113 protein-coding genes, 1 tRNA gene, 1 pseudogene and 1 riboswitch (2 of these 116 cut by a window edge) are annotated in these 113,644 nt (G+C 66.0%); of the genes and pseudogenes, 55 read left to right on the top strand and 60 right to left on the bottom strand.

Features of this window, described 5'->3' with window-relative positions; all coding sequences use genetic code 11:
* A protein-coding gene (locus tag G6N44_RS22850; protein WP_163667984.1) for an acetyl-CoA acetyltransferase crosses the window boundary here: on the bottom strand, positions 1-883 show its 5' portion. 644 nt of this gene lie to the left of the window's left edge; the window shows 883 of its 1,527 coding nt (coding positions 1-883); its start codon is at positions 881-883; its stop codon lies off the left edge, out of view.
* A gap of 103 nt (positions 884-986) precedes the next feature.
* Between G6N44_RS22850 and G6N44_RS22845 the strand changes: the two genes are divergently transcribed.
* The 6 genes from G6N44_RS22845 to G6N44_RS22820 all read left to right on the top strand — a co-directional run bounded on the left by G6N44_RS22845 (position 987) and on the right by G6N44_RS22820 (position 6,520).
* Positions 987-1,280: a type VII secretion target gene (locus tag G6N44_RS22845; protein WP_163667983.1), complete on the top strand. Its 294-nt coding sequence runs from the start codon at positions 987-989 to the stop codon at positions 1,278-1,280.
* Positions 1,281-1,295: 15 nt separating this feature from the next.
* The gene (locus tag G6N44_RS22840; protein WP_163667981.1) at positions 1,296-2,087 is read left to right on the top strand and encodes a hypothetical protein; all 792 of its coding nucleotides are present in this window, start codon (positions 1,296-1,298) and stop codon (positions 2,085-2,087) included.
* A 230-nt stretch (positions 2,088-2,317) separates the two neighbouring features.
* Positions 2,318-2,764: a hypothetical protein gene (locus tag G6N44_RS22835; RefSeq protein WP_163667978.1), complete on the top strand. Its 447-nt coding sequence runs from the start codon at positions 2,318-2,320 to the stop codon at positions 2,762-2,764.
* A 671-nt stretch (positions 2,765-3,435) separates the two neighbouring features.
* Positions 3,436-3,786, top strand: a complete 351-nt coding sequence (locus G6N44_RS22830) for a hypothetical protein (RefSeq protein ID WP_163667976.1) — start codon at positions 3,436-3,438, stop codon at positions 3,784-3,786.
* A gap of 208 nt (positions 3,787-3,994) precedes the next feature.
* Positions 3,995-4,609 (top strand): TetR/AcrR family transcriptional regulator, encoded by a 615-nt coding sequence (locus tag G6N44_RS22825; protein WP_179964604.1) that lies wholly within the window; start codon positions 3,995-3,997, stop codon positions 4,607-4,609.
* A gap of 39 nt (positions 4,610-4,648) precedes the next feature.
* Positions 4,649-6,520: a S9 family peptidase gene (locus tag G6N44_RS22820; RefSeq protein ID WP_163667972.1), complete on the top strand. Its 1,872-nt coding sequence runs from the start codon at positions 4,649-4,651 to the stop codon at positions 6,518-6,520.
* Positions 6,521-6,589: 69 nt separating this feature from the next.
* On the opposite strand, the gene sucD is transcribed toward G6N44_RS22820, so the two are convergent.
* Positions 6,590-7,492: a succinate--CoA ligase subunit alpha gene (gene sucD, locus G6N44_RS22815; protein ID WP_163667970.1), complete on the bottom strand. Its 903-nt coding sequence runs from the start codon at positions 7,490-7,492 to the stop codon at positions 6,590-6,592.
* Positions 7,493-7,504: 12 nt separating this feature from the next.
* A complete protein-coding gene (gene sucC / locus G6N44_RS22810) occupies positions 7,505-8,668 on the bottom strand; it encodes an ADP-forming succinate--CoA ligase subunit beta (protein ID WP_163667968.1) in 1,164 nt (387 codons plus the stop codon).
* Between the two features lie 283 nt (positions 8,669-8,951).
* Here sucC and G6N44_RS22805 point away from each other — a divergent pair, with 283 nt between their 5' ends.
* Together G6N44_RS22805 and G6N44_RS22800 are read left to right on the top strand one after the other, a co-directional pair.
* Entirely contained in the window at positions 8,952-10,040 is a 1,089-nt protein-coding gene (locus G6N44_RS22805) for a M23 family metallopeptidase (protein WP_163667966.1), read from the top strand.
* Positions 10,041-10,610 carry a hypothetical protein gene (locus tag G6N44_RS22800; RefSeq protein WP_163667951.1) on the top strand — a complete coding sequence of 190 codons (570 nt, stop codon included), beginning with the start codon at positions 10,041-10,043 and terminating at the stop codon, positions 10,608-10,610.
* Between the two features lie 145 nt (positions 10,611-10,755).
* Here the strand turns inward: G6N44_RS22800 and pcrA are convergent, their stop codons facing one another.
* Positions 10,756-13,080, bottom strand: coding sequence for a DNA helicase PcrA (pcrA, locus tag G6N44_RS22795; protein ID WP_163667949.1), 2,325 nt, complete (start codon positions 13,078-13,080; stop codon positions 10,756-10,758).
* On the opposite strand from pcrA, the gene G6N44_RS22790 reads away from it, so the two are divergent.
* Positions 13,079-13,393: a chorismate mutase gene (locus tag G6N44_RS22790; protein WP_235683116.1), complete on the top strand. Its 315-nt coding sequence runs from the start codon at positions 13,079-13,081 to the stop codon at positions 13,391-13,393. The genes pcrA and G6N44_RS22790 overlap by 2 nt on opposite strands.
* Positions 13,394-13,396: 3 nt before the next feature.
* On the opposite strand, the gene G6N44_RS22785 is transcribed toward G6N44_RS22790, so the two are convergent.
* Both G6N44_RS22785 and G6N44_RS22780 read right to left on the bottom strand, forming a co-directional pair.
* Complete coding sequence (locus G6N44_RS22785; protein ID WP_163667947.1) at positions 13,397-15,448, bottom strand: SGNH/GDSL hydrolase family protein; 2,052 nt, start codon at positions 15,446-15,448, stop codon at positions 13,397-13,399.
* A 111-nt stretch (positions 15,449-15,559) separates the two neighbouring features.
* Positions 15,560-17,008, bottom strand: coding sequence for an NAD-dependent succinate-semialdehyde dehydrogenase (locus tag G6N44_RS22780; protein ID WP_163667945.1), 1,449 nt, complete (start codon positions 17,006-17,008; stop codon positions 15,560-15,562).
* Between the two features lie 50 nt (positions 17,009-17,058).
* Here G6N44_RS22780 and pgi point away from each other — a divergent pair, with 50 nt between their 5' ends.
* Positions 17,059-18,708: a glucose-6-phosphate isomerase gene (pgi, locus tag G6N44_RS22775; protein WP_163667943.1), complete on the top strand. Its 1,650-nt coding sequence runs from the start codon at positions 17,059-17,061 to the stop codon at positions 18,706-18,708.
* On the opposite strand, the gene G6N44_RS22770 is transcribed toward pgi, so the two are convergent.
* The 5 genes from G6N44_RS22770 to cobF form a co-directional block, all read right to left on the bottom strand.
* On the bottom strand, positions 18,705-19,067 hold the full coding sequence (locus tag G6N44_RS22770) for a hypothetical protein (protein ID WP_235682848.1): 363 nt from the start codon (positions 19,065-19,067) through the stop codon (positions 18,705-18,707). The two genes, pgi and G6N44_RS22770, sit on opposite strands and share 4 nt — an antisense overlap.
* A 205-nt stretch (positions 19,068-19,272) precedes the next feature.
* Positions 19,273-20,022: an SDR family oxidoreductase gene (locus G6N44_RS22765; RefSeq protein WP_163667941.1), complete on the bottom strand. Its 750-nt coding sequence runs from the start codon at positions 20,020-20,022 to the stop codon at positions 19,273-19,275.
* Positions 20,023-20,064: 42 nt separating this feature from the next.
* Positions 20,065-20,916 carry an Fpg/Nei family DNA glycosylase gene (locus G6N44_RS22760; RefSeq protein ID WP_163667940.1) on the bottom strand — a complete coding sequence of 284 codons (852 nt, stop codon included), beginning with the start codon at positions 20,914-20,916 and terminating at the stop codon, positions 20,065-20,067.
* A 14-nt stretch (positions 20,917-20,930) separates the two neighbouring features.
* On the bottom strand, positions 20,931-21,314 hold the full coding sequence (locus tag G6N44_RS22755) for a phage holin family protein (protein WP_163667938.1): 384 nt from the start codon (positions 21,312-21,314) through the stop codon (positions 20,931-20,933).
* A gap of 6 nt (positions 21,315-21,320) precedes the next feature.
* Positions 21,321-22,079: a precorrin-6A synthase (deacetylating) gene (gene cobF, locus G6N44_RS22750; protein WP_163667936.1), complete on the bottom strand. Its 759-nt coding sequence runs from the start codon at positions 22,077-22,079 to the stop codon at positions 21,321-21,323.
* Between the two features lie 124 nt (positions 22,080-22,203).
* Between cobF and G6N44_RS22745 the strand changes: the two genes are divergently transcribed.
* Positions 22,204-23,484: a diiron oxygenase gene (locus G6N44_RS22745; protein WP_163667935.1), complete on the top strand. Its 1,281-nt coding sequence runs from the start codon at positions 22,204-22,206 to the stop codon at positions 23,482-23,484.
* Here the strand turns inward: G6N44_RS22745 and G6N44_RS22740 are convergent.
* Positions 23,468-24,643, bottom strand: coding sequence for an MFS transporter (locus G6N44_RS22740; protein WP_235682847.1), 1,176 nt, complete (start codon positions 24,641-24,643; stop codon positions 23,468-23,470). The genes G6N44_RS22745 and G6N44_RS22740 overlap by 17 nt on opposite strands.
* Before the next feature lie 61 nt (positions 24,644-24,704).
* Here G6N44_RS22740 and G6N44_RS22735 point away from each other — a divergent pair, with 61 nt between their 5' ends.
* Complete coding sequence (locus G6N44_RS22735) at positions 24,705-25,568, top strand: LLM class flavin-dependent oxidoreductase (RefSeq protein WP_163667931.1); 864 nt, start codon at positions 24,705-24,707, stop codon at positions 25,566-25,568.
* 93 nt (positions 25,569-25,661) lie between these two features.
* Here the strand turns inward: G6N44_RS22735 and G6N44_RS22730 are convergent, their stop codons facing one another.
* Both G6N44_RS22730 and G6N44_RS22725 read right to left on the bottom strand, forming a co-directional pair.
* The gene (locus G6N44_RS22730; RefSeq protein WP_163667929.1) at positions 25,662-26,066 is read right to left on the bottom strand and encodes a DUF5709 domain-containing protein; all 405 of its coding nucleotides are present in this window, start codon (positions 26,064-26,066) and stop codon (positions 25,662-25,664) included.
* 26 nt (positions 26,067-26,092) lie between these two features.
* Positions 26,093-27,256: an acyl-CoA dehydrogenase family protein gene (locus G6N44_RS22725; RefSeq protein ID WP_163667927.1), complete on the bottom strand. Its 1,164-nt coding sequence runs from the start codon at positions 27,254-27,256 to the stop codon at positions 26,093-26,095.
* 84 nt (positions 27,257-27,340) lie between these two features.
* Between G6N44_RS22725 and G6N44_RS22720 the strand changes: the two genes are divergently transcribed.
* The 5 genes from G6N44_RS22720 to rnhA all read left to right on the top strand — a co-directional run bounded on the left by G6N44_RS22720 (position 27,341) and on the right by rnhA (position 30,081).
* Complete coding sequence (locus G6N44_RS22720; protein WP_163667925.1) at positions 27,341-27,964, top strand: TetR/AcrR family transcriptional regulator; 624 nt, start codon at positions 27,341-27,343, stop codon at positions 27,962-27,964.
* A gap of 122 nt (positions 27,965-28,086) precedes the next feature.
* Positions 28,087-28,380 (top strand): hypothetical protein, encoded by a 294-nt coding sequence (locus tag G6N44_RS22715; protein ID WP_163667924.1) that lies wholly within the window; start codon positions 28,087-28,089, stop codon positions 28,378-28,380.
* 171 nt (positions 28,381-28,551) lie between these two features.
* Positions 28,552-28,878, top strand: a complete 327-nt coding sequence (locus G6N44_RS22710; RefSeq protein ID WP_163667922.1) for a DUF222 domain-containing protein — start codon at positions 28,552-28,554, stop codon at positions 28,876-28,878.
* Positions 28,879-28,920: 42 nt separating this feature from the next.
* Positions 28,921-29,559, top strand: coding sequence for a VOC family protein (locus tag G6N44_RS22705; protein ID WP_163667919.1), 639 nt, complete (start codon positions 28,921-28,923; stop codon positions 29,557-29,559).
* A gap of 48 nt (positions 29,560-29,607) precedes the next feature.
* On the top strand, positions 29,608-30,081 hold the full coding sequence (gene rnhA / locus G6N44_RS22700) for a ribonuclease HI (RefSeq protein ID WP_372508150.1): 474 nt from the start codon (positions 29,608-29,610) through the stop codon (positions 30,079-30,081).
* A gap of 30 nt (positions 30,082-30,111) precedes the next feature.
* On the opposite strand, the gene G6N44_RS22695 is transcribed toward rnhA, so the two are convergent.
* Positions 30,112-32,391: an ATP-dependent DNA ligase gene (locus G6N44_RS22695; RefSeq protein WP_163667917.1), complete on the bottom strand. Its 2,280-nt coding sequence runs from the start codon at positions 32,389-32,391 to the stop codon at positions 30,112-30,114.
* 227 nt (positions 32,392-32,618) lie between these two features.
* Between G6N44_RS22695 and G6N44_RS22690 the strand changes: the two genes are divergently transcribed.
* Positions 32,619-33,542 (top strand): carbohydrate kinase family protein, encoded by a 924-nt coding sequence (locus tag G6N44_RS22690; RefSeq protein WP_163667915.1) that lies wholly within the window; start codon positions 32,619-32,621, stop codon positions 33,540-33,542.
* A 47-nt stretch (positions 33,543-33,589) separates the two neighbouring features.
* Positions 33,590-34,408, top strand: a complete 819-nt coding sequence (ku, locus tag G6N44_RS22685; RefSeq protein ID WP_163667913.1) for a non-homologous end joining protein Ku — start codon at positions 33,590-33,592, stop codon at positions 34,406-34,408.
* Between the two features lies 1 nt (position 34,409).
* Here the strand turns inward: ku and G6N44_RS22680 are convergent, their stop codons facing one another.
* Positions 34,410-34,733 (bottom strand): hypothetical protein, encoded by a 324-nt coding sequence (locus G6N44_RS22680; RefSeq protein WP_235682846.1) that lies wholly within the window; start codon positions 34,731-34,733, stop codon positions 34,410-34,412.
* Positions 34,734-34,885: 152 nt separating this feature from the next.
* Positions 34,886-35,362: a glucose-6-phosphate dehydrogenase gene (locus tag G6N44_RS22675; RefSeq protein WP_163667911.1), complete on the bottom strand. Its 477-nt coding sequence runs from the start codon at positions 35,360-35,362 to the stop codon at positions 34,886-34,888.
* 185 nt (positions 35,363-35,547) lie between these two features.
* Between G6N44_RS22675 and G6N44_RS22670 the strand changes: the two genes are divergently transcribed.
* From G6N44_RS22670 to G6N44_RS22630, 9 genes are all read left to right on the top strand, one after another.
* Positions 35,548-36,339, top strand: coding sequence for an SDR family oxidoreductase (locus G6N44_RS22670; RefSeq protein WP_163667909.1), 792 nt, complete (start codon positions 35,548-35,550; stop codon positions 36,337-36,339).
* Positions 36,340-36,487: 148 nt separating this feature from the next.
* Positions 36,488-37,714: an Nramp family divalent metal transporter gene (locus tag G6N44_RS22665; protein WP_163667907.1), complete on the top strand. Its 1,227-nt coding sequence runs from the start codon at positions 36,488-36,490 to the stop codon at positions 37,712-37,714.
* 17 nt (positions 37,715-37,731) lie between these two features.
* On the top strand, positions 37,732-38,547 hold the full coding sequence (locus G6N44_RS22660; RefSeq protein WP_163667904.1) for an LLM class F420-dependent oxidoreductase: 816 nt from the start codon (positions 37,732-37,734) through the stop codon (positions 38,545-38,547).
* Positions 38,548-38,589: 42 nt separating this feature from the next.
* Positions 38,590-39,891 carry an NAD(P)/FAD-dependent oxidoreductase gene (locus G6N44_RS22655; RefSeq protein ID WP_235682845.1) on the top strand — a complete coding sequence of 434 codons (1,302 nt, stop codon included), beginning with the start codon at positions 38,590-38,592 and terminating at the stop codon, positions 39,889-39,891.
* Complete coding sequence (locus G6N44_RS22650) at positions 39,885-40,613, top strand: DUF1365 domain-containing protein (RefSeq protein WP_163667903.1); 729 nt, start codon at positions 39,885-39,887, stop codon at positions 40,611-40,613. Before G6N44_RS22655 ends, G6N44_RS22650 begins: the two co-directional genes overlap by 7 nt.
* Positions 40,603-41,871, top strand: a complete 1,269-nt coding sequence (locus G6N44_RS22645; protein ID WP_163667901.1) for a class I SAM-dependent methyltransferase — start codon at positions 40,603-40,605, stop codon at positions 41,869-41,871. Before G6N44_RS22650 ends, G6N44_RS22645 begins: the two co-directional genes overlap by 11 nt.
* The gene (locus G6N44_RS22640; protein WP_163667899.1) at positions 41,868-42,647 is read left to right on the top strand and encodes a DUF1295 domain-containing protein; all 780 of its coding nucleotides are present in this window, start codon (positions 41,868-41,870) and stop codon (positions 42,645-42,647) included. Before G6N44_RS22645 ends, G6N44_RS22640 begins: the two co-directional genes overlap by 4 nt.
* A 2-nt stretch (positions 42,648-42,649) precedes the next feature.
* A complete protein-coding gene (locus G6N44_RS22635; RefSeq protein ID WP_163667897.1) occupies positions 42,650-43,231 on the top strand; it encodes a sigma-70 family RNA polymerase sigma factor in 582 nt (193 codons plus the stop codon).
* A complete protein-coding gene (locus G6N44_RS22630; protein ID WP_163667896.1) occupies positions 43,228-43,932 on the top strand; it encodes an anti-sigma factor in 705 nt (234 codons plus the stop codon). Before G6N44_RS22635 ends, G6N44_RS22630 begins: the two co-directional genes overlap by 4 nt.
* Before the next feature lie 136 nt (positions 43,933-44,068).
* On the opposite strand, the gene G6N44_RS22625 is transcribed toward G6N44_RS22630, so the two are convergent.
* Positions 44,069-44,761, bottom strand: a complete 693-nt coding sequence (locus G6N44_RS22625) for a response regulator transcription factor (RefSeq protein WP_163670266.1) — start codon at positions 44,759-44,761, stop codon at positions 44,069-44,071.
* Between the two features lie 253 nt (positions 44,762-45,014).
* On the opposite strand from G6N44_RS22625, the gene G6N44_RS22620 reads away from it, so the two are divergent.
* Both G6N44_RS22620 and G6N44_RS22615 read left to right on the top strand, forming a co-directional pair.
* Positions 45,015-45,278 carry a hypothetical protein gene (locus G6N44_RS22620; RefSeq protein ID WP_163667894.1) on the top strand — a complete coding sequence of 88 codons (264 nt, stop codon included), beginning with the start codon at positions 45,015-45,017 and terminating at the stop codon, positions 45,276-45,278.
* A 231-nt stretch (positions 45,279-45,509) separates the two neighbouring features.
* Positions 45,510-47,285, top strand: coding sequence for a molybdopterin-dependent oxidoreductase (locus tag G6N44_RS22615; RefSeq protein ID WP_163667892.1), 1,776 nt, complete (start codon positions 45,510-45,512; stop codon positions 47,283-47,285).
* Between the two features lie 18 nt (positions 47,286-47,303).
* On the opposite strand, the gene G6N44_RS22610 is transcribed toward G6N44_RS22615, so the two are convergent.
* Together G6N44_RS22610 and G6N44_RS22605 are read right to left on the bottom strand one after the other, a co-directional pair.
* On the bottom strand, positions 47,304-48,098 hold the full coding sequence (locus G6N44_RS22610; protein ID WP_163667890.1) for an SDR family NAD(P)-dependent oxidoreductase: 795 nt from the start codon (positions 48,096-48,098) through the stop codon (positions 47,304-47,306).
* Positions 48,099-48,117: 19 nt separating this feature from the next.
* The gene (locus G6N44_RS22605) at positions 48,118-49,719 is read right to left on the bottom strand and encodes a hypothetical protein (protein ID WP_163667888.1); all 1,602 of its coding nucleotides are present in this window, start codon (positions 49,717-49,719) and stop codon (positions 48,118-48,120) included.
* A 161-nt stretch (positions 49,720-49,880) separates the two neighbouring features.
* Here G6N44_RS22605 and G6N44_RS22600 point away from each other — a divergent pair, with 161 nt between their 5' ends.
* Positions 49,881-50,093 (top strand): three-helix bundle dimerization domain-containing protein, encoded by a 213-nt coding sequence (locus tag G6N44_RS22600; RefSeq protein ID WP_163667887.1) that lies wholly within the window; start codon positions 49,881-49,883, stop codon positions 50,091-50,093.
* Positions 50,094-50,277: 184 nt separating this feature from the next.
* Positions 50,278-50,350 (top strand) — tRNA-Arg (locus G6N44_RS22595).
* Positions 50,351-50,389: 39 nt separating this feature from the next.
* Here G6N44_RS22595 and G6N44_RS22590 read toward each other — a convergent pair.
* Positions 50,390-50,827, bottom strand: a complete 438-nt coding sequence (locus G6N44_RS22590; RefSeq protein WP_163667885.1) for a rhodanese-like domain-containing protein — start codon at positions 50,825-50,827, stop codon at positions 50,390-50,392.
* A gap of 105 nt (positions 50,828-50,932) precedes the next feature.
* Here G6N44_RS22590 and G6N44_RS22585 point away from each other — a divergent pair, with 105 nt between their 5' ends.
* The 5 genes and pseudogenes from G6N44_RS22585 to G6N44_RS22565 all read left to right on the top strand — a co-directional run bounded on the left by G6N44_RS22585 (position 50,933) and on the right by G6N44_RS22565 (position 55,056).
* Complete coding sequence (locus G6N44_RS22585) at positions 50,933-51,652, top strand: DUF1326 domain-containing protein (protein ID WP_163667883.1); 720 nt, start codon at positions 50,933-50,935, stop codon at positions 51,650-51,652.
* 371 nt (positions 51,653-52,023) lie between these two features.
* Entirely contained in the window at positions 52,024-52,260 is a 237-nt protein-coding gene (locus G6N44_RS22580; RefSeq protein ID WP_163667882.1) for a hypothetical protein, read from the top strand.
* Between the two features lie 111 nt (positions 52,261-52,371).
* Positions 52,372-52,605: pseudogene (locus G6N44_RS22575) on the top strand (acetyl-CoA acetyltransferase); the annotation flags it as partial.
* Positions 52,606-52,700: 95 nt separating this feature from the next.
* Positions 52,701-54,152 (top strand): carotenoid oxygenase family protein, encoded by a 1,452-nt coding sequence (locus G6N44_RS22570; protein WP_163667880.1) that lies wholly within the window; start codon positions 52,701-52,703, stop codon positions 54,150-54,152.
* Positions 54,153-54,192: 40 nt separating this feature from the next.
* Positions 54,193-55,056 (top strand): winged helix-turn-helix transcriptional regulator, encoded by an 864-nt coding sequence (locus G6N44_RS22565; RefSeq protein ID WP_163670263.1) that lies wholly within the window; start codon positions 54,193-54,195, stop codon positions 55,054-55,056.
* Here G6N44_RS22565 and G6N44_RS22560 read toward each other — a convergent pair.
* Together G6N44_RS22560 and G6N44_RS22555 are read right to left on the bottom strand one after the other, a co-directional pair.
* Entirely contained in the window at positions 55,053-55,643 is a 591-nt protein-coding gene (locus G6N44_RS22560; RefSeq protein ID WP_163667878.1) for a GNAT family N-acetyltransferase, read from the bottom strand. The genes G6N44_RS22565 and G6N44_RS22560 overlap by 4 nt on opposite strands.
* A gap of 3 nt (positions 55,644-55,646) precedes the next feature.
* On the bottom strand, positions 55,647-56,090 hold the full coding sequence (locus tag G6N44_RS22555) for a hypothetical protein (protein ID WP_163667876.1): 444 nt from the start codon (positions 56,088-56,090) through the stop codon (positions 55,647-55,649).
* Between the two features lie 19 nt (positions 56,091-56,109).
* Here G6N44_RS22555 and G6N44_RS22550 point away from each other — a divergent pair, with 19 nt between their 5' ends.
* Positions 56,110-56,553, top strand: coding sequence for a cupin domain-containing protein (locus G6N44_RS22550; RefSeq protein ID WP_163667874.1), 444 nt, complete (start codon positions 56,110-56,112; stop codon positions 56,551-56,553).
* Positions 56,554-56,567: 14 nt separating this feature from the next.
* On the opposite strand, the gene G6N44_RS22545 is transcribed toward G6N44_RS22550, so the two are convergent.
* The 15 genes from G6N44_RS22545 to G6N44_RS22475 all read right to left on the bottom strand — a co-directional run bounded on the left by G6N44_RS22545 (position 56,568) and on the right by G6N44_RS22475 (position 72,195).
* Positions 56,568-56,858: an SH3-like domain-containing protein gene (locus G6N44_RS22545; RefSeq protein ID WP_220099799.1), complete on the bottom strand. Its 291-nt coding sequence runs from the start codon at positions 56,856-56,858 to the stop codon at positions 56,568-56,570.
* Between the two features lie 95 nt (positions 56,859-56,953).
* On the bottom strand, positions 56,954-57,685 hold the full coding sequence (gene scnC, locus G6N44_RS22540) for a thiocyanate hydrolase subunit gamma (RefSeq protein WP_163667872.1): 732 nt from the start codon (positions 57,683-57,685) through the stop codon (positions 56,954-56,956).
* Positions 57,686-57,729: 44 nt separating this feature from the next.
* On the bottom strand, positions 57,730-58,569 hold the full coding sequence (locus G6N44_RS22535; protein WP_163667869.1) for an SH3-like domain-containing protein: 840 nt from the start codon (positions 58,567-58,569) through the stop codon (positions 57,730-57,732).
* A gap of 296 nt (positions 58,570-58,865) precedes the next feature.
* Positions 58,866-59,639 (bottom strand): VOC family protein, encoded by a 774-nt coding sequence (locus G6N44_RS22530; RefSeq protein WP_163667867.1) that lies wholly within the window; start codon positions 59,637-59,639, stop codon positions 58,866-58,868.
* Positions 59,640-59,708: 69 nt separating this feature from the next.
* Positions 59,709-60,743, bottom strand: a complete 1,035-nt coding sequence (locus tag G6N44_RS22525) for an acyl-CoA dehydrogenase family protein (RefSeq protein ID WP_163667865.1) — start codon at positions 60,741-60,743, stop codon at positions 59,709-59,711.
* A complete protein-coding gene (locus tag G6N44_RS22520; protein WP_163667863.1) occupies positions 60,743-61,906 on the bottom strand; it encodes an acyl-CoA dehydrogenase family protein in 1,164 nt (387 codons plus the stop codon). Before G6N44_RS22520 ends, G6N44_RS22525 begins: the two co-directional genes overlap by 1 nt.
* The gene (locus tag G6N44_RS22515; RefSeq protein ID WP_163667861.1) at positions 61,903-62,823 is read right to left on the bottom strand and encodes an acyl-CoA dehydrogenase family protein; all 921 of its coding nucleotides are present in this window, start codon (positions 62,821-62,823) and stop codon (positions 61,903-61,905) included. Before G6N44_RS22515 ends, G6N44_RS22520 begins: the two co-directional genes overlap by 4 nt.
* A 4-nt stretch (positions 62,824-62,827) precedes the next feature.
* Positions 62,828-63,982, bottom strand: coding sequence for an acyl-CoA dehydrogenase family protein (locus G6N44_RS22510; RefSeq protein ID WP_163667859.1), 1,155 nt, complete (start codon positions 63,980-63,982; stop codon positions 62,828-62,830).
* 20 nt (positions 63,983-64,002) lie between these two features.
* On the bottom strand, positions 64,003-65,142 hold the full coding sequence (locus G6N44_RS22505) for a CaiB/BaiF CoA transferase family protein (RefSeq protein ID WP_163667857.1): 1,140 nt from the start codon (positions 65,140-65,142) through the stop codon (positions 64,003-64,005).
* Positions 65,139-66,059 carry an SDR family NAD(P)-dependent oxidoreductase gene (locus G6N44_RS22500; RefSeq protein ID WP_163667854.1) on the bottom strand — a complete coding sequence of 307 codons (921 nt, stop codon included), beginning with the start codon at positions 66,057-66,059 and terminating at the stop codon, positions 65,139-65,141. The genes G6N44_RS22505 and G6N44_RS22500 overlap by 4 nt, the downstream gene beginning before the upstream one ends.
* Positions 66,056-66,898 carry a TauD/TfdA dioxygenase family protein gene (locus G6N44_RS22495; RefSeq protein ID WP_163667852.1) on the bottom strand — a complete coding sequence of 281 codons (843 nt, stop codon included), beginning with the start codon at positions 66,896-66,898 and terminating at the stop codon, positions 66,056-66,058. The genes G6N44_RS22500 and G6N44_RS22495 overlap by 4 nt, the downstream gene beginning before the upstream one ends.
* Complete coding sequence (locus G6N44_RS22490) at positions 66,895-68,748, bottom strand: flavin-containing monooxygenase (protein ID WP_163667850.1); 1,854 nt, start codon at positions 68,746-68,748, stop codon at positions 66,895-66,897. Before G6N44_RS22490 ends, G6N44_RS22495 begins: the two co-directional genes overlap by 4 nt.
* Positions 68,745-69,917 (bottom strand): LLM class flavin-dependent oxidoreductase, encoded by a 1,173-nt coding sequence (locus tag G6N44_RS22485; protein WP_163667848.1) that lies wholly within the window; start codon positions 69,915-69,917, stop codon positions 68,745-68,747. The genes G6N44_RS22490 and G6N44_RS22485 overlap by 4 nt, the downstream gene beginning before the upstream one ends.
* A 65-nt stretch (positions 69,918-69,982) precedes the next feature.
* Complete coding sequence (locus G6N44_RS22480; RefSeq protein ID WP_163670259.1) at positions 69,983-71,314, bottom strand: aromatic ring-hydroxylating oxygenase subunit alpha; 1,332 nt, start codon at positions 71,312-71,314, stop codon at positions 69,983-69,985.
* A gap of 32 nt (positions 71,315-71,346) precedes the next feature.
* Positions 71,347-72,195: an SDR family NAD(P)-dependent oxidoreductase gene (locus tag G6N44_RS22475; protein WP_163667846.1), complete on the bottom strand. Its 849-nt coding sequence runs from the start codon at positions 72,193-72,195 to the stop codon at positions 71,347-71,349.
* Between the two features lie 153 nt (positions 72,196-72,348).
* On the opposite strand from G6N44_RS22475, the gene G6N44_RS22470 reads away from it, so the two are divergent.
* Genes G6N44_RS22470 through G6N44_RS22450 form a run of 5 tightly spaced genes read left to right on the top strand, consistent with a single transcriptional unit; the run spans position 72,349 to position 78,567 of the window.
* Complete coding sequence (locus G6N44_RS22470) at positions 72,349-73,962, top strand: SMP-30/gluconolactonase/LRE family protein (RefSeq protein ID WP_163667844.1); 1,614 nt, start codon at positions 72,349-72,351, stop codon at positions 73,960-73,962.
* An 8-nt stretch (positions 73,963-73,970) separates the two neighbouring features.
* Positions 73,971-74,708 carry a GntR family transcriptional regulator gene (locus G6N44_RS22465; protein WP_163667842.1) on the top strand — a complete coding sequence of 246 codons (738 nt, stop codon included), beginning with the start codon at positions 73,971-73,973 and terminating at the stop codon, positions 74,706-74,708.
* Between the two features lie 18 nt (positions 74,709-74,726).
* Complete coding sequence (locus G6N44_RS22460; RefSeq protein ID WP_163670256.1) at positions 74,727-76,313, top strand: AMP-binding protein; 1,587 nt, start codon at positions 74,727-74,729, stop codon at positions 76,311-76,313.
* 2 nt (positions 76,314-76,315) lie between these two features.
* A complete protein-coding gene (locus G6N44_RS22455; protein ID WP_163667840.1) occupies positions 76,316-77,101 on the top strand; it encodes an SDR family NAD(P)-dependent oxidoreductase in 786 nt (261 codons plus the stop codon).
* The gene (locus G6N44_RS22450; RefSeq protein WP_163667837.1) at positions 77,098-78,567 is read left to right on the top strand and encodes an acyl-CoA synthetase; all 1,470 of its coding nucleotides are present in this window, start codon (positions 77,098-77,100) and stop codon (positions 78,565-78,567) included. The genes G6N44_RS22455 and G6N44_RS22450 overlap by 4 nt, the downstream gene beginning before the upstream one ends.
* A 19-nt stretch (positions 78,568-78,586) precedes the next feature.
* Here the strand turns inward: G6N44_RS22450 and G6N44_RS22445 are convergent, their stop codons facing one another.
* The 5 genes from G6N44_RS22445 to G6N44_RS22425 all read right to left on the bottom strand — a co-directional run bounded on the left by G6N44_RS22445 (position 78,587) and on the right by G6N44_RS22425 (position 83,642).
* The gene (locus G6N44_RS22445; protein ID WP_163667835.1) at positions 78,587-79,033 is read right to left on the bottom strand and encodes a type II toxin-antitoxin system Rv0910 family toxin; all 447 of its coding nucleotides are present in this window, start codon (positions 79,031-79,033) and stop codon (positions 78,587-78,589) included.
* Between the two features lie 3 nt (positions 79,034-79,036).
* A complete protein-coding gene (locus G6N44_RS22440; RefSeq protein WP_163667834.1) occupies positions 79,037-79,216 on the bottom strand; it encodes an antitoxin in 180 nt (59 codons plus the stop codon).
* Between the two features lie 24 nt (positions 79,217-79,240).
* The gene (locus G6N44_RS22435) at positions 79,241-81,724 is read right to left on the bottom strand and encodes a cation-translocating P-type ATPase (protein ID WP_163667832.1); all 2,484 of its coding nucleotides are present in this window, start codon (positions 81,722-81,724) and stop codon (positions 79,241-79,243) included.
* 66 nt (positions 81,725-81,790) lie between these two features.
* Positions 81,791-82,906, bottom strand: coding sequence for an MBL fold metallo-hydrolase (locus tag G6N44_RS22430; RefSeq protein ID WP_163667830.1), 1,116 nt, complete (start codon positions 82,904-82,906; stop codon positions 81,791-81,793).
* A gap of 1 nt (position 82,907) precedes the next feature.
* Positions 82,908-83,642 (bottom strand): enoyl-CoA hydratase, encoded by a 735-nt coding sequence (locus tag G6N44_RS22425; RefSeq protein ID WP_163667828.1) that lies wholly within the window; start codon positions 83,640-83,642, stop codon positions 82,908-82,910.
* 26 nt (positions 83,643-83,668) lie between these two features.
* Here G6N44_RS22425 and G6N44_RS22420 point away from each other — a divergent pair, with 26 nt between their 5' ends.
* Positions 83,669-85,141, top strand: coding sequence for a carboxyl transferase domain-containing protein (locus tag G6N44_RS22420; RefSeq protein ID WP_163667826.1), 1,473 nt, complete (start codon positions 83,669-83,671; stop codon positions 85,139-85,141).
* A gap of 53 nt (positions 85,142-85,194) precedes the next feature.
* Here the strand turns inward: G6N44_RS22420 and G6N44_RS22415 are convergent, their stop codons facing one another.
* Positions 85,195-87,189: a YhgE/Pip domain-containing protein gene (locus tag G6N44_RS22415; RefSeq protein ID WP_163670254.1), complete on the bottom strand. Its 1,995-nt coding sequence runs from the start codon at positions 87,187-87,189 to the stop codon at positions 85,195-85,197.
* Positions 87,190-87,203: 14 nt separating this feature from the next.
* Complete coding sequence (locus tag G6N44_RS22410; RefSeq protein ID WP_163667824.1) at positions 87,204-87,944, bottom strand: P-loop NTPase family protein; 741 nt, start codon at positions 87,942-87,944, stop codon at positions 87,204-87,206.
* A 134-nt stretch (positions 87,945-88,078) separates the two neighbouring features.
* Positions 88,079-88,250: riboswitch (M-box (ykoK) riboswitch) on the top strand.
* Between the two features lie 243 nt (positions 88,251-88,493).
* Between G6N44_RS22410 and G6N44_RS29610 the strand changes: the two genes are divergently transcribed.
* A complete protein-coding gene (locus G6N44_RS29610; RefSeq protein WP_163667822.1) occupies positions 88,494-88,685 on the top strand; it encodes a hypothetical protein in 192 nt (63 codons plus the stop codon).
* On the opposite strand, the gene G6N44_RS22400 is transcribed toward G6N44_RS29610, so the two are convergent.
* The 3 genes from G6N44_RS22400 to G6N44_RS22390 form a co-directional block, all read right to left on the bottom strand.
* Positions 88,655-89,026 carry a hypothetical protein gene (locus G6N44_RS22400; protein WP_163667820.1) on the bottom strand — a complete coding sequence of 124 codons (372 nt, stop codon included), beginning with the start codon at positions 89,024-89,026 and terminating at the stop codon, positions 88,655-88,657. The two genes, G6N44_RS29610 and G6N44_RS22400, sit on opposite strands and share 31 nt — an antisense overlap.
* A gap of 81 nt (positions 89,027-89,107) precedes the next feature.
* Complete coding sequence (locus G6N44_RS22395) at positions 89,108-90,724, bottom strand: AMP-binding protein (protein WP_163670252.1); 1,617 nt, start codon at positions 90,722-90,724, stop codon at positions 89,108-89,110.
* Between the two features lie 8 nt (positions 90,725-90,732).
* Positions 90,733-92,430 (bottom strand): AMP-binding protein, encoded by a 1,698-nt coding sequence (locus G6N44_RS22390; protein ID WP_163667818.1) that lies wholly within the window; start codon positions 92,428-92,430, stop codon positions 90,733-90,735.
* A 58-nt stretch (positions 92,431-92,488) separates the two neighbouring features.
* On the opposite strand from G6N44_RS22390, the gene G6N44_RS22385 reads away from it, so the two are divergent.
* Both G6N44_RS22385 and G6N44_RS22380 read left to right on the top strand, forming a co-directional pair.
* Complete coding sequence (locus tag G6N44_RS22385; protein WP_163667816.1) at positions 92,489-93,328, top strand: LuxR C-terminal-related transcriptional regulator; 840 nt, start codon at positions 92,489-92,491, stop codon at positions 93,326-93,328.
* A 91-nt stretch (positions 93,329-93,419) separates the two neighbouring features.
* Positions 93,420-94,526 carry an epoxide hydrolase family protein gene (locus G6N44_RS22380; RefSeq protein WP_163667814.1) on the top strand — a complete coding sequence of 369 codons (1,107 nt, stop codon included), beginning with the start codon at positions 93,420-93,422 and terminating at the stop codon, positions 94,524-94,526.
* Between the two features lie 118 nt (positions 94,527-94,644).
* Here the strand turns inward: G6N44_RS22380 and G6N44_RS22375 are convergent, their stop codons facing one another.
* The 3 genes from G6N44_RS22375 to G6N44_RS22365 are packed head-to-tail and all read right to left on the bottom strand — an operon-like array spanning position 94,645 to position 100,312.
* Positions 94,645-96,486, bottom strand: coding sequence for an ABC transporter ATP-binding protein (locus G6N44_RS22375; protein ID WP_163667812.1), 1,842 nt, complete (start codon positions 96,484-96,486; stop codon positions 94,645-94,647).
* Positions 96,483-98,384 carry an ABC transporter ATP-binding protein gene (locus tag G6N44_RS22370; RefSeq protein ID WP_163667810.1) on the bottom strand — a complete coding sequence of 634 codons (1,902 nt, stop codon included), beginning with the start codon at positions 98,382-98,384 and terminating at the stop codon, positions 96,483-96,485. The genes G6N44_RS22375 and G6N44_RS22370 overlap by 4 nt, the downstream gene beginning before the upstream one ends.
* Positions 98,385-98,431: 47 nt before the next feature.
* Positions 98,432-100,312: an ABC transporter ATP-binding protein gene (locus G6N44_RS22365; RefSeq protein ID WP_163667808.1), complete on the bottom strand. Its 1,881-nt coding sequence runs from the start codon at positions 100,310-100,312 to the stop codon at positions 98,432-98,434.
* Between the two features lie 106 nt (positions 100,313-100,418).
* Between G6N44_RS22365 and G6N44_RS22360 the strand changes: the two genes are divergently transcribed.
* Positions 100,419-101,129 (top strand): response regulator transcription factor, encoded by a 711-nt coding sequence (locus G6N44_RS22360; RefSeq protein WP_163667806.1) that lies wholly within the window; start codon positions 100,419-100,421, stop codon positions 101,127-101,129.
* Between the two features lie 4 nt (positions 101,130-101,133).
* On the top strand, positions 101,134-102,474 hold the full coding sequence (locus tag G6N44_RS22355) for a sensor histidine kinase (protein ID WP_163667804.1): 1,341 nt from the start codon (positions 101,134-101,136) through the stop codon (positions 102,472-102,474).
* Between the two features lie 60 nt (positions 102,475-102,534).
* Here the strand turns inward: G6N44_RS22355 and arfC are convergent, their stop codons facing one another.
* The 4 genes from arfC to G6N44_RS22340 form a co-directional block, all read right to left on the bottom strand.
* Positions 102,535-103,122, bottom strand: coding sequence for a channel accessory protein ArfC, sunset domain variant (gene arfC / locus G6N44_RS22350; protein WP_163667801.1), 588 nt, complete (start codon positions 103,120-103,122; stop codon positions 102,535-102,537).
* Positions 103,119-103,274 (bottom strand): channel accessory protein ArfB, encoded by a 156-nt coding sequence (gene arfB / locus G6N44_RS29115; RefSeq protein ID WP_170309418.1) that lies wholly within the window; start codon positions 103,272-103,274, stop codon positions 103,119-103,121. Before arfB ends, arfC begins: the two co-directional genes overlap by 4 nt.
* An 11-nt stretch (positions 103,275-103,285) precedes the next feature.
* Complete coding sequence (arfA, locus tag G6N44_RS22345; RefSeq protein ID WP_163667797.1) at positions 103,286-104,311, bottom strand: channel-forming protein ArfA/OmpATb; 1,026 nt, start codon at positions 104,309-104,311, stop codon at positions 103,286-103,288.
* 118 nt (positions 104,312-104,429) lie between these two features.
* Positions 104,430-104,792 carry an FKBP-type peptidyl-prolyl cis-trans isomerase gene (locus G6N44_RS22340; RefSeq protein ID WP_163667795.1) on the bottom strand — a complete coding sequence of 121 codons (363 nt, stop codon included), beginning with the start codon at positions 104,790-104,792 and terminating at the stop codon, positions 104,430-104,432.
* A gap of 31 nt (positions 104,793-104,823) precedes the next feature.
* Between G6N44_RS22340 and G6N44_RS22335 the strand changes: the two genes are divergently transcribed.
* Positions 104,824-105,072, top strand: a complete 249-nt coding sequence (locus G6N44_RS22335) for a DUF2630 family protein (protein ID WP_163667792.1) — start codon at positions 104,824-104,826, stop codon at positions 105,070-105,072.
* 15 nt (positions 105,073-105,087) lie between these two features.
* Entirely contained in the window at positions 105,088-106,644 is a 1,557-nt protein-coding gene (locus G6N44_RS22330; protein WP_163667789.1) for a phytoene desaturase family protein, read from the top strand.
* A 16-nt stretch (positions 106,645-106,660) separates the two neighbouring features.
* Here G6N44_RS22330 and G6N44_RS22325 read toward each other — a convergent pair whose 3' ends face one another.
* The 5 genes from G6N44_RS22325 to pdxH form a co-directional block, all read right to left on the bottom strand.
* Entirely contained in the window at positions 106,661-107,086 is a 426-nt protein-coding gene (locus tag G6N44_RS22325) for a MarR family winged helix-turn-helix transcriptional regulator (RefSeq protein ID WP_163667786.1), read from the bottom strand.
* A complete protein-coding gene (locus G6N44_RS22320; RefSeq protein WP_163667783.1) occupies positions 107,076-108,530 on the bottom strand; it encodes an MFS transporter in 1,455 nt (484 codons plus the stop codon). Before G6N44_RS22320 ends, G6N44_RS22325 begins: the two co-directional genes overlap by 11 nt.
* Positions 108,531-108,638: 108 nt before the next feature.
* Entirely contained in the window at positions 108,639-109,943 is a 1,305-nt protein-coding gene (locus tag G6N44_RS22315) for a citrate synthase (RefSeq protein ID WP_163667780.1), read from the bottom strand.
* A 191-nt stretch (positions 109,944-110,134) separates the two neighbouring features.
* Positions 110,135-110,755, bottom strand: a complete 621-nt coding sequence (locus G6N44_RS22310; protein ID WP_163670250.1) for a TetR/AcrR family transcriptional regulator — start codon at positions 110,753-110,755, stop codon at positions 110,135-110,137.
* 147 nt (positions 110,756-110,902) lie between these two features.
* Positions 110,903-111,574, bottom strand: coding sequence for a pyridoxamine 5'-phosphate oxidase (pdxH, locus tag G6N44_RS22305; RefSeq protein ID WP_163670249.1), 672 nt, complete (start codon positions 111,572-111,574; stop codon positions 110,903-110,905).
* A 47-nt stretch (positions 111,575-111,621) separates the two neighbouring features.
* On the opposite strand from pdxH, the gene G6N44_RS22300 reads away from it, so the two are divergent.
* The 4 genes from G6N44_RS22300 to G6N44_RS22285 form a co-directional block, all read left to right on the top strand.
* Positions 111,622-112,740 (top strand): citrate synthase 2, encoded by a 1,119-nt coding sequence (locus tag G6N44_RS22300; protein WP_163667777.1) that lies wholly within the window; start codon positions 111,622-111,624, stop codon positions 112,738-112,740.
* 3 nt (positions 112,741-112,743) lie between these two features.
* A complete protein-coding gene (locus G6N44_RS22295; protein ID WP_163667774.1) occupies positions 112,744-112,914 on the top strand; it encodes a hypothetical protein in 171 nt (56 codons plus the stop codon).
* Positions 112,915-112,988: 74 nt separating this feature from the next.
* Positions 112,989-113,441 (top strand): VOC family protein, encoded by a 453-nt coding sequence (locus G6N44_RS22290; protein WP_163667772.1) that lies wholly within the window; start codon positions 112,989-112,991, stop codon positions 113,439-113,441.
* A gap of 57 nt (positions 113,442-113,498) precedes the next feature.
* Positions 113,499-113,644, top strand: the start of a protein-coding gene (locus G6N44_RS22285; protein ID WP_163667769.1) for an ECF transporter S component. 472 nt of this gene lie beyond the right edge of the window; 146 of the gene's 618 nt are visible here — the first part of the coding sequence; its start codon is at positions 113,499-113,501; its stop codon lies off the right edge, out of view.

Here is a 113,644-nt window from a genome sequence, read left to right as displayed (position 1 = left end):
GCAGCTTGATCTCCTTCATGTCGGCGTGCCCGCGCAGGTAAACCCACTTCTCCTCGGGCACCCCGAGTTTCCGGGCGGCCTCGACCGACATCAGCAGTACTGCCGCACCTTGGTTGACCTGATCGCGCGCCACCATCATGCGCGGGTACGGATCACAGATCATCCTGTTGCTCTCGGTGACGGTGGCCAGCTCCTGAGCCGAACGCTCCACCGGGGCAGACGAATACGGGTTCTTCTCGGCCACTTTGGAGAACGGCGCAAACAGCTCGGCCATCTGGGTGCGATAGTCGGAAACCGACAGGCCCACGCGGGCCCGGCGCGCGTTCTCCAGCAGGCCGTACTGCACCGGGGCGCCGATCAGGCCGTGCTTGATCGTGTACTCGTCGAAGATGCCGTCGTATCCGTAGCCGCGGTCCTCCAACTGACCCTCGACGGTCTCGGAGTGATCCGGCTTGTCGTCGCGTTTGGAGAAGTGCCTCAGCGTGGAGGTGTTCTCCGAGCCGAACAGAAGCACCACCTCAGCGTCGCCGGCCGCGATAGCCGACGAGAACTCGGTGACGAGATGCTGGGGACTCTGGCCGCCGATCACCTCGAGAATCGCGCGGGCCGGCTCGGCGCCAACGTTGCGCGCCACCGAGCGCGGGTAGTTATTTGAAACCCCCAGAGTGGGCGTCTGCGGGCCGGAGATCTCGAACTGCCGCGTACCCGCCACGGTGTCGATGGCCTGCGCCACGGCGGCACTGTCGGCGCCGCAGTCGCGCAGTGCCGCCTTGGCCGCCTCGGTGGCCAGCTCGACCGAGGACATCCCGCGGTAACCGTCGAGGTCGATGCGTTCGGTGAACTGCCCGACGCCGACGATGACGGGGGTGCGCGGATCGACCATGGCAATCTCCTTGACGGGTGTTAATTCGCGAGGCTAACCGATTGCTGTTTCGCGAGGGAAATCGGTGCCTATCCGCCCTCATCAGGAGCGTTAGGGTCAATCAGTGACGCAACCATTGAAAGTCGATACCGCGGCGCTCGAATGGGCTGCCCGAGAACTCGCCGCGGCCAGCGACGACCTCGGAGATTCACTCACATATGAGTGGCGACCTCCGGCGGATCAACCATCAGCGAAGGCCACTGTTGCCGTCACTGCTGCGGCCCATCACGTGATGAGCGAGTGTTCAGCCAACCTGCTCCACTTCGCCGATAGCATCGCCCAGGCAGCGCGCTATTACGACGCGACTGATTCGGCCAACGCTCAAGCCGTAATCAAGACGATGAACCCGCCCAAGTAGGAGTGTCGAGTCGAGATGCTGACGCGTTCTCGTGTCGAGGGGTGGACGACGGGCCACCTGAAATCTGCGTCTCTCGGGTGGGAGCGCGCCGCCAGCATCATTGATGAGCACTACAGCAAGGCCCAGAGCACAGTCGGCGGCGTTCCCTGGACAGGCCCGGCTTCAGACCGCGCCAACGGCAAGTTGTTCGAAAATTTGGCCAAGGTCCGGAAATCGCTCGATCTCATCAGGCAGGCATCAGGTATCGCCAAGGCGGGTGCGGAATCTATCGGCGCCGCCAAGAACGATGCAGTCAACGCGATCAAGAACGTTGAGGGCCAGTTCTTCTCGGTAAGCGAGGACTTGACCGTCACCGACCGCTTGCCCTGGATCATCGGCCCTGCCCTGGCCCTGATGCGGAAACTGAGGGCGACTCACGCCCAAGCCGATATTCGCGCGAAGGCAACGGTGTTGGAATGGACCGATCAAAACGTCGCCGATCAACTCGACACAATGACGTCGAGGCTGAGAGAGTTCGATCTACAGGGCGGCAAGGGCGAATCGGGCGCAGGCTCGTCCAAAGACCCCCAGATCACCGGGTGCCCAGGACCTTTACGGCCAGACGGCACACAGGGCGATTTGAATTCCACTCTCCCCGGTACCGGCATCGAGATCAGTGGCGACGGGCGAACCGGTTACCCCACACTGAACGGACAAAAGAATCCGTTGGAGATCGAGGCGAACCAACCATCACCGGAAAATCCAGACGGGAAGGACAAGGTCCGACCGCTTCCGACCGCTTCCGACCGGCACGATTGTTGGTCCTGACGGGAAGCAGTACGCGCTGTACAGCGAGGTCCCCTATGTAGTGGACGGGAAGCCAAATCGTGAATATGCAACCGCCGATACCACCGTGGTGGATCTCAACGATCCATCGAAGAGTATCGGCGTCATGCCCGGGATTGCCCAAGCCAGTGGCGCGTACGACCCAAAGACCAACCGGATGATCGTAGTAGGAAACACCGGTCCACATCCTGGAGACCGGACGAGAATGCTGTATGTCCGACCCCATTGACCCCGCCAACCCGAACGGCTGGATGCAAACCCTCAAGCCCCAGGGTGAAATCCAGGGATTGCCCGGTGACCGCGAGAGCCAACTCGTCGCACTCAAAGGTGGCGGGTTCATGCTCGTCGGATCCGACAACTTCAATCCGGGTGTTCCAGGCGATCAACCGATCAGTGCGATTACCGCGACGATGCCAGAAGGTTTGCTGAAGGCACCGGCGACTCCACTATTCCCGCCTGGGCAGGGAACTTGGCCGGGAGGAGGGACCGGGGCTCCGTACGGTCCTACTGTCGTCGATACAACATATGACCCGGTTACCGGTCAAGAGACGGTACAACTTCGTGTGAGCACATGGGAGGATCCGCCGGGCTGGGATGGAACCGGCGACAAACCGTACAACCCTAAGACTTATCAAACCGAGATCACCGTCCAGCACTAACGCGATGAGAGAAAAGCCATGAGTAGCGTGCACCTCCTGCGCCAGGTCCTCGCCGTCCCCGCAATGGTTGCAACCCTTGCCGTTGGCCCTGCAGTGCCATCGGCGGAGGCACAACCACCTGGATTTCCCGATCTCAATGCGTTTACAGATGCACCGGCCAACCTCGACTTCTCGCGCCCAGACCGCTGGGCCAACGGGTACGCGTTCTTTCGCACACCTGACGGTCTAAGCTGCATGATCGGTGGTGTCAGACGGTGCAGTGGGCCCCTACCCGGACTGCCCGTGGAATACGGCGAATGTGCCGTCGTGCTGCAGACCCACGAAGAGTACAGTCGCTCAGCACCTTTCAGGTTTGAGAAGTCGGTCAAGGGGTGCCCACCACCGGCCGACACACTTCTCAACATCGGTCAGAAGCTAACACTTACCGCGAACAACACCACGACGTGCGTGGTCGGTGAGGATCGATTAACCGCATGCATCGACGGCGACGGGAAGCATGGCTTCGTACTGCAACCGTCGGGAAGCTGGGCGTTCTGATGCGGCTTGCGCGGTGCTTGGTCATCGCACTTCTCGGAGTTACGGCATGTTCGTCAACACCGGAGTTACCTTCTCCACCAGTAGGTTTCCCCGACCTGAACGAGTTTGCGGGCGTCGACCCAAAGGATTTCGACTTGGGCGGAACAGCGTTCGTCAGCCCCGAACGGATCAGTTGCCTGCTCGACTACGGGCCTCATAGATCCGTCGTGTGCGGTCGCAACATTGACGGCATCGCCGATTCGGTAACAGGTACCGGTTGTCCTGAGGTGCGCAAGCCAGAGGACGGACCGAGCGACGCACCCTACGTCATCTCACGGCCGGATGGGGATTGCGCCTCGGCGAGGTTTAAACCGATCACCGTCGGCAAGAAACTCAAGGGCCACAACAACACCTGCGTCGTCGGCGGGAACAACCTTGTTGCCTGTATCGATGCCGACCACAAGCACGGGTTCGTGCTCTCACCCTCCGGCAGCTGGGCTTTCTGAGCGCGCCGTTTTCCACGCCCGGGTCGTTCTGATCGAACAAGCACCGCCCTGGTGCAGGAAACGGCGGTGTGGCTCAAGCATGGAGAGCGACGACTTAGACGAGGCGAAGCAACAACGAAACCGGCGCTCACCAGCACGCCTTGACGACTCTGTCACTTAGTGACACATTGGAGCTGTCACTAAGTGACAGGTTCTGGAGGTGAGGGCGATCAGCGACAAGCAGGATCAGGCGCGTCTGGCGGTCTCGCGACACGCCTGCAAGCTGTTCTGGGAGCGTGGGGTCGCAGGCACCAGCGGTGACGACATCGCCTCGGCTGCAGGGCTTTCCACCCGCACGATCTGGCGCTACTTCCGCGCCAAGGAACGCTGTGTCGAACCGGTGCTGGAAAAGTCCGCGGACCGGTTCATCGACATTTTGAACCGGTGGCCGCATGAGTTATCGCTGGCCGAACACCTTGCCACCGACGGGATTTCACATCCGATGGCGCCCGAGGACGTACAAGACGAGATCAGCGCCATGCGGATCGCCACCATGACGATGTCCGAGCCGGCACTGCGTACCGCGTACCTCATGGTGCACGACCGAATGGAGCAGGGCTTCATCCCGGTGATCGCCGACCGGCTGCACCTGCCCGCCGACGACCTCACCGTCCGTCTGTGCGCGGCTGCTGTCACCGGGGCGTTCCGAGTCGTCGACGAGGACGTCAGCGTGGCGGTGATCGTCGAGGGCAAGAAGGTCACCGAAGAGCAGGCGCTCGCCCTGATCGACCGGGCGATCCGCGATGCCACCAACGGGCGGTTGGGCGGACCCGTCGAATCCTGAGCCTGAAAGAGCTTGTCCGCACCCGCGAAAGGACTCCCAATGACGTTGCCCGAACTGATCTCGGTAGAGGATTTCTTCAGCCCACCCGAGCGCGCAGCCGCGAAGATCTCGCCCGACGGAACTAGAATCGCCTACCTGGCGCCGTGGAAGAACCGCCTCAACGTGTGGGTTCAGGACCTCGACGGCGATGCACCTCCGCGCTGCGTCACCGCCGACGAAATCCGCAGCGTCTACATCTACGCATGGACCGACGATCCGCGGTGGCTGCTCTACATGCAGGACAACGGCGGTGACGAGAACTTCCATGTGTACTGCATCGACCTGGAAAACCCCGATGCCGCCGCAGTGGATCTCACGCCGTTTCCGGGCGCCAGAGCGAGTTTCGATCTCGCCAAGAGCCGGCCCGGGAAGGCGATCGTGCAGACGAACAACCGCGATCCGCAGCTGGTCGACGCGTACGAACTCGACATCGCCACTGGCGAACTCACCCTGCTGGCGGAGAATCCCGGGAACGTCATCACCTGGCTGTGCGCCCCCAACGGTGACCTGTTCACCAACACGCTGACGGCCGACGGTGACGTCGAGATATCGCAATGGAACTCGGCCACAGCGTCATTGCGGACCATCAAGGTCTACGACGGCACCGACTACCCGCTGGGCATCTTCCCTCTGGTCATCTCCCCGGACGGCACCGGCATCTGGTTGGGGTCGAATGAGGGCAGCGACCGTAGCAGGCTGGCCCGGCTCGATGTGGCGACCGGGGTCGAGACCGAGGTGGACAGCCACCCGACATTCGACCTCGGCAATCAGATGGTGTTGCCGTCACCCTTCATCCTCAGCGAGCGCACGGGGGAACTGATCGGCGCCCGCTTCTACGGGGAGCGCCAGGTGATCCATGCCCTGGACCCGAATTTCGCTGCGGTACTGGAGAATCTGACCCGACTGTCGGAGGGCGACCTCGCCGGGATCTCGTCGGACGACTCCGGGCAGCGCTGGGTCGTCAACTTCACCCACGACCGCGACCCGGGCGTCACCTACTTCTACGACCACACGACCGGCGAGAGCCGGTTGCTGTTCCGGCCATATCCGAATCTGAATTCAGATTCATTGGCACCGATGGTCCCGGTGACCATCCCCTCGCGCGACGGCCTTGAGCTGCACTCGTATCTGACCCTGCCCGTCGGCGTCGAGCCCACCGACCTGCCGATGGTGCTGCTGGTGCACGGTGGACCCTGGTCACGGGATTGCTGGGGCTTCCAGCCCGACGTGCAGATGCTGGCCAACCGCGGATATGCGGTGCTACAGGTCAACTTTCGCGGCTCGACCGGCTACGGCAAGGACTTCACCAAAGCCGCGATCGGCGAGTTCGCCGGCAGGATGCACGACGACCTGATCGATGCGGTGGACTGGGCCGTCAAGCAGGGGTACGCCGACCGCGACAAGGTCGCGATCTTCGGCGGCTCCTACGGCGGTTACGCCTCGCTGGTCGGGGTGACGTTCACCCCGGACGTCTTCGCCGCGGCGATCGACTACGTCGGCATCTCCAGCCTGGCCAACTTCATGCGCACACTGCCGAACGTGGCCCGGCCATTCCTGGCGACGAACTGGCATCTGTACGTCGGGGACCACAACGATCCGGTGCAGGAGGCCGACATGCTGGCCCGCTCCCCCATCACGAAGGTGGATCAGATCCGCACGCCGCTGTTGGTAGTTCAGGGCGCCAACGACTCTCGTGTGGTCCAGGCCGAATCCGACAACCTGGTCGAAGCACTGCGCACGCGCGGCGTCGAGGTCGAATACATGGTCAAAGAGGACGAGGGGCACGGATTCCTCAACCCGGACAACCAGATCGACATGTACCACGCTGTCGAGCGGTTCCTGGCCGAGCATCTCGGCGGTCGCCTTCCCTGACGAGAGGACGCGAAAGCCCCTGAAATCCAGCGATTTCGGGGGCCTTAGCGTCTGCTCGCGCAGAGAGAACTACAGGTTGGCGAGCAGCTCGCGCGCCTTGGCGGCGGTCTCGGACGGCGTCTTGCCGACCTTCACGCCGGCGGCCTCCAGGGCCTCCTGCTTACCGGCCGCGGTACCGGCACCGTCGGACACGATGGCGCCGGCGTGGCCCATCGTCTTGCCCTCCGGAGCGGTGAAGCCCGCGACGTAGCCGACGACCGGCTTGGTGACGTTGGCCTTGATGTAGGCGGCGGCCTTCTCTTCGGCGTCGCCGCCGATCTCACCGATCATCACGATCAGCTTGGTCTCGGGATCCTTCTCGAACGCCTCGATGGCGTCGATGTGGGTGGTGCCGATGACCGGGTCGCCGCCGATGCCGATGGCGGTGGAGAAGCCGAGATCGCGCAGCTCGTACATCATCTGGTAGGTCAGCGTGCCCGACTTCGACACCAGGCCGATCGGGCCCTTGCCGGTGATGTTGTTCGGCGTGATGCCGACCAGCGACTCACCGGGGGTGATGATGCCGGGGCAGTTCGGCCCGATGATGCGGGTCTTCTCGCCCTTGTCGACGTTGTAGGCCCACGCGTAAGCACTGTCCTGCACCGGGATTCCCTCGGTGATGACCACCAGCAGCGGGATCTCGGCGTCGATGGCCTCGATGATGGCGTCCTTGGAGAACGCCGGCGGCACGAAGGCGATCGACACGTCAGCGCCGGTCTCCTTCATGGCCTCGGCGACCGATGCGAACACCGGCAGCTCCACATCGGAACCGTCAGCAGCCTTGTGGGACACGGTGGTTCCGGCCTTGCGGGCGTTGACGCCGCCGACGACCTGGGTGCCGGCCTTGAGCATCAGAGCGGTGTGCTTGGTGCCCTCACCGCCGGTGATGCCCTGGACGATGACCTTGGAGTCCTTGTTCAAAAAGATCGACATTGCAGCAGTCCCTTACTTGTTCGCCAGCTCGGCGGCCTTGTCGGCACCGGCGTCCATGGTCTCGGCCTGGACAACCAGGGGATGGTTGGCCTCGGCGAGAATCCGCCGGCCCTCTTCGACGTTGTTGCCGTCCAGGCGGACGACGAGCGGCTTGTTGGCCTCATCGCCCAGCTTCTTCAGCGCGCCGACGATGCCGTTGGCCACCGCGTCACAGGCGGTGATGCCGCCGAATACGTTGACGAACACGCTCTTGACCTGGCTGTCGTTCAGGATGACGTCGAGGCCGTTGGCCATGACCTCAGCCGAAGCGCCACCGCCGATGTCGAGGAAGTTGGCCGGCTTCACGCCACCGTGCTTCTCGCCCGCGTAGGCAACCACGTCCAGCGTCGACATGACCAGGCCGGCACCGTTACCGATGATGCCCACCTCGCCGTCGAGCTTGACGTAGTTGAGGTCGTTCTCCTTGGCCTTGAGCTCGAGGGGATCGGTGGCGTCCTTGTCCTCGAACTCGGCGTGGCCGGGCTGCCGGAAGTCGGCGTTGGCGTCCAGGGTGACCTTGCCGTCCAGCGCCAGGATCTGGTCGTCGGGCGTGCGCACCAGCGGGTTGACCTCAACCAGGGTGGCGTCCTCGCCGACGAACACCTCCCACAGTTTCTGGATGGTCACGGCCGCGGCGTCCAGCACCTCGGCGGGCAGGTGGCCCTGCTCGGCGATCGAGCGGGCGAAGGCCAGGTCGACACCCTTGACGGCGTCGACGGGCACCTTGGCCAGCCGCTCGGGCTTGGTGGCGGCGACTTCCTCGATCTCCATGCCGCCTTCAACCGAGCACATGGCCAGGTAGGTGCGGTTGGAACGATCGAGCAGGAACGAGATGTAGTACTCCTCGGCGATGTCGCTCGCCTCGGCCACCAGCAACTTTTTGACGACGTGACCCTTGATGTCGAGACCGAGGATGTTGGTCGCGTGCTCGAGGGCGTCTTCGGGGGTGGCTGCGTACTTCACGCCGCCGGCCTTACCGCGGCCGCCGACCTTCACCTGTGCCTTGATCATCACGGGCTTGCCGATTTCGGTGGCGATCGCCTTGGCGTCCTCGGCCGAGTCGGTCACGCGGCCCGGGGTCGTGGGGACGTTGTGCTTGGCGAACAGCTCTTTTGCCTGATATTCGAAGAGATCCATGTGCTTCCTAGATAGGCGTTGTCTGTCTGCTTGGCTTCTAGCGAGCTTCGAAGCTGCCCGGTCCGCTTAACCTCTGACGGGCCCGCTGGCACTTTATCCACCGCTGAGTGATGGGTTAGCATCGCCTCCGGCTCATGTGGTAGATCTCACCGCTACCGCGAGGTGATACGGATCACATTCCGGTGCGGAATAGACCCATAGGTTGCCACCATCAGTGGGATTTGGTTACCGTGCCTCTGGTCCAGATAACGTTCAGGTCACGACGAAGAAGGATTCCCGAGTCTTGCCGCAGCACCGTTCGTCCGAAGCTCCGCGTGGGGCGTCGACGGATGCGCGCCGCCGCAGGCGCCGTGTTTCACCTGAGATCCTGGATGCCGCGGAGATCACCGACGTCATTCCGTTCAGCGCCTTCGAAGCGTTCGATGACCGCTCTGACCATGCTCATCGCGGATCGGACAACGAAGAACCCGGCGTGATCTTCGCCCCCGAACTCGACGATATGGACGACACCGACGATCTGGTGCCCGTCCGTCTCGCGGTCCCCTCCCGCTTCCGCCCGGAGGCCAGAAGTGACCGCAGCTCCCGTTACGCGTACCGGGACAGCCATACCGACGTGAGCGACGGGATCGCCGCCACCGACGTGATCAACATCTCGGGCGGGCGCGGTGCCCACCGCAAGGAACCCGCCGGGGCCGTCAAGAGCCGCCTGATGATCGCCGCCATGGCCGCGGGTGCGACCGCCGCCGGCGCCTATTCGCTGAGTAACCCCACCGAGATCAACGCTGACGACACGATCCTGGCCTCCGAGGGCAGCCACATCGAAGGCGCCTCGGTCACTGGCTCGGTGGACGGCATGCAGATCGTCACGGTCGCCTCGACCGCCGACACCTCGGTGCACGCCGAAGAGATCACGAAAGCCGCCGCCTTCGCCCAGGAACGTGCCGAGCGCGAAGCGCGGCTGTCACGCCCGCTGTTCGTCATGCCCACCAAGGGTTACGTCTGGACCTCGAACTTCGGCTACCGCTGGGGCGTACTGCACGCAGGCATCGACCTCGCGAGCCCGATCGGCACCCCGATCGTGGCAGTCTCCGACGGCGTAGTCATCGCCTCGGGTCCGACCGCCGGTTACGGCGCGTGGGTCAAACTGCGCCATTCCGACGGCACCGTCACGCTCTACGGGCACATCAACACGTGGCTCGTCAGCGTGGGCGACCGGGTGATGGCCGGCGATCAGATCGCCACCGTCGGAAATCGGGGCTACTCCACCGGCCCCCACCTGCATTTCGAGGTTCTGCAGAACGGCAGCAGCCGCATCGATCCGGTGCCGTGGCTGTCGAAGCGAGGCATCAGCCTCGGCAGCTATGTTGGCTGAGTGAGCGACGAGGGTCTGATACCAGCCGATCACCCCGAAGACGACGACCGCACCCGCATCATCCGGCGTCATCCCACCGGCGCCATTCCCACCGCGGCCGGCGCCGAGCCACAGACCGGCCTGATAGGCCGTGACGACGACGCCAGCACAACGTATGTGCCCCGCGCCCGGCCGGTGATCATCCCGCACTCCCCGGCGGGTACCAACCCGCGTACGGCGATCGTGGCGGCCGCATTGGCCATCCTCAGCGGCTGGGCCACCGGCGTCATCGCGACCGATCTGATCTCCGGCTGGTGGCGCACCGACCGATTGTTCTGCGTAGCCATCGGTTTCCTGGCGGCGATCTCAGCTGCAGCAACCATCGGAGGACTCATCGCACTGTTGCTGCGGCACCGGATGGGCCGACTCCTGGTCGTCGTCGGCGCGGTCATCAGCCTGCTGATCTTCGCCAGCCTGTTCATCGCCGGGGCCCAACTGCATCCCGTCGTCTACGCGATGCCGGCCCTCCCCCTGGCCGCCATTCTCTTCACGGTGTTGCCCTCGACCGGGCGTTGGAGCGCACGCCGATAGGCGCCCGCTAGCGGGCGCCCCTAGAACTTGACCCGTAACCGGGCTTGCACCGAGATCGACATCAGGGTCGTGAAGAGTGATGAGTCGCAGCCCTGACGTAGAACTCGGGGTGTTGCGTGCGGCGCAATCGCACACGCTGCGAGCTTCAGAGCTTCTGCACCGGCGCGTGGTTGTGCATCAGCTTGACCCGGCCGGCACTGCCGAAGTCGATCAGTGACATCGCTGATTCACCTACACCCGATACTTCCTCGACGCGGCCCAGTCCGTACTTGTCATGGGTGACCCGGTCGCCGGGCTCCAGCGTGATCACCGCACGGTTGCGGGCCGGCGCGGGCCGTGACGGCGACGGGCGCGGGGTGCCATAGCGGCCGGCGTTGCCCACCGGCGCACTCATCGACGACGGCTGTTCGACGCGCCGCCAGTTGATCAGGTCCTCCGGAATCTCGCGCAGGAACCGCGATTCCGGATTGAGCATGGGTTGGCCCCACGACGATCGCACCTTGGCCCGCGACAAATACAGCCGCTGACGGGCCCGGGTGATGCCGACGTAGGCCAACCGGCGTTCCTCGGACAACTCGTTCGGATCGCCCAGAGCTCGCATGTGCGGAAACATGCCGTCCTCCCAGCCGGTGACGAACACAGCCGGAAACTCCAGGCCCTTGGCCGTGTGCAGGGTCATCATCGTCACCACGCCCGCACCGTCTTCGGGGATCTCGTCGGCGTCGGCCACCAGCGACACCCGCTCCAGGAACTGGGCCAGCACCCCGGTGTCGGGAATGTCCTCGTCGACGGGCTCACCCTCACCCTGTTCGGCCAGGGCCCGGGCGTTGGCCAGGTCGGTGCTGAATTCGTGTGCGACGCTGACCAATTCGTTGAGGTTGTCCAACCGGGCCAGGTCCTGCGGATCGCTGGAGGCTTCCAGCTCACGGCGGTAGCCGGTGCGCTCGAGCACGCTCTCGACCAGATCTCCCAGTTCGTCATCGAGCTTGCCGCGCAGCTGGTCCAGCATCTGGACAAACGAGGCGATGGCCTTCTCCGAGCGGGTGTTCAGCATCGGCACCCGGCCCTCGGCGGCAGCCTGCAGCGCATCGTTGAAGGTGGCGCCGGTGTTCTCGGCGTACACCGCGACGCAGGCCTCGGCCCGGTCACCGATGCCGCGGCGGGGGGTGTTGAGGATGCGACGCATGCTCACCGAGTCACCCGGATTGTCCAGCACCCGCAGATAGGCGACGATGTCGCGGATCTCGCGGCGCTCGTAGAACCGCACCCCACCGACGACCTTGTACGGGATGCCCGCGCGGATGAACACTTCCTCCAGCGCGCGCGAGGAGTTGTTGGTGCGGTAGAACACCGCGACGTCCGAATATTTCAGGCCTGCGCTGTCGGCCAGGGAGTCGATCTCCTGGGCCACGAACCGGGCCTCGTCATGTTCGTTGTCGGCGACATAGCCGACGATCAGCTCACCCTCGCCTTCCTCGGTCCACAGCCGCTTCTCCCGGCGGCCCGTGTTGCGGGCGATCACCGAGTTGGCCGCGTTCAGGATGGTCTGGGTGGAGCGGTAGTTCTGTTCCAGCAGGATCGTCGTCGCGTCCGGGTAGTCGCGTTCGAAGTCCTCGATGTTGCGGATCGTCGCACCGCGGAATGCGTAGATGGACTGATCGGCGTCACCCACCACGCACAGCTCCGACGCTGCCACGCCGTCGGTCTCGTCGAGGTGGTGCCCCACCAACTCGCGCACCAACACATACTGCGCGTGGTTGGTGTCCTGGTACTCGTCGACCAGGATGTGGCGGAACCGGCGCCGGTAGTACTGGGCGATCTGTGGGAAGGCCTGCAGGATGCCGACCGTCTCGCCGATCAGATCGTCGAAGTCCAGCGCATTGGCCGCGCGCAGCCTGCGCTGATACTCGCCGTAGACCTGGGCGACGATGCCGGCCATCTCCTCGGCGGCTTCCGAGGCCTCAGCCACTGCCTGCTCGGGCCCGATCAGCTCGTTCTTCAGGTTCGAGATGCCATTGGCCAGCAGCCGAGGCGAATACCGCTTGGTGTCCAGCCCCATGTCCTTGCCGATCATCATCAGCAGGCGCCGGGAATCGTCCGAATCGTAGATCGAGAAATTGGAGTTCAGCCCCGGCAGCAGCGAAGCCTGGTTACGCAGGATGCGCACGCAGGTCGAGTGAAACGTCGACACCCACATGTTGCGGGCTCTGGGCCCTACCAATCCGACCACACGTTCCCGCATCTCGGCGGCGGCCTTGTTGGTGAACGTTATGGCCAGGATCTGCCCCACCCCGACTTCACGCGCCGCCAGCAGATAGGCGATACGCCTGGTCAGCACGGCCGTCTTCCCCGACCCGGCGCCCGCGACGATCAGCAACGGCGACCCAACGTGGCGCACCGCCTGGCGCTGCTGGGGGTTCAGACCGTCAAGGAGTTGGTCGATTTCGGAGGCGACGGAGGAAGTGGTCATCTTGCCGTCAAACTTACCGCTGGGCGGGGACAGTTTTGCGCTGGCACGGGCCGACTGGGACGATCGGGTTGTGCCTGAGATCGATGACCTGCGCCGGGAGATAGACGAACTCGATGCCACCATCCTTGCCGCGGTCCAACGCCGCGCCGAGGTCTCCAAGCTGATCGGCAAGGCCCGGATGGCCTCCGGCGGTACCCGCCTGGTGCACAGCCGCGAGATGCAGGTGATCGAGCGGTACAGCGCGCTCGGTCCCGAGGGCAAGGACCTGGCGATCCTGCTGCTGCAGCTCGGCCGCGGCCGGCTGGGCCACTAGGCCCTATCGGCCCGCCGGCTTGGCGGGTTTGACCGGTTGGGCCGGCGTCTTGAGCGAGTCCAGCAGCCACGGCGTCAACCACTGGACCGCCTCGGACGTCGGGTGCACGCCGTCGCTGCGGATCCGGACGCCGTTGATCTTCGCGGTGTACTTGCCGTCCGGGTTGAGCTTGGCGTTGAAATCCAGCACCGACACGTTGGGCCGTGGCCCGGCCACACTGCGCAGCATGGTGTTCCAGGCCTGCACCCGGCCCGGCTGATCCTCGGGGTAGAGCGTCCCGTCCGACCGCTCGCCGCGTCGGTTGTAGGGCGCCGTGGTCACCACGACCCGGGCCCCGGTCGAGCTGAGGATGTCCAACGCGCGCTGCAGCTCACCTTTGAGATAGGCGTCGTAGGCGTCGTTGCCGACGTGCATCCACCGCCCGTGCCAGGTCCGGTCCACAACCTCCCAGCGCCCGATCATCAGCAGTACGGTGTCCGGCCGGTCATGGGCGAGCCGCTGGGCCCAGCGCTCCGGCCAGGAATCGCACTCCGGCTTCTGGTTCAGCGTCTCCCCGGCCGACCGGTACGGCCCGCCGCGGGCGATGCCGCAGCCGATGGTCGTGTAGTCGCTGAAGTGAAAACCCGGTGTGTCGGGCAGATAGCGCATCAACGTCCATGCCACCGAGTCGCCGAACACCGCGACCTTCCGTGTGCCGGGAGGCAGTGCAGGCGGCGGTCCCACCGCGACGGCCCGCTCCGCGCCGATGTCCTGCTCGGACGCGGCGGCCGCCATCACGTCCGGGCCCGCGGGCCGGGTCGGGACGCCGACCGGAACGACCGTCATCGTCACCACCGCGGCGGTGGCGACCGTGGCCGCCGACAGTCGGAGCATCGGGACATGTTCGGGGCGCCAGTGCCGGATCGGCTGCTCGATCGCCCACCACGACACCCACGACACCGCGATCGTCACCGCGCACCGCAACGCCAGCAGCGACCAGCCCTCCAGGCCGGTGCGCTCGCCGTTGAGGATCAGGAAGATGGGCCAGTGCCATAGGTAGACGCCATAGGAGATGACGCCCAACGTCACCAGCGGGAACCACGCCAGCGCGCGGGCGACGTAGCCGTCCTGATCCAGTGCGACGGGGGCGACGACGAGCACGGCGCCGACGGCCACCACGATCAACAGCCCGTGCTGGAATTCGTCGGCGCTCCCGGTCGCCAGGTGCGCTGCCAACGCCAGCACCGCGATCCCGATCACCGGCAATGTCCAGGCCACCCAGCGCCGCCACCGGGTCCGGATCAGCGTGCCCGACACGGTGAGCGCCGACCAGTCGCGCACGAGCAGCGCCGCGGCCGCCGCGCCGATCAACAGCGCCTGCGCGCGGGTGTCGGTACCGAAGTACACGCGGTTGAGTTCTGCGGCGTCGCCGGACAGCAGGATCGCTGCGACAGCCGAGCCGATGACGCCGAGCACCGCCAGCACGAAGACCACGGCGCGGGTCGCGCCAATCAAACGGGGGTGCGGACGGTCCGTCGTGAAACGCCGCACCAGCAGCGCGGCACCCAGCACCAGCAGTGGCCAGAGCAGGTAGTACTGCTCTTCGACCGCCAGCGACCAGGTGTGCTGCAACGGTGAGGGCGTGGCGCCCTGGCTGAAGTAGTCGGTGTCCGCGGCGACGAACACCCAGTTGGCCATCCAGAAGAACGCCCCGACCGCGTCTTCGCGCAGTGAGGTCACCGCATCGGAGGGGAACAGGGGCCGGGTGATCACCACGGCCAAGGTCATCAGCACCATCGCCGGCAGCAGACGCTTCGCGCGGCGGATCCAGAAGCCTTTGAGGTCGATGCGTTCGGTGCGTCGGAACTCGTCGAGCAGCAGCGAGGTGATCAGAAATCCGCTGAGCACGAAGAAGACGTCGACGCCGATGAAACCTCCGGCCACACCGGGCACCCCGCCGTGACCTGCCAGCACCAGGGCCACCGCGATCGCGCGGATTCCGTCGAGTGCCGGGATGTCACGCCGGATGGAGGCACGCAGACGCCGACTGGGAGCACGGACTGGCGCCGCAGTCACGTCATGCCCTCCCGTCTTGTGTTGAACGCCAAGACTATCCCCGGCGAGCAGACGTCAAAGTCCCCCGACACCGGCGTGTCGGGGGACTTTGGCGTCTGCTCGCGCTGAGGACTAGTTCGTCAGCGCAATATATTTCGTGTCGAGGTACTCCTCGATGCCCTCGGACCCGCCCTCGCGACCGAATCCCGACTCCTTGATGCCGCCGAACGGGGCGGCCGCATCGGAGATGACACCGCGGTTGATGCCGACCATGCCGGATTCGATACCGTCGGCCACCCGCAACGCCCGGTCCAGCGACTGGGTGTAAACGTAAGCAGCCAAGCCGTATTCGGTGTTGTTCGCGGCGGCCACACCCTCATCCTCGGTGTCGAACCCGGTGATGGGGGCGACCGGGCCGAAGATCTCCTCCTTGAGGATGCGGGCGTCGGCGGGCACATCGGTCAGCACCGTGGCCGGGTAGAAGTTGCCGGGACCGCCGGGAGCGACGCCGCCGACGGCAACGGTCGCACCTTTCGATACCGCGTCAGAGACGAGCTCGGTGACCGTGGCAACCTGCTTGGAATTGACGAGCGGGCCCAACGTCGACGCGGGGTCGATGCCCTTGCCGAGGGTGAACTCGCTCATCCGCTTGACGAGCTTCTCGGTGAACTCTTCGCGCACCGAGTTCGCCACGTGGAAGCGGTTGGCGGCGGTGCACGCCTCTCCCCCGTTGCGCATCTTGGCCAGGATCGCGCCGTCGACCGCCGCGTCCACGTCGGCATCGTCGAACACGATGAACGGAGCATTGCCGCCCAACTCCATCGACGTGCGCAGCAGCTTGTCGGCCGATTGCTTCACCAGCGCCTTGCCCACCCCGGTCGAGCCCGTGAAGGTGAGCTTGCGCAGCCGACCGTCGTCGATCAGCGCGGTGCTCACCGCACCCGGGTTACTGGTCGGCAGCACCGACAGCACTCCCTTGGGCAAGCCGGCCTCATCCATCAGCTTGGCCAGCAACAACATCGTCAGCGGAGTTTCCTGCGCGGGTTTGACGATCATGGTGCAGCCCGCGGCGAAGGCGGGCCCCATCTTGCGAGTGCCCATGGCCAGCGGGAAATTCCACGGCGTGATCGCGTAGCACGGGCCGACGGCCTGCTTGGTGACCAGGATTCGACCGGTGCCCGCCGGTGCCGGGGTGTAACGACCGGCGATGCGCACGGCTTCTTCGGAGAACCAACGGAAGAACTCGGCGCCGTAGGCGACCTCGCCCTTGCTCTCGGCGACGATCTTGCCCATCTCCAGAGTCATCAGCGCGGCGATGTCGTCGGCGCGTTCGGTGATCTTCTCGAACACCGAGCGAAGGATCTCGCCTCGTTTACGCGGGGCGGTTGCGGCCCATTCGGCCTGGACCGCACATGCGGCGTCCAATGCGGCGACGGCGTCGGCGGCGGTCGCGTCGGCCACGGCGGCCAACACCTGATCGTCGCTCGGGTCGAGCACGTTGAACGTCGATGCGGCCTGACGTTCCTCACCACCGATCCACAGACCCGTGGGCACGGATGCAATCAAGTCTTCAATGGCCATACATCCATCATGTACGCCTTCGCTTCGAGTCCCGCATTAAGGTCGACAGAATGAGTGCTGACATCACCGCAACCCCGGCCTGGCAGGCTTTGTCCAAGCACTACGACGACATCCGCGACATCCATCTGACGGAGCTTTTCGCCGAGGATCCGGCCCGCGGAACCGAGCTGGTATTGACCGTCGGCGATCTCTACATCGACTACAGCAAGCACCGCGTCACCCGTCAGACTCTGGAATTGCTGGCCGATCTGGCCCGCGCCGCAGGGTTGGAAGCCCGCCGCGACGCGATGTTCTCCGGGGAACACATCAATACCTCCGAGGACCGCGCGGTGCTGCACACCGCGCTGCGGTTGCCTGCTGACGCGTCGTTGACCGTTGACGGGCAGGACGTGGTGGCCGATGTGCACGAGGTTCTCGATCGGATGGGCGGGTTCACCGACCGGCTACGCAGCGGCAAGTGGTCCGGTGCCACCGGCGAGCGCATCACGACCGTGGTCAACATCGGTATCGGCGGTTCCGATCTGGGCCCGGTGATGGTCTACGACGCGCTGCGCCATTACGCCGACGCCGGGATCAGCGCCCGCTTCGTATCCAACGTCGACCCCGCCGACCTGGTGGCGACGCTGGCCGATTTAGACCCGGCCACAACGCTTTTCATCGTCGCCTCCAAGACGTTTTCCACTCTCGAGACGCTGACCAATGCCACGGCCGCGCGCCGCTGGCTGGTCGATGCGCTCGGCGAGGACGCGGTGGCCAAGCATTTCGTGGCGGTGTCCACCAACGCGAAGCTGGTGCAGGAGTTCGGCATCGACACCGACAACATGTTCGGGTTCTGGGACTGGGTCGGTGGCCGATACTCGGTGGACTCGGCGATCGGGCTGTCGGTGATGGCGGTGATCGGCCGCGAACGGTTCGCCGAGTTCCTGTCCGGTTTTCATCTCGTCGACGAGCACTTCCGTACCGCGCCGCTGTCCGAGAATGCTCCGGCGCTGCTGGGACTGATCGGCCTGTGGTACTCGAATTTCTTTGGGGCACAATCGCGTGCGGTACTGCCGTACTCCAACGACCTGTCCCGGTTCGCGGCGTATCTGCAGCAGTTGACGATGGAGTCCAACGGCAAGTCGGTGCGGGCCGACGGCAGCGCCGTCACCACCGACACCGGTGAGATCTTCTGGGGCGAGCCGGGAACCAACGGGCAGCACGCCTTCTATCAGCTGCTGCACCAGGGCACCCGGCTGGTGCCGGCCGACTTCATCGGGTTCTCCCAGCCCACCGACGATCTGCCCACCGCCGACGGCACCGGCAGCATGCACGATCTGCTGATGAGCAACTTCTTCGCCCAGACCCAGGTGCTGGCGTTCGGCAAAACTGCCGAAGCCATTGCGGCAGAAGGAACTCCACCCACCGTGGTGCCGCACAAGGTGATGCCCGGAAACCGGCCGACGACGTCAATCCTGGCGACCAGGTTGACGCCGTCGGTGGTGGGCCAGCTCATCGCCCTCTACGAACACCAGGTGTTCACCGAAGGAGCAGTGTGGGGGATCGACTCCTTCGACCAATGGGGTGTCGAGCTGGGTAAGACCCAAGCCAAGGCGCTGCTGCCGGTGATCACCGAATCGGAATCACCCGGCGAGCAGTCGGACTCGTCGACCGATGCGCTGGTGCGGCGGTACCGCGTCGAGCGCGGGCGGTCGGCCTAGCGCATCCCGGGGACCGTCGCGCAGCCCACGTTGGGGATGCAGCCACTGGCTCCGCCGGGGCCGGCTGTGCCGCCCGGACCGCCCGGGATGGAGCCGGTGGCCCCCTCGGGTCCCGCGGCCCCGCCCGGTCCGCCAGGGATCACACCGCTGGCACCACCCGGGCCTGCGGTCCCACCGGGACCACCGGGAATCTGACCGGTGGCGCCACCGGGTCCGGCGGTGCCCAGGTCGGAGCACGCCGAGCCATCGGCATTGACACACGGCGGCGGAGCAGGCTCAGCCATGGCCACGGGGCCAAAGGCGACAGCACCTGCCGCAGCGCCTGCAAAGAGCATCGAGGCAATCAATTTTGTGGTCATGACGGTGGGTTACCCACGACCGCCGGGAGTCGAAACACATGGTCACCTCACTGCTGAGGCATTGACACCACGTCAACCACACCAGCCACGGGGGGTGAGCAGCGGTTCCTTCTGTGCCGTCACCTTCTGAGCCATGAACCAATCTGGCCCGTAGCCATCAAAATATGCTCAATGCTGACCGCAACGCGATGCGTAACGATAGCCCTCAGGCGAAACGCTTCGTGTACTTCGGCGGCAGCAACCGCATCACCTGGGTCAGCGGTGCCCACGGCCAGCGCGGCACCACGGCCCGGCCCTTCTCCTTCTCGATGGCCTCGACCATCGCGCGCACACCGGTCTCGTTGTCCACCATCAACATCGTGGTCGCCGATTTGGCGGTCATCTCCGACTCGATGTAGCCCGGCTCGATGACGGTCACCCGGATCGGACCCTTGTCGTACTCGGCCCGCAGCGATTCGCCCAGCGAGGTCATGCCGGCCTTCGACGCGCAGTAGGCGGCTTTGCCGCCGGGCACACCGGTGTTGCCCAGCACCGACGAGATCAACACCAGGTGACCGCTGCCGGCTTTCTTGAACATCTCCAGCGCCGTCTCGATCTGCACCAGACCGGCGATCAGGTTGGTCTCGATGGTGGCCTTGTTGGCCCACGGCTTGCCCTCGCCCAGCGGCCAGCCCTTGCCGATGCCGGCGTTGACGATCACGCGGTCGATGCCGCCGAGTTCCTCGGACAGCTCGCCGAACACCCGCGGCACGGCCTCGTGGTCATTCACGTCCAGCGCGGCGACCGCGACCTTGACGTGAGGGTGCCGGCCGGCCAGCTCGGCCTTGAGCTCATCGAGGCGCTCGGTGCGGCGGGCACACAGCGCCAGGTCCCGACCTTTGGCCGCGAATTGCCGGGCCATGCCCGCGCCCAGTCCGGAGCTGGCACCGGTGATGAGGATCTTCTGACGGGTCATCGCTGCAGGATAACCGAGTTAGACAACTGCCAAAAACGCGGTCTACTTGAGCAGTCGCGACATCCGCCGATCGGCCAGCACCTTGCCCCCGGTCTGACACGTTGGGCAGTACTGGAAGGACTTGTCGGCGAACGACACCTCCCGCACCGTGTCCCCGCACACCGGGCACGGCAAGCCGGTGCGGGCATGCACCCGCAGACCGGACCGCTTCTCCCCCTTGAGCGTCGCGGCCTGCTGCCCCACGGACCGGGTCACCGCATCGGTGAGCACCGAGATCATCGAGTCGTGCAGGGCGCCCAGTTGGGCATCGGTGAGCTTGCCCGCGGTCGCGAACGGCGACAGCTTGGCCACGTGCAGGATCTCGTCGCTATAGGCGTTGCCGATGCCGGCGATCACCTTCTGATCGGTGATCACGGTCTTGATCCGTCCGCCCTGCCCGGCCAGTACACCAGCCAGCCCGGCCGAATCCAGCGACAGCGCATCGGGTCCCAGCGAGGCGATCTGCGCGACGTCGAGCGGATCGGCGACGATCCAGACCGCCAACCGCTTCTGCGTCCCGGCCTCGGTCAGGTCGAAACCCTCCCCGTCCAGATGCACGCGCAGCGCGATCGGCCCCTTGCCCGGCTTGAGCGGCGTCGTCGCCAGCTTGTCCGACCAACGCAACCAACCCGCCCGGGACAGATGCGTGATCAGATGCCAGGGGCCCACCTCCAGGCCGAGGTACTTGCCCCAGCGGTTCGCGCCGGTGACGGTCTGGCCGTGCAACGCCGTCGTCGGCGGATCGAACGTTTTGAGCACCGACAACGCGGACACGTCGATCCGGGTGACCACCCGGCCGGTCGCATGCCGGCGCAGATGATCGGCCAACGCCTCGACTTCGGGCAGCTCAGGCATGGCTCCAGTGTGTACTAGGCGAGCGCCTTGACGAACGACAACAGCCAGCTCACCAGCGACAGCACGATTGCCGCCCAGATGGCGGTCCACCAGAACTGGTCGATGTGCAGACCCCAGCCGGTGGTGTTGTCGGTAATCCACGAGGTGATCCACAGCATCAGCGCATTGATCACGATATGGATCAGGCCGAGGGTGAGGATGTAGAGCGGGATCGACAGGATCTGCACAATCGGCTTGACGAACGCGTTGACCAGACCGAAGACCACCGCGACGACGAAGACGATGCCGACCCTGGCGATGGTCGAGTCACCACCGACGAAGGAAATCCCCGGCACGACGAGAGTGACCACCCAGAGCGCGAATCCGGTTATCGCGGCGCGCAGGAGAAATGAGCTCATGGCGGTCTAGTCTGCCGAGCGCAGCAGGTACGTGTCCATGATCCAGCCATGGCGTGTTCGCGCTTCGGTACGCGCGGCGACGATTTCGTCGCCGATCTCGCCGATGGTTCCGGCATAGAGCAACTCGTCGGGGGTGCCCAGATAGGCACCCCACCAGATGCGGGTCTGCGGTGGGCACTGCTGAAATGAGCAGTCCGCATCCAGCATCACCACGGCACTTCCGGTCAGCCCGTGCTCACGCAACTGACGCCCGGTGGTGATCAGCACCGGTTCGCCGACGTCGTTGAGCGGGATGCGATGCCGGGCGGTCAGCACCTGGATTGCGGTGATGCCGGGGATGACGTCGTACTCGAAATCGACGTGCTGGCCCACCATCTCCAGGATCCGCAGCGTGCTGTCGTACAGCGACGGATCCCCCCAGGCCAGAAAGGCCCCGACGCCGTCAGGACCGAGTTCGGTTTCGATGGCCGCCGCCCAGATCCGGGACCGCTCGACATGCCAGTCCGCCACGGCCTGGCGATAGCCCGGCGCGTCGCCGGCCGCGGCGCGCGGCGGATCGACCAATTCGACGAAGCGGTAGCCGGGCTGGGTAATAAAGCGATCGCAGATCAGCTTGCGCACCGCGACCAGGTCGTCCGCCGCACCACGGCGCGGACCCTTGTCCATCGCGAAGAACACCTGCGTGTCATTGAGCGCGGAAACAGCCTGAGCCGTGACGAAGTCCGGATCACCGGCCCCGATTCCGATGACATGGATGCGACGCACTGTCGAAGGTTAACCGAACCGAAACCGGGGACCCCAAGTATCCGGTACCCGGGGTATTGACATCACGCATTGTCGGTACCTACCGTCGAAGTGAGTAGGACCACAAACGAAGGGAACGTCAACGGTGACAACTTCGATCAGACCCGGCGGTGGCTCGGCCAACGCGGCGCGGCGGGACGCGTTCTCCGAACGTCTGCTCAAGGGTTCGGTTCGCAAGTCTTACGCGCCGGTGGTCGACATCGACTGGCAGGCGCCGATCGATCCGGACAAGTTCTTCCTGCCGCCGACGATCGTGTCGCTGTACGGAACCCCATTGTGGGACAGCATGTCCCGCCAAGAGCAGATCGAACTCTCACGCGAGGAGCTGGCCAACACCCTCTCGGCGGGCATCTGGTTCGAGAACATCCTCAACCAGGCACTGCTGCGCAAGATGATGCACCAGGACCCCACGTCGAATTCCACGCACTACGAGCTCACCGAACTCGGCGACGAGACCCGTCACATGGTCATGTTCGGTAAGGCCATCGACAAGATCGGCGCCAAACCGGTACGGCCGCGGTTGTACCAGCGCATGATCATCAACTCGCTGCCGTTCTTCTTCCGCGGCTCGGTGCTGTGGGTGGCCGCGCTGATCGGTGAGGAGATCTTCGACTCGCTGCAGCGGCAGATGATGGACGACCCTGAGTTGCAGCCGATGGTGCAGCGCCTGATGCGCATTCACGTCACCGAGGAGTCCCGCCACATCCAGTTCGCGCGTGACGGACTGCGCGGGCGCACACCGTCGATGCGCTGGTACCAGCGAGTGTGGGTGGCCAACCTCAACGGAGTCGGCGGGTACTTCTTCCGCTATCTGTTCACCAACAAGGTGCAGTACGCGCGCGTCGGCCTGAACGCCCGCGCCGCGCGCCGGATGGCCCGGGCCAGCGCACACCGTCGCGAGGTGCAGATCTCGGGATTCGCCCCACTGGCCGCGTTCCTCGAAGAGGTCGGGCTGATGGGACGCATCGGGCGGCGGATGTGGCGTCGCTCCGGCTTCCTTCCGGCGAAGGCACCGCGTGGCCTCACCACCGCAGCGGGTACTCCCGAGATTTCCGGGACCGGTGTCACCGAAGAGGTGTACGACGGGTTCGCGATCCTCGACAACGGTGACGGCGATCGCCGGGTGCATGTGCGGCTGACCGGGCACCTGGATCCGATCGACGGCCACTACCACTGGCGCGGAACGATTCTCGATGCACCGAGCACGGTCGCCTCTGGGCCCGTTCGCCTGACCATCGGCACCCGAACCGTCGACGCCCGCATCACCGAGCGCACCTCGCAGGGCACGCACTCCATCGCCGGCGTCGGCGAACCGCCCTTCGAACTGGACGGCGCCGACGGGTCGGAAATCAGCGCCGCCGGGTAAGCACCGAGCGGCCGAGCAACCCGACCGCGAACACCGCACCACACATCCCGGAGACCAACAGCGGCAGTTGGCCGGGCTGACCTGGAATCGCAGTCCATGCCAGCCCGGCCCACACCCCGGCGCCCAGCACGGCAAAACCACTGAGCCCCTGGAACACTCCCTGCGCACTTCCCTGTAGGTCGGAGCCGACGAGCGAGGACACCCAGGCCTTGCTGACCCCGTCGGTGCAGCCGGTGAACAGGCCGTAGGCCCCGATCAGCAGCCAGGCCGTCAGCGGATCGGTCGTCAACCCCAGCCCGGCGTAGCCGATCGCGAAGAACACCAGGCCGATACCGAACACCGGCAGGCGGCCGATCCGGTCGGCCAGCAGCCCGGCCGGGAAACTGGAGACTGCGTACACCGCGTTGTAGGTGACGTAGGCCAGGATCACCTCGACGACCGAGAAGCCGATCTCGTTGAGCCGCAACAACAGCAGCGCGTCGGGGAAATTCACCAGGCCGAATGCCACCAGCACGGCTGTCACCCGCCAGAACCGGCCCGGTAGGTCGCGCACCCGGGCGAACACCGGCTGGCGCTCCGTGCGTGGCTGGGTGCGACGTTGTTCGGCAACCAGGAACACCAGGGCGACGCTGAGCACGGCGGGTACCACGGCCACCCAGAGCAGTGGCGCGATCTGATGGTCGAGCAGTTCATAGGCGGCCAGACCCAACAGCGGACCGACGACCGCCCCGAATGTGTCCATCGCGCGGTGGAACCCGAACACACGGCCGCGGGCGGCGGCATCGATGTCGGCGACCAGGAGAGCATCACGCGGCGCACCGCGAACCCCCTTGCCCAGCCGGTCCACCACGCGACCTGCGAGCACACCGGACCACCCCCCGGCGGCGGCGACCATGACCTTGCCCAGGGCCGCCATGCCGTAGCCGGTGGCGATCAGGGGCCGCTTGGAGAATCGGTCGCCGAGCGGGCCCGCGGCCAGTTTGGTCATCGCGGCGGCGCCTTCGGCGGCGCCCTCCACCGCGCCGACCACCGCGGGCGGGGCACCGAGCACGGTTGTCAAGTAGATCGGCAGCAGCGGGTAGAGCAGTTCACTCGCGGTGTCCTGCAGGAAGGACACCGCCGACAAGACCCGGACGTTGCGGGTCAGCCATGAAGGCACCCGGTCATCATGCCCGCCCGATCGACCCCATAGAACTAGAACACGTTCTAGTGTGTACGCCATGCGGTTCACCTATGCCGAAGCCATGACCGATCCCACCTACTACATCCCGCTGGCCCAGGCGGCCGAAGCGGCCGGCTATCACGCCATGACGATCGCCGACAGCGTCGCCTACCCCTTCGACTCCGATTCGAAGTACCCGTACACCCCCGACGGCAACCGGGAGTTCCTGGACGGCAAGCCCTTCGTCGAAGCCTTCGTGATGGCCTCGGCCCTGTGCGCCGTCACCACCACGCTGAAGTTCAACTTCTTCGTGCTCAAGCTGCCGATCCGTCCGCCCGCCCTGGTGGCCAAGCAGGTCGGCTCGCTCAACGCGCTGTTCGACAACCGACTCGGGCTCGGCGTCGGCACCAGCCCCTGGCCCGAGGACTACGAGTTGATGGGCGTGCCGTTCGCACGGCGCGGCAAGCGCATGGACGAGTGCATCGACATCATCCGCGGACTGACCAGCGGTGACTACTTCGAGTACCACGGCGAGTTCTACGACATCCCCAAGACCAAGATGACCCCGGCACCGTCGAAGCCGGTGTCCATCCTCGTCGGCGGGCACGCCGAAGCCGCCCTGCGCCGCGCGGCCCGCAACGACGGCTGGATGCACGGCGGCGGCACCGACGACCTCGACGTCCTCCTGAAGCGACTCAACGAGATTCGGGTGGAGGAAGGTCGGACGGGGCCGTTTGAAGTCCACGTGATCTCGGCTGATGCGTATACGCCCGACGGCATCAAACGACTCGAGGACAAGGGTGTCACCGATGTGATCGTGGGCTTCCGCCTGCCCTACATCATGGGCGACGACCCCGAGCCGCTCGACCGCAAGATCCGCCATCTGGAGAAGTTCGCCGAGAACGTCATCGCCAAGGTCTGAGCCTGCGCCCGCGGGGCATTCCTGCGTCGTTTTCCACGCCCGGGTCGTACCCCACAACGATCCACGGCCCCGGTGTCGAAAGCGGCGGCCAGGTCAGAACGACAGACCACCATCGGGCGCCGACGCCGGGATGATGTGGACCGCGGCCTCTTCAGCAGAGGCCGCACCACCATCGATACCGACGTCGGTCCCGAGCAGCTCTGCCTCGTCGTCCGCGCCGAAGCCCGCATTGGGGGCCACCAGGCGACCCGACCGTAGGTCGCCGACCTCGTCCTCGCCGCCCTGCTCGTCGAGATAGTCGGGCTCGTCGAGTTGCATGGCGGGATCAGGCTCTTCCTCGGCCAGCAGCTCATCGAACGTCTCGTGGTCACGCGGTTCCCGCCAGCGATCGGGCGGCGAATAACCCTCATCGAGCAAGTCGTCGACACCCCGATCGAGCAGGGTGTCCTCCTGCGTCAACTGGTCGTCGTCGTCGACGCTGTACCCGTCACCACTCATCCTTCAACGATGTCACAGCCCAGCCATCACAGGGACCGACTGATGATCTCTTTCATGATTTCACTGGTGCCGCCGTAGATCTTGTTGACCCTTGCGGCCGCGTAGGCACGCCCGATCGGATACTCCATCATGTAGCCGTATCCGCCGAAGAACTGCACACAGCGGTCGACGACGGCGACACCCTTGTCGGCCGCGATCAGCTTGGCCATCGATGCGGTGGCCGGATCGATGCGCCCATCGATATAGGACTGCACGCAATAATCGACCGTGGTCTTGATCGACAGGACCTCGGCCTTGAGCTCGGCGAGGGCAAACCGATTGTGCTGGAAACCGATCAGCGGCTTACCGAAGGCCTCACGTTCTTTGGTGTAGCGGATCGCCTCCAACACCGCGGCCTCCGCCATCCCAGAGCACACCGACGCGATGGCAAGCCGTTCGCGAGCCAGCTGTTCCATCAGCTGATAAAAGCCCAGCCCTTCTTGTTCGCCGAGAAGATTCCGCACCGGCACCCGCATGTCGGCGAAAAACAGCTCACGGGTGTCCTGACCGTGCTGGCCCACCTTCTCCAGCACACGGCCACGTTCGAAGCCCGGTAGGTGGTCGCTGGTCTCCGCCACGATCAACGAGATGCCCGCGGCGCCCTGCGCCGGGTCGGTCTTCGCAACGATGACCAGCAGGTCGCAGTGAGTTCCATTGGAGATGAACGTCTTCGATCCGTTGATGACGTAGTCGTCGCCGTCGCGCACGGCCGTCGTACGCACCGCTTGCAGATCCGATCCGGTGCCGGGCTCGGTCATCGCGATCGCCAGTACGGCCTCACCGCTGATGATCTTCGGCATCCAGCGCTGCTTCTGCTCGGCATTGGCGTAGGCGCCGATGTAGTGCGCGACGATCGGGGAATGCACCACCCAGCCCGAGGCCGAATCGTGAGCGAGAGCCAGTTCCTCGGCGACGACCGCTGAGAATCCGAAGTCCCCGCCGGCACCGCCATACTCCTCCGGCAGGTCCAGTCCCAACAGTCCGGCGTCGCCGAGCTTGTTCCAGAATTCCCGGTCGACCTGGTGGTTTCGAGCCCAGCGCTCCTGGTTGGGCGTGGCCTCCCTGCGGAAGAACTCCGCCGCATGCCGTCGCAGCTCACGATGCTGGTCGGTCTCCCAGGAGGCCCGGTAGTCCGGGAAGAGATCAGACATCGTCGCTACCCCATCTTGGTCACATCGCACCGATTACGATACAACCGTATCGTCACAAAGTCAGATGTACCGGAGGAGTGCGCCATGGTCAACCCCCGGGCCACACCGGAGGACCTCACGCCGAAGGCCCGCATTCGCAATGCCGCACTGGATCTGTATTCGAAGTACGGACAAGACCGAATTTCGTTGCGCGCCATCGCCTCCGAAGCCGGTGTCACACTCGGCCTGGTACAGCACCACTACAAGACCAAGGCCGGGTTGCGCGATGCCGTCGACCAGTTGGTGGTGGATCACTTCGCCTCGGCGCTGTCCGAGGTTCCCGACATCGGCGGGCCGGCTGATCTCACCGCCGCCCGGGACGCGGCCGTGCACACCATGCTGGAAGCGAACCCCCCGGTGGTCAACTACGTGCGCCGCGCGTTGCTGGACCCGTCCGGCGAGAATCTGCATCTGCTCGACGCCCTCGTCGGCCTGACCGCGCGGGAGGTCAATACGCTGCGGAAGTCGGGGCGCGCATCAACCAGACGTCGCGAGTCGACCCAGGTCCTGGCCGTCCTGGTGCGACAGATGGGCGAGATGCTGCTGGCACCCCTGGTGGATGCGGTGTGGGATCGCATGGACAGCTCAGATGCCGAGCACAAGCCGCGACTGCGGGTCACCGTCGAGGAGAGGTCAACCGAAACCGGCCCGACACCGCCCCGACCCTGAGAAATTCCGCATTTTCAGCTGAGAATTGTGGAATTTTCGAACTCGATTCCCAATTGGAACGTAATAGACAGCATCCAGAAGTAGTGGGACTTCCGGTGTCGCCTGCAACGGAGGGTTGGGAAATGAAGTCATATTCCATCGCCACATTGGCCGCCGGCGTGCTGGCGGCAGGCACATTTCTCGGGGGTGTCGCCGCTGCCGCGCCGACCGAGCAGTCGGCCGAACAGACCGTGAAAAGCCTGCAAACCAGCGGCTATCACGTCATCGTCAACCGCACCGGGGCGGCGCCACTAGCCAACTGCACCGTGCTCGGCGTGCGCCAGGGGCCGACCATCGCCACCAACGACTCCAGGGGCGGAAGTTCGATCAATACCACCGTCATTTCAAAGACGGCATACGTCGACGTCTCCTGCTGAGGTGGGAATAAAGCAGAGCACCTATTTGCCGGAGACGCCGAATCGGATTCGGCCGGTTTGGTGGATATTCGGCACCCGCAATCGGCCGCAGAAAATTGTGCGGCCGATTGTTTTGGGCCGGGCGTCGCACGAGTGCCGGGCTTGTCGGGGGGTCGGCGTACGGTACCGAACATGAGTTCGATATTGGTTTCCGAGAGGGACATCGAGCGGACGATCATCGGCGATGCGCTCGAGCACCTGAGCGCCGCCTGCAAAGAGATCGACGCGCTGTCGGTACATGCCCTGACACGGGCGGAGCTCCACGAGGTTTTGAGCCGGCTCGACGCCGGCGAGAAACGGCTGGCGACCGCTCAACAACGGCTCCTCGGGCGGATGGTCGCCACCAACACCGCGGCGCCACCGCGGTTCGACCCGGCCGCGGTGCTCGCCAGGCGGCTGCGCATCTCGCCGGCCGAAGCGCAGCGGCGGATAGCTGAGGCCGGCCAGCCGTCCGACTGAGGTCCGCACAGCGGATCGGCGGGACGGATAGATTCCACGTCCATGACCGTCACCGTCGACGAGCTCGAAGTCGCTGACCCGCCGGACGCCTGGACGCGAGCGGGATTTTCCGTCGACTCCGATGCCGTCTGCCGGGTGGGTTCGGTTCGCATCCGGCTGGTCGGGCGCGACCGCGGTACCGGCATCATCGGGTGGTCGTTGGGTGACCTGCCCACAGACGGCATCTTCGACGTCCTCGACGGTGTCCACACCACGCGATCGGATGCCGTCACCGCACCACCGGCCACCCACCCGAACGGTGTCACCGCAATCGACCACATCGTGTTGCTGTCCCCTGACCTGGACCGCACGATCGCCTCAATGGCGGCCATCGGCGTGGAACCGCGCCGGGAACGGGACACCGAACTCGGCGGACGACGGATGCGTCAGGTTTTCTTCCGCTTCGGAGAGGTGATCATCGAGGTCGTCGGCTCGCCGGAGACGGCCAGTGAGGGTGCCTCGAAGCTCTGGGGAATCACGTACGTCGTCGACGACATCGACGCGAGCGCCGCGTTCTTCGGCGACCACACCGCTCCGGTCAAGGACGCGGTACAGCCTGGGCGCCGGATCACCACGGTGCGGCACCGCGACCTCGGCATATCGGTGCACACAGCCGTGATCTCGGCGACTGTGCGTCATTGACGTGTGTCGGGTCGCCGCCCGCACGAAGCAGTTCCCTATCCTCAGCGCATGACCGACGCCGGAGACCTGACCACCGCGGTCGTTGTCGTCCATACCGACGGCGGGTGCCGACCAAATCCGGGCCCCGGTGGCTGGGGTGCGGTGCTGCGCCACCGTGAACACGTCCGCGAGATGTGCGGCGGCGAGCCCGGCGAAACCAGCAACAACCGCATGGAGTTGATGGCGCCGATCATGGCGCTCGAGGCGCTCACGAGACCGGTGGTGGTGCATCTCCACACCGACAGCACCTATGTCCGCAACGGCATCACCAAGTGGGTTTTCGGCTGGGAACGCAACGGCTGGCTGACGGCTGCGAAGCAGCCGGTGAAGAACGTCGACCTATGGCAGCGGCTGCAGGCTGCCTGCGCACGGCACCAGGTCGAGTGGTTCTGGGTAAAGGGCCACTCGGGCATCGCCGACAACGAGTTGGCCGACGAACTGGCGACCCGGGGGTTGAACGAAGCCGTCGCCTCGGCCCGCTGAGAGTCGACGACGGCAACTCCCGGCCTGGAGTTATTCCCACACCACGTCCTCCGGCGACTTGTCCGGCCGCAGCCCGCGCCAACTCGGCTGGCGCAACCGGTGATCGGCGGTGCGCTCGCTGTAGCGCACCTCCCCCACCAGTTCCGGCCGCACGAACGTGACCCCTTTGGCGTCGAGCTTCGGCAACGGCTGGCCGAAGGGAGATTCCTCGGTGTGCAGCGGCGCCAGCATGTCCTTCAGCCTGGCCAGTTCCTTCTCGGTGAACCCGGTGCCGACCCGGCCGGCGAACTGAAGTCCGTTGGGGCCCGGGACACCGAGCAGCAGCGCACCGATGCCGCTGGTGCGCCCGCCCTCCCCCTGACGCCAGCCGCCGATCACCGCCTCCTGGGTGTTCCAGATTTTGTCCTTGATCCAGGACGCCGACCGTCGGCCCGGTTGATAGGTCGAGTCGCGCTTCTTGGCGACGACGCCTTCGAACCGGTGCTCGCGGGCATGCTCCATGGCTTCCTGGCCGTCCCCGGGCAGCGGTTCGGGCACGATCAGACCACCGCCGGCAGCCAACGCGCCCAGCACCTTTCGCCGGTCGGAGTACTTGGCGCGCAACAGGGAGCGGCCGTCGAGCCACAGGATGTCGAACGCCCAGAATTCGACGCGGGTGGAGCGGGCCCGGTTCTGCATCGCGCCGAAGCTGGGCACCCCGGAGTCGTCGAGTGCCACCACCTCGCCGTCGAGCACCACGTGATGGTCGGCGAGATCGGCGGCCAGCACCTCCAACTGGGGGTACTCGGCGGTGACGTCGCGCCCGCTGCGCGAACGCAGTTGCAGGCGGCCATGATCGGCTTCCACCAGCAGCCGGTAGCCGTCCCATTTTCCCTCGAACGCCCACTGGCCGGCCGTGAGTTTCGCGACGGACCCCTCGGTGGACAGCATCGGTGCGAAGTCCTTGGGCTCGGGGGTGGCCGACTTCTGGTCCTTCATCCGGTGCGCCAGCCAGTTCTTGCCCTCGGTCTGGATCAGTGCGTAGCGGCCGTCGATCTTCCCACCGCTCAGGGTGAAGATCACCTCACCGTTGCGGGCCTCGGGGTCGTCGCTGACCCGGAACTTCTCCGCCTCGTAGGTGCCCGTGTCCCAGACGACCATGTCCCCGGCGCCATACTCTCCCTTGGGAATCGTGCCGTGGAAGGTCAGGTACTCGATCGGGTGGTCTTCGGTATGCACGGCAAGGTGATTCACCGCGGTGGTCTCGGGAAGGTTCTTGGGCACCGCCCAACTGACCAGCACGCCATCGCGTTCCAGCCGTAGGTCATAATGCAGCCGTCGGGCGTGATGTTCCTGGATCACGAACCGGTCGTTGTTTCCGGTCGGCGGAACATCCGGGGGCACCGGTTCGGGAGTCTTGCCCGCATCCCGCATGCTGCGGTAGGTGGTGAGTTTGTCGCCCCGGGGTGCGTCCGCGTCGAGGCCGTCCAACAGGTCGCCGTCATCGTAAACCCGTTGCAACACCTCATCGAATCGCAGTTGACGCAGATCCGGGTCGGCGATCTCGTCCCAGGTGCGTGGCGCGGCGACGGTCGGGTGCTCGCGCCCGCGCAGCGAGTACGGAGCGATCGTGGTCTTGGCGCCGTTGTTCTGGCTCCAGTCCAGAAATATCTTCTGTGCCCGCACGCTGCGGGTCATGGTGGCGGTGACCAGAGTCGGCATCGACTGTTCGAGTTGTTGGGCCACGCGCTTGGCCAGCACCGAGGCACCGCGAGAACTGATCGGTTCGGCCAGCGGCACATACAGATGCAGGCCCTTGCTGCCGCTGGTCAACGGGTACGTCGTCAGCCCGATGTCATCCATGAGATCGCGTACCGCCTGGGCGACCTCGCCCAGCTGCGGCATCGTCACGCCCTCACCCGGATCCAGATCGAACACGATGCGGGTAGCCGGGCCCTGGCTGCCGTCGGCGGAGAACCGCCATTGCGGCACATGCACTTCCAGCGCGGCCTGTTGGGCGATCCAGGCCAGACCCTCGCGGGTATTGATGATCGGGTACGTGGTGGTCCCGGACTTGTGCGCGATGTTGCCGCGCTCCAGCCAACTCGGAGCCGAAGACGCCAACTGCTTTTCGAAGAACGACGTCTGCGCCACCCCGTTGGGCCAACGCTTTCGGGTTACCGGGCGGCCGGCCAGGTGGGGAAGCATCACCTCGGCGATGTCGAGGTAGTAGTCGAACACCTCGGCTTTGGTGGTGCCGGTGGCGGGATACAGCACTTTGTCGGGGTTCGTCAGCCGAACCCGCTCATAGCGCTCCGTGACGCCATCCATGTGGCAAACGTATACCCACATCCAAGACACCGGCCCCGTCGACGGGTGAGCACGGCCAGATGGCGTTGACCAGTGTGCGCAGCGGGCTCTTGCGATTGGCGGCGGCCGTATTGCTGCCCACGACGGCTGTTCTCGTTGGCCCGGTACCCGCGGCATCGGCCGTAACCCGACCGGGTCGGCGGGGTTCGTCGCCGGACGGCTCTGGCCCAACCACCTACCATGGAGCCATGAGCCGGGCCCTGGTCATCGGCGAGGCCTTGATCGACATCGTCGAGCGGGATGGCAACGTCGTCGGAGAGTACGTCGGCGGCAGTCCCCTCAATGTCGCCGTCGGCCTGGGCAGGCTGGGCCGCGGCGTCGACTTCCTCACCCACATTGCCGACGACGACCGTGGCAAACGCATCGTCGAGTACGTGGAACATTCTGGAGTGCAACTGGTTTCGGGCAGCACCAGCGCCGGACGGACACCCACCGCGATCGCCACACTCACCGCCGCTGGATCGGCCCGCTACCAGTTCGACATCGACTGGCAGCTGACCGGTACACCCGAGGTGGCAACCCCACTGCTGGTGCACACCGGATCGATTGCGACCGTACTGGAACCGGGGTGCCGCGCCACCGCCGCGCTGCTGGACGCCTACCGTATGTCCGCGACCCTCACCTTCGACCCGAATATCCGCCCGGACGTGATCCGCGACGACGACATTGCGCGCGGGCGCATCGACCGACTCGTCGAACGTGCCGACATCGTCAAGGTTTCCGAGGAAGACCTGCGCTGGCTCGACCCCCGCCACTCCCCCGAACAGATCGCCCGGGCGTGGCTGGAGGTCGGCCCGTCGATCGTCACGGTGACCTCGGGTGAGTGCGGAGCGTTCGCTGTGTGCCGCGCCGGTTCGGTGTCGGTCGCGGCACGGTCGGTCCAGGTGGTGGACACCGTCGGGGCCGGCGACGCCTTCATGACAGGCCTGCTCGACGCGGTGTGGTCCTTGGGCCTGCTCGGCGCGGACCGCCGTCGCTACCTCTCCCGGATCGACACCGGAACGCTCGAAGGTGTCCTGAGGTCCGCTGCGCTGTCAGCGGCGTTGACGGTGGCCCGACCCGGCGCGGACCTGCCTGATCGTGCTACCCGAGACGCCGCAGCCCAGTCCTGAGCGTGCTGAAACGTTTATCCGCGGCCCCGCTGGGCCATACTGGCCTTATGCGATCCATCTGGAAGGGTTCGATCGCCTTCGGCCTGGTGAACGTGCCGGTCAAGGTCTACAGCGCCACCGAGGACCACGACATCAAGTTCCACCAGGTCCACGCCAAGGACAACGGGCGCATCCGCTACAAGCGGGTCTGTGAAGTGTGTGGCGAGGTCGTCGAGTTCCGAGACATCAACAAGGCCTTCGAATCAGACGACGGGCAGATGGTGGTGATCACCGATGAGGACATTGCCACGCTGCCCGAGGAACGCAGCCGCGAGATCGAAGTCGTCGAGTTCATCCCGGCCGACCAACTCGACCCGTTGATGTACGACAAGAGCTATTTCCTGGAGCCCGACTCCAAGTCATCCAAGTCCTACGTGCTGTTGGCCAAGACGCTCGCAGAAACCGAACGCGTGGCCATCGTGCACTTCTCATTGCGCAACAAGACGCGGCTGGCAGCCCTGCGCGTCAAGGATTTCAGTAAGCGCAACGTCATGGTGATCCACACCCTGCTGTGGCCCGACGAGATCCGCGATCCCGACTTCCCCGTGCTGGACAAGGAGGTCGAGATCAAACCGGCCGAGTTGAAGATGGCCGGTCAGGTGGTCGAGTCGATGACCGATGACTTCAAGCCCGATCAGTTCCGGGACGACTATCAGGATCAAATGAACGAACTCGTCCAGGCCAAACTCGAAGGTGGAGAAGCCTTCTCGGTCGAAGAGCAGCCGACCGCGCTCGACGAGACCGAGGATGTCTCAGATCTGCTGGCCAAACTGGAGGCCAGCGTGAAGGCGCGTGGCAGCACAGCGAAAAAGCCCGCCAAGAAGTAGTTCAGCGCCGGCAGTCCAGATCCACATACACCGTGGTGTACTGCAGATTCTGCCCCGGGTTGAACGAGGTGATACCGGCCGCACCGGCCGGCACTTGCGGTGCGATGACCGAATGACCCTGGCGCACTGCGCTTACCGTGCAGTCATCAATAGCCCTGGCGCCGACCTTGCTCAAGATCACCCGGAAGCCCCGGCTTTCGAGTTCACTGATGGTTTGGCTCGCCGTCGACTCCGTGGGTGCGGCAGCAGCCGGCGCGGCCAACGCCATCCCGAGCCCACACAGTCCGACAGCTGCGGCCCACAAGCATTTCGAGTTCCGTTTCACTGGGTTCAGCCCGCCCTTCGGTTTCGGTGAAGTGGACTAAACGTAAGTCGTCGAAATCCGTTGTCCGACAGACTCATACCGAACGCATACGGGGTAATGCACAGCACACGTCGCCGAAACACAGCGTTAACATCAACCCCTGCGGAGCGCCGCTAGACAGGAACGTCGACGCGCAAGGCCTCGTGCTCATCCAGCAGGCGGCGCAACGCGGCATCCATCGGATGGGCCGATTCGAGATCGTGGCTGCAGCGGCGATCCACCGCCGCCACCGCCCCCGGACGCCGCGGAGTGTGCTCGATCTGGTCGACGAACGCGTCGAACACAAGGTGCGGAGTGGCCAGGTAGTACAACCCGTGACGGGCGTCGGCGAAACGCGCGCCGTACATCAGACCGCACTGGGTGAAGACGAACAGTTCGGACGACGGATGCAGGTGGCCCGAGGAACCGGCCTCCTCCTCACCCCACGCGCAGGCCGCGAGACGGGCTTGGGCCAACCGGTCCTGCACCTCGTCGGTAGACGCGAGCAGGCGATGGACGAGGCTGCCCGCCGTAGAGGGGTACCGACCGATCGTGGGGCTGAAATACCGCGCGAAGACATCGCCGAAGAAGTCATAACGCTGCTCGGTCATCGCGGGCTCCCCACGTTGAATTGACCCCTCAATTGTGCGCCCGCCACCGCCTGCGCGGACGGCTTTGTGCACACTCCACGACACGCGGTGGCGCACCGCGGCACAACTAGAACGTGTTTCAGAAATACCGGACGCGGGTCCGCTCACCCTGCTAGCGTGGCGCCGAGCAAGCGAACGGAGTGCGCGTGATTCTGGACAGATTCCGACTGGACGACAAGGTTGCGATTGTCACCGGGGCCGGCCGTGGACTGGGCGCAGCTACCGCCCTGGCCTTCGCGGAAGCCGGTGCCGACGTCGTCATCGCGGCTCGTACCCAGACCCAACTCGACGAAGTTGCCGAGCAGATCGCCGCGACCGGGCGGCGGGCCCACGTCGTCGCCGCCGACCTGGCCCACCCCGAGGCCACCGCCGAACTCGCGGCCGTCGCGATCGAAGCGTTCGGCAAACTAGACATCGTCGTCAACAACGTCGGCGGCACCATGCCGGCACCCCTGATGAACACCTCCACCAAGGATCTGCGCGACGCCTTCACCTTCAATGTGTCGACCGCGCACGCGCTGACCTGTGCCGCAGTGCCGCTGATGCTCGAGCATTCCGGCGGCGGCAGCATCATCAACATCACCTCCACGGTGGGGCGTCTGGCCGGACGGGGGTTCGCCGCGTACGGCACCGCGAAGGCCGCCCTCGCCCACTACACCCGACTGTCGGCCGTGGATCTGAGCCCACGCATCCGCGTCAACGCCATCGCCCCCGGCTCGATCCTCACCTCGGCACTGGAGATCGTCGCGTCCAATGACGCGCTGCGTGACCCGATGGAGAAGGCCACACCACTGCGCCGCCTGGGCGATCCGACCGACATCGCCGCGGCCGCGGTGTACCTGTCCTCCCCGGCCGGTAGCTACCTGACCGGCAAGGTACTCGAGGTCGACGGCGGCCTGAACGCGCCCAATCTCGACCTACCCATCCCTGACCTCTGAGGAGAAGCCTGACCATCCGGGTAGCCGCCGGGTAGGTCTCACCGGGAGGGGCCGGCCACCCCGCTGAGCACCCCCGACGTTGGCCCCGCCAGCGGGTTTCGGCTAACCTAACTTTTCTATTCGCATACCCGGATGGAGAGCTGGGCAGTTGCTGGAGGACACCAAGGCACGCACGACGCGGAGTTGGACGCTGCTCGGGCCGGCATTCGTTGCCGCGATCGCCTATGTCGATCCGGGCAACGTCGCCGCCAACGTCAGTGCGGGCGCACAGTTCGGGTATCTGCTGGTCTGGGTGATCGTGGTGGCCAACGCCATGGCCGGGCTGGTGCAATACCTGTCCGCCAAGCTCGGCTTGGTCACGGGTCGCTCGCTTCCCGAGGTGGTGGCCGACCACACCCGCACCCCGACCCGCATCGCCTACTGGATACAGGCCGAATTGGTCGCCGTCGCAACCGATCTGGCCGAGGTTGTGGGCGGGGCTATCGCTCTGTATCTGCTGTTCGATCTGCCGCTGCTGCTCGGCGGGGCGATCACCGGTGGGGTGTCGCTCCTGCTGCTCAGCCTGCAGAACCGTCGTGGGCAGCGCGCGTTCGAGCGGGTGATCACCGGACTGCTGATGGTCATCGCGATCGGCTTTCTCACCAGCCTGTTCGTCGAGGCTCCCCCCGCGGCCGAGGTCGCGGCGGGGCTGATTCCTCGGTTCCAAGGCACCGAAAGCCTGCTGCTGGCCACCGCGATGCTCGGCGCCACGGTGATGCCGCACGCGGTCTATCTGCACTCCGGCCTGGCCCGCGACCGCCACGGCCACCCCGAGCCGGGCGCCCCGCGGCGGCGACTGCTTCGGGTCACCCGCTATGACGTCGGACTGGCCATGCTGGTCGCCGGCGCCGTGAACCTGGCCATGTTGCTGGTCGCCGCAACCAACCTGCAGGGACGCGACAACACCGATTCCATCGAGGGCGCCCACGCCGCGGTGCGCGACACCCTGGGTCCGACGGTGGCGCTGCTGTTCGCGATCGGACTGCTGGCGTCGGGCCTGGCGTCCACCTCGGTCGGTGCGTACGCGGGCGCGATGATCATGCAGGGCCTGCTGCGTCGCTCCTATCCGCTGCTGCTCCGTCGGCTGGTCACGCTGATTCCGGCCCTGGCCATCCTGGCCATCGGCGTCGACCCCAGCCGGGCCCTGGTGCTCTCACAGGTCGTGCTCTCGTTCGGCATACCGCTCGCGCTGATCCCGCTGATCCGCCTGACCGGTAACCCAGCCCTGATGGGTGCGGACGTCAACCACCGCATCACCACGACGCTCGGTTGGGTCGTGGCCGGATTGATCAGTGTGCTCAACGTGGTGTTGATCTATCTGACCGTCACCGGCTGAATCATTAGCATCGGGTGATGCCCAACGAGTTCCGTTTCGGTGTCAGCCTGCGCGTCGCCGAATCCCAGTCTCAGGTCGCCGACGCGGCCCGCCGTGCCGAAGACCTCGGCTTCGACGTGCTCAACGTGCCCGACCATCTGGGGGCGCCCGCACCGTTCCCGACGCTCACCGCGATCGCCGCGGCGACCAGCACGCTGCGCGTCGGGACGTTCGTGCTCAATGCCGGCTTCTACAAGCCGGCGTTGCTGGCGCGCGACGCCACCGCCCTGCGGGATCTGTCCGGCGGCCGATTCGACCTGGGCCTCGGCGCCGGCTACGTGCGCGAGGAATTCGAGGCCGCCGAGCTTGCGTTCCCCGGGGCGCGCGACCGCATCGACTATCTGCGCCACACCACCGAGTACCTGCGCGAACATGCACCGGACATCCCGATCCTCATCGCGGGCAACGGCGACCGGCTGCTGACCGTGGCCGCCCAGACCGCCGACATCGTCGGCCTCACCGGCGGCGATCACGTCGACGGTGACCCGCTGGCCGACCGAATCTCCTTCCTGCGCAACGCCGCCGGCGACCGATTCGACGCGCTGGAGCTCAACATCGCCGTCACTGCGATGCCCGCACCAGGTACCGAAAAGCCCATCCTGAACGTCCCGCGTCATTTCCTGCCGGGGCTCAGCGACGAACAACTCCTCCGCCACCCCGGCGTGCTGTCCGGTTCTGTGGGCGCCATCGCCGACCATATTCGCGGTCTGCGGGAGAAGTACGGCATCACCTACATCATCGTGCAGATCGCCCACGCCGAGGCGTTCGGAAAGGTGATCGCCGAACTTCGGTAGCCCTTCACCCATCCGGACCCGGATCGGCTCCGAATACCGGATGTGGAGACCATTCATCCCGGTGGGCGTTCCATCGCCGTGATCGGAAGTGGCGTCGCCGGCCTGACCGCAGCGTACGTCCTGTCTGCGCGCGACCGGGTCACGCTGCTGGAGGCCGACACCCGTTTCGGCGGGCACGCCCACACCCATCACGTCATCGAGGACAGCGGCACCGTCGCCGTCGACACGGCGTTCCTGGTGCACAACACCCGGACGTATCCGACCCTGTGTCGGCTGTTCGACGAACTCGGGATCCGTACGCAGGTCACCGATATGTCGATGTCGGTACGCGACGACAGTTGCGGCCTGGAATACGCGGGTGCCCGCGGCGTGGCCGGCCTGTTCCCGACCTGGTCCAACCTGGCCCGACCCCGTTACCTGCTGATGCTGGGCGAGATCATCCGATTCCACCGGCTGGCCACACATCTGCTGAACCACCCGCCCGGCGCCGACGAGGACACGTTGGGCGCCTTCGTGCGGCGGCACGGGTTCTCCCGGTACTTCATCGACCGGTTCATGACACCGCTGGTGGCTGCGGTCTGGTCCTGTCCGCCGGGTGAGGCGCTGAGCTATCCGGCTCGCTACCTGTTCGTCTTCCTGCAGCACCACGGCATGCTCTCGGTCTTCGGTTCGCCCACGTGGCGCACCGTCCTCGGCGGGTCGGCCACCTACGTCGACGCGATCGTGTCCCGGCTGGACGAGGCCCACACCAGCGCCCCGGTGCGATCTGTGCGGCGGAGTGCCGACGGCGTGCAGGTGACCGTCGAGGGTGAGAGCCCGCGCCGGTTCGACGCCGCGGTCATCGCCACGCACCCCAACCAGGCGCTGCTGATGCTGGCTCACCCCAGCGAAGCCGAGCGACGCATACTCGGCGCCCTGCGCTACAGCCTCAGCCAGGCTCAACTGCATACCGACGAGTCGGTACTGCCACGCCACCGAGGGGCACGGGCGTCGTGGAACTACCTGGTCGATCCCACTGATCGCGCAGTCACGGTCACCTACGACATCACCCGGCTGATGCGGCTGGGTGGGGATCATCGCTACCTGGTGACGCTGGGCGGAGCCCACCGGGTGGACCCGTCGACGCTGCTGGCCGAGATGGTCTACTGCCATCCGGTCTACACCACCGAATCGGTTGCCGCTCAACAGCTCCTGCCGACCCTCAACGATGACCAGGTGGTGTTCGCCGGCGCCTACCACGGCTGGGGATTCCACGAGGACGGCGCGGTGTCGGGATGGCGGGCCGCCCAGCGACTGGGTGCCAGCTGGGCCGGCGCCCCGGCTCCGGAGACACTGCCATGCTGACGCCCGCCCTGTACCGCACCCGGATCACTCATGTTCGCCGGGCACCCGTGCACCATCGCTTCACCTACCGCGGCTACAGCTGGTACGTCGATCTCGACCGGATGCCACGCCTGCCCCGCTGGCTCGGACCGTTCGCCCGGTTCGATGCCCGCGACCACTTTTCGGGCGGACCGAAAGACTCACTGCGGCACCGCATCGACGCGTTCCTGGCATCGCACGAGGTCGACCTGGGCGGCGGACGGATCACCGCCCTGTTGCAGGCGAGGGTGCTGGGCTACGTGTTCAACCCGCTGAGCCTGTACTGGTGCCACGATGCCGCCGGCACGCTGTGCTACGTGGTCGCCGAGGTACACAACACCTACGGCCGCCGCCACGCCTATCTGCTGCCCGCGCCCGGGCCCGCCCGAATATCCAAGCGCCTGTACGTGTCACCGTTCAACGCCGTCGACGGGCACTACCTCCTGCGGGCTCCCGAACCCGACGAACATCTGGCGGTGTCGGTTTCCCTGCACCGCGAAGGACAGCCGACATTCGTCGCGATCTTGCGGGGTGACCGCAGGCCGGCGACGGCCAGGGCGCTCCTTCTTCTTCAGCTGACTGCGCCGCTGGCCCCACTGGCCGGGGCCATCGCTATCCGGATCGAGGGAATCAGGTTGTGGCTGCGCGGGGTTCCCGTGATCCCGCGGCCCACCGAAATCGAAGGAACTCGCTGTGAGCACTGAGATCGAGACGCCGGGCACCGTCGACACGGACCGCTGGCCCGATGTGGGACGCCTGCCGAGCGGACCGCTGGCTGCACTGGCCGGGGTCGTGGCCGATCACTTGCTGCGGCGCGCCGCGGCCTCGCTGCCGGTACGGCTGGCCTTTCCCGACGGAACGGTGGTCGGGGCGGCCGACCCGACCCTGCCCACCATGGTGATCCATCACCCCGCGGCGCTGACCCGCAGGATCGGCAGGCACGGCCTGATCGGATTCGGCGAGTCCTATATGGCCGGCGAGTGGAGCTCCACCGACCTCGTCGGTCTGCTGACCGAGTTCTGCCGGTCCATGGGTGAGCTGGTTCCCGCACCGCTGCAACGGTTCCGAAGTCTGGTGCTGCCGCGGGCACCGCGATCGCAATACAACGACCCCGCACAGTCCCGGCGCAACATCTCGGCCCACTACGACCTGTCCAATGAATTGTTCGCCGAATTCCTCGACGAGACGATGACATATTCCAGCGCACTGTTCGGCCGATTGCCCGCCACCCCGGCGGAACTGGCCGGTGCTCAGCGGCACAAGATCGACCGGCTGCTCGACACCGCAGGCGTCGGGCTGGGCAGCCGGGTACTGGAGATCGGCACCGGCTGGGGTGAGCTGTGCATCCGGGCCGCTGCCCGCGGTGCCCAGATCCGTTCGGTCACCCTGTCGGGCGAACAACAGCAGCTGGCGCGGGAACGCGTCGCCGCCGCGGGCCTGTCCGATCGGGTCGCGATCGACCTGCTCGACTACCGCGACGTCGACGGCCGCTACGACGCCGTGATCTCGGTCGAGATGATGGAGGCCGTCGGATATCAGTTCTGGCCCAACTATTTTCAGACCTTGGACCGGCTGGTCAACCCGGGCGGACGGGTCGCGATCCAGACTATCACCATGCCGCACGACCGGATGCGCGCGTCGCGAGACACCTTCACCTGGATCCAGAAGTACATCTTCCCCGGTGGATCGCTCCCCTCCACCAAGGCGGTCATCGACGCCACCGAACGCGAGACCCGGCTGCGCACAGTCGACATGCTGTCCCTGCGCCCGCATTACGCCGAGACGCTGCGGCTGTGGCGCGAACGCTTCGTCTCACGCCGTCAGGCGCCGGCACTGTCCGGTTTCGATGATGTCTTCCAACGGATGTGGGAGTTATATCTGGCCTACTCCGAGGCGGGTTTCAGCTCAGGCTATCTCGACGTCTACCAGTGGACGTTTGCCGCGACCGGGGGTCCACGATGAATCTGCTGATCGTCACCGCGGCATCGCTTGCCGCGCTCGCCGTCGTGCACGGAGCGACGTTTCTGATCGGCCGGGCGATCGGGCGGTACAACGTCGTCGACGTGGCCTGGGGCGTGGGGTTCATCGTCGTCGCCGTGGTGTCCGCACTGCTCGGCACCGGCGATCTGTTCCGTCGTCTGCTGCTGTTGGCGCTGATCGTCCTGTGGGCCGGGCGGCTGTCCTGGCACATGGTGCTCAAATCGGCGGGAAAGGGTGAGGATCCGCGCTATCGAGAACTTCTGGGCGGCGACTACTCGGCCGGCCGCGTGCTGCGCAAGGTGTTCGGGATCCAGGCCGCCGCAACCTGGTTTGTCTCCCTGCCGGTGCAGTTGTCCTCGACGCTGGGACCGACACCTACGGCGCTGCGGCCGGTTCTGATTGCCGGGGTGGCGATCTGGTTCGTCGGGCTGGCGTTCGAGGCGGTCGGTGACCACCAACTGCGCCGGTTCACATCCGACCCGGCCAACCGGGGTGCCATCATGGACCGCGGCCTGTGGGCCTGGACCCGCCACCCCAACTACTTCGGCGACAGTTGCGTGTGGTGGGGGCTGTGGCTGGTGACCCTCTGCGGCTGGCCGTCGCTGCTGACGGTGCTCTCCCCGGTGCTCATGACGTACTTCCTGGTATATGCGACCGGGGCGCGGCTGACCGAGAAGTTCATGGCCGGGCGCCCGGGGTTCACCGAATACTGCTCGCGCACTTCATTCTTCATTCCGATGCCACCGAAGTATCGATAACCGTGACCGCACTGGCGCCGATGGCTAGGCTACGGTGCGTGACCACCGACCTCGACGCTTTGCTGCGCCGGGTCGCACGACGCGACGTCGAGGCTTTCGCCGAATTCTATGACCACACCAAGTCGCGGGTGTTCGGCCTGGTCACGAAGGTGGTGCGGGACCCGGGATACAGCGAGGAAACCACCCAGGAGATCTACCTGCAGGTGTGGCGCTCCGCCGGCGGGTACGACCCGGCAGCCGGCTCTCCGATGGCCTGGCTGATGACGTTGGCACACCGGCGCGCGGTGGACCGGGTACGCACCGAGCAGGCCGCCAGTCAGCGGGAATCACGCTATGGGGCGAGCAACGTGCAGCCGCCCGTCGATCACGTCGCCGATTCGGTGATCACCGAGGACGAACGGCGCCGGGTGACGGACTGCCTGTCCTCGCTCACCGATGTCCAACGGGAGTGCATCGACCTGGCCTACTACCAGGGTTTGACCTATAGCCAGGTATCCCAACGCCTCACCGCCAACCTGGCCACCGTCAAGTCCCGGATGCGCGATGCCATCCGCGGCCTGCGCAACTGTCTGGGGGCCGCATGACCGACCCGCTGGATGCCGAACTGATCACGCTGGCCACACCGTTTGCGTTGCACGCGCTATCCGACGCCGAACGTGCCGACATCGAACGGCGCCTTGCCACCGCTCCGCCCGAGATTGTCGTGCAGTTCGCCGGCGAGGTGCGGGAAACCCGCGAAACCATGGCCGTGCTGGCGGCCGGCACCGCGCTCGAACCACCGGCCCATCTTCGTGAGCAGGTGCTGGCCGCGGTGTCGGTCCGCGAGCTACGGCCGAAACCGCCCCGGTGGCGCACGGCAGCGCTGGCCGCCGCGGCCGCCGTCGTGGTGGCCCTCGCCGGTATCGGTATCGGCATCGCGATGCGGCCGGCTTCGACGCCGTCGGCCGCCGAACAGGTCTTCGCCGCGCCGGACGTGCGGACCGTCTCCGGCGAGATTCCCACCGGCGGTACCGCAACGGTGGTGTTCTCCCGTCAACGTAACGCCGGCGTCCTGGTGATGAACGGTGTCGCGCCTCCCGAATCCGGCACCGTCTATCAGATGTGGCTGCTACGCAAGGCCGGACCGGAGTCAGCGGGCACGATGGACTCCGCCGCCGTGGCGCCGTCGACCACCGCAGTGCTACCCAACCTCGGCGACGCATCGGCATTGGCCTTCACGGTCGAGCCCGGAAGCGGTTCGGCCGCACCCACCACGCCGATCTTCGCCGAGCTGCCCTTGCGGTAACAGGATTGAGGCCCATCCGACGCGCGCCAACGCCGCAACCTCCGGGATATGCGCAAGACGCTCGAGCGGATCAAGGTTGTCGTGGAGGACGGCGAGCAATAGCCACGATGTGTGACACCCGATAGTTCGCGTCAGGTCAGCTGCCGTGAAGGAAGGCGATAACCGCCTGAACCCGCCGATGATCATCTGGAGTCTCGGCGATGTCGAGCTTGGCCATGATGCTGTGCACATGTTTTTCGATGGTGCCTTCGGCCAGATACAGCTGGCGGGCGATGCCTGCGTTGGAACGACCTTCGGCCATCAGTCGCAGGACCTCGTGTTCGCGTCCGCTGAGGGCGGAAAGCGGATCCTGATCCTCTCGTGCAGCAACCAGCGCTTGAGCGACGGCCGGGCCAATGATGCAGGCGCCCTTGGCGATACGTTTGAGGATGTCGACGAAATCGGCAAGGTCGGCGACCCGACTGTTGAGCAGGTAGCTGATCCCGCCGCCGCCCGACAGCGCGTCGATGGCGTGTTGAACTTCGACGTGAGCGCACAGCACCAGCACACCTGCCCGGGGGAACTCACTACGAATCAACCGCGCCGCCTCGTATTCGTCTGGGTGATCAGCCGGGTCGGGAATACTGATCACCACGAGTTCGGGAGCGATCGTGCGCACCAGCGGCAGCAATTGGGCCACTCGACCGGCTTTCGCCACAACGTGGAAACCCCAATGCTGCAGAAGACATGCCAATCCTTCGCGGAACAGGACGTCGTCTCCGGCCACGATCACCCGCTCGGCAGCTCCTGTCGTCGTCGAGCCGGGCCGATCATCAGATGGGTCGGTCATCGCACCCCCACACAGACCGCCCCCCATTCTCGTTTGAGGTAGAGATACCCCGGTTCGAACCATTTTCCTCCTCGTCGCACCGCGGCGTTGCCCAATGCGATAGTCCGCGGGATCCCCGGGCGCAATCGGCAGCGCCCCTGGGGAGGTGCGTACCAGCTAGCCGGGTTCGAGTCGGTGGCCAGCACCAATGATTTCGGCGCTCCCGATGGGAATGCTGGTGTACAGAGGCGAACTCGACGAAGGAGAGTGGACCGTGAACACAATGTCCAGACGCTCGATGATGCCGGTTGCGCTGGTATCGGTGTTGGCAGGCGCCGCCGCGGCGGTGGGAATCGCTTTCGCGCCAAGCGCTTTCGCGGAACCCGCCGCCAACTGCACCGAGAGTGGCGGCTCTGTGGTGTGCCAGAGTCCCGGCAACGCGCAGGTGTACTCGGAGCCACCCAGTATCAGTCCCGGAATGGGTATTGGGTCCAACGGCCCCTACGGGTCGTGGGGCAACGTACCGCCGCTGCGGTAACAGGCACCCGCTCGGGTTTGCCACAGGGAACATCCAGCTAACAGCACTACGCTGGCGGTGCACCATACCTGAACGTATGGGAGGTGACGGATCATGTGCCTGACACGCAGGGACATCCCGTGAAATCGGCGATCGGTTGACTGGATCTGACCGCCGAAACCCTGCGACCAATCCTGGTGGGCAAAGACATGCTCGGCCGGTATGGGCGACTGTAGGCAGGAGGTCCGGGATATGACAACCGACAATCGGCCGGCGACGCAGTTGGATCCTCACCCGCCACGGCCCGCGTGGGGAGACCGCGTCGACCCACTGCAGTTCGGCGGCGGCATCCCCCAAGTCCCGGCCCGCTTCCCGTCGGTTCGGCTGGGCCGGCGTTGGGTCAGCGCCCTGTGGCTGCTGCCCATCAGCGTGGCGGTGCTGCTCTTGGTCGTCGCAGTGGCCCAACAACTTCGCGAGTACGGCTGGATGCAGGACTTCATCGCGCGTTACCCGGGCAGCTCGCCGAGCTTTGCGCCCGCAGTGAATAGCGGTTTCCCGGCCTGGCTGCGCTGGCAGCACTTCTTCAACATCGTGTTCATGATGTTCATCCTGCGCTCGGGGTTGCAGATCCTGGCCGACCATCCGCGGCTGTACCTGAACGCGGGCTGCCGCCCCGGCACAGAGTGGTTGCGGATGCGTGGCCAGGTGCCCGCTGACCGGATGGACAAGAGCGATCCGCCGAGGGTCTGGACCTCCAAAGACGACGCGGTGACACTACCGAAATGGTTGGGAATACCGGGTTTTCGTCACTCCATCGGGCTGGCACGGTGGTGGCATTTCAGCTTCGACCTGTTGTGGTTGCTCAACGGGGCGGTGTTCTATGTGCTGTTGTTCACCACGGGGCAGTGGCAGCGGATCGTGCCCCAGTCCTGGGACGTGTTCCCAAACGCACTGTCCACCGCGGTGCAATACGCGTCGCTGAATTTTCCCGCCAACCACGGGTTCATCGCCTACAACGGGCTGCAGATGCTGGCCTACTTCACCACCGTGTTCATCGCCGCACCGGTGGCGTTTCTGACCGGCCTGCTGCAGGCACCAGCTGTCGCCGCCCGGTTGGGCACCGGCCGCGGACCACTCAACCGGCAGGTCGCCCGCACCGTGCACTTCATCGTGTGGCTGTGGATGGTGACTTTCATCCTGATCCACGTCACCATGGTGTTCACCACCGGCGCGGTGGAGAACCTCAACCACATAGCGCTGGGTACAGACACCCAATCATACTGGGCCCTAGTGATATTCGGACTGGCGGCTGCGGGGGTCGTCGCGCTGTGGCTGGCCGCCTCACCGGTGACCATCCGTTACCCCCGGCTGGTGCAGACCACCGGCCGCTTCATCGTGGGGTGGGCCAAAGCCTCGATGGAACGCACCCACCCGCGCGCGTCGTACACCGACAAGGACATCTCGCCCTACCTGTGGGCCAACGGCACACTGCCCGATTCCGAGCACTACCGCCGGCTTCAGCAAGGCAGCTGGTCGCAATACACGCTGCGCATCGAGGGGTTAGTGGAAACTCCGCTTGAGTTGTCCTACAAAGGTTTGTTGGCGCTGCCCAAACATGAACAGATCACCCAGCACTACTGCATCCAGGGCTGGTCCGGTGTGGCCAAGTGGGGCGGTGTCGCGATGGCTGACATCCTGGCCATGGTGCACCCGCTACCGGAAGCCAAATGGGTGGTGTTCTACTCGTTCGCCGACGGTGCCGAACCCGGACACGGACGCTACTACGACTGCCACCGCATCGAGCACATGCGCGAACCGATGGCCTTGCTCGCCTACGAGATGAACGGCCTGCCGCTCAGCGAGGCCCACGGTGCCCCGCTGCGGCTGCGCAACGAACTGGAACTCGGCTTCAAACAGGTCAAATGGATCGAAGCCATCGAATTCGTTGCCGATTTCCGCACCATCGGATGGGGGCACGGCGGATACAACGAGGACCACGAGTACTACGGCTACCGCATGCCCATCTAGTTCCGACCGCGCGCAAGCTCACTCATCGAGCAGCACGCGCCGGCTCGGGGCGATCGGACTCTGCGCAGTCAGCCCGCCGTCGAGCACCAGGGTCTGCCCGCTCATATACCGGGACTCGTCGGAGGCCAGGTAGACCATGGCCCAGCCGATGTCGCTGGGTTCGCCGATCAGGTCGAGGGCGTTGTGGCTGCGGATTTCGTCGACCATGGCGGCGGGCAGGTTGTCACGCAATGCCGGCGTCATGATCGCACCCGGGGCAACTGCGTTGCAGCGCACCCCGTTTCGCCCGTACTGGGTGGCGATGTAGGCGGTGAGCCGGATCACCGCAGCCTTGGCCGCGCCGTATGCACACTGCAGGGTGTCGCCGGCCAGGCCGGCGATCGAGACGGTGTTGATGATGGAGCCGCTGCCCGCGGCGATCATGTGCGGCAGCGCCAACCTGGACGCGACGACCGTGCTACGCGCGTTGAGCGCCATGACACGGTCCCACTCGGCCAGGTCCAGACGCAGCAGGTCAAGGTCTTTGTGCGGGTTGCTGCCGCCGACGTGGTTACACAGCACGTCGATTCCGCCGAACTCGGCGACGGCCCGGTCGACCATGGTGGCGATCGAACTCTCGTCCATCACGTCCACCGCCATCCCGACCGCGTTGTCGCCGATCTCGGTGGCCGCCGCGGCGGCCGCATCGCCGTCCAGATCGGCGATCAACACCCGGGCGCCTTCGGCGGCCATCAACTCTGCGGCCGCCCGGCCGATGCCGCTTGCCGCGCCGGTGATGATGACCTTCTTGTCTTCCAGACGATTTCGAGACATGGCTACCCTTCTGTGGTGGCTACTCGCAGGCGGTGTGGCCGGCGCCCGGAGTGGTCAGGAACGTGATGGTGGCCGGATCCAGGTCGATCTGGCCGGCCTCGGTCGGGGTACCCGTCAGCTCCGGCAGCGAATCACCGGGGCCCAGTTCGAGCACGGTGCCGTTGAGTTTGACGGTCTTGGAGTCGAGCGGATCGGCGGTCAGGGTGTAGCGCTGGGCCTGGTCCGGCAGGGTCAGGGTGTGCCGGTGGTCGCGGTCGGTGTTGATCGCGAGCAAGGTGACACCGCCGGGGGTGTCGGGTTGGCAGTGCGCGTAGACCCGCAGCCCGTTATCGGCGGGAACTCCCGGATCGAGCACGGTGGATCCCATCAGCCGGTGCCACAGCAGCGCCGTCCAGTAGGTGGGCTTCGGAGTCAGGTCGTTCTCGTCGAGCAGCGAGTAGTCACTGGATTCCAGCGTGTTGTGCATGACCACCTGGACCCCTTCGCGGGCCAGCAATCCCAGCTGGTCGGCGTACCGGAAGCTGTCTAAAAATGTTCCGGCCCAAGGATTTCCACCGCAGGCGGCGTCGGCCACTTCAGTCAGCCACATCGGCTTGCCCGGCTCGAAGCGGTCCCGCAGCCCGGCGTAGTACGCCCGTGTTTCGCCGGTGCGGTTCAGAAAGTCCGCCGACAGCGCTTCGCCGGGATTGGTCAGCGGCAGGCCCATCGATGCGCAGCGCTGTGACCCGGCGTTGTAGTGGCGGTAGGAGAATCCGTCGACACCGGGACCGGCGGCGGCCAGCATGTCCGCGCTGGAGATCGCCCCCGCGGCACCGAGGAGTTCACCGAGATTCTCGGTGCCCGACCCGAACCCCGTGGGGGCTTCACCGACCGACCCCGGTCCCAGGATGGTCATGTTCGGATCGGCCTTGTCGATGAAGGCCTTGAACGCCTGGAAATCTCGGCCGTAGGCCGCGGCGTCGTATCCCTCGGGCGCCCCACCCATGGCGGCCGCGTTGGGCTCGTTCATGAACTCCGCGGCGGCGATCTCGCCGCCGACCGAGCGGGTGTAATCGAGCCAGCGTTGCGCCTGCTCAGGGGTCCACTGTCCGTCCGCGTCGCGCGTCCCGGGGCTGATCGCGAACGACGACACGATCCTGGCGTCGGTGGCGTTGGCGAAGTCGACCACACCGCGCCACTGGTCGCGGGTCAGCACGCCCTTGAAACCCTCCGGCGGCGTGGCCGGTGGGTGATCGGTGTCGGCGAAGTAGGTGGAGTTGGCCCAGGTGCCGCTGACCCGGACATAGGCCGGGCCCAGGGCGGCAGCCAGCGTGCGCAACCGCGGGTTGGCCAGATCACGCGGCGGGCGGTACTCCAGCAGGTCGGGACCCATGCCCGCAGGCGCACCCGGCGGGGCCGGGGTGGCGGCGGGTGCGGAGCCGTACGGCTTCCAGAAGTCCGCACCGGTCACCGCCGCCATTTCGATGTTGTAGGACTGGAATCGTTCATCCACCGTGCCGACCTTCGGTAAACCTTGCAGGTCCATGGCAGCTCCCTGACTCGCTTTCTCCGACGCGACGCATGCCGTAGCGCTGACCGCGATCACCGACATGATCGCGCCGACAGCGTGTACAAGTTTCATGAAACAAACCCGCCTAATTGCTTAGCTTCTATAAGCAACCAGGCTACAGCTCCGGTCGGTGTCGCGGACGCCACACCAGATCACCGCCGCGACAAGCATCACAAGCCCGCTGAGCTCGGAAAACTTGACCCATACAGCTCTTCAGGAGAATTCTGGTAGATGTGATCGAGGTAGCTGAGGAAACGGTTCTGGACGATATCGAACGTCGGCTGATCCACGATTTTCCCTACGCCACGGCTGAGGAGATCGCTACCGCGGTCCACCGCGCCCACGGGCGATTCGACACCAGCCCGATCCGGGATTTCATCCCACTGTTTGTCGAGAAGCAGGTGCGCCGCCAGTTCATGCGACCCACCGCCGCAAACAGCGTCTGACCCCCAGGGTCTACGCGGTGCGCTCAGCGATCTGCCGGCTTGCCGCCGGCACGCTGAAGCGCTCAATCCACCGTGATCGGCACCGTCCACAGCATGCCCCGATGCCACGGATTTCGAGCTCGCCAACTACGATGAATCGTCCCTTAGGGCTTTAGACACCTATTCCGGTAGGTCCCAGCCCCCAGCCCCCGTAGCTCAGGGGATAGAGCACGGCTCTCCTAAAGCCGGTGTCGCAGGTTCGAATCCTGCCGGGGGCACTCTTTGTTTTTCGCAGTTCACAGCGGGTTGCCGTGTGCTCAGTTTCCGACCAGGGGCCGACCACTGGCCTGCCATGCCTTCATCCCACCCTTGAGTTCGACCACATCGGCATAGCCCAGCGATTTCAGCGCTTCGGCGGCCGTCGCGCTCATGGGACCGGTTCGGCAGTAGATCGCGATCGGGGCCCCACGATCGGCGGGCAGCCGATCAGCCCGCTCGGCGATCCGATCGAACGGAATCGACAGGTCCGTACCGGCGATATCGCCCTCGAAAGGCACGTGGACGTTGATCGTCATCCGGTCGGATTCGCCTATGGCAGTCGCGAATTCATCAGGTCCGACCAGTCGATGCGGCACAACGCTCACTGCCGCGGCACCAGTGGAGGCGGCCGGCGGCGCCTCGGCCGGTGAGCCACACGACGCCAGCGACACGGAGCCAACGACCGCCAGTGCACCGATGCACATCCTTGTGAACATGCCGAAATGATACCCCTAGGGGGTACTTGCGCTCCAGCCTTCGAGAGTGTTACGTTCGCCGCGCCCAATACCCCCTGGGGGTATTCAACGAAAGGAGCGGAATCGATGACCACTTCATCGACGCAGGTCGATTGGCATTTGCGCGGAGAATGGTTCGACGTGTGCAGCTGCAAGTTGCCTTGCCCGTGCAGCTTCGCCCAGGAGCCCACGCACGGCGATTGCCTGTTCACCTTGGCGTGGCACGTCCGCGAAGGGCATTACGGTGACACCGATTTGGCGGGCCTCAGCGTGATTGCCCTCGGCGAGTTCGCCGGCAACATGTGGATCGGCGATCCGAACGCGACGATGAAGTTGATGTTCTACATCGACGAAAGGGGCGACGCCGCCCAACGTGATGCGCTCGAGCGGATCTTCACCGGCACGGAAGGCGGTTGGCCGGCCGAATTCGGCAGCTTGATCGAGGAGATGCGCGGCATCGAATACGCCCCAATCAGCTTCGAGGCCGCCGACGACCTTGCCTACTGGCGCGCCGAGATTCCCGGCAAGGTCGACCTGCTGGTGAACGCCCTGACCGGCCCGACAGCCGACCCGAACCGCCGGGTGACCACCACCAACGCGCCGGGCGCCGAGGTCGGCCCGGGCCAGGTCGCCACCTGGGGCGTGGTCGAGAAAGACAACGCCGTGGGCTTCGAATGGTCGCACGAGCACACCGGCGCCTCGAGCAAGCACTTCCCGTTCGACTGGCGTCCCGGGTCTGAAGATGCGGGCGCGGGTGAGGCGAACACGGAAGCACAGCCGTCGTCCTTCTGCACCTGCGGCTGTTGAGTCACGCGCCAACGCCGGGCGGGAGAGCAGCGGCTCCCGCCCGGCGCTGGATCACGGCGCACGTTGGGTCAATCCGTTCGGCAGGATCATCGACCGGTTGGTCCCACTACGGCAAAATTCGTCGACATCGCCGTTCGCACCACGCGACACGCGTGTCACACGGGCCAGCTGGCAACACTCGAGGGTGACGCCACGGAACCCTATTTCCGTTGGCAAATGAATTCAACGCCCTGACCGGGAAGGCTTCGATGAGAGCAAATTGGCTGCACCGTGGCATCCCAGGCGACTCCCAGGAACATCATGAGATGCACTAATGTTATCTACAGACGGGGGTCTTGAGCTTGAACACAGCAAACAACCCGGAGGTGCAAATGATCCGTTCGAAACTGATGAAGGCCGCTGCTGTCGGGCTGGGTGCGTTGGCAGTGCCGGTCGGTGTCGCAGTGGCAGGTGCCGCTCCGGCGTCTGCCGGCCCTGACATCTGCGCGAGCGGGCCCTACGGCTACGTACAGGCATGCGTCGAAGGTCCCGGATGGGTCCGCCCCTGGCACGGCGACAACTGGCGCGGGCGTGGCCACGGACACGGCCACGGACACGGCGACGACTGAGTCGGCTTAACCACGGCTAACGCCGTGGCGGGAATCCAAACTCGGATTCCCGCCACGGCGTTTTCTTTTGAACCGCTTTAGTCACTCTCTTAGTTGTAGTACCTTCCCGGCATGCAGGACGTCTGGATTCTCGGCGGCTACCAAAGCGATTTCGCCCGCAATCTGAGCCGCGAGCAGGTCGACTTCGCCGGACTCACGCGCGAGGTCGTCGACCACACCCTGAAGAGCGCCAGGGTCGACGCCGCCGGCATCGGCGTCGTCCACGTCGCAAACGCCTTCGGCGACCTGTTCGCCGGTCAGGCCCATCTCGGCGCCATGCCGGCCACCGTGCATCCCGACCTGTGGGCCTACCAGGTCGCGGGCGCAAAGACGTTCGGCACCTTGAACTTCGGCGGCAGCACCGCCACCACCGTCAGCTTCGTCGTAGGAGGACCCCAGCAATGAACACCGAAGTCGTGGCCAAGTACCTGTCCACCCTGCCTGACGACGACGACCATCCCTACCGCACGGGGGCGTGGCGGCCACAGACCACCGAATGGGATGCCGACGACCTGCGGGTGATCGAGGGCGAAATCCCAACCGACCTCGACGGTGTCTACCTCCGCAATACCGAGAACCCACTACATCCGGCGTTGCAGACCTACCACCCGTTCGATGGAGACGGCATGCTGCACATCGTCGGGTTCCGCGATGGAAAAGCGTTCTACCGCAACAGGTTCGTCCGCACCGATGGCCTGTTGGCCGAGATCGAGGCCGGCGGGCCGCTGTGGCCGGGCATCGCCGAGCCGATCGAACTGGCCCAGCGCGACTACGGCTGGGGTGCGCGCACCCTGATGAAGGATGCCTCCAGCACCGATGTGACAGTGCACCGCGGCGTCGCGCTCACCAGCTTCTACCAGTGCGGCGATCTGTACCGCGTCGACCCGTTCACCGGCGACACACTCGGCAAGGAAAACTGGGGCGGAGACTTTCCCGCCGAATGGGGCGTCTCAGCGCACCCCAAGGCCGACGACGCCACCGGCGAACTGCTGTTCTTCAACTACGCCAAGCAGGCACCCTTCATGCACTACGGTGTGGTGGATTCCGACAACCGCCTGGCGCACTACGTCGATGTCGAACTGCCCGGGCCCCGGATGCCCCACGATATGGCGTTCACCGAAAACTATGTAATTCTCAACGACTTTCCGTTGTTCTGGGATCCCGAGTTCCTCAAGAGCAACGTGCACCTGCCCAAGCTGCACCGGGACATGCCGTCCCGGTTCGCGGTGCTCCCCCGCCGCGGCGCACCCGGCGACGTCAAGTGGTTCGAGGCCGACACCACCTACGTGCTGCACTTCACCAATGCCTACGAGGACGGCGACGAGATCGTGCTCGACGGGTTCTTCCAGGGCAACGCGGTGCCGGCCCTGGCGCTGGACAAGATGCAGACCAGGCTGCACCGATGGCGGTTCAACCTCGTCACCGGCCAAACCCGTGAGGAGCAATTGTCGGACAGCATCACCGAATTCGGCATGATCAACCCCGGCTACACCGGACGTGACTACCGCTACGCCTATGCCGCCACGGGTAAGCCAGGCTGGTTCCTGTTCGACGGATTGGTCCGCCACGACCTACACACCGGATCCGAGGAGCGCTACGAATTCGGGGACGGCGTGTACGGCAGCGAGACCGCGATGGCGCCACGCGTGGGCAGCGCCGCCGAGGACGACGGCTACCTGGTGACCATCACCACCGACATGAACGACGACGCGTCCTACTGCCTGATATTCGACGCGGCGCGGGTAGCTGACGGACCGGTATGCAAACTGGCTCTGCCGGAACGTGTTTCCAGCGGAACCCACTCCACCTGGGCGCCGGGTGACGAGCTGCGCCGATGGCTGGTGCGTGACTAGCACCCCAACGTCGGCCCGCGGCCCCAACGCCGTCGCACAGATGCTGGGGCTGGTCGGTGACGAATGGACGCTGCTCGTCATGCAGCAGGCCATGCTGGGCGCTACCCGCTACGGACAATTCAAGGCCCGGCTGCCGATCTCCAACTCGGTGCTGACCAACCGCCTGGGCTCCCTGACCGAGGAGGGGTTGCTGGCCCGTCATCGCTATCAGGAGCGACCCCCGCGTGACGAATACCTGATCACCGCGCGCGGAGGAGCGCTGTGGCCGGTGCTGGTATCCATCTGGGAGTGGGAACGCCACTGGGTGACCGAGCACCGTGAGCCACTGCCCGCGATGCGGCACCTGCGCTGCGGCGCCGATTTCACCCCGGTCCTCACCTGCGCGGGTTGCGGTGACCCAACGGCGTCCGGCGAGGTGACTGCCGGGTGGGGGCCGAGCGGGGGCTGGCAGCGGTCGCTGCCGACGGTGACGACGCGGCGCCGGTCCTCCGACGATCGACGCGACTCCCCTTCGGGACTGTTCCCCCAGACCATGAGCGTGCTGGGTAACCGCTGGGCGTTCGCGATCCTGGTCGCCGCCTTCACCGGCACCACCCGGTTCTCTGATTTTCAACGGGCGCTGTCCGCCCCACCCGCGTCGACCGCCGACCGCTTGCAGACGTTCCGGGACAACAAGATTCTCATCACCGCCGACGAAGACCCGCAATACCGGCTGACCCAGAAAGGTGCGGCGTTCCTGCCCGTTCTGGTGACAGCTCTGGCGTGGGCACAACGAGCCTTCCCCTCCACCGAGGGCCCTGCGGTGATCCTCACCCACACCGGCCGCGGACACGGTTTCTCCCCGGCGCTGCAGTGCGATCAGTGCGGTGAGCGGCTCACCAGAGCCACGGTGTCCGTCGTCTAACGGTCGAGCCGGAACACCAGGTTGTTGCGCACCGCGGGCCATTCGATGTCCAGGATCGAGTACACGACCGTGTCCCGACGGGATCCGTCCGGCAGCAGCTGGTGGCTGCGCAGCACCCCATCGAGCTTGGCGCCCAGCCGTTCGATCGCCGCCCGACTGGCGAAATTGAAGAAATGCGTACGGAATTCCACTGCCACACAATTCAACTCATCGAAGGCGTGGCCGAGCATCAGCAGTTTGGTCTCGGCGTTGATACCGGTGCGCCGAGCTGCAGCCGTGTACCAGGTATGCCCGATCTCCAGCCGCCGGTTGGGCCCGTCGACGTGCAGGTAGCTGGAAGACCCCACCAGCCTGCCCTCGAGATTGCGCACCACGAAGGTCACGCCGTGATCGGCAGCTCGCAGCTCGAATATGCGCTGCACCCACTCGGCGGCACCACCGGGCCGGGGTGTCATCGTGTACCAGAGCGAGCCCAACTCGCCGTCCGCGGCGACCGCGTCGATCTCAGCGATGTGCCCCGTCGTCAACGGCTCCAGCGTCACCCAACGCTGCCCGGTCAACGTCACCGGCGTGACGAACTCGCTCATTCGCTATCCCATACTCTTCGCGCCAGCGCTCATCGGACCAAACGTCGACAACAGCGACCACACCGAACACAACCCGGCCAGCACCGCCATGGCACCGCCGACGTACAGCCCGTAACCCGCGGCGACCGACCCCTTGACGTTCAGCGTGTAGTACCACACCGTCAGCGCCACCACAGCCAGCGAAATCAGCAGCCCCGCAGCCGAAGCCCACCGCTGCGACAACCCGCGCCCGGCCATCGCACCGGCCACGATCAGCCCGGCACCCAACAAAACGATCAGCTGCCCGGCGCCGAAACCACGAGGCAGCACGATGCTTCCCACTGCCCCACCGATCGCATTGGCCCGGCCACCGCCGTGGGCGCTGGTGGTCAGCCACGGCAGCCAGGCGACCACCATCAGGACCGCAGCACACAGGGCTACCAGCCATCCTGGACGCAGACGAACCATGACGACGAGACTATCGGGTGTGACCGAACTTCCCGACTGGGCCGAACAACTCGACCTCGCCCCGCACCCCGAGGGCGGGTGGTACCGAGAAACGTGGCGCAGCGAACTGACGGTGAGCCAGTCGTCGCTGCCGCCCGGCTATGCCGGACCACGCAGCGCCGGCACCGCGATCCTGTTCCTACTGATGCCCGGCCAACAGTCGGCCTGGCACACCGTCCGCAGTGCCGAACTCTGGTTCCACCATCGCGGTAGCCCGCTGCTACTGGAGATCGGAGCCGAACGAGACACGGCCACAACGCACCTGCTGGGTCCGGATATCACTGCCCTCCAGCAACCCCAGCTACTCGTGCCGCCCGGCCACTGGCAGCGCGCCAAACCTCGCGACGACGCGCCTGCCCTGGTCAGTTGCGTGGTGGTGCCCGGCTTCGACTTCGCCGACTTCGCGCTCAGCCAGTCACGCTGAAGTCGCCGACGTGGTTATTCGGCCTCCAGTCGGGCGCGAATCTCGGCTAGTCGTTGCCGCAAATCGGCTTCGTCGATCACACCGCGGGCGACCAGCGAATGTGCCAGCGAAACGAGCTGGTTTTCCGGGTACGGAAGGTTCTGGTACCGGGTCGTCGACAATTCGTCTTCCTCGTCGCGCCGGTCCTTGAAGGTGAAGTCCAGGTCTTCGACTTCGCACGAGGCAGTGTCGAGCGCATCGCACAACGCGTCGAGGCTGGTCTTCCACGGCGGGAGCGGGTTCTCCACACCATATTTGGCCGCCATCACGGGCCAGTCCTGGTTGCTCCCGCTGATCTCCTCAAGGATCTCAATAGGCTTGCCTACCCGCTCCTCTGGAGAGGAATCCCCCAGCGCAGCACTCACGGCGCGGTCCCGGCAGCGGCGATCGGATTGTTCGCCGACCGAGTCTTGGTGATGATGTTGGTCGTCACTCCCGGCTTGGGCAGCGCAACGCCGATCAGCGAATCCCTGGTGAGGATCTCGACCAACTGGTCCTCAGTCCACCCCTCAGTGCCCTCCGGCCGCACCGGCATCACCATGAAGCGATGCTTCTGGTTGGAATCCTCCACCCGCACCTCGACGCCGTCGGGCAGTTCGAGGCCGAATTCGGACAGCACCTGCCGAGGCCAGCGCACAATACGACGCCGATAGTTCGGGGTCCGGTACCACTCCGGTGAGTTTCCGAGAATCGGCCGCGGGTAGCAGGAGCACAGTGCACAGACGATGACGTGATGGACCGTCGGCGTGTCTTCGAGGATCTTGAAGGCCACGAAATCGCTCGGCGTACCGAACCCGGTGGGTTCGAGCCAGTCGACACCGACCTCCTTGCAGGCTGCGATCGGGTCGCTCAACGCCAGCGCCTTGAACTTCGGGTCCAGCCAGGACTTGGCAACCAGCCGAGCCGCCGGCGTGGAACCAATGTGCTCGGCGAACTCGGTGAAGTGGCGATGCTGCGCGGCGGTGAACAAGCCCTTTTCGATGCACAACTCACGCAGGGCGATCTCGAGAACCTCGAATTCGGTGATCTCGTCGACCATCGGTTTGACGGTGCGGGCGTGGTCGTGATCGTGATCGTGCCCATGTGCCGACATAAGCAGTTCCTATCGTCTCCGGGTAAGTCGGTTGGCAGATGCGGTCAGGCCGGCGCTAGCCAGCGCTCGGGGATTTCGGTCTGGAGGGTGTCGTTCGCGGGACCGGTGTAGGACTCCCCCCACAACTCGGTCTGCTTGAAACGCACGATGTAGAACCACTCCGGCTTGGCGTCCTCGATGTTCCAGGTCTCGTCTTCCGGCGCGGGACTTTCGTAGGCGTACTCCGCGATCACGCCGGCGGCACCGCGCACATACTCCGGGGTGCGGGTGTAGAACATCGCCGGCAGGTCCCGCACCACCACCGGATCGCCGACTTTGAACTTCGCCGGATCGGCCTTGCCGGCAAAAACCTGCGGATCGCCGATACCGGCGGCCTCGATGTGGTGCTTGTTGCGGACCACCTTCGAGCCGTCACCCTCGAATTTGGGCTGGGCATCCGGATGTGTGCCCATCGACTGGCCCACATACCGCGCCTGCACCTCTGCCAGGCGGTCGGTCAGATCGCCCCAGGAGATGTGCTTCTTCTCGATCAGCAACCTACCCACCGACCACAGCCAACGGCTGTAGTACGGAAGCCCCAGGTAGATAGGTCGCCCGACGTCGACGTTGGCCAGCCGACGCCGTTCCTCGGAAACCCAGATCCCCTGCCACCCAAGGACTTCGCAGAGCACATACGTCATCAGCTCCCAGTGCTCCTCCTCCTTGTTCTCGTAGACCTTCGGGAAGTCCAGTTCACCGCCGACATCGTGCGAGGTCTTCATGTAGGCCCAGAAATGTTCACTGGTGACCTGGTCCGGCATGGGCCATTCCGGGTCTTCCTGGAACGTCGTCTTCAGCCTGGAGATGAGTTCGAGCCTTTCGGCACGCTCAGCCGCTGTCCCCATGGGAGTGGTCCCGCCTCTCTGCCACCGGCCCTGCCCGCGGCGCAGCATTCACTCCCACCCAGGCTAGGCGCAGCGCTGGCCACTTTTACCCGAATAGGCAACCCCGTTATGGGTCCGTCCCGACAACCCATTTCGGCCCATTTCGGCAAACTCCTGCGAAAGGATTCACGCCCGGCAAGCACTGAACCCAGGGCCCGGCGGCGAATACGGCCACCACAACTGAGCCCGCTGAGCTGACGCGAACCGGCCGCGGTCCCACCTGAATCTCAGGTAGGACCGCGTCGCCGACTTCGCCCTCAGCCCTGCAGTGACGACAGATTGAACCCGGCACCGGTCGGATCGGCCACCGCGGCCAACCTGCCGTACGGGGTGTCCTCGGCCGCGCGCACCACCGAGCCACCATTGGCCACAACCAGCTCGATCGTCTTGTCCACATCGTCGGCACCGAAGAACGTGGCCCAATCCGACGGCGCGCCGTCGGGGATGAACGACGAACCGTCCATCACACCGACCAATTCCTCGCCATCGAATGAAGCTGTGCTGTAACGGAACTCGTCGGTGTCCGACACCACCTGGGTGGTCCAGCCGAACACCGTCCGGTAGAAGTCCAACGCCTTGGCGTAGTCGCTGGTGGTCAGCTGGTGATACACCGGCGCCCCGGCCTCGTTGAACACCGCGAAACCCTCGTGCCCGCCCGGCTGCCAGATGCCGAAGAACCCGTTGGCGGTATCGGTCATCATCGCCATCCGGCCCTTGGCCGGGATGTCCATCACGCCACCGCAGTTACTCCCGCCGGCCGCGATGGCCGCCGCCACCGTGGCGTCGGCATCGGCGGTGTGCAGGTATGTGGTCCACGCATCCGGGGCGTTCCACTGCGGGTCATTGCGCATCAGACCGGCCACCACCTGCCCGTCGACGGATGCAGTGACGTAGCCGCCGTACTCGGGGCCGCCGGTCTCATACGTCCAGCCGAACACCGCACCGTAGAACTGCTGGGCGCGCTCGACGTCGGACGTGGTCAGGTCGATCCAGTTGGGGGCGCCCAGCGGGGCACTCAGACGGGTAACCACGATATTTCTCCTTCATGCAATGGACAGTCGCTAGGTCTGACCACTGCCGCGCGGAAAACTCATCGCGGCTCATCGGTAGCGCTGGGCGATCCTTCCGCGGTGTTCGGCGGGCGAGCCGAACAGCGAACGGTTGAGCGCGGCCCGCTTGAGATAGACGTGCACGCCGCTCTCCCAGGTGTAGCCGATACCGCCGTGCAACTGCATGGCCTTGCCCGCCACCTCGACCGCCGCCTCGGTGGCATAGGCCTTGGCCATCGAAACTGCTCGAGGCTCCGGAGATTCGATGGCCGCGTTCACCAATTGACGGGCCACCGAGATCCGCACCAGCATGTCGGCGCACGCGTGCTTGACGGCCTGGAACGAGCCGATCGGACGGCCGAACTGCTGGCGAACCCCGGTGTAGGACACCGTGGCGTCGAGCATGGCCTGCGCGATGCCCACGCTGTCGCAGGCCACCGCGAGCGCGGCCCGTTCGGTGAGCTTTCGCACCTGCTCCTCGGGGTCGCCGTCGAATCGCCACACCGCGTCGGCGTCGAGCTCTACACCTTCGGCCGTCACGGTGGCCAGTCTGCGGGTCTCATCGAGTACCGGCTGTTCGGTGACCGTCAGCCCGGGTGAATTGGCGGCCACGTCGACGAGCACCGCAACGCCGTCGGCGTCACGGGCAGGCAGCAGCAGCCGCCGAGCTCCGGTCGCGTCGGACACAAAGGCGGCCCGGCCGTGGACGCGCCAGCCCAGCCTGGTGGTGGCCAGTTCGAAGGGTGCCGGCTCACCCGCCCCGGGCAGGGCGAGTGCGGCGCGGGAGTTTCCGGCCACCACGTCCTGTAGGAGCGCGCCGCGAGAGTCATTGGATTGCAACGTATTCAGTGCACAGATGGCCAGCACTGCACCGCCCAGGTAGCTGGTGGGCGCCGCAGCCCGGCCGATCTCTTCACAGATCACCGCTACTTCAGCGAACGTCGCACCGGCACCGCCTGCCTCTTCGGGGGCGTCCAGTCCGACCCACCCCGCCGAGACCAGCAGTGGCCAGTCGACGGTGTCCTTGGCCAGCAGATCAGCCGCTACCGAACGCAGTTCGTCGTGCAGCTCGGAAAATTCGCTCATCACACCGCACTCGGTTCTCGAGGCAGGCCCAGACCGCGCTCACCGATGATGGTGCGCTGGATCTCGCTGGCCCCGCCGGGGATGGTCCATTCCCACGATCCGATGAAATCGAGCATCCAGGCGCCCGACTCCCAGCCGCTGGACGCCGGTTTGGCGAGCACGGTGTGGGAATGCAGACCGCCGATCTCCGCACCGAAGCCCGTCATCCGCTGCAATAACTCGCTGTAGTAGAGCTTGACGATCGAGGCGTCGGCCGGACCGGCCTTCCCTGCCTCGGTGCGCTCCACCAGATCCCGGCACAGACGACGCAGGCCGGTCAGTTCGATCTCGAACTGCGCCAGCCGGTCTGCCACCACCGGATCGTCGGTCGGGGCAGCGTCCAGTAGCCAGGTGAAGCCGGCATTGCCCAGCCGCTCGGACAACTCGAGCATGGTCATGCCGCGTTCGGCGCCGAGCGTGGCCTGAGCGACCTGCCAGCCCTTGTTCACCGGGCCGATCAGATTGGCCGCAGGCACTGCCACGTCGTTGAGGAAGATCTCGCAGAAGTGGGAATCCCCCACGGCATTGCGGATCGGCCGTACGTCGATGCCGGGTGTGGTCATGTCCATCAGGAAGTACGAGATGCCGTGCCGCTTGGGTGCATCCGGGTCGGTGCGGGCCAGCAGCAGACACCAGTCGGCGTGTAACGCGCCACTGGCCCAAAGCTTCTGGCCGTTGACGATGAAGTCCTCGCCATCGGCGCGGGCCGTGGTGCGCAGTGCTGCCAGATCGGATCCGGCCTCCGGCTCGGAGAAACCCTGCACCCAGATCTCGCCGTCGAGGATGGCCGGCAGATGCCTTCTACGTTGTTCGTCGGTACCTGCGGCCAACAGTGTGGAGGCGGCATGGTGGATCCCGACGAACGCCAACACCAGGCGGGGCGCATCGTGGGCCGCCAGTTCCTGGTACAGGACGATCTGCTGAGGTACCGACATGCCGCCGCCCCATTCGGCGGGCCAGTGCGGCACGGCGTAGCCGGCGGTGTGTAGCTCGGCGAACCAGGATTTCTGGAAAGACGCGAACTCGTCGTCGCCGACCCCGGTCTGGTTGGCGCGCCAGTCTTTCGGGACGTGCGCGGCGCACCAGTCCCGCACGGTGGCCCGAAAGTCGTCGAGTTCGCTCACGAAAACAACCCGGTGAGTCCACGCCGGCCCAGTCGGGCGGTCAGGGTGTCGCGGGTCTTGGATACGCCGAATGGCAAGCGGCGCAACGGCTGGCTGTAGCGCGACAGCCAGGACAGCACGGTCTCATCGCAGAAGCCGACTGCCCCGTGCAACTGATGGCATACCCGGAACACCACCTCGGCGGCCTCGATGGCGGCCAGTCGCAGCGCCAGGGCATCGTTGATCGCCTCGTCGGCAGGGTTCGTGGTCAGGCTCCACAGCGCGTACTTGGCCAGGATGTCGACGCCGCTGCGCTCCACCTCGGCATCGGTCAGCTGAAACTGCACCCCCTGGAAGGACGACAGTGGCTGACCGAACTGCTTGCGGAGGCTGACGTGCGCGACGGTGAGGTCGATGGCCCGGTCCAACATGCCGAGCAGCGTCCACGACGGCAGGGTCAGGGCCAGCGCCACATCCCCTGCCCCTGCACTGTCGACCGCGGAGAGTTCGAGGGCGGTGGCGAAGGACGGCCCGGATGCACCGAACTTGGATACCGTGCTGCGGCCACCGTCCAATGTGACTGCGGCCCATCGGTTGTCCAGACCTTGCAGCGCCGCCTCGGGAGCGTCGGCGTCGACGACGATCAGGCCGTCGACGTCGAGACCCTCCGGACGTGCCAACCGCTCGGCCACCGGATACGGCAGGGCCCAGTACCCGGCGCTGCGGCACACCGCGGCGGCGGCTTCCAGTGAGTCCTCATCGCCGCGCGGCTCGAGCTCGAAGACCCCCAGGCTTTCCAGGACGGGGGCGATCAAGCCGGCCCGGGTGTCGGGTTTGGCGTCGGCCTGGACCAGCAGCTGGTCACCACCGGCAGCCTCGAAGGCCTTGAGCGCTTGGCGGCCAAACTCTTTGGCGTCGTCGTTGAGATCGAGAATCATCGCGTCACGCCTTTCCGGCCAGCATGGTGCGGGACAGCAGGATGCGCTGCATCTCGATGCTGCCCGAGGACACCGTGGACGCCTGCGAGTACCGCCAGTGGTCTTCCACCTCGGCGCGGAAGTACTCGGACTCCGGGCTTCCCCCACGAGGCAGGGCAGCGGCAATCTCCATCAGCACCTCGGCACTCTCCTGATCCAGCCGCGTCACCGCGATCCGATAGGCCGCGGAGTCACCGGGATTCACCCGGCCGGTCGCCTGCATCGACACCACCCGGTAGGCCATCAGCCGAGCCCGGCGGCAGTGCGTGAGCATCCGGGTCCACCGGCCACGCAGCTCAGCGGGCAGCTGTTCCCACTTGTCGCCGAGCACCTCGGGGGCAGACTGCAGCAGCCGCTCGCAGCGCGCGTAGCGGGCGATGCCGACGCGCTCGAACGACACCACGTCCTGCACCATCGACCAGCCCTGGTCCACGGTGCCGAGCACATCGGCCTCGGTCACCTTGAGGTCGTCGAAGAACACCTCGTTGAGATGGTGCGGGCCCATCATGGTGCGGATCGGGCGCACCGTGATGCCCGGCGAATCCATCGGCACCAGGAAGATGGTCATACCCTGCTGCTTTTTCTCACCTTTGGAGGTGCGGGCCAACAGGAAGATCCACTGCGCCATGGTGGCGTACGAGGTCCAGATCTTCTGGCCGTTGACCCGCCAGCCGTCTTCCTCCCGGCGGGCGAACGTGCGGAGCGAGGCCAGGTCGGAGCCGGCCTCCGGCTCGGAAAAGCCCTGACACCAGATCACTTCGCCGTTGGCGATCGGCGGCAGGTGCTTACGCTGCTGCTCCTCGGTGCCGTGCCGCATGATGATCGGACCCACCCAGTTGACGCCCATGTACTGCGCACCACGTGGCTCGTGGTGCGCCCACATCTCCTCGCGCACCACGGTCTGCTCCCACACCGAGGCGTCGCCGCCGCCGAACTCCTCCGGCCACGCCTTGCACAGCAGGTGCTGCTGCGCCAGGGTCCGGCAGAACTGCTGGGCCACCGCCAGATCGGCGGGGTCATCGGTGAACGCGCCGAGAAAGTCGGCGGGCACCTGATCGGCGATCAGCGCACGCAGCTCACCTCGCAGCGTGTCGGCCGCCTCACCAAAATCGAAATCCACTCCTGGCCTTTCTATCGCGTCTATCGCGGGCCGAGCTCAGCAAGTACCGCATCGGTGTCGGCTCCCAGTTCCGGTGCATATCCGGCGATATGGCCGGGGGTGCGGGAGAACCAGGTCGGCACACCCGGCATCCGCACCCGGCCGTGCGGGGTGTCCACCGTCTCGAACAAACCGACCGCGTTGAGATGCTCATTGTCGAAGAGCTCATCGGGGGTGAGCATGGGAGCCGCCGGAATCTCCAACTCGGCGAATAGGTCCAGCCACTCCGCGGTGGTGCGATCCTTCAACGTCTGGGCCAGCAGGCCGTAGACGGTGTCGATCTGGCGGGCCCGTTGCTCCAAAGTGGCGTATTCGGGGCTGTTCCAGCTGGGTTGCACCCGATCGATGAACGCGTTCCAGTGCTTGTCGTTGTAGATCAACGCCGCGATGTGACCGTCCTTGGTCTCATACGGCCTGCGGTTCGGGGTGACCGCCCGCGGGTACACCGCAGGCCCCAGCGGGGGGTCGAACATGGCGCCGTTGGCATGTTCGACCAGCATGAAGGAGGCCATGGTCTCGAACATGCTGACCTCGACCTCCTGGCCCTCGCCGGTGCGCTCCCGGTGGAACAGCGCCATCGTGGTCGCGTAGAGGGCGGTCAGCCCGGCCACCTTGTCGGCCATGATGGTGCCCACATAGGAGGCCTCACCGGTCAATTGCTGTTGCACGGCAGGCAATCCGCACTCAGCCTGGATCGTGTCGTCGTAGGCGGGGCGGTCGGCGTCCGGGCCGCGCCGGCCATAGCCATAGCAGTTGGTGTAGACGATGCCCGGGTTGATGGCCGCCACGTCGTCGTAACCGAACCCGAGTTTGGCGATGGCCTTGGCCCGCATCGAATGGATGAACACGTCGGCGTCGGCGATCAACGCACGCAGGTCTGCTTTGCCCTGTTCCGATCGCAGATCCAGTACCACGCTGCGCTTGCCGCGGTTCACGTTGACGAACACCCCGCTCATGCCGGGAGCGGGACCGACCGAGATGTAGCGGGTGTTGTCGCCCGCCGGTGTCTCGACCTTGACGACGTCGGCGCCCATGTCGGCCATGATCTGCGTGCAGTACGGCCCCATCACCATCGCGGTGAGGTCGATGACCCGAACCCCGTGCAGTGGACCGGTTGTCATGATGTGACCCCCTGCGCTGCCCGGCCAAAACTGTAGCGGATGTGTTCGGAATGCCCGTCGGGGACGACCGGGAAGATCACCGGCTCGCTGACGTCGCGGATGCGGTCGATCTGCTCGCCGACCTCCTCCACGGTCCATGACGGTTGGTACATCCCGGAAGATTCGGCGACGACCGCACGGGCCAGCCTTCCGGCGATCGCCACAAAAAATTCACCTGTGACCGAACAGGATTCGTGGGCCAGCCAGCCCACCGCCGGTGCCACCAGATCCGCGCCCATCGGCGGGTAGGCCGAGGTGTCCAGACCCTCGGCCATCCGGGTCACCGCGCCCGGCACGATGGCATTGCACGCGACACCTTCGGCGGCACCCTCCAGCGCCACCACGTTGCACAGCCCCAGGATCCCGGCCTTGGCCGCGGCATAGTTGGCCACCTCGTGGTTGCCGTACAACCCGCCGATCGAGGAGGTCAGCACCACCCGGCCGTAGCCGGCCTCGCACATGAGTGGAAATGCGGGGCGCACAACGTGAAAAGCGCCACGCAGATGCACGTCGAGCACCGCCTCGAAATCGTCGTAGCTCATCTCCTTGAGCGAGCCGCGGCGCACCGTACCGGCGTTGTGGATCAGGATGTCAACGCGGCCGAAGCGCTCGACGGCCGTGTCGATGATGGCCCGACCGCCCTCGGCAGTGGCCACCGAATCGGTGACGGCGATGGCTTCCCCACCCGCCGAGGTGATTTCGTCGACGACATCTTGTGCGGGCGCGGAATCAGCGCCGTCGCCGGCGAGACTGCCACCCGGATCGTTGACGACCACCTTCGCGCCCCGCGATGCCAGCAGCAGAGCATATTCACGGCCCAACCCCCGGCCACCGCCGGTGATGATGGCGACACGATCGTCGAATCTGAGAGTGCTCAAGCGAAGGGCTCCTCGCCCTCGAGTTTGGTGCGCTGCAACAGCCGGCCCGACGCCGGGTCGTACGGCGTGGCCCGGTGCATGGTTCCGGTGTTGTCCCAGATCACCAAGTCGCCGACGGTCCACTTGTGCCGATAGGTGAAATCGGGCTGTGTCGCCCAATCTCGCAGCCGCACCAGCAGTTCGATGCTCTTGCGGAAGTCGATCGGGCCGTCGGCGTCGACGATGTGGCGCGCGGTGGCACCCAGTACCAGCGATTTGCGGCCGGACTGATGCGTCCACACCAACGGCAGCTCGCGATCACCGATCGCCATCATGCGCCGCAGCGCCTTCGCACTGGGTTCGGGGTCGTAGTAGAACAACGTGTTCCACGCCGAGTGCATGACCCGCAGCCCCTCGATATCGGCCTTGTCGTCATCGGACAGGTCGTCGTAGGCGGCGTAGGTGTTGCAGAACTCGGTGTCCCCTTCCTCGGGGTTACCCAGCGCCACGCTCTGCAGCAGCGAGGCCAGGATCGGCACCTCGTTCATCGTGCCGTCGATGTGCCAGTACAGCGAGCCCTTGAGATAATCGGCCTGCTTGTTCACCTCGGTGTCGAGTGAGACCTTGTAGAGCTTCTCGCCCTGATGCTCGGGCGCGAACGTGCCGAGGGTTTCGGTGAATGCGATCTGTTCGTCGTCGCTGAACCCGATCTGCGGGAACACCAGCACCCCACGCTGCTCGAGCAGTTCCCGGATCTGTCCGGCATACTCGCCCGAGAGCAGCGTCGCCTTGTCGGCACGGATCTCGGTTCCGATGCGGGGCTTGATATCCCGGGTATCAAGTGCAGTGGTCACCGTCATGTGGTGAGCTCCAATCCGTCGAGATCACCCTTGTCCCGCCACTGCGCGATCAGCTCGTCGAAGGCGTAGAACCCGGGCGAATAGAAATCACCCAGGAACGCGCCGTTGCGTTCCGCGCCACCGCGACCCTCGTTGTTGTAGTAGCCGGGCGTGCAGGACAATTCGAACGCCGAGTTGTCGATCGCCAGTTCGCGGACCGTCGCGACCCAGGCGTCCTGGCCCTCCTGACTGGGCTCGACCGTGGTGGCACCCCGGTTCTGCGCCTCGGCGATGAGGTAGGCGATGTGCTTGGCCTGCTGTTCGAACATCGCCGTGGTGTTGGCCGATACGCCGCCCTGGATGAAGCCCATGAAGAACTGGTTGGGGAATCCGCGACTGGTCATTCCGTGCAGGGTCTTGTAGTCGTTCTGCCAGTGGTCGAACAGCGACAGTCCGTCGCGTCCCACGATCCGGTCGATCGCGAACCGGCGGCTGATCTCGGTGGAGATCTCGAAACCGCTCGCGAAGATCACACAGTCGACCTCGTATTCGACGCCGTCGGCGACGATCCCCTTCTCGGTGAGCCGCTCGACCCCCTTGGATGCCGACACGTCGACGAGGGTCACATTGGGGCGGTTGAACGTGGCCAGATAGTGCTCACTGGACGTCGGCCGCTTACACATGAAGCGGTAGTACGGCTTCAATGCCTCGGCAGTCGCGGGATCCTCCACGATGTCGCCGACCAGGCGGCGCAGCCGCTCCATGATCTTGAAGTCTTCTTCTTCCCGGAACGCCATGATCTGCTCGATGGTCACCGACGCCGGGTCCTCGCTGGCCGCGATCCGGGCGGTCAGGTTGCGTCCGAGCTCGGTCCAGAAGTCACACACCAGGTCTGGCTCACCGAACACCACACCGACAAACGGCGACCAGTTGTGGAAGTTGCGCTTGCGCTCCTCCTGCCAACCCGGCTGCAGCGACGCGGCCCAGGCCGGATCGGTGGCCGGGTTGGTGCGCGCGTCGACCGACGACGGAGTCCGCTGGAAGACGAACAGCTCCTTGGCATCACGGCCGAGGTGCGGCACCAACTGGATGCCCGTCGCGCCGGTGCCGACGAGGGCGACGCGCTTGTCGGCCAGCTTGTCCAGGCCACCGTCGGCATCTCCGCCGGTGTAGTCGTAATCCCAACGCGCGGAGTGGAACACGTGGCCACCAGAAGCCCGGTAGTCGTTGATGCCAGGGATTCCGGGCAGCTTCGGGACGTTGTAGGAGCCCTGCGCCATGACGACGAACCGGGCCCGGATCTCATCGCCTCGGTTGGTGCTGATGTGCCAGCGCTGAATCGCGTCGTCCCACCGCAGTTCACGCACCTGAGTGGAGAACAGGGCACCGTCGTACAGGCCGAAATGCTTGCCGATGTTGCGGCAGTGCTGGAAGATCTCGGCGCCGTCGGCGAATTTCTTGCTCGGCATGAAGTCGAGTTCTTCGAGCAGTGGGACGTAGCAGTAGGCGTCGTTGTCGCATTGGATGCCCGGGAAGCGGTTCCAGTACCACACCCCGCCGAAGTCACCCGCCATCTCGATGACGCGGATGCCCTCGACGCCGGCCTTCTTCAGATACGCCCCGGCCAGCAGGCCCGCGAAGCCACCGCCGAGGATGACGACGTCGGCGTCTTCGACGATCGGATCCCGTTCGGTCACTGTGGTGTACGGGTCGACCTCGAAGAACTCGGCGAACTCACCATCCAGTTCCTGGTACTGGTCGGCGCCCTCGGGCCGCAGCCGCTTGGCCCGCTCGGCGGCGTATTTTTCCCGGATCGCGTCGATGTCGAAATCTGCCGGGGTGTCGGTGGGACCGCAACCGCCCTCACTCATACGTTGGCCTTCTCCGGAAGCGCGGCGGCGTGCAGCGGGGCGGGCATGTCGTGCACCGCGGGCAGCACCTCGGCGGCGAACAGCTTGGTGGACTCCATCGCCTTCTCGTACGGCATGGTGCCGAACTGCGGGACGATGGTGACCTCACTGAACGAGCAGGCCTCCTGCGCGGCCTTGAGCTTGGTGAACACCGTCTCGGGCGTGCCGATCAGCAGGTTGGAGGCGTGGTATCCGGGCGGGCCGCCCTTCTTCTGGTTGCCGACCTCCGAGGCCAGCACCGCGGTGGCACTGGCTTCGCGGGCAGCGTAGGCCTCATATCCCTTGACACCCTGGAAGTTCGACGCGTCGGCAAAGCCGTAGTGCACGTTGACATCCCGGTTGGCGGTCCAGATCCACTCCTCGGTCTGCGCTACCTCGTCCTCGGAGCCCACGCAGTACATGAACATCACGTTCTTGGGCTGACACGGCCCCAGGCCCTCCTCGGCGCGGAACGTGTTGACCTTGCGCACCTCCTCGCCGGCATCGGTGATCGGCTTGTTCCCGACGAACAGCGGCACCATGCCGCGTCGGGACAGGATCTCCAGAGACTCCGCGGTCGAGGACGAACTGTAGATCCGGTCGAACAGGTCGGTGCTGATGGGCTCGGGGCGCAGCGACATCTCGGGGAAGCTGAAGATCTTGCCCTCGTAGGAGAACCGCTCGCCGGAGAAGGCCAGCTTGAGGATGTCCAGCGTCTCGTTGAAGCGGTCGCGGCTCTCCTCGCGCGGCACGCCGACGGCGGCGAACTCACCCTTGGACACCCCGCGGCCCAGGCCGATCGTGGTGTAGCGGCCCTTGGACACGATGTCGAGGTAGGCGATCTGGGTGGCCAACCGGATCGGGTTCCACCACGGCACGACCGCCACGAAGGTACCCAGGCTGACCCGCTCGGTCCGTCCGGCGAAATAGGTCAGAGCCTGAATCGGGTTGGGCGTCATGCCGTATGGCGTGCCGTGATGCTCGGGGAACCAGATCCCGTCGAAGCCGAGCGGCTCGGCGAGGTCGCCCAGTGCCAGCGCTGCCTGCACGCACTCGTAGTCCGGTGTGGCCGGCGGGGTGCTGAAGTCACCCGCGAGTACGCGCTCCCAGTCGTGGGAGTTCTGCGCCCCGGTACCCAAATTGACTTTCATTACGGCTCCTTAGTCGGCGATTTGTGTGCGTCTGGCGGCGCTGACCGCCGCTAAATGCACCGAAATCACTGGATGTCGGTGGGCTCTCCCGTGCCCATGTACTTGGAAAGCTGGTAGTGCAGGTTGACGGTGCTGCGTTCGCGATACGGATTCGGTTTGGTGCCCGGAAAACCGGCCGACTTCATGCCCTGCTGAACGGCGGCCATGTTCGAGAAGTCCTGCGGCAGCACCGAGCGCCAGTTCGGACTGTCGGGCGGGGTGTATTCCCATTCAGTCTGCGGCTCTTGACCTTTGGGGTAGAGCTCGAACACCGACACCTCGAAGATGCACTTGTCCGGGTCGTAGCTCGGGTCAGGCCGGGCGCTGTAGCACAGGGCACTGGTCAGACCCTGGCCGATCTGGAAGTTCGGGAAGATCTGCCACGCCGTGCCGCTCTGCCCGAGAATATCGGGCGGGATGGTCGGCCAGATCACGCCGCGGGCCTCGTCGTCGGCTCGCGCCGAGGACAGCCAGTGCTCGAGCACCTTGTCGGCCGGCGTGCCCTCGGGCAGCTCGTCGACGAGGCGCTTGGCGGCGTTCACCAAGGTCTGCGTGGTGGTCGCGTTGGTCTCTTCCATGGTGTAGACCTGCATCTCGGCGGTGGAGATGCGCGGATCACCGGTGCCGAGGCGGATCTTGGACTTGGTCTCCTCCATGTCCTTCGGCGCGTCGTAGCCGATGTTGGAGTGCTTGCCCTGCGCCTTGGCCCAACCCTTGAACTCACCGAACTTGTTGAACTCGGGGTGGGTGGTGAACACGTGGTAGGTCTCGTTGAAGGCCTCCATCGCGACTTTCCAGTTGCAGTCGAACTTCAACCATTTGCGCCACTTGTAGCGCATGTTCTCCAGGCCGAACGGATCGAGGATCTTGGCGGCGGGAAACAGGAAGTCGGCCAACGGTTCACAGTCGGGGTCCATGTTGATGAACAGCCACCCGCCCCAGGTGTCGACCCGGACCCCGGCCAGATGAGTGTTCTCCGCGGTCAAGGTGCCCTGCCAGTCGTCCTGCTCCCGAATGTGGGTGCAGGCGCCCTGGAGATCGTAGGTCCACCCATGGAACCCGCACATGAACGATTTGCGGGTCCGGTCACAGGCGCTCTTGGCGCCGGCCGGGGTGTCGACCAGGCGCCGGCCGCGGTGCATGCACACGTTGTGATGGGCGGCAAAGGATTCGGCCGTTGAGCCGGCGGCAGTGCGTACCACCAGGATCGAATCGTCGAGGATGTCGTAGGTGAGGTAGCTGCCCACCTCCGGCAGGTCCTCGATGCGGCCCACCTGCTGCCACACCTTGCGCCACAGCCGATCCCGCTCGTTGCGGGCGTATTCCGGTGAGATGTAGGCGTCGACCCCGATGGTCATGGGGGAAGAAAGCTCGCCGGTCAATTCTTCGGTCACTCATGCCTCCTGATGGCCGCGCGGAAGGTCTCGTCCTTGAGGAACAACGAGGTGTTGTCACCGCCGAGATGGGTCCAGCGGAGGTTGAGTCCGCCGTCGACCAGGATGGTCTGGCCGGTGATGTAGCTCGACAGGTCGGAGAGCAGAAAGAGGATGGCACCGGCCTGTTCCTCGGGCGTGCCACGCCGGCCCATCGCGATCGCCCGCTGGTCACGCTCGGGGTCAGCGTCGACATAGGTTGCCGAGGCGGCGGTTTCGGTCACCCCGGGGGCGACGGCATTGACCCGGATGCCGGCATCCGCCAGTTCGACCGCCATGGTTCTGGTGGCCGCGACAATCGCGGCCTTCGCGGTGCCGTAGGCGACGTGATACGGCGCGGTGTTCATTCCGCTGATCGAGGAGACCGACACGATCGAGCCCGGATTGCCCTGCGCGCGGATCTCCGAGGCCACCGCCTGGCTCATGAAGAACATGGTTTCGAGATTCGCGGCAAACAGCTCGCGCCAGTCCGCCCGCGACACCCGGGTGGCCGGCATCCAGGTCGACGGGGCCGCGCCGCCGGCGACGTTGACGAGTCCGTACAGCACGCCCTCGGCGGCCCGCGCCGCGTCGAGCACAGTCGCGATGCCCTCATCCGTCGACGCGTCGGCCGCCACCGTCACCACGTTCAGGCCCTTGTCGGCCAACGGTGCAATGTGCGTGTCGAGGTTGTCCTGCGACCGGCTCACCGCCACGACCGTGGCCCCGGCCTCGGCCGCCATCCGCGTGACGGTGGTACCGATGCCGCCACCTCCGGCGCCCGACACCACCACGACCCGGCCGTCCAGGCTCAGGGAGCTCTCCATGCGCAACCCCTATCGACCTATTTGTCCGGACAAAATATTATGATCTCCATATTGGAGAACACTATTCCCCAGCACTTATGCACCGTCAAGGGGAGATCTGAACATTCAGACCGCTATTGTCTGGACTACGTGAACTTGCTAACGTCCGAGGTCATGAGCGCCCTATCGGTATCCGACGCCAGGTACACCGCAAACCCCACGGTCGCCGGGAGTTGGGCGCTGGAGCAGGTCACCGGGTCCAGCCGGCTTTTCGGCGCGAACGGCCTGCGCACCGGCGCGGACGGGCGGATCTACATCGCACAGGTGACCGGCAGCCAGATCAGCGCCCTCGACCTGACGACCGGGCGACTGGAAGCCATCAGCGCCAAGGGGGGCGACATCGTCGCGCCGGACGACGTCGCGTTCGACGCCGACGGCAACCTGTATGCCACCGAGGTGATGGACGGCCGGGTCAGCGTGCGCAGTGTCGACGGCCGCACCCGCGTGCTCCGCGACGACATCCCCTCGGCCAACGGCATCACGTTTGACCAGGGTCGGCTGTTCGTCGGCGAATGCCGCGAGGGCGGGCGGCTCATGGAATTCGACCTCGCCGGTGGCGCCCCGCGCATCCTGTTGGAGAACGTGCCCTCCCCCAATGCCATGGAGGTCGGCCCCGACGGGCTGCTCTACTTCCCGGTGATGGCTGCCAACGAGATCTGGCGGATCGACCCTGACCAAAAAGGCCCGGTCGCCCCTCAGGTGGTGGCCGGCGGGCTCGGGGTACCGGACTCGGTCAAGTTCGACGCCGACGGCTACATCGTCTCCACCCAGGTGGCCAGCGGCCAGGTGCTGCGGATCGACCCGCGCAACGGTGAGCAGACACTGCTGGCTCAGCTGACCCCCGGCCTGGACAACTGCACCTTCGTCGGCGACCGGTTGTTCGTCTCCAATTTCACCGGTGAGATCACCGAGATCCTGGGTAACGGCGGCGGCACCCAGTCGCTCCTGCCCGGCGGCCTGAACTGGCCGCTGGATCTGACCGTGGGCGCCGACGGCGCGTTGTACGTCGCCGACGGCACCTACTTCTACCGGGTCGGCCCGGACGGCGGCCTGCAGACCGTTGCAATGCTCTTCTCGCCGGGGTATCCCGGCTTCCTGCGCGGGGTGATCGCCTCGGGCCCAGGAGAATTCATCGTCACCACCGCCGCCGACACCGTGGCACGTTTCCGTCCAGGTGGCGCCGAGGACGAGGTGAGCCAGGTTCTCGCCGGCGGCATCGACCAACCCTACGGGGTGGCCCTGGCACCCGACGGGTCTGTGTTGGTGGTCGAGCAGGGCGCGGGACGACTGCTGTCGGTGCGCGACGGTTCCGTCGATGTGCTGGCTTCGGGCCTCGACACCCCGGTGGGCGTGGTGGTCGGACCCGACGGCGCACCGCTGGTATCGGTGGCCGGCGCGGTGGTCCGCGTGAGCGGCGGGGGTGTCGCCCCACTGGTCGACGGATTGCACACGCCACACGGCATTCTCGTGCGCGACGGCGCCCTCTACATCGTCGACTCCGGCAGCAAGGAGCTCATCAGCTACGACCTGGACACAGCGGTCCGCTCCGTCCTGGCCTCCGGGTTGCCGGTCGGGCCGCCGCCGGGAGTGACCCCCAAGCCGCTGAAGGGCATGCCCCCGTTCTCCGGTCCGCAGGGCCCGTTCGCCGGGATCACCGCGGGAACCGATGGGACGCTCTACATCTCGGGCGACGGCGACGGCAGCGTGCTGGCGCTGCGCCGGGCCTGAACGAGAACATGACAGTCACACCGGCCGACCACCGCTACCTCCAGGTGGCGCGCACCCTACGCAAGGAGATCGTCGAGGGGCTCTACCCGGTGGGCTCGCAACTGCCCACCGAGCACGAACTCTGCGAGCGTTTCGAGGTGAGCCGCTACACCGTGCGCGAAGCACTGCGTCGGTTGCGCGATGACAACCTGGTCACCTCACGACCGCGGGCCGGAACCACCGTGGCACCGCGAGCTGCGGCGAATACCTATGCCCAGGATGTGGTCTCGATCAATGACCTGCTGGCATTCGCCAGCGGCGCACAGTTCACCATCGAGTCCAATGCCATGGTCACGATCGACGGCGAGTTGGCCGAGCGGACCGGACTGCCCCTCGGCGAACAGTGGCTGGCGGTGCGCGGCTACCGCCGGGCCGACGACGACACCGCGCCGGTATGCCGCACCGAGTACTACATCAACCGCAGCTTCGTCGGGGTCGGCCGGCTGCTGCAACGGCACTCCGGCCCGATCTTCCCGCTGATCGAGGATCTGTTCGGGGTCAGCATCATCGAAGTGCACCAGGAGATCTCCGCGATCGTCACGTCGCCCGAGCTGGCCGCGGGCCTCAAGGTCGCCGCAGGAACCGCGGCCCTGCAGATGCAACGGACCTACACCACCTCCGACGGGGAGGTCGCCCAGGTCACCGTCAACACCCACCCGTCGGACCGGTTCCGGCATGCCATGACGATGCGCCGGGTGAAGGGCTGAGGCGGGGTGCGAAATTCGGTGCGATGGGACGAGAACCGCGCGGCCGACGCCTACGCCCGCGGGCTGTGGGTCTCCACCACCCTGGCCGATGCGCTGGCCGACGCGGCGCGGAACGCACCCGACCGGGTGCTCCTGATCGACGCGGACACCAGGCTCACCGCCCACGAATTACACACCCGAGCACAGGCTCTGGCCGTGCAGTTGACTGCGTGGATGCCACCGGGCAGCGTGGTGTCCTTCATGCTGCCCAACTGGCACGAGGCCGCGGTCATCTATCTGGGCGCCACGCTGGCCGGCATGGTGGTCAACCCGATCCTGCCCTCACTGCGGGACCGGGAACTGAGCTTCATCCTCGATGACGCGCAGAGCCGGGCGATCTTCATCCCCGCCCAATTCGGCAACCATGACTACGCGGCCATGCTCACCCGGGTGTGCAGCCGACTGGACACACCACCGGAAGTGGTGGTGCTGCGCGGAGACCCGGGCCCGCATCGTGCGTTCGGCTCGCCAGGCAACGCCCCGGCTCGGGATCTTCCGGCACTCGACCCCGATGACATCCGGATGATCATGTACACCTCGGGTACCACCGGACGCCCCAAAGGCGTACTCCACAGCCATAACTCGATCAACGCCCTGATCCGTCAATTGGGCGAGCACTGGTTGGTCGACCCGGGCGACACCTTCCTGGTGCCCTCACCCATCGCGCACATCGGCGGCTCGATCTACGCCTTCGAATGCCCGCTGCTGCTGGGCAGCACCGCGGTGCTGATGCAGCGCTGGAACGCCGAGGACGGCGCGACACTGATGACCGAACACCGCTGCACCCACATGGCCGGAGCGACACCGTTTCTGGAACAACTGCTCGGCGCCGCCGAACGGGCCGGTACCCGGTTGCCCGATCTCAAGGTGTTCATCTGCGGTGGCGCGTCGGTACCGCCATCGCTGATCCGGCGGGCGTCTGACTACTTCGACCGGGCCGTCGTCAGCCGGGTGTACGGCTCCACCGAGGTACCGGTCACCACGGTCGGCTCACTGGCCCCGGGTGGGGTCGAGCACGCCGCCGAGACCGACGGCCGCCCCGGTATCGCCGAGGTCCGGCTGGTCTCCGGCGAGATCCGGGCCCGCGGTCCGCAGATGCTGCGGGGCTATCTGCACTCCGAGGACGAGATCGAATCCTTCGACGAGGACGGCTTTTTCCGCACCGGGGACCTCGGCCGCTGGGTGGACAGCGACTATCTGCAGGTGACCGGACGAGCCAAGGACCTCATCATCCGCAACGGCGAGAACATCTCCCCCAAGGAAGTCGAGGACATCCTGGTCGGCGAACTCGGCATCACGGAGGTGGCCGTCGTCGGCCTGCCCGATGAACGCACCGGGGAACGCGCCTGCGCAGTCCTGGTGACATCGGATGGTCAACACCCCGGCGTGGCCGATGTGGGCCGGGTGCTGGCCGAACACGGGCTGGCCCGGTTCAAAACACCCGAGCGGGTGGAGGTCTGGGATGCCCTGCCGAAGAACGACGCGGGAAAAGTGTTGAAACATCACATCCGGGAAAGACTGATGAGGGTAGCCGGGGCGAGCGAAGCGACTGGGAAGGTTGTCTAGAGATGCAGGTTGCGATCGTCACCGGGGCCAGCAGCGGTATCGGATTCGGCTGTGCCACCGCACTTGCCGAGGCCGGAATAGCCGTACTCGGCACGGGACGCGACGAAGTCCGACTCGGCGACCTGGCCAAGGCTGTCCGCGATCCGGACCTGATCGCCACGCTGGCCGTCGACCTGACCGCCGACGATGCCCCACAACGCATCGTCGAAGCCGCGCTGGCCCGCTGGGGCCGCATCGACTTTCTGATCAACAATGCCGGTGTGGGCAGCCCCAAGCCCCTGCACGAGACCGACGATGACACCCTGGACCACTTCCTCGGCATCATGCTGCGCGCACCATTTCGGTTGGCCCGCGACGTGATACCGCACCTGGGACCGGGTTCGGCCATCATCAACATCACCTCGACATTCGCGGTTGTGGGCGGATTGCGCGGCGGCGCGTACTCCGCGGCCAAGGGTGGCTTGACGGCGCTGACCACGCACATCGCCTGCCAGTACGGTGCCCAGGGCATCCGCTGCAACGCGGTGGCCCCCGGCGTCACCGTCACCCCCATGGTCGAGAAGCGCCTCGACGACCCGGGCTTCCGCAAGATGCAGACCGAGATGACCCCGCACACCCGTCTGGGCCGGGTCGAGGACATCGCCGCCACCGTGGCGTTCCTGTGCTCCGACGGTGGCAGCTTCATCAACGGACAGACCATCGTCGTCGACGGCGGTTGGAGCTCGACCAAATACCTGTCCGATTTCGCGCTGCGCGCCAACTGGATTGAGGATGGTTCTCAGTCATGAATGTTTTCGCGGTGCTCGATCAGGCCGCCGCACGCTTCGGCGACCGGGGAGCGGTGTATTGCGGCGAACGCCAACTGCTGACCTGGGCGCAGCTGCGCGACCGGGTACTGCGGCTGGCCACCACCCTCAAGGCGCTCGGCGATCGCGGCACCCGCATCGCCGTCGCCAGTGAGAACCGGCCCGAGCTCGTCGAGCTGATGTTCGCCGTCTGGGCCGCCGAATGCGTTTTCGTGCCGATCAACTACAAGCTGCATCCCCGCGAGATGGCCGACATCCTGGCCGATTCCGGTGCGGCGCAGGTGTTCGCGTCGGCCAAGATCGCCGACGGCTTGGCCGCGGTCGCCGAGGTACCCGTCGAGATCATTGGCACCCCGGACTACTCGGCACGGTTCGCCTCCCGGCCGTCAACCGTGCCGACCACTGCACCGAGTTCGCTGGCCTGGCTGTTCTACACCAGCGGCACCACCGGAAAATCCAAGGGCGCCATGCTGTCCCACCGCAACCTGATGGCGATGACGGTGGCGCACCTCGCCGATTTCGACGACCCGGACGAGAACTGCAGCCTGATCCACGGTGCGCCGATGTCGCACGGCTCCGGCCTGTACATCCCGCCGTATGTGCTGCGCGGCGCCCGGCAGGTGGTACCGGAATCCACGGCCTTCGAGCCCGACGAGTTCTTGGACCTGTGCGGCCATCACCCCGGCGCCAGCGCCTTTCTGGCACCGACCATGGTGCAACGCCTGATCCAGACCGGCAGGCCCCGTCCCGAGAACCTCAAGACCGTCGTCTACGGCGGCGGTCCGATGTACGTCGACAGCCTCAAGAAGGCGCTGGCCGCCTACGGCCCGGTCTTCGTGCAGCTCTACGGCCAGGGCGAAGCACCGATGACGATCACCGGGCTGCGCCGGGCCGACCACATAGCGGCGGACGACGCGACGCTGGGCTCGGTCGGCTACCCGCGCTCGGGCGTGGAGGTCGCCGTGCTCACCGCCGACGGCCCCCCGGCCGCCGTCGACGAGATCGGCGAGATCGTCTGCCGCGGCGACGTCGTCATGTCCGGCTACTGGAACAACCCGACTGCCACCGCTGCCACGCTCAAGGACGGCTGGCTGCACACCGGCGACATGGGTTCCTTCGACACGCGCGGCTATCTCACCTTGCGCGACAGATCCAAGGACGTCGTGATCAGCGGAGGCAGCAACATCTACCCACGCGAGGTGGAAGAAGCACTCCTCGAACACCCCGACGTGGTCGAGGCCGGTGTCGTCGGCGCCCCCGACGCCGACTGGGGCGAGGTGGTGGTGGCATTCGTCGTGGGCACGGTCGATGCCGCCGCGCTCGACGCCCATCTGCTGGAACGCATCGCCCGGTTCAAGCGGCCCAAACGCTACGAGTTCATCGACGCACTACCGAAGAACAGCTACGGCAAGGTGCTCAAACGCGAGCTGCGGGAGCGCCTGTGGTGACGCTACCCCGGCGAGCAAATTACGACGCGTAGAGCGCCTTGAACTTGTTGAGCGACTGCTGAATATCGCCCTTGAGCGCGGCGGCGACCACCATGCCGATCGGCCCGAACAGGGCGGGCCCGCCGAGGTGCACGTCGAAGGACACTTTCGCGCCTTCACCGCCATCGACCGACGCAGGCGTGATCTTTCCGATCAGCTTGACTTTCACCCCGCCACGGCCATCGCCGTTGAGGGTCAGCGAGTGCGGCGGTTTGTAGCTCACCAGCGTCCACTTCACCCGGTTCAGCATGCCCTTGACTTCGACGATCGAATCGAGGACCGAGCCCTTCTCGAGGGTCTCGGGCAACTTCGACCGCCAGGCCCGGTGAATGCTGAGCCAGTCGTCGTAACGGGACAGATCAGAGGCGTGCTCCCACGCCTTCTCCGGCGGCAACGGGACATCGACGGAGACAGATAACTTAGCCATAGGTTACTGCTGCGGTTCTTCCTTGTTGATGGCGTTCTTGGCCGCCTCCTGCGCCTTGTCCACCGCACCGGAGAACTTGCCCTGCGTCTTCTCGTCGATGACGTCGCCGGCCTTGTCGATGGCCTGCTCCACCTTCTCGGCGTTCTCCGACAGGAGGTCTTTAGCCTTGTCCAGGAATCCCATCGGACCAGCCTATCGCCGCGCCAGCTATCTCCACAACCGGCGTTTCTCCCCCAGCATCACGCCCTGCCCCCACCACACCGCCTCGATCAGCACGGCCCCGATCAGGCCGATGCCCACCGCGATCGCGGTGGCACCGAGGTTCGACGGATCCAACATGAACAGACGTCGAGTCAGCGGCAAACAGAAGATCAACACATACGCCAGGCCCGACACCGCGACCAGCGCCACCCGCCACCACTCGTACGGCCGGGTCACCACCGACAGCACCCACAGCGAGGACACCAGCAAGGTGATCAGCGCGGCCGTCGAAGCCTGGGTCTGCTCCACCGCGCTGGCCGCCCGGCCCTGATAGGCCACCAGATAGGAGACGAACGTGACGGTGCCGACCACCAGGCCCGAGGGCAGCGCCGCCGTCATCACGCGGCGCACGAAACCCGAATGCGCCCGTTCGGTGTTCGGGGCCAGCGACAGGATGAACGCCGGGATGCCGATGGTGAACCAGGCCGCGATGGTCACGTGGATCGGTTGGAACGGGAACAACAGCGGATCGGTGCCGAACCATACGGACGACAACCCGGCCAGCCCGACCAGGATCGCCAACAGCACCGAGTACACGGTCTTGGTGAGGAACAGGTTCGAGACTCGCTCGATGTTGCCGATCACCCGCCGGCCCTCACCCACCACATACGGCAACGTGGCGAACTTGTTGTCCAGCAACACGATCTGCGCCACCGCACGCGAAGCCGAACTGCCCGAGCCCATCGCGACACCGATGTCGGCGTCCTTGAGGGCCAGCACGTCGTTGACACCGTCGCCGGTCATCGCCACCGTATGCCCGCGTGCCTGCAGGGCGTGCACCATGGCGCGCTTCTGATCCGGACGCACGCGGCCGAAAGTCGTGTACTCATCCAGGGTTGCGGCCAATTGCTCCGGATCCTGGGGCAGTTGCCTGGCGTCCATCGTCTCACCGTGCAGGCCCAGCTTGCCTGCCACCGCACCTACCGACACGGCGTTGTCACCCGAGATCACCTTGACCGAAACATGCTGGGAAGCAAAATAATCGAGTGTGTCACCGGCATCGGGGCGGATTCGCTGCTCCAACACCACCAGCGCGACGGGTGTGACGGTGCCGGGTGCCTGCGGCGCATCGACCGCCAGATCGGACGACCCGATCAACAGCACCCGCAGCCCCTGCGCACCGATCTGCTCAGCCTGCTCGGCCACCGGAGAGCTGGGATCCAACAGCACATCCGGGGCACCGATCACCCAGTTGCCGTATTCGCCGTATGACGCGCCACTCCATTTGGTGGCCGACTTGAACGGCGCCGTGGCGGTGGACCGCCACCCCGGCGGTGTCGGGTAGGCCTCGGCGATCGCCGCCATGCTGGCGTTGGGGCGGGCATCGTCGGCGGCCAACTGGGCCAGCACATCAGCCACGTCACCTTCGGCGAAGGTCTTCAGATCGCTGACGCGCATACCGTTTTCGGTCAGCGTGCCGGTCTTGTCCGCACACACCACATCGACCCGGGCCAGACCCTCGATTGCGGGAAGTTCATTGACCAGGCACTGCCGCCGGCCCAACCGCACCACACCGACCGCGAAAGCCAGCGACGTCATCAGCACCAGGCCTTCGGGAACCATCGGCACCAGTGCACCGACCATGCGCAGCACCGGCTCATGCCACACCGCATCGGTGGTGAAGATCTGACTCATGATGATTCCCAGCGACTCTCGCCATCCACCCTCGCTGTCGACGATGTCGCGGTAGGTCTGCTGGAGTGAGTCCTGGATCTCTGGGTCGACGGTGAACAGCTGGCTGTAGATGATCAGCAGGCCGGCAGGCACCAGCAGGTAGGTGATGAACTGCAGGATCTTGTTGATGCCGTTGCGCAGTTCGGACTTCACCAGGGTGAACTTCGAGGCCTCCTCGGCGAGCTTGGCCGCGTAGGCCTCATGTCCCACCTTGGTGGCCCGGTAGGCGCCCGAGCCCGCCACCACGAAGCTGCCCGACATCACCGGGTCGCCGACCACCTTGACGATCGGATCGGCCTCACCGGTCAGCAGCGACTCGTCGACCTCGAGGTTGGACTCCTCGATGATCTCGCCGTCCACCACGATCTGGTCGCCGGGCCCGAGTTCGATGATGTCGTCGAGCACCACCTCACTGGGCAGCACGGCGCGACTACCGGATTCCCGGCGCACGGTCGGCTTGGCCTGCCCGACGATGGCCAGCTTGTCCAGGGTCTGCTTGGCCCGAATCTCCTGGATTATGCCGATGGCACTGTTGGCGATGATCAGCAGGCCGAACGCCCCGTTGATCAACGACCCGGTGGACAGCACGATCAGAAACAGCACACCGAGGATCGCGTTGATCCGGGTGAACACGTTGCCGCGGACGATCTCCGAGATGCTGCGCGCAGCACGCGTCGGAACATCGTTGCTCTTACCCTCGGCTACCCGCTCGGCCACCTCGGCGTCGGTGAGACCGGTGACACTGATCGTCGTCATCCGCGAAAAGTCCTCGTCCCGTCGAAGTGGGTCCTGATCCGACGTCAGTTTGCCATCCGCGAGCGGTCAGAACTCCCACCACGGGTCGCGCGCCGCCGATGCGGCATCCACCCGTTGCCCCGGGCGCGGCACGGCGATCTGCACCCCGGCCGGGTCGGCGGCCGTCAGCAGTCGTCGCACCGGCTCGGCCCAGGGGTGGGGCGCCAGCCGGAACGTCGCCCAGTGGACCGGCACCAGCAACCCGGAATCGGTGACGTCCAGATGGGCGCGCACCGCTTCCTCGGGATTCATGTGGATGTCGGGCCAGGCCGGGTGATACGCCCCGACCGGTAGCAGAGTCAGGTCGAAAGGCCCGTACTCCGAACCGATTTCGGAGAAACTCTTGGTGTAGCCGGTATCACCGCCGAAGAACGCCCGGTGCTGCGGACCGATGAATGCCCACGACGCCCACAGCGTGGTGTTGCGCTGGAACAACCGTCCCGAGAAGTGCCGGGCCGGCGTGCACACCAGGGTCAGCTCACCGACGTGGTGGCTCTCGTTCCAGTCCAGCTCGATGATGCGGTCTTCGGGGATCCGCCACTTGCGCAGATGCGCCCCGATACCCAACGGCACCACGAACGGCGCGCGCTGGGTGCGGGCCAGCACCAGAATCGTCTCGATGTCGAGGTGGTCGTAATGGTCGTGGCTGATCACCACGGCGTCGACGGCAGGCAGTCCCTCCAGCGGCAACGGCGGCTCGTGCAACCGCTGCGGGCCCACCACCCGCGACGGTGAGCAGCGCTGGCTCCACACCGGATCGGTCAGCACCCGGTAGCCGTCGATCTCGACCATCGCGGTCGAGTGCCCGTACCAGGACACCGCGCACGCGGCCGCTTCTCCACCGTCCTTTTCGGACGGTTCGGCCAGCGGGATCGGCCCGTTCGGCCGGCTGGCCGAACCCGAGCCGAGCATCTCGGAGATCAGCATGCGCCGTTCTTCGCGGCTCATGCTGATGCCGAGCGAGGAAGGCTCGATGTTGACGAACACGCCGTCGGCGTACTGCGGGGACCGCTGCGCCACCGGCCGAATTTCGCGGGGCAGGGCCCCCACCGAGGCATAGGTCCCGTTCAGCGCGCGCAACAGCCAGCCACCGGCCAGCAGGGAGGCCGACTTGGCTCCGAACCCCAGCGCGGCACGCAGCATGTCAGGCGCCGGTGAAGTTGGGCGGCCGCTTCTCGATGCGGGCCACCTGCGCCTCGATGACGTCCTGACTGCCCCATGCCTTGTCGAACAGTTCCTTGTGGGCAGGCCAGGACTCTTCATAGGCACCGTCGTCGTTGAGGACGCGCTTGGCGTGCTGCAGCGCCAGCGGCGCGAACCCGGCCAGCTCGGCGGCCCACTTCTGCGCATCGGCCAGCGTGCCGATGCGGTTGGCCAAACCGGTCTGCAGCGCGGTCTCGGCGGTGAGCTTCTCCGCGCCGAGCAGCATGCCCCGCGCCCGGCCGTGGCCGACCAACGAGGTCAGCCGCCGGATACTCCAGTTGTCCAAGGCCAGTCCGTACCGAGCCACCGGGAACTGGAAGTAGGCGTCCGGGACGACGACGCGCAGATCGCAGATCATGGACAGGATCACGCCCGCACCGATCGCCGGGCCGTTGATCGCACCGATGACCGGAACCGGGGCCTTGTCGATCGCCAGGTTCAGTGCCAGCGCCTTGTCGGGGAGCTTCTCGGCCATGCCTGCGGCGTCGGTCAGGTCCGCACCCGAACTGAACACCGATCCGGCCCCGGTCAACACGATGGCGCGGACATCCTGCTCGGCGGCATGCTCGACCGCTTCCCGCAGGCTGTCGACAAGCTCGCAGTTCAGCGCGTTGCGCCGCTCCTCGCGCTGCATTTCCAGGGTCAGGACATCGCCGTCTCTGGTGATACCAATCATGTGGCCAGCCTATATAGGCTCGAGCCGTGAGTCGGATCGGCGCCCGCGCGCTTCGTGATGCAGTGCTCGACGACGGTTCATTCCGCAGTTGGGACGTCCCGCCCCTGGACGTCGCGCGCTCCCAGGACTACCAGCGCGAACTGGCCGAGGCGAAGGCGAAGACCGGGCTCGACGAGTCCGTGCTGACCGGTGAGGGCACCATCTTCGGTCGTCGGGTGGCCGTGGTCGCCTGCGAGTTCGACTTCCTCGCCGGGTCGATCGGGGTGGCCGCCGCCGAGCGGATCACCACCGCGGTCACCCGCGCCACCGCCGAGGGGTTGCCGCTGTTGGCCTCGCCGAGCTCGGGCGGAACCCGTATGCAGGAGGGCACGGTGGCGTTCCTGCAGATGGTCAAGATCGCCGCAGCCGTCGAACTGCACAAACGGGCCCACCTGCCCTACCTGGTGTACCTGCGCCACCCCACCACCGGTGGAGTGTTCGCGTCCTGGGGTTCACTCGGACATGTCACCGCTGCCGAGCCCGGCGCGCTGATCGGCTTCCTCGGGCCACGGGTGTACGAGCACCTGTACGGCGAACCGTTCCCGTCCGGCGTGCAGACCGCCGAGAACCTGCACGCCCACGGCGTGATCGACGGGGTGGTGCCACTCGCGCTGCTGCGCGACACCCTGGACCGCACGCTACGGGTGGTGGCCGACTCGCCTGGGCCGCCACCCGCTGCCTCGACGCCCGAGCCACTGCCCGACGTGCCTGCCTGGGAATCGGTCCAGGCCTCGCGGCGGCCGGACCGGCCCGGCGTCGGGTATCTGCTGCGACACGGCGCCACCGACCGGGTGCTGCTGTCGGGTACCGAGCGGGGCGAGGCCGCCACGATGCTGCTGGCGCTGGCCCGCTTCGGCGGGCAGCCCGCGGTGGTGCTGGGCCAGCGCCATAGTGAGGGCGGGCTGGTCGGGCCCGGTGCGCTGCGCGAGGCGCGACGCGGCATGGCCTTGGCGGCCGGACTGCAGCTGCCGCTGGTCCTGGTGATCGACACCCCGGGGCCGGCCCTGTCGATCGAGGCCGAGCAGGGCGGGCTGGCCGGTGAGATCGCCCGATGCCTGGCCGAATTGGTCACGCTGGACACCCCGACCGTGTCGGTACTGATGGGTCAGGGCAGCGGCGGACCCGCGCTGGCGATGGTGCCCGCCGACCGGGTGCTGGCCGCCGCGAACGGCTGGCTGGCGCCGCTGCCACCCGAGGGCGCCAGCGCGATCGTCTACCGCGACACCGCACACGCCGCGGAACTGGCTGCCGCGCAAGGCGTTCGGTCAAGTGACCTGCAGCGGGCCGGCATCGTCGACACGATCGTGCCCGAACATCCCGACGCCGCCGACGAACCACGGGCGTTCACCCAGCGACTGTCGACCGCGATCGGCAGCGAGCTTTCCCAGTTGCGTGCCGTGCCCGGCGAACAGCGGCTGCAGACCCGGCTGGACCGTTACCGGCGGATCGGGCTCGGGTGATTTGGGTGCGTTTGGTAACGCTGACCGTTACCAAACGCACCCAAATCACAGGCTCACACTTCGATCGGCGGATGCAACCGGTCCATGGTGTACTGCCGGTCTCGCCGCGCCGCCCACGAACTCGCGGCCAGCGACACCACCAGCACACCGAACAGCACCGCGATCGCGATCCACAACCGGGAATCGATCCCGCCCACGATCAGCTGCCGGAGCCCGTTGACCGCGTAGGTCATCGGATCGACCGGGTGCAGGATCTGGAACGGTTTGGCCGTGGTCTCCACCGGATAGATGCCACCGGCCGAGACCAGTTGCAGCATCAGGAAAGCCAGTGTGACCACCCGGCCGACCGACACCCCGAACAGTGCGTTGAACGCCTGGATCAGGGCCAGGAACGTACCCGCCACCAGTATCAGGAACGCCACGGTGGCCAACGGATACTTGGCCTGCAGGCCCACCCCGAAATGCACCACCGCGTACATCACGACGACCTGGCAGAACACGATCAGCAAGGCCGGCCAGTAGGAGGCCAGCACCACACGCAGCGCCCCCAGCCCGTTGACCACCGGGCGGGACTGCAACGGCTTCAACAACATCCAGATGATGAGTGCACCGATGAACAACGCCAGCGGCAGAAAGAACGGCGCGAAACCGGTGCCGAACGTGGCCGCCGGATTGTGAGTCTGGATGTCCAGCGCCACGGGTGCGGCCAGGGTCCGCGCCACCTCGGTGCGCTGCTGCGGGGTCCAGGACGGGACCTGCGTCGAGCCCTGCTTGAGCGCGGTGGCCAGTTGCTGGTTGCCGGCCTGAAGCTTCTCCGTACCGGCGGCGAGTTCACCTGCCCCGCTGGACAGTTGGTGGCCGCCGTTGGCCAGCTGCACCAGACCACTGTTGAGCCGCTGGGCACCGGTGTTGAGCTGGTGCGCGCCGTCCCGCAATTTGGCGACATCCGAACGCAGGCCGCCGTTGAGCGCCTTGGTGATGAATACCCGCAGCTTGCTGTTCGGGTCACCCAGATCGTTCTCCAACTGGGTGGCATTGTCCCGCAAGCGGATCAGGCCCTCATCCGTGGTGGGGTCGAGCCCGCGAGCCTGCAGCAGCCGCTGCGCGCCGGCCAGGAACTCCCCGGTGTCGCGCACCGCGGGATCGGGGCTGTTGCGCAGGATGCCGACCGCCTGGTCGACGATCGTCGCCGCCTGCGCCTGATCGATGTTCAACGCCGCGATCCGGTCGGTGGTCGAGCGCACCGCACCCGACAACCGCTGCGCAGCCATGCCGACCTCGTTGGGATCCAGTCCGAGCCCGCTGACCCGGTCCAGCACCGTGAGCAGCGGCTCGGTGGCGGTGTCCACCGCCGTCGACAGCTGCCTGGTACCGGCTGCCAACTGCGCGGACCCGTCGCGTGCGGTGACCAGGCCGGCGGACAGGGCGTCCGCCCCGGCCGACAACCGGTGCGCACCGTCATTGGCCGCCGCGCTGCCGGTGGCCAACTGCTGCGCGCCATCGGCCGCCTTGATCAGGCCCGACCCGGCGTCGGTCAGCCCGGTCAGCACTGTGCCGACCGTGCGTTCACCGATGTTCGCGTTGATCTGATTGATCACCTCACGGGCCGCGTTCTGCCCGATGATCGAACCCAGATAGTTGTTGGCATCGTTGAAGGTGAAGCGGATGTTGGCCTGGTGCGGGGACCCACCCGACGGCGACGAGATGCTGGTGCTGAAATCTTCCGGCAGCGTGATCGCGAAATAGTACTTCCCACCGGCCACGCCGTCGGCTGCCTCCTGCGCCGAAACCCGGTGCAACTGAAGCTGACCCGAGTTGACCAGCGCATCGGCGACCTCGTCACCGGCCTTGATCTGCTGCCCCTCGGCGACAGTGCCCCGGTCTTCGTTGACCAAAGCCACCGGAACCTTGTTCACCTCACCGAACGGGTTCCAGAACGCCCACAGATACATTGCGCCGTACAGCAGCGGCAGCAGGATGACCGTCACCAGCGCGATCCGCGGCATCGTGCCGCGGGAGAAACGTTTGAGGTCGGTGCCCAACGACATTCCGGCTAGCACGGCTACTCGCCACCTTTCTGCGAACCGGCCAACTCGGCCAGCGTCGTATTGGGCACTGTCACTTGCGCACGCACGGCCGAGGCCAGCTGGCCAGGCACCCCGTTGACCGTCGCGGTGACCACGGTCTGTTTCTCCCCCAACGCGATCAGTCGACCCAGCAGGATGTCGCGGTTACGGTCGTCGGTGAGGTAGTCGAGATTGCCGACCACCAGCAGCGGGGGGCTCCCGGTGTTGGCTAGGGCGATACGCAGCAGGATCTGGTCGAGCTCGGTGAGCCCGTCGAAATACGACGTCAGCGAAGGCAACGGCAGATCCCCGAACACCGGGGCACACAAGGCTGCCAGGGTGCCTTCGTCGGCGCGGCCCACCAGCGTGTACCAGGGGGCGTCCCACCGGCGTTGCTCGGTCACCAGGTCGCGCACCGTCACCGACTCCGACACCGTGTCGAGCTCGTCGATCCCGGCCAGCGCCGCGGAGCGGAAGATGTCGGGTGCGCGGGTTCGCCCGAACACGGTCAGCTGCCCGCGCGCCGTTTTCATCCGTCCGGCCAGCGTCATCAGCAAGGCCGTGCGGCCGGTACCCGCCGGGGCCACCAACACGGTCACGCCGCCCTCGTCGATGTCGAGGTCGATCGGCCCGTACACCGGGCCCCACGGACCGTGCATGGCGATCGCGCGCGCGGTGATTGCCGGTGGCTTTTGCTCGTCCTCGCCGGTGTCGGGCTCGGGAGTTTGCTCAGGCATAGGCACATCAGAACACATCCGGTCGTCACGCACAGTATTCGATGGGCCATTCCCGAACGGGCGCATTCGATTTGGAACCATCATCGCGCGACGGCTCGTGTTGACATTTGCCGGAGGTTCGGTTTCTAATGAAATCTGCGCTTCGTTAGGTGAGGCTCCTACGCGAACACAGGCCACTGATCCGACGACGTCGAGAGACGCCCAGGGTTAGGACAGGTCTTCCCGGCCTAAGGGATGACCCGAAGTGGCTTCCCACCCTGGTGGGACACGTCGTGTAGTGCCAAAGCTCTGAAGAGGAAGTGCACTCCGCCAGAATGTCTGGCCAGGTGCCCTCTTCAGCATGCTGGTATCTCTCGCGATTGCGCGCGTGAGCAACGGCGTCCGGTGCGCCCGACAGCGAGGAGGTGATGACATGACATCAAGTGACAGTCCGTACCCCGGTCCGATTCGAAAATGTCTGTCCGTGAACACCTTTCCGCTGTCGACGGCTGCCTAGCCGCGCATCCTGCGCCGACCGCGGGGAGCTCCGATTGAACTGGAGTCGATCCCATGCAGCGCAACATTTTTCTTCGTCATACCCAAAGCTGGGCCCCGATCGCGTGGATCCGTACGCGTTGGTCGCTGACCCCGCAGGAGCGGCACAACTTGAGGGTGGGCAACACCCCGGTTGCCGTGCTGACCGCGTCTCTGGGCGGCGGCTCGTGGCCCGGTCAGACGACCGAGCGGTTCCGGGTGCGGTAGGACAGCACACCAGCGGCGATAACCACTTCGAGCAGTGCGAGCATCGTCGCCAGCGCCATCGTGGTCGAGCCCTGAGTCGACGCCGCCGACGTGTGGTGATGCCCGGGCGCCGGCATGTGCAGCGCGACCATCGCGAGGTTCATCAGCGCTACCGCGCACCAGACCCCGAGCGTCCCGTGCCACCACAGGTCACGGGCGCAATAGAGGCACGCAATCATCATCGCTGCCATCACCACCGCCATCGCGGGGGTGCTGGCATGGGCCAGCAGCACGCCGTGCAGCGCGACCGAACAGACGGCGATCACCGCGCACATGCGCCGCCCGACCAGTGCCGCCGACATCCCCCTATCCTCGCAGCGACCCAGCGACATTTCCATAACACCGCCATTGCGATCTGCCCAAGGTTGCGTCGACCTGCTCAGTTACCCGGGGTCGAGCCCGAGCAGCCTCACACTTTCGTCACGCATGTCGACCTTGCGGATCTTGCCGGTGACCGTCATCGGGAACTCGTCGACCACGTGCACATAGCGTGGGATCTTGTAGTGCGCCAGTTTGCCGGTGGCGAAGGCCCGCACCGCCTGCGCATCCAACGGATCGCGGCCCGGTTTCATCCGGATCCACGCGCAGAGTTCTTCCCCGTACTTCGCATCGGGCACCCCGATCACCTGCGCATCGTCAATGTCGGGGTGGGTGTAGAGGAACTCCTCGATCTCTCGCGGATACACGTTCTCCCCGCCCCGGATCACCATGTCCTTGATCCGGCCGACCACCGTGCAGTAGCCGTCCGAACGCATCACCGCCAGATCCCCGGTGTGCATCCAGCCGTCGGGGTCGATGGCCTCCGCGGTTTTCCCGGGCTCATCCCAATAGCCGAGCATGACCGAGTAACCGCGGGTGCAGAACTCCCCGGCCTGACCACGCTCGACCGTCTCGCCGGTATCCGGGTCGACGATCTTGACCTCGATGTGTGGATGGGCCCGACCGATGGTGGCGGTACGACGCTCCAGATCGTCGTCGACCAGCGTCTGGCACGACACCGGCGACGTCTCGGTCATGCCGTAACAGATCGCCACCTCGGCCATGTGCATATCGGCCACGACGCGCTTCATCACCTCGACGGGGCACACCGAACCTGCCATGATCCCGGTCCGCAGCGAGGACAGGTCGAACTGGGCGAAGTCGGGATGCCCGAGCATGGCGATGAACATCGTCGGCACCCCGTACAGCGCGGTGCACTGCTCGGATTCGACCGCGGCCAACGTGACGCCGGGATCGAATCCGGGTGCCGGGATCACGATCGTCGCACCATGGGTCAACGCCCCGAGATTGCCCATCACCATGCCGAAGCAGTGGTAGAACGGCACCGGGATACACACCCGGTCCCCGCGATCGAAGTTGATCAGCCCGCCGACGAAGAACCCGTTGTTGAGGATGTTGCGATGGCTCAGCGTCGCACCCTTGGGGAATCCGGTTGTCCCCGAGGTGTACTGGATGTTGATCGGGTCGGTGTTGGACAGCTCGGCGATCCGGTCACGCAGCTGGTCCTCGCCGACCTGCCTTGTGTAGAGCTGGTCCCAGCCCGGGGTGCCCAGGAAGATGATGTCTTTGAGCGCCGGACACTGCGCCTGCACCTCGGCCACCATCGTCACATAATCGGAGGATTTGAACGCGGTGGCGGACACCAGGGTTCGTATCCCGGATTGCTTGAGCACATAGGCCAGTTCGTGGGTGCGGTAGGCCGGGTTGATGTTGACCAGGATCGCGCCGATCTTGGCCGTCGCGAGCTGGAGGATCACCCACTCGGCACAGTTGGGTGCCCAGATGCCGACGCGATCGCCCTTGTCCAGGCCAGAGGCCATGAGTCCCCGCGCCACCGCGTCGACGTCGTCGTCGAGCTCGGCATAGGTCCACAGCCGCCCGGTGGCCACCTCCACCAGCGCGTCGGTGTCCGGCCCCGACGCCGCCATACGCTCGAAGTTCGCCCCGATGGTCTCGTCGAGAACGGGTACATCCGTGGGGCCACTGTCGTAGGACTTCATCGCAACATTCATTCCACAAGATCCTCGTATCGGTACTCGGTGGAAATCGGTTCGCCCGCTTGATGGGCCGCGTCTTCACGATTGCGCAACTCGACCCGGCGGATCTTGCCCGAGATCGTCTTGGGCAGGTCGAAGAACTCGACCCGACGCACCTTGAGATAGGGCGCGAGGTGATCGCGGGCATAGGCCATGACGTCTTTTGCGGTCTGCGCGTTGGCTTCCCAGCCGTCGGCCAGTGCGACATACGCCTTGGGCACCGCCAGCCGGGTGTCGTCGGGTTGCGGCACCACCGCGGCCTCGACCACGGCCGGGTGTTCGATCAGCACGCTCTCCAACTCGAACGGCGACACCTTGTAGTCACTGGACTTGAATACGTCGTCGGTACGGCCGATGTAGGTGATGTAGCCGTCGTCATCGCGGGCGGCGACGTCACCGGTGTGGTAGTAACCACCGGCCATCACGGCCTCATTGCGTTGCGGGTCACCGAGATAGCCGGTCATCAGGTTGCGCGGGTGTGCCGCCAGATCCAGGCAGATCTCCCCCTCGGCGGCCGCCACCCCGGTGAGCGGATCCACCAGCACCACCGGCACACCGGGCATCGGCCGTCCCATCGAGCCGGGCTTCACCGGCTGCCCCGGGGTGTTACCGACCAGCAGCGAGGTCTCGGTCTGGCCGAAGCCGTCACGGATCGTCAGCCCCCAGGCCTTCTCGACCTGGGCGATCACATCGGGGTTCAACGGCTCACCGGCGCCGAGGATTTCCCGCAGCCCCTCGGGCCGCTCACCGAGATCGGCCTGGATCAGCATGCGCCACACCGTCGGCGGGGCACAGAACGTGTTGACCCGAGCCCGCCGCAACTGGTCCAGCAGCGCCGCCGCATCGAAGCGCGCGTAGTTGTAGACGAAGATCGTCGCCTCGGCGATCCACGGTGCGAAGAAACAGCTCCAGGCGTGCTTGGCCCAACCCGGTGAGCTGATGGCCAGGTGCACGTCACCGGGTTTGACGCCGATCCAGGCCATCGTGGTCAAGTGCCCAACCGGGTAGGAGACCTGGGAATGCTCGACCAGCTTCGGCTTGCTCGTGGTGCCCGAGGTGAAGTAGATGAGCATCGGATCGTCGACCGCCGTGCACGCCTCGAAGCGACGCGGCGTCGCCGCGTACGCGTCGGCGTAGCGGTGCCAGCCGGCGGGCGCCTCGCCGACCGCGACCCGCAGATAATCACCCGGCACCTCGGCGAACTTGACCGCGTCGGCCGTGTTGGCGATGACGAAACGCGCGCCGCCGCGGGTGATGCGATCGGCCAGATCGGCCGGCCCGAGCGCGCCGGTGGTCGGCATGATGACCGCGCCCAGTTTGGCGATGGCCAGCATGGTCTCCCACAACTCGACCTGATTGCCGAGCATCAACAGGATCCGGTCCCCCTTGCCCACCCCGAGGCTCTGCAGCCAGACCGCGACCCGGTCGGACCGCTGCGCCATCTCGGCAAAGGTGACCTGCTGCTGCGAACCGTCCTCCTCGACGATCCACAGCGCCGTGCGGTCATTACCCGTCGCGATGGCGTCGAACCAGTCGATCGCCCAGTTGAAGGTGCCGCTGATCTGCGGCCAGGCGAACCCCTCGATCGCCTTGCCGTAGTCCGCGATGGTCGCGACCAGCTGGTCACGGGCACCGCGGTAGCTGTCGGTGTTGCTCGCGACGACATTCATGACAGTTATGCTCTACGTCACACTTGCCCTCCGCTACCCCCGAAAGTGGGTATCTGCAATGCGCCCCTGGCTGCTGCGGCCTCGTGACGCCGACGCGGTGCGTGCCGAGCTGCGTCGGATGGCCACCGATACCGGCCTTACGCTGGCCTTCGGCGGGCAGGTGCAAGACGACACCTTGCTGTTGACCGAGTTCTTCGGCACCCGCACCGGCGCCATGCGCGGGCTCGCGGTGCTGCCCCGCGCCGGGCTGGGCGGGGCGAGTGTCGCGTCGCGTCGCCCGATCTCGGTGCCCGACTACCGGCGGGCCTCGACCATCACCCACGACTACGACGAGCCCGTGCTCTCCGAGGGCATCCGTTCGATCCTGGCGGTGCCGGTGGTCGTCGACGGTACGGCGAGAGCCGTGCTGTACGGAGCGCACCGCACCAGCGCCCCGATCGGCGGACGGACCGCGGCCGCGATGGTGGCCTCGGCGCAGCGGTTGAGCGAGGAGCTGCGGGTACGCGACGAGGTGGACCGGCGCCTGCGGATGCGCGAGACCGCGCTGACCAACTTCACCGACCAACCGGCCGACACCGAGCAGATCCGCGAGGTACACGCCGACCTGCGCCGGCTGGCCGCCGATACTCCAGACCTGGCCGGGCCGCTACGCGACCTCGCCGATCGGTTGGCGGTGGCGTTGCGTGGTGATACGCCGGCCAGCGCCCCGCTGACCGTCCGCGAGGTTGACGTGCTGGCACAGGTCGCCCTGGGGTGCACCAATACCGAAGCAGCTCAGCGACTTTCACTCAAACCGGAAACGGTGAAGAGTTACCTGCGCAGCGCAGCAGCCAAACTCGGGGCCCGCAACCGCCACGAGGCGGTGTCGAAGGCCAGGCGGCTGCGCCAAATTCCGTGACCGGTTGACCCGAGACACTTGTGCTGAAGATTGTGGTCACCAGGTGGCCGTAATCTTCAGCGCAACGCTCGGCGTGCGCCAAGATGGCCCCATGGCTCAGATACGCCCATTCCGCATCGCAATTCCCGACGCCGACCTGGACGACCTCAGGCAGCGGCTGAACCGGACCCGGTGGCCCGAGGCGGAATGTGTCGAGGACTGGACCCAGGGCATCCCGCTGGATTACACCAAGGAGCTGGCCGCCTACTGGGCCGACGAGTATGACTGGCGCGCCCGCGAAGCCGCTCTCAACCGGTTCGACCACTTCACCACCGAGATCGACGGTCTGGACATCCATTTCATCCACCAGCGCTCCGGACGTGACGACGCCTTCCCGCTGCTGATCACGCACGGGTGGCCAGGCTCCGTCGTCGAGTTCCACAAAGTGATCGAGCCGCTGACCGAGGCCGGGTTCGACGTGGTGTGTCCCTCGCTGCCCGGCTACGGGTTCTCCGCCAAGCCGAGCGCGACGGGTTGGGGCATCGGGAAGATCGCACAGGCCTGGGACACCTTGATGACACGGCTGGGCTACGACCGCTACGGCGCACAGGGCGGTGACTGGGGCGCCGCGGTGACGACGCAGATCGGCCGCAACGTCGGCTCGTGCGTGGGCATTCACGTCAACATGCCGATCGCGCAGCCGCCGGCCGAGGGCATCGGCGAGATGACCGAGGACCTGCAGAAGGCGCTGGCCCGCATCGACTACTACCGCAAATGGGACTCCGGCTACATGAAGCAGCAGTCCACCCGGCCGCAGACCGTCGGGTACGGACTGGTGGACTCCCCGGTCGGTCAACTGGCCTGGATCGTGGAGAAGTTCTGGTCCTGGATGGACTGCGACGGCCATCCCGAGAACGTGGTGTCCAAAGACGAGATGCTCGACAACGTGATGCTGTACTGGCTCACCGCGTCAGCGGCCTCGTCGGCCCGGCTGTACTGGGAAAGCCACAGCACCTTCGCCGGCGGCGAATACGTCAGCCTGCCCACCGGGATCGCCTCGTTCCCGTTGGAGATCCTGCGCGCCCCGCGCAGCTGGTGCGAGACCGGCTACAACGTCACCCACTTCACGACGATGCCCCGCGGCGGACACTTCGCGGCCTTCGAGCAGCCGGAACTTTTCGTGGACGACGTGAAGGCGTTCTTCGACACCGTGCGGTGAGCTCCCTGCATGGCATTTCCTCGCCTCGATTTCTACCCGTGGGCTGTGGTTTTGGCCCGACGCCAGCCACGGGGTAGAAACCGGCGCGAGGTATGAAACGCTTCATCCCGGCGAGCGTTCAGGCCAGGGAATCCACCCAGGCCCGGTGCAACGCCGCATAGGCCCCGTCGGCCCGGCCGATCAGATCGGCCGGTGCACCGTCCTCGATGATGCGGCCGTTCTCGAGCACGAGCACCCGGTCGGCGATCTGCACCGTGGAGAGCCGGTGTGCGATCACCAGCGCGGTGCGGTCGGCCAGCACGGTTTCCAACGCGCGCTGCACCATTCGTTCGCTGGGGATGTCCAGAGAGGATGTCGCCTCATCCAGGATCAGCACGGCCGGATCCGCCAGGAACGCCCGGGCGAAGGCCACCAGCTGACGCTGCCCCGCCGAGAGCCGGCCGCCGCGCTTGGCCACATCGGTGTCATACCCGTCGGGCAGGGTGTCGATGAACCGGTCCGCACCGACCGCGGCAGCAGCTGCCCGGACCTGCGTATCGGTGGCATCGGGTCGCCCGAATCGGATGTTGTCGGCGATCGTCCCGGAGAACATGAAGTTCTCCTGGGTGACCATCACGACGTGGCGGCGCAACTCGGACTGCGCCAGCTCGCGCAGATCCACACCATCGAGTGTGACCGTGCCGACGGTGGGGTCGTAGAACCGGGCGATCAGCTTGGCGATGGTGGTCTTGCCCGCACCGGTGGTGCCCACCAGCGCCACGGTCTGACCGGCCGGTACCGAGAGCTCAAGCCCGGGCAACACCGGACGGGCCGGCGTGTACTCGAACTGCACGTCGTGAAACGCAATGTCGCCCTTGGCTTCCGGCAATTTCACGGGCGTCGTCGGATCGGCGATGGCGGGCTGCTGCGCCAACACCCCGGCCAGCTTCTCCAGCGCCGAGGACGCCGACTGGAAGGTGTTGAAGAACTGCGAGATCTCCTGCATCGGCTCGAAGAACATCCGTAGGTACAGCAGGAACGCGGTCAGCGTGCCGATCGTCATCTCACCGTTGAGCACCCGGTACCCGCCGTAGAGCAGCACCACCCCGGTCGTCAGGTTGCCGACGAGCTTGACCCCCGGCATGAAGATCGCCAGCAGCTTGAAAGTCTTCTCGTTGATCGCCCGGTACCCATCGGCGACGTCGTCGAAGATCTCCTGATTGCGCGGCTCTCGCCGGTAGGCCTGCACGGCCTTGATGCCGGTCATGGTCTCGACGAACTGCACGATCACCAGTGCCGCGCTTTCGCGCACCAGCCGATACGTCTTGCCCGACTCGTTGCGGAACCACCACACCAGGGCGACCAGGATCGGGAACGCCGCCAGGCACATCAGGCCCAGCTGCCAATCGAGAACCACCAACAGCACCGATGTGCCGAACAACGTCAGCACCGCGGTGATCAGGCTGTCGAAACCCGTTTCCAGCATGTCCTGGATGGCCTCGACATCGTTGGTGGACCGGCTGACCACCCGGCCCGAGGTGTAGCGGTCATGGAAGGCCACATCGAGCCGACCGAAATGCCGGAACACCCTGCGGCGCAACTCCAGCAGCACGCGCTGGCCGACCCGCCCGGAGCGCCGTAGGAAGAACATCCGGCTGATCGCCTGCACGATCACCACCGCGCAGAGGGTGCCGACGACGAGCATCAGCTCACGGGCCGGACCCCCCTCGAGGATCGGCGGAATGCCGCGATCGATACCGCGTTGCACCAGGATCGGAACCGACAGTCGGGCAGCGTTCTCCACGACGACCACCAGCGCGAGCACCGCGACCGTCCACCGGAAGGGACTCAGCAGCGAGCCGAGCAGCGCCCGGGCCTCCCGGCGCCGGGGCACGCTTTCGTCGATCGGAAGCGCCGACGCGCCGGAACTTCCGTCGTGATCGTCGTCGGTGACCTGTCCGCGCCACTGCGTAGTCGTCATCGGCGCTGGACCTCCGCACCGAAACGCGGCGGTTCTCCGACCTCATCGATGGCCGTACGTTCGGCGTGCCCGCGCTGCAACCGGCCCAACTCCTCCTCGTCCTCCCACTCGCAATTGCGCTCACACGCGTCGTCGAGCTGGTCATCGGCGGCCAACAGGTAGCGGTACTGCGGAACCTGCGCCAACAATTGCGAGTGACTCCCGGTGTGGGTGATGGTGCCCTCCTGCAACAGCGCCACCTTGTCGGCCAGCAACACCGTTGACGCGCGGTGCGCGACGATGATGCCCGTCACCCCACGCAGCACCCGGCCCAGCGCCTCGGTCACCACGGCCTCGGTGTGGACGTCCAACGCCGACAACGTGTCGTCGAGCACCAGGATCCTGGGCGCTGCCAGGATCGCCCTGGCCAGCGAAAGGCGTTGGCGCTGACCGCCGGAAAGGCTCATGCCCTGCTCGCCGATGCGGGTGTCCAGGCCGAACGGCAGGTCATAGACGAACTGTGCGGCGGCGATCTCGATGGCCTCTGCCAACTGCTCGTCGGTGGCATCGGCCCGACCCAGCCGCAGGTTCTCGGCCACCGACATCGAGAACAACGTCGGATCCTCGAATGCGGTGGCCACGGCCTGCCGCAGCACAGGCAGGCTCAGCTCCCGGATGTCGCGGCCGTCGATCAGGATCTGGCCCTCGGTGACGTCGTACAGCCGTGAGAACAGCGCGGCGAGTACTGATTTGCCCGAGCCGGTCGCGCCGACCAGCGCCACCGTTTCACCCGGCTCCACGACGAGGTCGATGTGGCGCAGCGCCCACCCCGACGCACCGGCGTCGGGGAACCTGAAGCCCACATCCCGCAGTTCCAGCCGACCACCGCGCGGCGCGTCGGACACCGGGCCGTCGGCGATATCGACCGGGGCATCGAAGATCTCGGCGATCCGGTTGGCGGCGGTGAACGACTCCTGGGTCATCGACAGCAGAAAGCCCAGCGACGCGATGGGCCACACCAGCGACAGCATCATCGTGATGAAGGCGACCAGGGTGCCCATCGTGACGTGACCGTGGCCGGCCGCGTACGCACCGAAACCCAGCACCACGATCAAGGTGAGATTGGGGATGACCTCCAGCACGGTCCAGAACTTCGCCGACACGCTCACCCTGGCGAACTGGGTGTCGTACAGCTGAGCGGCCTGCTCATCGAACCGGTCGAAGACGTAGTCCTCCCGGCCGAATGCCTTGACCACCCGCATCCCGAGCGCGGCCTCCTCCACATGGGTGGCGACGTGGCCGGTCTGGTCCTGCGCGAGCCGCGACAACCGGGTGTACTCCCGCTCGAAATGCAGCACGGTCAACGTGATCGGCACGATCGACACCAGCACCACCACGCCCAGCGGCCAGTACATCGCCAGCAGGATCGACGTCACCACGACGATCTGCAGGGTGTTGAGGATCAGGAACACCAACCCGAACGACAGGAACCGGCGGATCGTGGACAGATCGTTCATCACCCGCGACAACAGCTGACCCGACTGCCAGCGGCTGTGGAAGCTCATCGGCAGGATCTGCAGCCGCCCGTAGAGGTCCTTGCGAATATCGGCCTCGACGCCCATGGTGGCGCGCGCAACCATCCAGCGCCGGATGAACCACAGCACCGCCTCGGAGATCCCGACCGCCACCGCGGCCGAACCCAGTACCCACAGCTCGTGCGGATCCTGACGGCGCACCGGACCGTCGATCACGGCCTTGGTCATCAGCGGTATCGCCACCGTGGCGGCCAGGCTGACCACCGCAACCACGATCATCACGATCCAGCGGGCCCGGTACGGCAAGAGGTACGGCAACAGCCGCCGCAGATCTGAACTGGTCCGGATCCGCTTGGCGGGGGAAGCGATCGCGGGCTCGCTCACTGGACACTCACTGGATCAATTCTCCCATCACATGCAAGCGATTACCCTCACGCCGCAGGCACCTCTTCGGAGAACTGCGTGTCGTACAGCTCGGCATACCGGCCATCGTGGGCGAGCAGTTCCCGGTGGGTGCCGCGTTCGACGATGCGCCCGTCCTCGATGACGAGGATGAGATCGGCGGCGCGGACCGTGGACAACCGGTGGGCGATGACGATCGAGGTGCGCCCTTCCAGCGCCTCGGCCAGGGCCTGCTGCACAGCGGCTTCCGAAGCCGAGTCGAGCGACGCCGTCGCCTCATCGAGCACCACCACCCGCGATCGTCCCAACAGCAGACGCGCGATGGTCAACCGCTGCCGCTGTCCTCCGGACAGACGGTATCCGCGCTCACCGACAACCGTGTCCAGGCCGTCGGGCATGGCCGCGACCACGTCGTCGAGCCGGGCCCGGCGCAGGGCGGCCCACAATTCGTCCTCGCCGGCGGACGGCGCGGCCAGCAGCAGGTTCGAGCGGATCGACTCGTGGAACAGGTGCCCGTCCTGGGTCACCATGCCGACGGTGTCCTTCAGCGACGCGAACGTCACGTCGCGCACATCCGCCCCGTTGAGGGTGATGGATCCGGAATCGACGTCGTAGAGCCGCGCCAGCAGCGAGGCGATGGTCGACTTGCCCGCTCCCGACGAACCGACCAGCGCCACCATCTGCCCAGGCTCCGCGGTGAACGAGATGCCGTGCAGCACCTCGTCCCCACCCCGGTCGTCCAGCGTCGCCACCTCCTCCAACGAGGCCAGCGACACCTTGTCGGCTGATGGATAGGAGAACCGGACGTCTTGGAATTCAATCCCCACGGCACCGTCGGGCACCTCGACGGCAGCAGCTTTCTCGGCGATCAACGGCACCAGATCCAGCACCTCGAAAACCCGCTCGAACGACACCAGTGCACTGGCTATCTCGACCCGCGCATTGGCCAGCGCGGTCAGCGGCGCATACAGCCGGGTCAGCAGCAACGCCAACGACACCACGGCACCGGCCTGCAGCTGCCCGCCGATCGCGAGTAGCCCGCCGAGCCCATACACAAGGGCCAGGGCGAGCGCCGACATCAGCGTCAGCGAGTTCATGAACGTCGACTGCAGCATCGCCGTGCGCACACCGATATCGCGCACCCGGTCGGCCCGCACCGCGAACTCCTCGGACTCACGTTCCGGACTGCCGAACAACTTGACCAGCGTGGCGCCCGGGGCCGAGAACCGCTCGGTCATCTGGGTGTTCATCGTGGCGTTGTGGATGGCCGTCTCCCGCGACAGCCCGGCCATCCGGGTGCCGATCCGACGCGCGGGCAACACGAACAACGGCAGCAGCGCCAACGACAGCAGGGTGATCTGCCAGGAGATGCTGAACATCACCACCAACGTCAAGGTCAGGGTCACCACATTGGCGACGATCCCCGACAGCGTGTCGGAGAACGCCCGCTGAGCCCCGATCACGTCGTTGCCCAGTCGGCTCACGAGCGCTCCGGTGCGGGTGCGGGTAAAGAACGCCACCGGCATCCGCTGCACGTGGTCGAACACCGCGGTACGCAGATCCAGGATCAGGCCCTCACCGATATTCGACGACAACCACCTGGTCACCAGGGCCACCGCCGCCTCGGCGACCGCGATCGCAGCGATGGTGCAGGCCAGCAGCACCACCGTCGACGACGGACCGCCTTGGGTGATCGCGTCGACCACGCGACCGGCCAACACCGGCGTCGTCACCGTCAGCAGCGCGCTGACCACGCTGATTGCGACGAACCAGCCGAGCCTGCGGTGGTGGCGCGCGGAAAACCGCCAGATCCGCGACAACAGCCGCCGGTCGGCCAGCGCGCGCAGGTCACCGTCGCGCGCATGCGTCTGTCGATACAGCGCCTGTCGGGCCACTGTTTCCATACTCATGGGCATCACCGTAAAACCTGAACAATAATTGAGGTCAATAACATCCCCGGGGACTTCCCTGGGAGCCTGCGCGATTCGTCGTTGTTCATCAGGCAAGATGGCGGTCATGGATAGCGCTACCGGTGGCATGGCCTCGCCCCGGGTCCTCGTCGTAGACGACGACCCCGACGTGCTCGCCTCGCTGGAACGCGGACTGCGACTGTCCGGGTTCACCGTATCGACGGCCGTGGACGGGGCCGAGGCGTTGCGCAGCGCCACCGAGACCCGACCCGACGCGATCGTGCTCGACATCAACATGCCCGTGCTCGACGGTGTGAGTGTGGTGACCGCACTGCGCGCGATGGACAACGACGTGCCGGTCTGCGTGCTCTCGGCCCGCAGCAGCGTCGACGACCGCGTCGCAGGCCTCGAAGCCGGTGCCGACGACTACCTGGTCAAACCGTTCGTGCTGCAAGAGCTGGTGGCCCGGGTCAAGGCCCTGCTGCGTCGTCGTGGCGCCTCGGCCACCTTCTCGTCCGAGACCATCCAGGTCGGCCCGCTGGAGGTCGACATCCCCGGCCGCCGCGCCCGGGTCAACGGGGCCGACGTAGATCTGACCAAACGCGAGTTCGACCTGCTGGCCGTCCTGGCCGAGCACAAGACCGCGGTACTGTCCCGAGCACAGTTGCTGGAGCTGGTCTGGGGCTACGACTTCGCCGCCGACACCAACGTGGTGGACGTGTTCATCGGGTACCTGCGGCGCAAACTCGAGGCCGGCGGCGCACCGCGACTGCTCCACACCGTCCGCGGGGTCGGATTCGTCCTCAGGACCCAATAGCGAAATGAGACCGCTGACCCGGATCTTCCGCCGCACACCATCGCTGCGGACCCGGGTCGCGTTCGCCACCGCCATCGGCGCGGCGATCGTCGTCGTCATCGTCGGAACCATCGTCTGGGTCGGCATCACCAACGACCGCAAGGAACGGCTGGACCGCCGCCTCGACGAGGCCGCCGGATTCGCCATCCCGTTCCTGCCGCGCGGACTCGGCGAGATCCCCCGCTCCCCCAGCGATCAGGACGCGGTGATCACCGTCCGCCGGGGCAGCGATATCTCGTCGAACTCGAACGTGATCCTGCCCGAACTGCCCGAAGGCTACGCCGACACCTACATCGACGGCGTGCGCTGGCGGGTGCGCACCGTGCAGATCCCCGCGCCCGGCCCGATGTGGGTGGCGGTCGGCGCAACCTACGACGCCACCATCGCCGACACCAACAACCTGCACCGCCGCGTCCTCATCATCTGTGGGTTCGCCGTCGGTGCGGCCACCGTCCTGGGTTGGGTGCTGGCCGCGTTCGCAGTTCGCCCGCTCAAACGACTGGCCGAGCAGACCCGCGAGATCGAGGTCGGCGACGAGGCCCCCGACGTCGAGGTACGCGGCGCCAGCGAGGCCGTCGAGATCGCCGATGCCGTCAACGGAATGCTGCAACGCATCTGGTCCGAACAGGGGCGCACCAAGGCCGCCTTGGCCTCGGCCCGCGATTTCGCCTCGGTATCGGCCCACGAACTGCGCACCCCGCTCACCGCGATGCGGACCAATCTGGAGGTGCTGTCCACACTCGACCTGCCCGACGATCAGCGCGAGGAAGTCGTCGGCGATGTCATCCGTACCCAGTCGCGGATCGAGGCCACCCTCGGCGCCCTGGAACGACTGGCCCAGGGTGAGCTGTCCACCACCGACGACCACGTCACCGTCGACATCACCGAACTGCTCGACCGCGCCGCGCACGACGCGGTCCGGGTCTACCCTGACCTCGAAGTCTCGCTGGCGCCGTCACCGACCGTGATCATCATCGGGTTGCCGACCGGATTGCGGCTGGCTGTGGACAACGCGATCGCCAATGCGGTGAAGCATGGCGGCGCCACCCGGGTGCAGTTGTCGGCAGTGAGTTCCCGCGAAGGTGTGGAGATCTCGATCGACGACGACGGGGTAGGCGTACCCGAGGAAGAACGCGAGATGGTGTTCGACCGATTCTCCCGGGGATCGACGGCGTCGCGATTGGGCTCCGGACTGGGGCTGGCACTGGTGGCCCAGCAGGCCGAACTTCACGGTGGCACCGCCACTCTGGAATCCAGCCCACTCGGCGGGGCGCGACTGCTGCTACGCCTGCCCGGCCCGCACTGATCACGCACCAGACACAGATCGCCCGCCCCCGGTCACGAGGGCGGGCGATCTGCGTTGCCGCTACTTCTTGTCGCGCTGGGACTTACCGCTGTCCCACCGGTTGAAGCCCGCCTTCTCGGCGGATTCGACATCGGCGAACCAGATCTCGGCGATGGTCACCGCGTAGGACGGGCTCTCCGGCGAGTGATAGAGCATCGAGTCCTCGTTGCCCTTGATCAGATAACCCGTCGGGGTGCCCGCACCCGAGACCCGGACCGAACCGGCACCGTACGGCGTCTTCTCGACGACCTCGACATCCACGCCGTCGTCATCGGCCGCCTCATGGGCACCTCCGCCGGAGGCGAACTTGGCCGCACCAGCCGCACCAGCCGCACCGGCAGCCGCCGCTGCTGCACCGGCGCTGGTGGCCTTGGGCAGCTTCGTGGTCGGCTCGTCGACGGCACCGGCCCGAGGCAGCCGGGTCGTGGCGTCATCGACGACAGCCGTTGCCGCGGCGGCAGTTCCGCCCTTTGCCGTAGCGTCAGGCCGACGGCCGAGGGCACCGTATACCGGGACCTCCCGCTTCACCCGGCGCAGTGTCAATGCCAATGTCAGCACCAGCCCGAGCACGAAGGCCAGGGCCATCAACCACCAGTTCACATCGCTCATCGTCGTGCTCCAATCTCACGTGAGCCGGGCAGTTCGGCGAATGCCTCTTCCTCACTGGTGGGCTTGACGGCCACCACTGAGATCAGCCAGGCCACCAGCGACCCCACCACGAACGCGAGCAGATACCACAACCATTGGATTACGAAGTCCATGTCGAATCTCCCTAATTGACCGTGATCTCGACGCGGCGGTTCTGCGCCTTGCCTTCGGGTGTGTCATTGCTGGCGATCGGCTTCGCCGAACCCGCACCGGACGACGTCACGTGGTCGGCCGCCAGCCCCTGCGAAACCAGATAATCCGCAACAGCTTTCGCACGATTGCTACTCAGCGGGACATTGATCGCATCATTGCCCGTGTTGTCGGTGTAACCGGTCACAGCCACCTGCGCGCCTGCGCAGGACTTGAGCTTGTCGGCCACCTGCGAGAGCAACTGCTGCGATGCCGGGGCCAGCACGAACCCGTCGGTGCTGAAGTTGATCGGCGTGCGCAACAGTGCACTCACATCGCCCTGCAGTACCGCACAAGGTCCGGGGGTGGCGGGATTCGCGGGCGGAGCCGGCGCAGACGGTGCGGCGGCGATCTGAATGTTGTTGACGAGCTTGATGTTCGGCCATGCCGCCTTGGCGGCCGCCTCCACGGCGTCACGAACCTCAGCCGACGGAGCGGTTCCGGTCAGCGTCAGGGTGTCGCCTTCGATGCTGAAGTTGAAATCCGGAATGTCCACGCTCGCGTCGAACACCTTGCCCAATGCCGAAACATCAGGGGTACTCACGCCGGCAGACAGATTCAGGTTGTCGATCAGATTGACGCCCGCACCGAACTTCCCGCGCAACCAATCCAGCAGCGAGTTCTTGGCAGCCAGGTCGGGCAAATCACCGGACAGGGTGAAGTCATTGCCGTTACGAAGGATTGACAACGGCGCGAACGAAAGGTTCGGCAAATTCACATTGGGCGCGTTAATGTCCGGTGCATTCACATCCGGAGCGGTCATCGTGGCCGTGGGATTGATATCCGGTCGCGTGAGATTGACGTCCTTACCGGAGCGGTCGAGCCCACCCCATCCGATCAGCCCCAGCAACAACGGGACCGCCGCAAGCGCCAACAACCAACCCAATCCGGGTGGTCGCCGATATAACTTTGAGGCTGTTTGCCAGCCTGTGATTGTCCGAGATTCGTCCGAACCCGACATTTTTGGACACTCCTGAAGTCGACGAACAGTTACCTACAGCAGCGAAACAGGTTGACCGTACCAGCAAATAGAAATTGGCGGTCAGGTTCGGTCGATCCGCACCGAACCCAAGAGAACATCAACGAGTGGCGAGCAGATCGATCACGAAAACCAGCGTCTTACCCGAAAGCCGGTGCCCCGAACCTGCTGGACCATAGGCCTGGGCCGGCGGGATGACGAGTTGGCGGCGGCCACCCACCCGCATCCCTGGAATTCCGTCCTGCCAGCCCTGAATTAAGCCCCGCAACGGAAACTCGATGGATTCGCCACGATTCCATGAGCTGTCGAACTCCTCACCGGAGTCGTATTCGACGCCCACATAATGCACCTCGACGGTGCCGCCGGGCACTGCCTCGGAGCCGTCGCCGACCACCAGGTCGGTGATGACCAATTCAGTGGGGGCAGGTCCGTCCGGAAACTCGATGTCAGGTTTTGTACTCACCTGACCAACGGTAGTCCGGCACACTGGATATGTGGCCAAAGATCAGGACATCCTCGCCGAAGTTCACCGGCTCGTCGCCGAAGAGCAGGAGCTCCGGTCCAAACTGCAACACCGCGAAATCGAAGAAGCAGACGAGCAACAACGCCTGCGATCGCTGGAAGTAGCCCTCGACCAATGTTGGGACCTGTTGCGGCAACGCCGCGCACTCCGCGAAACCGGCCAGGACCCGAGCCAGGCCCGAATACGCGGCGCCGACGAGGTCGAAGGCTATCGAGGCTGACCGGGCCGGCGTGACGTGACGGAAAAGGCGTTGGACGCCGTCATCATCGGCGGCGGGCACAACGGCTTGGTGGCTGCCGCCTACCTGGCCCGGGCGGGACGCCGGGTGCAGGTGCTCGAACGTCTCGACCACGTCGGCGGCGCAGCAGTATCGGCGTACGCCTTCGACGGTGTGGATGCCCGGTTGTCGAGGTACTCCTACCTCGTCAGCCTGCTGCCACAGCGCATCATCACCGATCTGGGCGCCAGAGTCCGGCTGTCGCGGCGCCGGCACTCCTCATACACCCCGGATCCGGTCACCGGCGGGGCGACCGGCCTGTCGATCGGTCCGCAGTCGACGTTCGACGCGATCGGCGCAGGCAACGACGCGGCCGGATTCACCGACTTCTACCGCCGCTGCGGGCTGATCACCGCCCGAATCTGGCCGACGCTGCTGCAGCCATTGCGCAGCAGGTCTGAGATCCGCCGGGAGCTGTTGGGCGGACAGGACGCCGAGACTGTCGCCGCCTGGGATGCCCTGATCGAACAGCCCATCGGCCACGCCATCACCGCTGCGGTATCGCACGACCTGGTACGCGGCGTGATCGCCACCGACGCCCTGATCGGCACCTTCGCTGGCATCGACGATCCGTCACTGATCCAGAACGTGTGCTTTCTCTACCATCTGATGGGCGGCGGTACCGGCGACTGGAACGTCCCGGTCGGCGGGATGGGCGCGGTCACCGGGGCCCTGGCGGCTGCTGCCGCCGGATATGGAGCCGAAATCATCACCGGCGCAGATGTTTACGCCGTCGATCCGGATGGCGAGGTGCACTACCGACAGGGTGGATCAGCCCGCCGGGTACGTTCCGACCGGGTGCTGGCCAACGTGACGCCGGCGGTACTGGCCGCACTACTCGGCGAGCCTGCACCGGATACCGCCCCCGGTGCACAGGTGAAGGTCAACCTGATGCTGCGACGACTGCCCCGACTGCGGGACGAACACGTCACGGCCGAACAGGCATTCGGCGGAACCTTCCACGTCAACGAGGCCCTCAGCCAGCTGACCGGGGCCTACGACAACGCCGTCGCCGGACGAGTACCGGACCCGCTGCCGTGCGAAATCTACTGCCACTCCTTGACCGATCCGAGCATCCTGTCCGAGGATCTGCGGGCCTCGGGTGCCCAGACCCTGACCATCTTCGGACTGCACACTCCGCACTCACTGGCGGCCGGCGACCCTGACCGCACGCGCGACCGGCTGACCTCAGCGGTGCTGAACTCAGTGAATTCCGTTCTGGCCGAGCCGATCCAGGACGTCCTGATGGAGGACGCGGCCGGCCGACTGTGTATCGAATCCAAGACCACCGCCGATTTGGAGCAGTCCCTCGGGATGACCGCGGGCAATATCTTCCACGGTGCGCTGCGGTGGCCGTTCGCCGAAGACGACGCCGCGTTGGAGACACCGGCGCAACGCTGGGGTGTGGCGACCGGTCACGACCGGATCCTGTTGTGCGGCTCGGGATCCGTGCGTGGCGGCGCAGTCTCGGGCATCGGCGGACACAACGCGGCGATGGCAAGCCTCGAAGGCTGACGCGGCCAGACCGGCGCTACGGCAAGGGGATCTTGCGCAGGACGAACTGAAGCGTCTCGAGGTCCTCGGTGTCGAGCGCGGTCAGTGCGGCCGGGGCCGAGTCCCCAACCCGGTCGATCCGCGCCAGCAGCACCCACCCCTGTTCGGTCAGCGAGACCAACTTTCGGCGGCGGTCGGCCGGGTCGACCGCCCGCGCTATCAGCCCGCGCTCCTCGAGGTCGTTGACCGCGACGCTGGCCGCCGGGGCGTCGACCGTGGCCGCGTGAGCCAACTGCGTGACCGTCATCGGGGCCCGCTGAAGCCGCTGCAGGACGCGGATACGGCTGAACGGCAGCCCGCTCTCCTCGATCACCGCCCGCTTCCAGCCGTCGCGATGGTCGAACACCAGCCGGGCCAACGCCCGCCACACCTCGTCGGCCAACTCGGTCCGGTCAACGGACATGGGTCGCCTCCTCGGCATGGTGGTCCCCGATCAGCGGTGCCAACCGCTGAGCAGAGCGCAACGCCCACGGCGTGGTGGACACGACACCCAACACGAAGATCGCCACACCCAGTGCGGCACAGACGAACCACAGCGGTCGCGCAGCCGCGGCGAAACCCACACCGGTTCCCGCCAACGCCGACCCGGCCACCGAACCACACAGTGCCACACCGATACTCACACCGACCTGCCGACTGGTGGAGGCCACCGCCGACGCCGCCCCGGCGCGGTCCAACGGCATACCGCTGACCGCAGTCGTGGTGATCGGCGCGTTCACCATCGAGAAACCGATACCGAATACCGCGAACATGACCAGCAGTTGCCACACGGGAGTATCAGCCGTCAGCCGGGTCAGCAGGATCGTGGCCACGGTGATCGCCGCGCCCGCCACCAACAGCGACGGCCGACCGCCGTACCGACCGACCAACCGCCCCGACAACGGCGAGAAGATCAATGCGCCGACAGCGACCGGCAGGTAGATCAAACCGGTGTCCATCGCGGAGTAACCCCGCTCGGTCTGCAGGTACAGCGACATCATGAACAGGAACGCCCCGTAGGCGGCGAACGCACAGACCGCGATCAGGGTGGCCGCGGCGAACGGCACGCTACGGAAGAACCGAAGATCGATGAACGGGTCGGTGCGACGCGATTCGTAGCGCAGGAACGCCACCAGGGCGAGCAACGCGATCACTGCGACGGCCAGCGTGCGCGGGTCGGTCCAGCCGTATCCGGGACCCTCGATGAGCACGAACACGACCGCGAACAGGAACGCCACCCCCAGAATCTGGCCGAGCGGGTCGAGATCACGCATCGTGGCCGACTTTGATTCGGGGACGAAGATCGCGGTGAGCACCACGGCCAGGACACAGATCGGCAGGTTGATCCAGAACACCGCGCGCCAGTCGACGTACTCGATCAGCGCCCCGCCGACAATCGGCCCGAGCGCCATCGAGATACCGACGACGCCACCCCAGATGCCGATCGCGCGGGCACGCTCCACCCGGCCGGTGAACACCTGGGTGATGATCGACATCGCCACCGGGTTGAGCATCGAACCGCCGATCGCCTGGAGGAAACGTGCAGCGATGAGGGTTTCGATGTTGGGCGCGAGGCTGCACAGCAACGAGGCCACCGCGAAGATCGTCAGCCCCAACTGAAACGTCCGCCTGCGGCCGAATCGGTCGCCGGTGGCGCCGGCCAGTAGCAACAGCGAGGCCAGGACCAGGGTGTAGACATCGACGATCCACTGCAACTGCGAGGGGGAGGCGGCCAGATCGGCACGGATGCTCGGCAGCGCGACGTTGACGATGGTGGCGTCCATCGACACGATCAGCAGGCTCAGGCAACACGAGACGAGAATGATCGCCTTGCGCCGGGCGCCGAGCGGGCCGACAGTTGCATTCACACAACTATTGTTAAATTACAAGCGTTTCGGTGCAAGCCGGGTATCACTCCAGCGTGACAAAAGCCCGGGAGCGGTCTCGCTCCCGGGCTTTCGACAACTGCGTGGCTATCAGCGCTTGTTGATGTCCAGGTAATTGCGCTCGGTGTAGCCGGTGTAGATCTGGCGCGGGCGGCCGATCTTGGTGGGCTCCGAATGCATCTCCCGCCAATGTGCGATCCAGCCGGGCAGCCGGCCCAGCGCGAACAGCACGGTGAACATGCGGGTCGGGAAGCCCATCGCCCGGTAGATCACGCCGGTGTAGTAATCGACGTTCGGGTAGAGCTTGCGCTCGATGAAGAAGTCGTCGGTCAACGCGATCTCTTCGAGCTGCTTGGCGATGTCGAGCAGCTCGTCGTCGCCGCCGAGCTTGCCCAGGATCTTGTCGGCCTGCTCCTTGACGATGCGGGCCCGCGGGTCGTAGTTCTTGTAGACCCGGTGACCGAAGCCCATCAGCTTCACGCCGTCTTCGCGGTTCTTGACCTTGCGGACGAAGGTCTTCACATCGTCGTCGCCGGTGCGGATCTTCTCCAGCATCTCCAGCACGGCCTGGTTGGCGCCGCCGTGCAGCGGACCCCACAGCGCGTTGATGCCACCGGAGATCGAGGTGAACAGGTTGGCCTGCGACGAGCCCACCAGGCGCACCGTGGAGGTCGAACAGTTCTGCTCGTGATCGGCGTGCAGGATCAGCAACATGTCCAACGCGCGGACGATCTCGGGGTCCACCTCATACGGCTCGGCCGGGAACCCGAACGTCATTCGCAGGAAGTTCTCCACCAGCGTCAAGGAGTTGTCCGGATACAGGAACGGCTGCCCCTCGGACTTCTTGTACGCGTAGGCCGCGATCGTCGGCAGCTTGGCCAGCAGTCGGATGGTCGACAGCTCGACCTGCTTCTTGTCCAGCGGATCCAGCGAATCCTGGTAGTAGGCGCTCAACGCGTTCACCGCACTGGACAGCACCGGCATCGGATGGGCGTTGCGCGGGAAGCCGTCGAAGAACCGCTTGAGATCCTCGTGCAGCAGGGTGTGCCGCTGGATCTGGGTGGTGAACGCCTCCAACTGCTCGGTCGTCGGGAGCTCACCGTAGATCAGCAGGTAGCTGACCTCGATGAACGTCGACTTCTCGGCAAGCTGCTCGATCGGGATACCCCGGTAACGCAAGATCCCGGCGTCACCGTCGATGTAGGTGATGGCGGACTGCGTGGAAGCGGTGTTGACGAAGCCACCATCAAACGTGGTGTAGCCGGTCTTGGACAGCAACGGACCAAGCGCGATGCCGTCACTGCCCTCGGTGGCGTGGACGATGTCCAGATCAATCTCGCCACCGGGGTACTTCAGGGTGGCAAACTCCTGCCCCCTCGACGGGTTTTCGGCCACGGGAATCCCTTCATCGTCCTGGGAACCGACAACTGCTCTACAAAAGGTAGTCGCAATCGATCGGCGCTGCCCGCGGGGGGTTACCAAGCAGTCACCGGATGGTTGGCCGGAGGCCTGCCCACAGCGCGCCGAATGGCCTGAGATCCCAGATCAGCCAGCTCAGCGACGGGCGAGCCGCCACGTCCCCCGAGCTACCCGGCACCCGCAACGACCGACAGAAAATCGGCGTAGGTCGACTCGATCCGCGCGACGATGTCGTCGACGGTCACCGAGGCCCAGTTCGCCCGAGATCCCAGGTCAGCGATGGCAGTCATGATGATCGCCCCCCACACGACGGCCGTTACCTTGAGCCGCCGATCGTCGCCGGGCACGCCCATCCGCCGTGCCAGCGCCACGTTGACCGCATCGGCCCGGAACTCCGACGCCGTGTTCATCAACGTCGGCGACGAGGTCACGATGCGCGCCGACGCCAACAGACGATCGGCCGTGAGTTGGGCCGGCGACGCGGTCTTGGTCTTGAGGAACGCCTGTACGTGAGCCCGGTACAAGGCGTCGAAATGGCCGATGTCGGCCGGCTGCGCCGTCAGCTCGATCGCGACGCTCTCGGCCACCTCATCGATGAACGCCAGGACGATGGCATCCTTGGTGGCGAAGTAGCGGCTGAAGGTGCGCGGAGAGACATCGGCGACCGCCGCGATCTGCTCGACGGTGGTCTGCTCGAATCCCTGGCGGTCGCACAGATCGATCGCGGCCTCGATCAACATCGCCCGGGTGCGTTGCTTCTTACGTTCACGCAAACCGTCCTGCCGCATAACGTCACTCACGAGACCGGATGCTATCGCCCGCGCACCGCGGTTCGAATGCTTTCGGCAACTATGTGGCGGTCAATGCAATTCGCCGGTGAACATACTTTGTCAGCCTCGGACTGTTGCCGAAGACATCGGCCGACAGCCTGCGCACTAAGGCTGGAGGCGTTCGGCGCGAGCGCCGGTCACTCGAATTCGGTTGTGCACCCGGTTCTCCCGGCCCTGCCAGAACTCCACGCTCTCCGGCGCGATCAGGTACCCACCCCAGTTCGGCGGCACCGGGACCGTTTCGAGATCGGCGAACCGCGCGGTCACCTCGGCGAGCTGGTCCAGCAGCGCCGGACGCGATGCGATCGGGCTCGACTGCTGCGACGCCCAGGCACCCAGCTGTGAACCCCGGGGCCGCTTGGACCAGTACTCCTCGGTGGCCTCACGGCTCACCTTGGTCACCGGACCGCGCACATGGACCTGACGCCCCAGCCCGTACCAGGGGAAAGTCGCCGACGCATACGGGTGCGCGGCCAGTTGCGTCCCCTTGGCGGAGTCATAGTTGGTGTAGAACGTGATGCCGGTCTCGTCCATGCTCTTGCACAACACCGTTCGGGTGACGGGCCGTCCCTCGCCGTCGGTGGTGGCCACCACCATGGCATTGGGCTCAGCCACCCCGGCGCGGTACGCATCGGCCAGCCAGGTCCGCAACAACGTCAGCCAGCCGGTGGCTGGGTCCTCGCCGAGCCAGTCGACATCCAGGTCGCCGCAGCCGTCCTTCTCGACGTAATCCACCCGCATGGCAGCCAGGTCGTGTTGGTCGCGTTCCGGGAGCATGGCCACCGCGGTAACGCTACGCCTGGACATGGTGCAAGAATCTGGCCATGCCAGCTGTACCGGAAGACTTCGTTGCCGGCCTCGAAGGCGTCGTTGCCTTCACCACCGAAATCGCCGAACCGGACAAGGACGGCGGCGCGTTGCGCTACCGGGGCGTGGACATCGAGGAACTCGTGGAACGCCGGGTCACCTTCGGCGACGCCTGGGGACTGCTGGTCGACGGCTGTTTCGGCACGGGCCTGCCCCCGGCCGAGCCGTTCCCGCTGCCCATCCACAGCGGCGACGTCCGCGTCGACGTCCAGGCCGGGCTGGCGATGCTGGCCCCGATCTGGGGCTACGCACCGCTGTTGGACATCGACGACACCACCGCGCGTGACCAGTTGGCCCGGGCCTCGGTGATGGCCCTGTCCTACGTCGCCCAATCCGCCCGCGGCATCTACCGTCCCGCCGTGCCGCAGCGCACGATCGACGAATGCGAAACGGTCACAGCACGTTTCATGACGCGCTGGCAGGGCGACCCGGATCCCAAGCACGTCGAAGCGATCGACGCCTACTGGGTCACCGCTGCCGAGCACGGGATGAACGCGTCGACATTCACCGCCCGGGTGATCGCCTCCACCGGCGCCGATGTCGCGGCCTCCCTGTCGGGCGCGGTGGGCGCGATGAGCGGACCGCTGCACGGCGGGGCTCCGGCCCGGGTGCTGCCGATGATCGAAGAGGTCGAGAAGTCCGGTGACGCCCGTGCGGTGGTGAAATCCATCCTGGATCGCGGCGACAAGTTGATGGGCTTCGGGCACCGCGTGTACCGGGCCGAGGATCCGCGGGCCCGGGTGCTGCGGGCCACCGCCAAACGCCTTGAGGCGCCCCGCTACGAGGTGGCCGCGGCCCTGGAGCAGGCCGCACTGGCCGAGCTTCGCGAACGCCGCCCGGACCGGGCCATCGAGACCAACGTCGAGTTCTGGGCGGCGGTGATCCTGGACTTCGCCGAGGTGCCCGCCTCGACGATGCCGGCGATGTTCACCTGTGGCCGTACCGCGGGTTGGTGTGCGCACATCATGGAACAGAAGAGGCTCGGCAAGCTGGTGCGCCCGGCCGCCATCTACGTCGGCCCCGAACCGCGCAGCGTTCAGTCGGTCGCCGGATGGGACAAGATCGCCGACGCATGACCGGTGGATCTGCCGGCCGAGGTGATGCAGGCGGCCAACGTCCTGGCAGCGCGAAGTGCGGTGGAGATGGGCGAGGGAGAGGCCCTGCTGATCGCCGTGACCGGCGGGGTTTCTCGGTCACCTGACTTCTCTGTTTCGCGGCCGGACTTTTGTCACCGGCCGGTGGTTGCATGAACGGTGTCCGCCGATGAGATCCGCCCGCCGCGCGGGTCTGCATTGAAACCGCTCATCAACACCAGGAGAAGATCATGGCGATCGAAGTAACACCCGCAGTCCTGCCGCATCTGGTTGTCGACGACGCCGCCGCAGCAATTGACTTCTACGTCAAGGCATTCGGTGCCACCGAGTTGGGCCGGGTCCCCAGGCCCGACGGCAAGCTCATCCACGCCGCGCTCGGCATCAACGGGTCGACGGTCATGCTCAATGACGACTTTCCCGAGTACAACGACGGCAAGTCGACGACACCCAAGGCCCTGGGCGGCACCCCGGTGACCATCCATCTCACGGTGACCGATGTCGAGGCGAAGTTCGCCAGGGCGGTCGAGGCCGGCGCCGAGGTGGTCATGCCGCTGGAGGACCAGTTCTGGGGTGACCGCTACGGCATGGTGCGCGACCCGTTCGGTCACCTGTGGTCACTCGGGCAGCCGGTCCGCGAGGTCAGCCCGGAAGAGATCGCGCAGGCCATGCAGTCGGGGACGTAGCCCGCTCCCCCGCCGCCACGCGCAGTCCATACTGATCTCCTGCCACGAAGGAGATCGATGAACACCCAGCCCACCGATACCACGCCGGCTGCCCGTGTGCTGCGCTGGCGGGTCGTGGACATCGTCGTCGCCAGCGTCCTCGCGACGGCAGCCGGGCTGGTGTTCGTCGTATGGAACATCGCCTCCAACCCGATCGGCGCACC

Origin of the sequence: Mycolicibacterium alvei (assembly GCF_010727325.1) — a bacterium.
GTDB lineage: Bacteria > Actinomycetota > Actinomycetes > Mycobacteriales > Mycobacteriaceae > Mycobacterium > Mycobacterium alvei.
Note: the sequence above shows the minus strand (reverse complement) of the source record. Positions and strands in the feature narration are given on the sequence as shown.

Excerpts from the sequence above, each read along its gene's own strand:
- G6N44_RS22840 (WP_163667981.1), top strand. The coding sequence starts at position 1,296 with ATGCTGACGCGTTCTCGTGTCGAGGGGTGGACGACGGGCCACCTGAAA.
- G6N44_RS22835 (WP_163667978.1), top strand. The coding sequence starts at position 2,318 with ATGTCCGACCCCATTGACCCCGCCAACCCGAACGGCTGGATGCAAACC.
- G6N44_RS22820 (WP_163667972.1), top strand. The coding sequence starts at position 4,649 with ATGACGTTGCCCGAACTGATCTCGGTAGAGGATTTCTTCAGCCCACCC.
- sucD (WP_163667970.1), bottom strand. The coding sequence starts at position 7,492 with ATGTCGATCTTTTTGAACAAGGACTCCAAGGTCATCGTCCAGGGCATC.
- sucC (WP_163667968.1), bottom strand. The coding sequence starts at position 8,668 with ATGGATCTCTTCGAATATCAGGCAAAAGAGCTGTTCGCCAAGCACAAC.
- pcrA (WP_163667949.1), bottom strand. The coding sequence starts at position 13,080 with ATGACCACTTCCTCCGTCGCCTCCGAAATCGACCAACTCCTTGACGGT.
- G6N44_RS22780 (WP_163667945.1), bottom strand. The coding sequence starts at position 17,008 with ATGGCCATTGAAGACTTGATTGCATCCGTGCCCACGGGTCTGTGGATC.
- pgi (WP_163667943.1), top strand. The coding sequence starts at position 17,059 with ATGAGTGCTGACATCACCGCAACCCCGGCCTGGCAGGCTTTGTCCAAG.
- G6N44_RS22770 (WP_235682848.1), bottom strand. The coding sequence starts at position 19,067 with ATGACCACAAAATTGATTGCCTCGATGCTCTTTGCAGGCGCTGCGGCA.
- G6N44_RS22765 (WP_163667941.1), bottom strand. The coding sequence starts at position 20,022 with ATGACCCGTCAGAAGATCCTCATCACCGGTGCCAGCTCCGGACTGGGC.
- G6N44_RS22760 (WP_163667940.1), bottom strand. The coding sequence starts at position 20,916 with ATGCCTGAGCTGCCCGAAGTCGAGGCGTTGGCCGATCATCTGCGCCGG.
- G6N44_RS22755 (WP_163667938.1), bottom strand. The coding sequence starts at position 21,314 with ATGAGCTCATTTCTCCTGCGCGCCGCGATAACCGGATTCGCGCTCTGG.
- G6N44_RS22735 (WP_163667931.1), top strand. The coding sequence starts at position 24,705 with ATGCGGTTCACCTATGCCGAAGCCATGACCGATCCCACCTACTACATC.
- G6N44_RS22730 (WP_163667929.1), bottom strand. The coding sequence starts at position 26,066 with ATGAGTGGTGACGGGTACAGCGTCGACGACGACGACCAGTTGACGCAG.
- G6N44_RS22725 (WP_163667927.1), bottom strand. The coding sequence starts at position 27,256 with ATGTCTGATCTCTTCCCGGACTACCGGGCCTCCTGGGAGACCGACCAG.
- G6N44_RS22720 (WP_163667925.1), top strand. The coding sequence starts at position 27,341 with ATGGTCAACCCCCGGGCCACACCGGAGGACCTCACGCCGAAGGCCCGC.
- G6N44_RS22715 (WP_163667924.1), top strand. The coding sequence starts at position 28,087 with ATGAAGTCATATTCCATCGCCACATTGGCCGCCGGCGTGCTGGCGGCA.
- G6N44_RS22710 (WP_163667922.1), top strand. The coding sequence starts at position 28,552 with ATGAGTTCGATATTGGTTTCCGAGAGGGACATCGAGCGGACGATCATC.
- G6N44_RS22705 (WP_163667919.1), top strand. The coding sequence starts at position 28,921 with ATGACCGTCACCGTCGACGAGCTCGAAGTCGCTGACCCGCCGGACGCC.
- rnhA (WP_372508150.1), top strand. The coding sequence starts at position 29,608 with ATGACCGACGCCGGAGACCTGACCACCGCGGTCGTTGTCGTCCATACC.
- G6N44_RS22695 (WP_163667917.1), bottom strand. The coding sequence starts at position 32,391 with ATGGATGGCGTCACGGAGCGCTATGAGCGGGTTCGGCTGACGAACCCC.
- G6N44_RS22690 (WP_163667915.1), top strand. The coding sequence starts at position 32,619 with ATGAGCCGGGCCCTGGTCATCGGCGAGGCCTTGATCGACATCGTCGAG.
- ku (WP_163667913.1), top strand. The coding sequence starts at position 33,590 with ATGCGATCCATCTGGAAGGGTTCGATCGCCTTCGGCCTGGTGAACGTG.
- G6N44_RS22675 (WP_163667911.1), bottom strand. The coding sequence starts at position 35,362 with ATGACCGAGCAGCGTTATGACTTCTTCGGCGATGTCTTCGCGCGGTAT.
- G6N44_RS22660 (WP_163667904.1), top strand. The coding sequence starts at position 37,732 with ATGCCCAACGAGTTCCGTTTCGGTGTCAGCCTGCGCGTCGCCGAATCC.
- G6N44_RS22650 (WP_163667903.1), top strand. The coding sequence starts at position 39,885 with ATGCTGACGCCCGCCCTGTACCGCACCCGGATCACTCATGTTCGCCGG.
- G6N44_RS22640 (WP_163667899.1), top strand. The coding sequence starts at position 41,868 with ATGAATCTGCTGATCGTCACCGCGGCATCGCTTGCCGCGCTCGCCGTC.
- G6N44_RS22630 (WP_163667896.1), top strand. The coding sequence starts at position 43,228 with ATGACCGACCCGCTGGATGCCGAACTGATCACGCTGGCCACACCGTTT.
- G6N44_RS22625 (WP_163670266.1), bottom strand. The coding sequence starts at position 44,761 with ATGACCGACCCATCTGATGATCGGCCCGGCTCGACGACGACAGGAGCT.
- G6N44_RS22615 (WP_163667892.1), top strand. The coding sequence starts at position 45,510 with ATGACAACCGACAATCGGCCGGCGACGCAGTTGGATCCTCACCCGCCA.
- G6N44_RS22610 (WP_163667890.1), bottom strand. The coding sequence starts at position 48,098 with ATGTCTCGAAATCGTCTGGAAGACAAGAAGGTCATCATCACCGGCGCG.
- G6N44_RS22605 (WP_163667888.1), bottom strand. The coding sequence starts at position 49,719 with ATGAAACTTGTACACGCTGTCGGCGCGATCATGTCGGTGATCGCGGTC.
- G6N44_RS22590 (WP_163667885.1), bottom strand. The coding sequence starts at position 50,827 with ATGTTCACAAGGATGTGCATCGGTGCACTGGCGGTCGTTGGCTCCGTG.
- G6N44_RS22585 (WP_163667883.1), top strand. The coding sequence starts at position 50,933 with ATGACCACTTCATCGACGCAGGTCGATTGGCATTTGCGCGGAGAATGG.
- G6N44_RS22580 (WP_163667882.1), top strand. The coding sequence starts at position 52,024 with ATGATCCGTTCGAAACTGATGAAGGCCGCTGCTGTCGGGCTGGGTGCG.
- G6N44_RS22570 (WP_163667880.1), top strand. The coding sequence starts at position 52,701 with ATGAACACCGAAGTCGTGGCCAAGTACCTGTCCACCCTGCCTGACGAC.
- G6N44_RS22565 (WP_163670263.1), top strand. The coding sequence starts at position 54,193 with ATGCTGGGGCTGGTCGGTGACGAATGGACGCTGCTCGTCATGCAGCAG.
- G6N44_RS22560 (WP_163667878.1), bottom strand. The coding sequence starts at position 55,643 with ATGAGCGAGTTCGTCACGCCGGTGACGTTGACCGGGCAGCGTTGGGTG.
- G6N44_RS22555 (WP_163667876.1), bottom strand. The coding sequence starts at position 56,090 with ATGGTTCGTCTGCGTCCAGGATGGCTGGTAGCCCTGTGTGCTGCGGTC.
- G6N44_RS22545 (WP_220099799.1), bottom strand. The coding sequence starts at position 56,858 with ATGGCGGCCAAATATGGTGTGGAGAACCCGCTCCCGCCGTGGAAGACC.
- scnC (WP_163667872.1), bottom strand. The coding sequence starts at position 57,685 with ATGTCGGCACATGGGCACGATCACGATCACGACCACGCCCGCACCGTC.
- G6N44_RS22535 (WP_163667869.1), bottom strand. The coding sequence starts at position 58,569 with ATGGGGACAGCGGCTGAGCGTGCCGAAAGGCTCGAACTCATCTCCAGG.
- G6N44_RS22525 (WP_163667865.1), bottom strand. The coding sequence starts at position 60,743 with ATGAGCGAATTTTCCGAGCTGCACGACGAACTGCGTTCGGTAGCGGCT.
- G6N44_RS22515 (WP_163667861.1), bottom strand. The coding sequence starts at position 62,823 with ATGATTCTCGATCTCAACGACGACGCCAAAGAGTTTGGCCGCCAAGCG.
- G6N44_RS22505 (WP_163667857.1), bottom strand. The coding sequence starts at position 65,142 with ATGACAACCGGTCCACTGCACGGGGTTCGGGTCATCGACCTCACCGCG.
- G6N44_RS22495 (WP_163667852.1), bottom strand. The coding sequence starts at position 66,898 with ATGACGGTGACCACTGCACTTGATACCCGGGATATCAAGCCCCGCATC.
- G6N44_RS22490 (WP_163667850.1), bottom strand. The coding sequence starts at position 68,748 with ATGAGTGAGGGCGGTTGCGGTCCCACCGACACCCCGGCAGATTTCGAC.
- G6N44_RS22485 (WP_163667848.1), bottom strand. The coding sequence starts at position 69,917 with ATGAAAGTCAATTTGGGTACCGGGGCGCAGAACTCCCACGACTGGGAG.
- G6N44_RS22480 (WP_163670259.1), bottom strand. The coding sequence starts at position 71,314 with ATGACCATCGGGGTCGACGCCTACATCTCACCGGAATACGCCCGCAAC.
- G6N44_RS22475 (WP_163667846.1), bottom strand. The coding sequence starts at position 72,195 with ATGGAGAGCTCCCTGAGCCTGGACGGCCGGGTCGTGGTGGTGTCGGGC.
- G6N44_RS22470 (WP_163667844.1), top strand. The coding sequence starts at position 72,349 with ATGAGCGCCCTATCGGTATCCGACGCCAGGTACACCGCAAACCCCACG.
- G6N44_RS22465 (WP_163667842.1), top strand. The coding sequence starts at position 73,971 with ATGACAGTCACACCGGCCGACCACCGCTACCTCCAGGTGGCGCGCACC.
- G6N44_RS22455 (WP_163667840.1), top strand. The coding sequence starts at position 76,316 with ATGCAGGTTGCGATCGTCACCGGGGCCAGCAGCGGTATCGGATTCGGC.
- G6N44_RS22450 (WP_163667837.1), top strand. The coding sequence starts at position 77,098 with ATGAATGTTTTCGCGGTGCTCGATCAGGCCGCCGCACGCTTCGGCGAC.
- G6N44_RS22445 (WP_163667835.1), bottom strand. The coding sequence starts at position 79,033 with ATGGCTAAGTTATCTGTCTCCGTCGATGTCCCGTTGCCGCCGGAGAAG.
- G6N44_RS22440 (WP_163667834.1), bottom strand. The coding sequence starts at position 79,216 with ATGGGATTCCTGGACAAGGCTAAAGACCTCCTGTCGGAGAACGCCGAG.
- G6N44_RS22435 (WP_163667832.1), bottom strand. The coding sequence starts at position 81,724 with ATGACGACGATCAGTGTCACCGGTCTCACCGACGCCGAGGTGGCCGAG.
- G6N44_RS22430 (WP_163667830.1), bottom strand. The coding sequence starts at position 82,906 with ATGCTGCGTGCCGCGCTGGGGTTCGGAGCCAAGTCGGCCTCCCTGCTG.
- G6N44_RS22425 (WP_163667828.1), bottom strand. The coding sequence starts at position 83,642 with ATGATTGGTATCACCAGAGACGGCGATGTCCTGACCCTGGAAATGCAG.
- G6N44_RS22415 (WP_163670254.1), bottom strand. The coding sequence starts at position 87,189 with ATGTCGTTGGGCACCGACCTCAAACGTTTCTCCCGCGGCACGATGCCG.
- G6N44_RS22410 (WP_163667824.1), bottom strand. The coding sequence starts at position 87,944 with ATGCCTGAGCAAACTCCCGAGCCCGACACCGGCGAGGACGAGCAAAAG.
- G6N44_RS29610 (WP_163667822.1), top strand. The coding sequence starts at position 88,494 with ATGCAGCGCAACATTTTTCTTCGTCATACCCAAAGCTGGGCCCCGATC.
- G6N44_RS22400 (WP_163667820.1), bottom strand. The coding sequence starts at position 89,026 with ATGTCGGCGGCACTGGTCGGGCGGCGCATGTGCGCGGTGATCGCCGTC.
- G6N44_RS22395 (WP_163670252.1), bottom strand. The coding sequence starts at position 90,724 with ATGAAGTCCTACGACAGTGGCCCCACGGATGTACCCGTTCTCGACGAG.
- G6N44_RS22390 (WP_163667818.1), bottom strand. The coding sequence starts at position 92,430 with ATGAATGTCGTCGCGAGCAACACCGACAGCTACCGCGGTGCCCGTGAC.
- G6N44_RS22385 (WP_163667816.1), top strand. The coding sequence starts at position 92,489 with ATGCGCCCCTGGCTGCTGCGGCCTCGTGACGCCGACGCGGTGCGTGCC.
- G6N44_RS22380 (WP_163667814.1), top strand. The coding sequence starts at position 93,420 with ATGGCTCAGATACGCCCATTCCGCATCGCAATTCCCGACGCCGACCTG.
- G6N44_RS22375 (WP_163667812.1), bottom strand. The coding sequence starts at position 96,486 with ATGACGACTACGCAGTGGCGCGGACAGGTCACCGACGACGATCACGAC.
- G6N44_RS22365 (WP_163667808.1), bottom strand. The coding sequence starts at position 100,312 with ATGAGTATGGAAACAGTGGCCCGACAGGCGCTGTATCGACAGACGCAT.
- G6N44_RS22360 (WP_163667806.1), top strand. The coding sequence starts at position 100,419 with ATGGATAGCGCTACCGGTGGCATGGCCTCGCCCCGGGTCCTCGTCGTA.
- G6N44_RS22355 (WP_163667804.1), top strand. The coding sequence starts at position 101,134 with ATGAGACCGCTGACCCGGATCTTCCGCCGCACACCATCGCTGCGGACC.
- arfC (WP_163667801.1), bottom strand. The coding sequence starts at position 103,122 with ATGAGCGATGTGAACTGGTGGTTGATGGCCCTGGCCTTCGTGCTCGGG.
- arfB (WP_170309418.1), bottom strand. The coding sequence starts at position 103,274 with ATGGACTTCGTAATCCAATGGTTGTGGTATCTGCTCGCGTTCGTGGTG.
- arfA (WP_163667797.1), bottom strand. The coding sequence starts at position 104,311 with ATGTCGGGTTCGGACGAATCTCGGACAATCACAGGCTGGCAAACAGCC.
- G6N44_RS22325 (WP_163667786.1), bottom strand. The coding sequence starts at position 107,086 with ATGTCCGTTGACCGGACCGAGTTGGCCGACGAGGTGTGGCGGGCGTTG.
- G6N44_RS22310 (WP_163670250.1), bottom strand. The coding sequence starts at position 110,755 with ATGCGGCAGGACGGTTTGCGTGAACGTAAGAAGCAACGCACCCGGGCG.
- pdxH (WP_163670249.1), bottom strand. The coding sequence starts at position 111,574 with ATGCTCCCGGAACGCGACCAACACGACCTGGCTGCCATGCGGGTGGAT.
- G6N44_RS22300 (WP_163667777.1), top strand. The coding sequence starts at position 111,622 with ATGCCAGCTGTACCGGAAGACTTCGTTGCCGGCCTCGAAGGCGTCGTT.
- G6N44_RS22290 (WP_163667772.1), top strand. The coding sequence starts at position 112,989 with ATGGCGATCGAAGTAACACCCGCAGTCCTGCCGCATCTGGTTGTCGAC.